Source organism: Pseudomonas fluorescens, assembly GCF_000730425.1.
GTDB lineage: Bacteria > Pseudomonadota > Gammaproteobacteria > Pseudomonadales > Pseudomonadaceae > Aquipseudomonas > Aquipseudomonas fluorescens_X.
Map to the genome: position 1 here is coordinate 4,066,064 of NZ_CP008896.1, position 115,343 is coordinate 4,181,406.

Sequence of the window (115,343 nt, forward strand, 5' to 3'; positions counted from 1 at the left end):
ACCTGCAACCGTTCACGCTGTGGGGCGAGTCGTTCAGCTTCACCAGCCTGGCCACCGGGCAGCGCAGTGAAGACATCTTGTTCAGCCCGCAGCGCATGAGCCTCGGTGGTTCAGCCTCGATACGGGGTTTCAAGGATCAGCAATTGACCGGCGACAGCGGCGGCTACTGGCGCAACGACCTGCGCTGGGCGCGCCCGGTGCTGGTGGACTGGCTGCGCCCGGCCTTTGGCGAATACGGCGTCAGCCTGGGCTACGACCAGGGCGTGATCCGCAACGACCGCTACAACCGCGAAGTACATGGCCGTGTCTCCAGCAACTCCGTGGAATTGTTCGCCCGCGGCAAGCATGTCAGCACCAGCGTGACCTTTGCCCATTCCTTGGAACGCCCGGCAGCCATGAGCGAGCGCGAAGCGCCGATCTACTTCCGGATGGATTTCTACCTGTAATTCAACGCCCAGCCGCATCGAGAATTTGACATGGACGCCCGCCAATTTGCCTTCCTTGCCCGCCAACCGTCTTCGGCCTTGAAGCGCCGCGACACCTTCTGTGGTGTGCCCAAGAGTGGCCTGGCGCTGATCCTGGCCAATGCGCTGTTCTGGCAGCCGCTGTTGGTCCAGGCCGACGGCATTGTGGTCAGCGGCCCCGGCACCACGGTGGGCGCGGCGGGCAATGGCGTACCGGTGGTGAACATCGCCACGCCCAATGGCAGCGGCCTGTCCCACAACCAGTTCAAGGACTACAACGTCGGCGCCAACGGCCTGATCCTCAACAACGCCACGGGCCGTACGCAAGAAACGCAACTGGGCGGGATCATCCTCGGCAACCCCAACCTCAAGGGCGGCGCCGCCAATATCATCCTCAACGAAGTCAACGGCGGCAGCCCCAGCCAGTTGCGCGGCTACACCGAAGTGGCGGGCCAGTCGGCCAAAGTCATCGTCGCCAACCCCTACGGCATCACCTGCAACGGGTGCGGCTTTATCAACACCCCCAACGTGACCCTGAGCACCGGCAAGCCCATCCTCGACAACGGTCGCCTGGACCGCTACCAGGTCGATGGCGGCGCGGTGACCATCGACGGCCAGGGCCTGGACGCCAGCGCTGTCGACCGCTTCGAAATCATCACGCGCTCAGCCAAAATCAACGCGCAGATCAATGCGCGCAACTTGACCGTGATTGCCGGGCGCAACGACGTCAACGCCCAGACCCTGAATGCCACTGCACGTGCAGATGATGGCAGTGTCAAACCGGAGTTGGCGATTGACTCCAGTGCGTTGGGCGGGATGTATGCCGGTGCGATCAAGCTGGTAGGCACCGAAGCCGGTGTCGGGGTGAAGCTGGACGGCACCTTGGCTGCCAGTGGTGGTGATATTCATCTTGATGCCAGTGGCCGTTTGAGCATGGTCAATGCCAAGGCCAGCGAAGCGGTCGTCATCAAGGCCGGCCAGTTGGATGCCACAGGTGCGGTCTATGCCGGTACCCGTATAGATGTACAAACCACCACGGGTTTGAACAACCAGAAAAGCCTCGCTGCACGAGACAGCATCACCCTGACCAGCAGCGGGCAGGTGATCAACAACGGCATCATCGAAGCGGGCGTCAACCCTGATGAAAGCCGCAATACCAATGGTGACGTGAGCCTTACAGCCTCCAATCTCAAGAATGCCAAAAGCGTGGTTGCCAGTCGCACGCTGACGGTGACGACTAGCCAGACCCTGGATAACCAGGCTGGGACATTGAGCGGCTTAAAAACCGTAGTGATCGCTGGTCAACTCGATAACCGTGGTGGCCGTGTCCTCGGTGTCGACTCTCTGAAGGTTAACGCCAATGGTTTCGACAACCGGGCCGATGGATTGCTGCAAAGTGAGAACAGTGCGGACGTCACGGTGGTGGCTGCGCTGAACAACCAGAATGGTCGGGTGATAGGTCTCAAGGACTTGACGCTTAGCACCGATCAACTGATCAACGATAACGGCCAGGTTGCGAGTACCGAGCGAGTAAGTGTCACCGCTGGGCAGTTGAGCAACCAACTGGGCGAAATCTCCGCCAGCCAAACCAACGTTACCGCCACGACGCTGGATAACCGCTCCGGCAAGCTGCTGGGCAGCCACCTCAACGTGATCGCCAGCGGCGCGATCGATAACCGCCTGGGGATTTTCTCGGCCACCCGTTTGCTGACGGTGCAGGCGGCGAGCCTGGATAACAGTGCTAAAGGTGCCCTGCAAAGCCAGGGTGGCTTGACTGCAACCGTCACGGGGCTGCTCAGCAACCAAAGCGAAGGCCGGTTGGTGAGTGAAGGTGCTCAGCAGGTCACTGTGGGGCAGTTGAACAACAGCCAGGCGGGGTTGTTATCCAGTAAAACCACTCTGGTTGTGCACGGCGATAGCTTGGTCAATCAGGGAGGCCAGGTCATCGCAGACGGGGCATTGACCCTGACCGGTGGCAGCTTCGACAACAGTCAAAAGGGCTCTATCAGTAGCAAAGCTGACATCCTTGTTGAACTGACCAGTCTGGACAATAGTCAAGGCGGTCAACTGAACAGCGATGGAGTGTTGACCCTCAATGCCAGCCAAATCGAAAACGCCGCCGGACACCTCGGTGCCAAGAGCGATGTGCTGGCGACGGTCGGGGTGTTTAATCAACAGGGGGGTGAATTAGTCAGCGAAGGTGCGCTGACGCTCAAAGGCACCTCCCTGGATAACCGCAATGCGGGTTTTGTCTCTGGCGTTAAAGGTGTGGACCTGCGCAGCCAGACCGTCTTCAACCAGCAAGGCGAGATATCCAGCCAGGCCAAAGTGCTGCTGGTGGCTGATCAACTGAACAACAGCACCGGCAAGGTGATGGGTGACAGTGGCTTGACCCTGACGGTGCAACGCCTGCTCAACCAGAGCAAAGGGCTGCTGGCGGGGCGCGAGAGCTTGGTGTTGAACGGCGCTCAACTGGATAACCGCTTGGGTGGTCGCGTCACCAGCCAAAAGAACCTGAACATCAACCTGACCGGTGACCTGCTCAACCAGGCCCAGGGCACATTGCTCAGTGAAGGCGTGTTAACGGTCAAGGCTGGCACGTTGGACAACAGCCAGGGCGGCATTCTGTCTGCCGCCAACGCCCTGTCGATCACGACTCAGGGCCAATTGAACAATCAGGCGGGCAAACTGCTGGCCGATGGCACGGCCACGCTGGCGAGTACTGCGCTGAACAACAGCCAGGGCGGCGTGATCAGCGCCAAGCAACAGATTGACGTGCGCAGTGCCGGCCTGGACAACAGCCGGCAAGGCAGCATCAGCAGTGACGCCGGGATCACCCTCAATGCCGGGCAACTGGACAACAGCCAACAAGGTTCGATCTTTGCCAAGTCCACGGTCAAGGCAACCCTGGCCGGGCTGGACCAACATGATCGTGGCGAGTTGGTCAGCGATACCAGCATCGACCTGGACTTGAGCCATGGGCAACTGATCAACCGCGACCGCGGCCTGATTGCGACCCCAGGCCAATTGCTGTTGAACAACCTGGGCAGCGTCGACAACAGCCAGGGCGGCGAAATTTCCAGCACGCAATCGTTCCTGCTGGCGGCCGATGCGTTGAACAACCGGGGCGGCAAAGTCATCAGTGGCGACAGCCTTCAGGTACGCGTCGCCAAGGCGTTGGATAACAGCGTCGAAGGTGTGTTGTCTGCGAAGAACCTCCTGCAGGTGGATGCAGATAGCCTGGACAACCAGGCCGGCGGCGCACTCGCCAGCCGTGGCGCGCTGGGCCTGAAGGTCACTGGCGTTCTGGACAACCATAACCAGGGGCTGATTTCCGCTGCCACCACGCTTACTACAACCTCGGGCTCATTGAACAACAGCGACAAGGGCCGGTTTTCTGCCGGTACGCTTCAGACCCTGAGCACGGGCACGCTGAACAACGGGCAGGGCGGGCAACTGGTCAGCGATGGCAGCCTGACGCTGACCGCTGCTGATGTCGATAACCGCAGTGGCGTGATCGGCAGCCAGCAAGCCTTGAACCTGACCGTCGCCAACCTCGATAACGGTGCGGGCCTGATCAACAGTCAAAGCGATCTCACCTTGGTGGGCCAGCGCGTGGACTCAAGCCTGGACGGGGAAATTTCGTCCAAGGGCGACTTGAAACTCACCGTCCAGAAACTGATTCAGCGCCAGGGCCGTTTGATCGGCGAGCGCGCCGTGACCCTCGACCTGCAAGGTGGAGATCTGGACAACAGTGCGGGTTTGATCAGCGCCAAAGGGCCGTTGACCTTCGCCCGTCTGGCCAACCTGACCAACCGTGAGCAAGGCGAAATCTCCAGCCAGACGGCGTTCACCGTGGCAGCCAAGCGCATCGATAACGGTGATCGCGGGGTCATCCTCAGTGCCGATCAACTGCGTCTCGAAGCGGATGCAGTGGTCAACGCCGACAAGGGTTTGATCTCTGGCTGGAATGGCCTGACGGTCGTTGGGGGCAGCCTGGACAACAGCGCCGAGGGTACGCTGTCGAGCAAGAGCGGCACCTTGCAAGCCACGCTCACTGGCGTGCTGGATAACCACGCAGCGGGTGCCCTGGTCAGTCAGGGCAAGCAGACCATCAGCGCCGCCAGCCTGAATAATGATCAAGGGATCATCTCAGGCCAGGCTGATGTCAGCCTTAACGTTGCCGGTCGCCTGGATAACAGCAACAACGGGTTGATTTCCGCCGCTCAACGCCTGGACTTCAATAACGCCCAGAGTCAAATCCTCAACCGTGCTGGCCGGGTCAACGCTGGCAACATCACCCTTGTTGGCGAGAGTCTGGACAACAGCGCCGGCCAACTGATCAGCCAGGGCACCTTGGAAGGCACCCTCAGCGGTGCGCTGATCAACGCCAACAATGCCCGCCTGGCCAGTGGCGCGGCCTTGCTGCTGAACGCATCGAACCTGGATAACCGTGGCGGCCAACTGGTCAGCCAGGACCGGCTCGACCTGACCCTCGCCAAGGGCGACCTGGATAACCGCGACAAAGGCACGCTCGCCAGCCAGCAAGACCTGGTGATCAAGTTGCTGGCCGGTGACGTCAACAACCAGGAAGACGGCCTGATCTTCAGCCAGAAGGGCAAGCTTGATCTCGTCGCTCGAACCCTCAGTAACCAGAAGGGCACGTTACAAAGCCAGGCCGACAACCAGCTACGCCTCAGTGGCGCCCTGAATAACCAGGGCGGCCGGGTCGACAGCCTCAGCGGCAACCTGGACCTGCAAACGGCCAGTGTGGTCAACACTGCTGGCGGCGTACTGAACAGCAGCAAGGGCTGGATCAAACTGGTCACAGGGTTGTTCAACAATGGCAGCGGTATCACCCAGGCGCAATCGCTGGACATCGAAGCCAAGGGCGGGTTGCTCAACCAACTGGGGCACCTGTCGGCCCTGGGCGGTGAAAACCGCATCGTCACCAGCACCCTGAACAACCAGGGCGGTGGCGTGTATGCCGATACCTTGCTCAAGGTCACGGCCCAGGATTTCGATAACCAGGGCACGGCTATCGGCAACGGTGGCAAGGTCGGGGCACGCGCCATCGACTTTGGCCTGACAGGCACCCTGAGTAACCGCTTTGGCTTGATCGAAAGCGACGAAACCCTGCGTCTCGCCGCACAAACCATCAGCAACGTGGGCGGTACCCTGCGGGCCATGGGCCGCACCGGCTCCACCAACATCAGCACATTGGGGCTGTTCGATAACCGCCTCGGTGCGCTGGAAAGTGCCAACGAAAACCTCAACCTGCAAGCTGCCAGCCTGGACAACAACGGCGGGCGCATCGTCCATAGCGGCAGCGGCAAATTCGACCTGACCTCCGACCAGGTCACCCGTGCCGGCGGCAGTTTCGTCACCAACGGCCAACTGGACATCAAGGCCGCGAGCTGGACCAACAGCAGCGTGATCCAGGCCGGGCGCCTGAACCTCGATATCGGCCAGTTCACCCAGACCGCCAGCGGTCAGTTGCTCGGCTCACAAAGCCTGACCGGCACTGGCGATACCTGGACCAACGAAGGCCTGCTGGCCAGTGACGGCACCCTCAACCTCACGCTTACCGGTGGCTACAGCGGCAACGGTCGGGTCAGCAGCCTGGGCAGCATGACCCTCACCAGCGCCCGCACGGACCTGGGCGACAACGGGCGTATTGCTGGCGGTGCACTTACCCAGATCAACAGCACCACCCTGAACAATCGCGGACGCCTGACCGCCATCGGCGACCTGACCGTCAACGCCACCACTTTGAACAACTACGGCACCCTGGGCGGCGCTGAAAAGGTCCGCCTGAACGCCACTCACCTGCTCAATGACAAGGGCCTGATCTTCAGCGGCAACGACATGACGTTGCGCGTCAACGACTTGAGCAACCGTTATGGCGACGTCTACAGCCTTGGCGGCCTGGACATTGCCCGGGACGATGCCAACGGGCGCAGTGCGCTGATCGAGAACATCTCCGGCACGCTGGAAAGCGCCGGCAATATGCGATTGCTGGCGGACACCCTGAGCAACCGTCGCGACCAGTTCAGCACTGAAAAGAAGCTGGTGTCGGGCAACCTCAGCACGCGCTTCGATGACTTCTGCAAAGGCAAGGGCTGTGAAGTCCACTTCAGCGCTGTCGAGCGTTATGAAGACGTGGTCACCGGCAGTGCGGCGTCGGCGTTCATCAATGCCGGCGGTGACCTGACAGTGGGCAGCCAGACCTTCGACAACCTTTACAGCTCGGTCTCGGCTGCCCAAAACATCCAGATCAACACTGCTGTGCTGAACAACGTCGGCGCAGCCGGTGGTGAAGAGAAACACTACAACTCCGAGTTCTATACCCGGGATCGCGGCCAATACAACACGTTTATCAGCCGCAGAGACCAGCTGAACCTCTACAACGACCCCAACTCCGGCGATTACCGTCCTGGTGAAATGACCATGGACAAGTTGATGAGCGGGATTGGCAACTTTTTTAACTTCTCCAGCTATGTAGTACCGACTACCGGCAGTGTGATTGCCCCCGCGGTTATTCAGGCGGCCGGTTCAGTCACCGTTAACGCCACCCAGCAAATCAACAACAGTGTGATCCGCCCCAACGCCACGGATATCAATACGCCGGCGCAAAACCGCAACACCAACTCTGACGTGTTTGCCTCCACGGTCAAACCGGCGATCACTGCACAACTTCCGTCGGACCTGGCCCAGCGTCAGGTCAACCCGGTGACCTTGCCTGGCTTCAGTTTGCCGACCAGCCAGAACGGTTTATTCCGCCTCAGCGGCCAAGCCGCGAAAGGCGGCGCAGCGGGTCAAGCGGCCACCGGTACCGGTGACTTCACCGTGAGTGGGCGTGTGGTCAGCGCCGCCGAGCGCGAGAAAACCCTCGACTACAGTGCCGTGCAAGAGCGCGGCTTCAGCCTCGCTGGTCAGCCGGTTAGTAGTGCGGTCAACGGCCAGGGCCCGCTGGTCCTGGACAGCCGTGCACCTTCGATCACCCGCGTGCAAGGGCTACCGGAAATCGCTCCGGTGGATAACAGCCACAAATACCTGATCGAGACCAACCCGGCGCTCACCGACCTCAAGCAGTTCATGAGCTCCGACTACCTGCTGGGTAAGCTGGGTTACAACCCCGATGACAGCTGGAAACGCCTAGGTGATGGCCTCTACGAGCAACGCCTGATCCGCGAAGCCGTGGTAGCGCGCACTGGCCAGCGTTACATCGACGGGATCACCAGCGACGACGCGTTGTTCCGCTACCTGATGGACAACGCCATCTCCTACAAGGACTCGCTGAACTTGCAGCTCGGTGTGTCGTTGACTGCCGAACAAGTGGCGGCACTGACCCACGACATCGTCTGGATGGAGGAGGCCGAGGTCAACGGCCAGAAAGTCCTGACCCCCGTGCTTTACCTCGCCCAGGCCAACAACCGCCTGGCGCCCAACGGCGCACTGATCCAGGGCCAGGACGTGAGCCTGATCACCGGCGGCGACCTGCACAACAGTGGCACTCTACGGGCCAAAAATAATCTGGACCTGGTCGGCGGCAACATCGACAACAGCGGCCTGATGCAAGCCGGCAACCGCCTGGACATGCTCGCCACCGACTCGATCCGCAACAGCCGCGGCGGCATTGTCACCGGCCGCGACATCAGCGCCACCGCGCTGACCGGCGACATCATCAACGAGCGCACCGTGACCACCTTCAAGCGTGAGGGGGAGAAATTTCAACTGCGCGATGACGTGGTCAGCGATGCCTCGCGCTTCGAAGCCACGGACACCCTCAAACTCAGCTCTGGGCGTGACGTCCTCAACCTCGGCAGCCACCTCAAGGCTGGAGGCAATGCCAGCGTGACCGCTGGGCGCGATGTAGTGATCGCCAGCCAAACCGAAGAAGACAGCGCCGCCTACCAGCGCCGCCGGGTCAAGAGCACCGAACAAACCCTCCTGCAACACGGCTCCAGCGTAGACGTGGGTGGCAACCTGGCCATCGACGCCCGACGCGACATCGCTGTGGTCGCCAGCACCGTTAGCGCGGCAAAAGACCTCAGCGCCAAGGCCGGCGAAAGCCTGACCCTGGCTGCAGCGGCCAACGAGGAGCATGACTATTCCAAAGGCAAAAAAGGCGGGACCAAAACCACCACCCAACTGGACACCGTCACCCAACAAAGTGCCGAACTAAAGGCCGGCGGCGACCTGATCGCCATCGCCGGCACCGACCTGACCCTGGTCGCCAGCAAAATCAGCGCGGGCAATGAAGCGTATGTACACGCCGAAAACGAGCTGAACATGCTGGCGGCGCAGGACAGCAGTTATTCGCTGTATGACATGAGCAAGAAGGGCAACTGGGGCAGCAAGAAGACCCAACGCGATGAAGTGACCGATGTGAAAAACATCGGCAGCGAGATCAAGACCGGTGGAGACCTGACGCTGGAGAGTGGTGGGGATCAGAAGTACCAGGCGGCGAAGCTCGACAGTGGCGGGGATATTGCGATTGTCAGCGGGGGAGCGGTGACGTTTGAGGCGGTTAAGGATTTGCGGCAGGAGAGTCATGAGAAGAGTAAGAGTGATATGGCATGGAATAGTGCCAAGGGGAAGGGCGCTACAGACGAGACTTTGCGTCAGACACAGATGGTGGCTCAGGGGGAGTTAGCTATTCGTGCTGCTGGCAAGATCAACATTGACATTAAACAAATTGATCAAAAGACAGTCAGCCAAACGATTGATGCGATGGTTCAAGCTGAGCCTCAGTTGGCGTGGATCAAGCAAGCTGAGGCCAGCGGGCAAGTGAATTGGCGCGTGGTAAAGGAGATCCACGACAGTTGGGATTATAAGCAGTCCGGATTAGGTGCTGCGCCCGCGCTGATTATTTCGATTGTCGCCAGCATCTACTTGGGGCCTCTTGCCGGGGCCATGGCCAGCAACTTTGCAGTTGGGACGATCAATGGCGGCGGAGATATTGGTGCGGGCCTGAAAGCTGCAACCAGCAAAAATGCCATAAAGGGCTATGCCACGCAGATGGTGACAAGTGAGATTCTGAGTGGAATAGACAATTCAGTTGCTGGTTGGAATCCCGATGGTCCGTTGATTCTGAATGCCAATGGTGTCAACAATCCAGGCTACTCTTCGAGCATGTTGGATTGGAATACGGTCAGTGAAAATGTGCTTCGAAGTAGTACACATGCTTTGGTCGCGGGCAGCGTTAACACGGCGATCAATGGTGGAAGTCTAAAAGATAATCTTGGCACGGCGGCAGTATCTGAGGGGCTTGATCTGACCGCGGCCTTTGGCAATAAACAGGTCGGTGATTTGGCCGACTATCTGAAGGTGAGCCCGGGGTCAGCCCAGAAAATCTTGATGCATGCTGTATTGGGTGGGGCACTGTCATCGGCAAAGGGTGGTGATTTTAAAACAGGTGCACTTGCGGGGGCTGCTGCGGAGGGTCTGACGTCTGTCGCAACGGAAAACCTGAGTAAATACCTAGACTCTCAAATTACTACGAATCCCCAGTTCAAAGTGGCCACCGCTCAGGTCATAGGAGTTTTGGCGGGGGCTTTGGGCAATGGTGACCCTGAGACCGCCAGTTGGGTAGCGGGGAATGCACAGCGTTATAATGACTTTCTACATCCGGGTGGGAGCTGGGGAGCGGCTGCTTCCAGTCTCGGTGCTGATATGATCGAGCAAGGCAAAACGCCAGACGAGATGTCTGAAGCGTTCAGATCCTTAGCCAGAAGCGATGGCTATAAAGGACCAGGTTATGAGTATGTTGCTGGTTGGGTGTATGTTCCTGGCTCGCTAAGTGTAGCTGCAATGCCGGCAGCAGGTATTGTTGGTGCAGCAGCAGGTGCTGCTATTTCTGGTGGTGCAAACATCAGTTATCAGTTGTCCACAGAAAAGCCGTTTAGTTACGTCGATGCATCGATTGCTGCTGCTGTTGGTGGGGCGACTCAGGGTAGAGGATTCTGGGCTACGCAAGGTATGGGATTGGGCGGGTCTTATCTGGGGAGTTTGATCAAGGGTGAGGATCCGACGTATTCGTTAATGGGTTCAGCTGTGGGGGGGGCGATGGGTTTTAAAGGCGGGCAGTTGGTAACTGGTCAACTGAGGCCCGTCCTAGGAGGGGCAGCTGATACAATAGGTAATACTGCCGGTTCTTTTGTTTCGGAAGTTGTTGGTGGGCAAATTCAATCATTGGGGACTAAAGATGAATAGAGGGAAGTCTAAATTTAAACTGTTTTTTCTATTAATTATTTACTGTATTGTTTTGTTTGTTTTTTTGGCCTTTGTAGGGACCTTCATGGCCATATCTATTCATTACTTTAAGAGTGGCGTTTTGGACTTTACAAAAATTGATGCTCTCCGCTTGGTTTTTGGCGCTTTGGCTTACGCCATTCCTGTAGCAATAGGTGTTTGGGTTTTATATCTGCTCAAAGAGCGTAAAAGCGGCAAAGCCAATGATAGTGAGGCGGAGAGGTAGTCGGGTATAAAGGTCTTGGTCATGATTATGTTGCTGGTTGGGTGTATGTTCCCGGCTCACTAAGTGTAGCTGCAATGCCGGCAGCAGGTATTGTTGGTGCAGCAGCAGTTGCTGCTATTTCTGGTGGTGCAAGCATCAGTTATCAGTTGTCCACAGAAAAGCCGTTTATTTACGTCGATGCATCGATTGCCGCTGCTGTTGGTGGGGCGACTCAGGGTAGAGGGTTTTGGGCTACGCAAGGTATGGGATTGGGCGGATCTTATCTGGGAAGTTTGATCAAGGGTGAGGATTCGACGTATTCCCTTTTAGGTTCAGCTATAGGTACTGGAGTAGGTTATAGGGTGGGTAATATGGTATCTGGCCAATTAAAGCCACTCGTAGGTAATGCAGCTAGCGAAGGGGTAGGATCTACCAAGGGATCTGCCATGTCTGAAGTGGTAGGTGGAGGTATATCTAATTTAGGTGGTGGTGAATGAAGCCTAAGTCTATAGGGATTTATCTGTTTGCGCTTCTTATTGTATACTTTGTACTGGCTTTTTTATACTTTGGCTGATGGGGGAGTTGATTGTTTTAGTGGTCGGTTATTTCAAGTTTGAAACTTGGCGCTTTGATTATTCTAATGTCGAGGCTTCCTTGTTGATTGGTGCTAGTTATGGTGTTCCGGTGGCGATAGGGATTTGGGTGCTATCGAAAATTAAAGATATAAAAAATAAAAAAGGCGGGTGATTTGGTTTTCCAGTTTTTCACTGCGTGAGCAGAAAATTAGATGACTATTCGACTCGGACATAGATGTAATTTTTTCGATGGCAAGAATTGATCTTGCTACCCCTTGTTACGAAAAGAAGCAGAGGACGCAGCCCGGAGTTTCGTGGCTGCAAGGTTTGGTCCTGAGGCCAAAGAGCAAGCTAAAGAGACTGCGCAAGACAAGGAGCTTGCAGCTTATTCGATCGAGTCCGAGCTTCGTAGTATCAAGGAGATAAACAACCCATTTGCGGCGGCGCAAACGGCGCGATTAGCGAAAGAGTTGGCAGAATTTGGATCGGACTTTATTTCTGTCTATGGCGATGCCAAGGCATTCTCAGAAGCTCAAGATCCGTTCGATTATGCGATCGCAAGCGTTGGGTTGATCCCCGGACTTGGAGACTCTGCTCAGAAAGTCCTGGGTAAGGCAAAAAACTATATCTTGAAGGGAAGGTGGCTGAGTCCGTGGATTTGGTGGAAGGGCTAGCGGAAAGCTTGCCATCTGGAACAGGTGCAAAGCAAATGTGGGGTCAATATAGTCATATCTCTGGAGTGAATCTTCCTAAAAGTCAGTCTAAGATGATTGCTGATTTTGAAACAGCAGGGTACCCAACAAAACCAGTAGTTTCTCCGACCAGAGGAAATATGGTCGGAACTCAATACATCTTGCTTGATGGTTCGCGAGTTCGGGTGATGCAGGCGGATGGTCGAAGTCCCCAGCGCGCATCATTCGAGAACGCTAATGGCGGACCTGTTGATCCTACTACTGGAAAGCCCCCGCAGGGTTTATCGAAGGCTGAACGGAAGCAGTGGATTAGAGAGCGTACGCATATTGAGCAAGTGGACTAAATGATGAATACATTCATGCAAGCTGTGGCTCTTTTGTTGCCTATGAAAATTGAAAGAGTATTTTGGGATGGCGATACTTTGATGCTTTTTTCAGCGGGTTGGAGCTTTCGGACTGAGAGCGCGTGGCGCGTGTCTAAGGGGGGGGAACTGCTGTTCGCTTGTTGGGACGACGACGCCCTTGACCATGTTTCTGAGCTTTTAGGTTTATCCATTATTGAGGTAGATTGGCTTATTGATGCTCAGCCAATTGATCCATTTTTTAAATTATCTGACGGCCGCGTCTTGAATGCATTTTGTTCGTCATCAACTGAGCCTTGGCTGATGGAGTTCTCGGATGGGGCCGTTTATTTAGGCAACACGTAATTTCATAAATTTTTCTTGGTGCAAAAGCGACAGGCGATTGGGAAAAATTGAGTGGTCAACTCAGTGAGGCCACGAAAGGGAAAGGTAGTTTTGGCATTGGTTCAGCTACAAGAGAACAAGCTGATGTTATGGGAAAAGCTTGGGTTGGTGATGGGTATAAAGTAGCTAGTGACGGAAAAACGTTAGTTGGCCAGGATGGTTTGAGGCAGTATAGGCCTCTCACTTACAAACCATACCAGCAGGTAACTCAAGCTAATTTTTAGCAAAAATTTCCAGATCAAGAAACAAAAAAGTGGTAGTCAAATGTCCACTTGGATATCACGGATTAAACTATGAGCGCAGAATTAAAGCGGGTTCATAGTCCCGGTATTTATGATCTCGAAAGTTACCATCCTGCATGTGCGGATAGTTTTTGCGTCCTTCTGCAAGCGATGATTGGCCCATCGGGTGAGGATGGTGAGGAGTCATTTGATATCGAGGTTTACACTCCAAAGTGGATTGAAAATAACCTTGGAACAGACGAGGTTCTTATAGGAATGCATTACCTTATTGTTCGTGAGTACAATTATCAAAAAATTGTTCACGCTATTGAGAAGTTCTTGCTGGATTGTTCAGGGACGAACTGGCGCGAAATCTCAAAAAAAGTATCAAGATTAGGCTTGTGGGAGTTTGAAGGATACGAAGAAGGAGGTCCATGAGTAGGGCATGGCCACTCCCTTTACACAGACACCGGCCTAGTGCCGGTGTTTTCTTCTCATTGGAGGGATATGGCTACAGTGACCGGACGTTGCACGCCGTATCGAGCTTGAGCTATTCAAAGACCTCGGCTGGCTCGTCCTTGTGCAATAGCAATTCTTGGATTAGGTTCGGGAAAAGGGGACAGATTTATTTTTAGCAGCATTGTGGATTCACACGCCGCCCAATCACATCCATCAAGTTGCAGCCATCGCACGGGAGTGGTGCGAGGTGGCATGTGTAGGAGCCGGCTTGCCGGCGATGGTCGTCAACGATGACGCTGGGCATCTGACACCCTGCGGCGGTCTCGCGGCTGCTATCGCTGGCAAGCCAGCTCCTACAGAGGGAGGGGGAGAGGCCTGTCGTCGGAAATGGGATCCAATTCACAAAATAACCACGAACTTTTTCGCGTATTTGGCTACTAAACCCTCGCGGCACAACATTGATGGCCAACTAATGGCCGCTTTCAAGTTGCGCCGAAAGCAGTATCAAAACTGATACCGCTTGTCGGAATAAAAATTCCGAATACAAGCATTTAATTGTTGCTGATGTTTTTTATCTTTGCTAATCAGCAGCTTACGGGTGATTTAATTTTCAGCTTCAACTAGCCGGGAATTTTGGCTGTGTGGAAGTTCGATGTTAGTTTGCCGCCCCTTGTTATTCGATGGATCGAACATGCCTTTGTTATTACCACGGATTCGGTATTCCCTGTGTATTGCCCTGCTCGCCTTCTGCGCGTCAAACAGCGCAGTGGCTGCGACCTCGCCTGGCGATCAGGACCTGATCCGCGACCGGCAAAACCGTCTGCTGGAAGAGCAGCGCCGGCGTCTTGAAGACCTCAAGGAGTTGCCCGGCAAGGAAGTCAAACCCGCAACGCCCACCGCTCCAGTGGACAGCCGTTGCTTCCCGATCAAGACCATCGAACTCAAAGGCGCCGACAGCCTGTCTGCCACCGAGCGTGAGCGCTTGATCAAGCCTTACACGGGCCAGTGCCTGGGCGTTTCCCAACTCAATCAACTGCTCAAGGCCGTCACCGATCACTACATCGACAAGGGCATGGTCACCAGCCGCGCCTACTTGCCGCAGCAGGATTTGTCCAAAGGGCATCTGCAAGTGTTGGTGGTGGAAGGCAAGCTCGAAGACTTGAAGGGTGCCGACGACAGCAAACTGTCACCGCGCGAGTTGGCCATGGCCTTCCCCGGTAAAAACGGCGATTTGCTCAACCTGCGGGAAATCGAGCAGGCCATCGATCAGCTCAACCGCTTGCCATCCAACCAGGCGCAAATGGAATTGGCCCCTGGCGATGCGGTGGGCGGCAGTACGGTGCTGGTGAAAAACGCCCCGCAAAAACCCTGGCGCGCCAGCCTGTCGCGCAATAACGACGGGCAGAAAAGCACTGGCGAGCAGCAGTGGGGCGCCGGCCTTGAGTGGGACAGCCCCCTGGGCCTGGCCGACCAGTTGGTGCTGCGCGGCGGCCACGACGCGATCAGCGATCACCAGAAGACGTCGAAGAATGGCATGTTCTATTACAACGTGCCGTGGGGCTGGTGGAACTTCAGCTACACCTACAGCGAGAGCGATTACCGTGCGCTGGGCCAGGCTGACACGTTCAGTTTCAAGCAATCGGGCGACAGCCAGAACCACCAACTGCGCGCCGAGCGCGTGGTGCACCGCGATGATGTGAGCAAGACTTCGGTCAACGTTGGCCTGGCCCACCTGCGCACCAACAACTACGTGTTCAACACTCGTCTGGACAGCAGCACCCGCCTGAGCGAAATGCAGGTAGGTATCAACCATGGCCGGCGGGTCGGCAGTGCCTACGTCAACATGGACCTGGGCATGCAGAATGGCATTGGTTTGCTCGATGCCCAGTCTCAAGAGGACCGCGACAGATTCGGCAATCGCCTACCCGATTCGCGCTACCGCAAATACACCGCCACCGTCAGCTACCTGCAGCCGTTCACGCTGTGGGGCGAGTCGCTCAGCTTTACCAGCCTGGCCACCGGGCAACGCAGTGAAGACATCTTGTTCAGCCCGCAGCGCATGAGCCTGGGGGGTTCGTCCTCGGTGCGCGGGTTCAAGGACCAGCAACTCAACGGCGACAGCGGCGGCTACTGGCGCAACGACCTGCGCTGGGCGCGCCCGGTGCTGGTGGACTGGCTGCGCCCGGCCTTCGGCGAGTACGGCGTGAGCCTGGGCTACGACCAGGGCGTGATCCGCAACGACCGCTACAACGGCACTACCCACGGCCGGGTTTCCAGCAACTCCGTGGAGCTGTTCGCCCGTGGCAAATACGTCAGCACCAGTGTGACCTTTGCCCATTCCTTGGAACGTCCGGCAGTGATGAGCGAGCGCGAAGCGCCGATCTACTTCCGGATGGATTTCTACCTGTAATTCAACGCCTAGCCGCATCGAGAATTTGACATGGATGTCCGCCTGTTTGCCCGCCTGCCTTCTTCAGCCATGAACAGCCGTGACGCGTTCTGCGGCCTGCCCAAGCGCGGCCTGGTGCTGATCCTGGCCAACGCGCTGTTCTGGCAGCCGCTGCTGGCCCAGGCCGACGGCATTGTGGTCAGCGGCCCCGGCACCACGGTGGGCGCGGCGGGCAATGGCGTACCGGTGGTGAACATCGCCACGCCCAATGGCAGCGGCCTGTCCCACAACCAGTTCAAGGACTACAACGTCGGCCCCAATGGCGTGATCCTCAACAACGCCGGCGGCCCGATGCAGTCCACCCAACTGGGCGGGATCATCCTGGGCAACCCCAACCTCAAGGGCGGCTCGGCCAATGTCATCCTCAACGAAGTCAACGGTGGCAACCCCAGCCAGTTGCGCGGCTACACCGAAGTGGCAGGGCCGTCGGCCAAGGTCATCGTCGCCAACCCCTATGGCGTGACCTGTAATGGCTGTGGCTTTATCAACACCCCCAACGTGACCCTGACCACCGGCAAACCCATCCTCGACAACGGTCGCCTGGACCGTTACCAGGTCGATGGCGGCGCGGTGACCATCGACGGCCAGGGCTTGAATGCGAGCAATGTCGACCGCTTCGAAATCATCACCCGCTCGGCCAAGATCAATGCACAGATCAATGCGCGCAACCTGACCGTGATCGCCGGGCGCAATGATGTGGATGCACAGACTTTAAAAACCACCGCGCGGGCCGACGATGGCAGCAGCAAGCCTGAGCTTGCGATTGACTCCTCGGCCTTGGGCGGCATGTATGCCGGCGCGATCAAGCTGGTGGGCACCGAGACCGGCGTCGGGGTGAAGTTGGACGGCACGTTGGCGGCCAGTGCGGGCGATATCCAGCTCGATGCCAATGGGCACCTGAGCATGGCGCAAGCGGCGGCCAGTGGCGCGATTGACGTCAAGGCGGCGAGTCTTGATGCCAAGGGCCCGGCCTACGCCGGCACCGCCCTGACGGTGAAAACCAGTGGCGACCTGAACACCCAGAAAAGCCTCGCCGCCCGCGACACGGTGCGCCTGAGCAGCGGTGGCCAGTTGAGCAACAGCGGCGTGATCGAGGCCGGTGTGAATGCCGATAACACCCGCACCACCACCGGCGATGTCAGCCTCGATGCCCGTGATATCCGCAACAACGGCAGCGTGGTTGCCAGCCGTGCCGCCACGGTCAAGGCCAGCCAGACCCTGGATAACCAGGGCGGCACCCTCAGCGCCCGGAAGTCCCTGGACGTCACCGCCACCACCGTGGATAACCGCAACAAAGGCCGACTGCTGGCCAGCGGCAACACTCAGTTGACCGCCGCTGCGCTGCACAACAGCCAGGGCGAAATCATCAGCGATGGCGCGTTGCAGGCCACGGTCGCGCAGGTCAATAACCAGGGCGGCGTGCTGGTCAGCCACGGCACCCTCAGCGTGACCGGCGACAGCCTGGATAACAGCAATAAAGGCGTGATCTCCAGTGCCGGAGCGCAAACCCTGACCTTGAGCGGCGCGCTCAACAACAGCCAGGGCGGGGCCATCGACAGTGCCGCCGCATTCACCCTGCGTGGCAGCAGCCTGGACAACAGCGCCGGCAGCCTGACCGCCAGCGCGGCGGTGACCCTCGACCTGCTGGCCGACCTGATCAACCGCAACGGCAAACTGGCCAGTGCAGGCCCGCTGTCGATCGAGCGTGTGGCAGCCCTCGATAACCAGGGCGGCAAACTCACCAGCCAAACCCTGCTCACGGTATTGGCGGCCAGCCTGGACAACCGTCACAGCGGCACCCTGGCCGCAAACGGTGGGCTGACCCTGAACGCCAGCGGCCTGGTGCAAAACGACAGCGATGGCCTGATCCATAGCGAAAACGCCGGCCTCAACCTCACGGTCGGTAGCCTGAACAACGGCGGGGGCAAGCTCGCGGCCAAGGCGGGCGATGCGCTGATCAACGCGGGTGTTTTCAACAACGGTAATGGCGGTGTATTCGCCGGCCAGCGCGTGCGCCTCAGTGGCGGCGGCGTCGATAACGCCGGGCAGATCGCCGGGCAACAGGTCGACCTCAGCCTGCTGGGCGCCCTTAACAACCGTGGCCTGATCGAAAGCACCAGCACCCTGGCTATCGCCGCCGCCAGCCTGAGCAACCAGGGCGGGCAATTGCGTGCGCTGGGCAGCGGTGGCCAAAGCCGCCTGGCCATTGGCGGTGTGCTGGACAACAGCGGTGGCAAGCTGGAAGCCGCCAATACCGACCTGAGCCTGGCCGCTGGTACGTTCCAGAACCAGGGCGGCAGCGTGCTGCATGTGGGCACCGGGGTGTTCGATATCGCTGGGATCAACCTCGATAACGTCGGCGGCAGCCTGATCACCCAGGGCGACCTGAGCCTGGACAAAGCCTCCTGGACCAACAGCAGCCTGATCCAGGCCGGCAACCTCACGGTCAATGTCGACACCCTCGAACAAACCACCAGCGGCCAACTGCTCGCGGCCAACGGCATCAAGGGCACGGGCCAGAACTGGTCCACCCAGGGCGTGATCGCCAGTCACGGCAACCTTGACCTGACCCTGGGCGGCACCCTCGACAACACTGGCCGCCTGACCGCCGCCACAGACTTCACGCTGGCCAGCGCCGCGCTGAACAACCTCGGCACCCTGGGCAGTGGTCGCAGCATGACCCTGACCACCGCCAGCCTGCTCAACCAGAACGGCCTGCTGTTCAGCGCCGCCGATATGAGCCTGCGGGTCGAGCGCCTGAAAAACCTGGGTGCCGACATCTACGCCATGGGCAACCTGAGCATCGACCTCGACGGCAAAGGGGCCTTGGCCACCAGCATCATCAACAGCTCATCGAGCATCCAGAGTGACGGCAACCTGAGCCTGGCCGCCGGTACCCTGCAGAATATCCGCACGGTGTTGACCAGCGAGTCGGGGATCTACAGTGCTTCGATCAGCCCGGTGCAGTGCATTGAAAACGTCAACGGCGGTGACTGCGAAGGCGGCAAGGAAAACCGCCCGTTCCTGATTGCCCAGCGTGATCGCCTGATGGTCACCGGTGCCAGCGCGGCCTCCAGCATTACCTCCGGCGCCAACCTGCTGCTGGTCGGCGGCGACGTGCTCAACAGCAGCAGTAGCATCGCTGCGGCCGGCAGCCTGACGGCGCGGGTCAACCAACTGACCAACGTTGGTCTGGAAACCCACGACACCCTGACCGAGCGCGTGTTTTCTTCCGAGCGCACCCGTGATCCATCGGGCTACAACCAGACCGCGGCGCAATTTACCCAGCGTTACTCCATCGGCGGCGCGGCCTATAACCCCAATGACCTGGGTGGCCTGGAAGCGGCCATGGCGTTCTTTATCGGCGCCATGGAGCGCCAATGGGGCCCGACGGTGACCACCCCACTGGCGGCCACGGACCAGCGCTACGCCGCGGTGATCCAGGCCGGCGGCGCGGTGAATATCCAGGCCCAGGCCGGTATCGATAACAGCGTGGTGCGCGGCGGCTACACCTATGTCGGCAGTGGCGCGAAGACCGACACCAACGCCCCCGGCTTCTCCACCCAAGTGAAGCTCAACGGGCAATTGCCACCGGACGTCGCCCAGCAACAAGTCAACCCGCTGGGGTTGCCGGGCTTCAGCTTGCCCGCCGGGCAGAACGGCCTGTTCCACTTCAGCGACGGCAGTGGCGTACAGGGCCTGCCCAACAGCCAGTTTGCCGACAAGCCGCAGAAGTACCTGATCGAGACCAACTCGCAGTTGACCAACATGGCAGCGTTCATGGGTTCGGATTACCTGCTGGCCAAGCTGGGCTACGACCCCGACGCCAGCCAGAAGCGCCTGGGCGATGGTTTCTACGAACAGCGCCTGATCCAGCAGGCGGTGGTCGCCCGTACCGGCCAGCGTTTTATCGACGGCCAGACCAGCGACGCCGGGGTGTTCAAGTACCTGATGGACAATGCCGTCGGCGCCCGCCAGCAATTGAACCTGGCCGTGGGCGTGAGCCTCACCGCCGAACAGGTGGCGGCCCTGACCCACGATATCGTCTGGCTGGAAAACGCCAGCGTCGCCGGCCAGCAAGTACTGGTGCCGGTGTTGTACCTGGCCCAGGCCAGCAATCGCCTGGCCCCCAATGGCGCGCTGATCTCCGGCAGCGACTTGAACCTGCTGACCGGCGCCAACCTCAACAACGTCGGTACGTTGCGTGCCACCAGCCACCTGGCCGCCAATGTGGGCGGCGACCTGAGCAATAGCGGGCTGATGGAGGCGGGCAATCGCCTTGACCTGCTGAGCGGCAATAACCTCAACAACCGCGCCGGCGGCATCATCGCCGGGCAGCAGGTCAACCTGGTGGCCGGTGCCGACCTGCTCAACGAGCGCAGCGTCACCACGCACCAGAGCGCCAGTGACTACCGCATCGAGCGCACGGACTTTATCGACGACGCCGCACGCATTGAGTCGGCCAGCACCCTGGCGATGCAGGCCGGGCGCGATATCAACAGCGTCGGCGGTGCCCTCAAGAGTGGCGGCGACACCACCGCCCAGGCGGTGCGTGACGTGAATATCGTCTCGGCACGCACCCTGGACAGCGGCGCGATCGGCAGCCGTTCGCGCCACGAAATCATCACCCAGCAAGGCTCGGTGGTTGAGGCTGGGCGCGACTTCCATGTGGTCGCCGGGCGTGATGTGAGTGCGGTTGGCAGCCAGATCGAAGCCAAGCGCGACGTCAACGTCGGCGGCGTGCGCAATGTGAACCTGGCGGCGGCGGCCAACGAGCAGCATTCGGCGTACAACTCGAAAAAGGTCAAGCGTATCGAGGACCATGTGAGCCAGGTCTCCACAGTGCTCAAGGCCGGTGGCAACCTGACCTTGAACGCGGGCGAGGATTTGCTGCTGCTGGCCAGTAACGTCAGCGCCGGCAACGAAGCCTACCTGGTGGCTGGCAAGAACCTGGCCCTCAAGGCCGCCGAAGACCAGGACTACAGCTTCTACAGCAAGACCAAGAAAAGCTCGTCCGGGAAAAAATTCCGTCTTGATGAAACCGACACGATCAACAACGTCGGCAGCACCGTCAGCTCTGGCGGCAACAGCACCCTGGTGGCCGGTGAAAACCTGCTGCTGGCGGGCAGCACCGTTGCCGCCGACAAAGGCGCCGCCACCCTGGCAGCAGGCAAGGATGTGCAGATCCTTGCCGTGACCGATGCCGAAAGTGCCCGCCGCGAGCGCAAGGAAAGCAAAAGCAGCTGGGGTGGCCTGAAGTCCAGCAAGGTCCAGGACAAGGTCGACGAACAACGCACGCTGGCCGTGGGCAGCATGGTGTCCGGCGAGACGGTCAACGTCGTGGCGGGGCAGGATGCGAAAGTGACCGGTTCGGCGCTGGTCAGCACGGGCGACCTGGCCGTGCAGGCCGGGCGCGACCTGACCATTGATGCGGCGCAGAACACCTTTTCGCGCACCGATATGCACAAGGAAAAAAACCGCGACCTGACCGGCGTTTTGACCGGCAATAAGCTGGGCCTGGACGACCTCACCGGCAACCAGCATTTGTCTATCAGCAGCAGCAAACACAACGGCACGGCCCAGGAAACCACGCTGACCGGCAGTACCATCGGCTCCAGTGCCGGTAACGTTTCGCTGTCGGCCGGGCGCGAGTTGAAGGTGGTTGCCAGTGACCTGGTCAGCACCCGGCACATGGCACTCAGTGGCGCCGACGTGACCATCACCGCCGGCGCTGAAACGGCGCGGCAAACCACCGAGGACAGCGCCAAAAGCCTGGCCGTAGGCCGGGTGATTGGCGGGGCGGTGGTGGACACCGGGCGCAGTATTTACGATGCCACCGAAGCGGCGAAGAACGCCGATGACCCACGTCTCAAGGCGGTAAAAATCGCCCAGGCGGCGCTGGCAGCCTACAACCTGGGTGGCCAGGCGTCGGAAGCCAACGGCCAGAGCGCGGGCTTCAAGAACAAGCAGGGCGGCACGCCAAGCAACGGTTCGCTGATCAAGATCGGCACCGAACTGGCCAACACCCGCAGCAAGGCCAGCAGTGAATACAACAGCGTGACGGCCCGCCAGAGCACGCTCAATGCCGGGCAGAACCTGTCGATTGTGGCCACCGGCGATGCACCGGGCAGCCAGGGCAATCTCGAGATCACCGGCAGCAGCCTGAAAGCCGCCAACACCTTGTTGCTGGCCAAGAACACGGTGTTGCTGCAAAGCGCCCAGGACACCATGGACCGCAAGAACGACGGGTCGACCAACAAGACCGCGATAGGCGCCAGTTTCAACATTGGCGAACAGAACGGCTTCACCCTCGACCTGGGGGCGCAAGGCGCGAAGAACAGGGGTAACGGCCACTCGGTGACCCAGGTCAACACCACCCTGGACACCGGTTCGCTGCTGCTCAAAAGTGGCGCTGACACCACCCTGGCCGGTGCCCAGGTGCGGGCCGACAGCATCAAGGCCGACATCGGCGGCAACCTCAATATCCTCTCGCGCCAGGACACCGAATCGGCGCGCAGCAAACAGAACAGCGCAGGCTTTGGCGCAAGTATCTGTGTGCCACCGTTCTGCTTCGGCTCCACCGTGACCGGCTCGGCCAGTATTGCCGCGGCCAAGATGAACAGCGACTACAAGGCGGTGACCGACCAGACCGGCCTGTTCGCAGGGACGGGGGGCTACGACATCAATGTCGGCAAGACCACCACCTTGCAGGGCGGGGTGATTGCCAGCGAAGCGGCGGCGGTGAAGAACCGCTTGAGCACCGATCGCCTGATCGTCAGCGATATCAAGAACACCAGCCAGATCCAGAGCCAGTCGGCGGGGCTTTCGGCTTCGTTCAGCAGCAATGGCGGCTTCTCCCCGGGTGGCAGCATTCCGGTGGCGCTCAAGGATGACGAACGCAGCCACACCCGCAGCGCGGTCAGCGACGGCACGATTGAGGTGCGCAACCCCGAGGGCGCCAATGACCTGGTGGGGCTCAACCGCGACACTGCCAACGCCAACCAGCAGCTCGACCGACCTGACCAGAAGGCCATGCAGGAGCGCATCGACCTGATCCAGAGCTCGGCGCAGTTGGCCAGTGGCGTGATCGGCGCGGTCGCCAAGGCCAAGGCGAATGAGGCGAAAAAACTTGCCGATGAAGCCAAGCTCCAGGCGGGCTCCCCAGGTGCGGCCGCTGCCGCTGAGGCGGCGCGTGTGGCCAACGCAGAGGCGCTGCGCTGGCAGGTCGGCGGTGACAAGAAGTTGATGGCTGACATTGCAACCGGGCTGATTGCCGCCGGACTGGGTGGCGCCACGGGTGGCACGGCCGTGGGTATCGTCGCCAACACCTCGTCCAGTGACATCTTCAATAAAATCGGTGACTTCGCCAACGCACAGCGTGATAAGTCGAGCGACGCTACGACCAAGGCGGCCTGGGCCGAAGGCGGCGCCGCGCGGATTCTGCTGCACGCGCTGGCCGGTGCGGCCATGGGCTTGTCGAGCGGTAGCGCACAAAGTGGCGCCCTGGGTGCAGGTACCTCGGCGGCGGTCATGCCGTCCATTGCCAAGGCCCTGGCCGACAGCGATCTGTCGGCTGCGGATCAAAAAGCGATTACGTCCTTGATTGCGACAGGTGTCGGCAGCGTTGTGGGCTCAGGCGATGGCGTGAAAGGCGGGGTGGTGGCCGGCGGTACGGCGTTTGCGGTGGACAAATACAACCGCCAGTTGCACCCGCAAGAGAAAGCACTCGCCCTGGAACTGGCCAAGAAGAGTAATGGCAAATACACCGCCGAACAGATCGAGGCGCAGATGCGCTTGTCTTTCGTCAAAGGCACCGACATCACGCCGGGTACCGACATGGTCGCTTCCGGGACCGGTATCTATGACCCCGACGGTAACTGGATGGCCACGGGCGATGGCAAGACCTATGTGCAGTTGCCTGGGAAGTCAGACTACCAAGTGATCGCCTACATCAAGGAAAACACCCAGGCTTATGCGTGGACGATGGAGGCAGAGAGTGGTTTTTCCCGGGTGCTGACGGGCGGGGAATACGCCTACCCGGACGGTGGCTCGGGTAAACGCGACCGGTTGACCGGCTACCCGTTGGACGAGAAGGGCGGATACAAGGTCCCGGTGACGATCGAGGGCGTGTTGTACACCCCACGCTTCATGTCGTGTGGCAGTGCCGAATGCATCGCGGTCGGTGCCAACATTGACCTGGCTGACCCCAATACGCTGAAGTGGATCAAGGCCGCCGATGCAAAAATGGTCAGCGATGTCGGGTTTGTGCTGGGCGCGGGCGCGGCGGTGACGACGGGTGGCGTGAGTGCCGGGCTGTCGAACACCTCGATGGCGGCCTCTTTCCTGTCCGGCTACTTGAAAGAAGAACTGCCGGAAGCCGCCACCGGTAACGCGCTCAGCATGGGCTTTGAAAAATTTGCGATGGCCAAGGGCGTAACGCCTGAAACCGCGTCGAGACTTTCCAATGCCCTGGGCACTGCGGGTGTGTGGGACAAGTTGGTTGAAGGCCTCAAAGGAGCAGTCAAGGGTGGGTAGCATGATCGCGAACTTGTACAAATATCGGCATGGCATTGGCCTGGTTTTACTCCTGGCCGCGCTACTCAATGGCGTTCTACGGTTTGACGGTAGCTGGACGCGCTTTTTCACCATGGTGCTGGTCCAGCTGTGGTTTGGCCAGGCGGTCTACAACTATGCGCGAGGTGCCCGGGTGGCCATCGCGCCGGGCGGCATGAGCAAGGACGCCGACCCGGAGTGGCGTGCGGCCTTGGCCGGGTTTTCCCTGTTTTTATATGGGGTCGTGTTCTTTTTGAGTTTTTGATCCTTGCAGGGCCAACCCGGCCTCGCTGACGCCACGGAAAACCGTTTATGAAGAAGGTTGCTTTTATCCTCTCGGCTCTGGTCCTTGCGGGGTGCCACTCCACGGCCCGCGATTCCTCGCCCAGCTTGCTCAAAGATGGCGTTCAGTTGCAGCAGGACAAAGTCGTGGCCGATGCCGGGCACGCCAAGGTGATCATGCGCACCACCGGTTTTACCTACCCGGTGCAGTTCTCCGTGCGCCGAGGCGGTGATGCCGACCCGCGTCCGGAAATCCTCGGCACGGTGGTGGATTCAGGGCGGGGCAAGGTGTTCGGCTGGATCGCCAAGATGAGCGAGGTGGCCAACAGTGCGGCGGTCAAGCGCTTCCCGCAGTTGGAAGTGTTGGCCGATCCGCAGCAAACGATCGAGGTGTTGGGCGAGTCGCGGGTGTATGACTCGAACTACTACCGCTACGCCGAAAAAATTGTCTACGCCTGTGGCCCGATGACCTCGGCGTTCAAGCCGCAAAAGCAGAAGGTTTACCTGGTGGAATTCGTGATCGTCGGCGCCGGCTGTGAGCAGCATGTGTATGACATCACCGACCCCGCGCAGCGCATCCCCGTCCCCACCGCCTGAACACAAACCTTGTAGGAGCCGGCTTGCCGGCGATAACCCGAATCCTGACACGCTTACGTCTGACCTTGTGAACGCATCATTTCTCACGAGGTTCAGCCCATGTCCCATCCTCTTCTCCTCCTGCGCCCCGCTGCCCAGGGCTTTGCCGTGACCTTGCTGGTGGCGCTTGCCGGGTGTGGGCTGTCGTCCCGCGACGAGGCCAAGGCGCCCCAAGCGGCCGCTGTCCCCGAACTGCAAAGCGCGCCCATTCAGGCTCAGGGGGCCATGCTCAAAAGAATGGCGATGCCCGCGCCGATGGCCATGCATGACGCTGTGGCCATGCAATACCGCGCCGAGCCGCGTGAGCAGTATCAGAGCCTGCCGGACAACCCGGTGCACAGCGTTGCGCAAACCCCGGTCTCGACCTTCAGCGTCGATGTCGACACGGGCAGCTACGCCAACGTCAGACGTTTCCTCAACCAAGGCCAACTGCCGCCTGAAGGCGCCGTGCGACTTGAGGAAATGGTCAATTACTTCCCCTACGACTACGCGCTGCCGACCGATGGCTCGCCGTTCGGTGTGACCACCGAAGTCGCCCCGACCCCCTGGAACCCCAACACGCGCCTGCTGCGCATTGGCATCAAGGCGTCCGAGCGTGGGGTGGCTGAACTGGCGCCGGCCAACCTGGTGTTCCTGGTGGACGTTTCCGGCTCCATGGACCGTCGCGAAGGCCTGCCGCTGGTCAAAAGCACCCTCAAGTTGCTGGTGGACCAATTGCGCGATCAAGACCGCGTGTCCCTGGTGGTGTATGCCGGCGAATCGCGGGTAGTGCTCAAGCCCACGTCCGGGCGCGACAAGGCAAAAATCCGCAACGCCATCGACCAACTGACCGCCGGCGGCTCCACGGCGGGCGCATCGGGCATCGAACTGGCCTATCAGATGGCCCGCGAAGGGTTTATCGACAAGGGCATCAACCGCATCCTGCTGGCTACCGACGGTGACTTCAACGTCGGCATCAGCGACTTCGACAGCCTCAAGCAGATGGCTGTGGACCAGCGCAAAAGTGGGGTATCCCTGACCACCCTGGGGTTTGGCGTGGACAACTACAACGAACACCTGATGGAGCAACTGGCCGACGCGGGCGATGGCAACTACGCCTACATCGACAACCTGCGCGAAGCGCGCAAGGTGCTGGTGGAACAACTCAGTTCGACCCTGGCCGTGGTGGCGCGGGATGTGAAGCTGCAGGTGGAGTTCAACCCGGCTCACGTCAGCGAATATCGCCTGCTGGGCTACGAAAACCGTGCCTTGAAGCGTGAGGATTTCAGCAACGACAAGGTGGACGCCGGCGAGATCGGTGCCGGACATACGGTGACAGCGCTGTATGAAATCGTACCGAAGGGCGCCAAAGGCTGGCTGGAACCGTTGCGCTATGCTCCGGCACCTGTGGCCGAAGGCAACGCCGCAGAGCTGGCGATGTTGCGGGTACGCTACAAGCCGGCGGCGGGAGGCAGCAGTCGCCTGATCGAACACCCGATCAACCACGCGCAACACGCCGCCAGCGACGACCTGCGCTTCGCCGCGGCCGTGGCCGCCTTCGCCCAACAGCTCAAAGGCGATGGCCGCTACACTGGCAGCATGAGCCTGAAGGACACCGCCACCCTGGCCCGCTCGGCCCGTGGCGATGATCCCTACGGCTTGCGCAATGAATTCGTACAACTGGTGGAACTGGCCCAAAGCCTCAAACACTGATCTTGCCCACAACAGAAATCCCCTGTGGGAGCCGGGCTTGCCCGCGATAGCGGTGGGTCAGCGCCGAAAATAGCGCCTGACCCACCGCTATCGCGGGCAAGCCCGGCTCCCACAGCTAATCTGCATTGATCCATCGAAAGGAGTTCGCCACCCAACATGGCCGTACCAGACGATCCACCCAGCGACGAATCGCTGCTGGCCCGCTACCGCACTGGCGACGCTGGTGCGTTCGAGACCTTGTACGCCCGGCACCGCCAGGGCCTCTACCGGTTTCTCGTGGGCCTTTGCAACAAAGCCGAACTGGCCGAGGAGATCTACCAGGACACCTGGCTCAGCCTGATCCGCAGCACCACCCAGCCACAGGGTCGGGCGAGTTTTCGTACCTGGTTGTTCCAGATTGCCCGCAACCGCCTGATCGATCATTGGCGCAAGCACGGCATCCACAACCCGCTGCACGACAGCTACGACGAACAGGTGCACGCCCAACCCGACGACAGTGCCGGCCCCGAACGGCAACTGAGCCTGAGCCGCGACCAGGGCCGTCTCGATGCCGCTTTGCAAGACCTGCCCGAAGACCAGCGCGAAGTGTTTATGCTGCGCCTGCACGGTGACCTGGAACTGCCGCAAATCGCCGCCCTCACCGGCAGCCCACTGGAAACGGTAAAAAGCCGCTTGCGTTACGCCCAGCAGAAACTGCGTCGGCTGCTGGCCGAGGAGGTACCCGTATGACTGACTCCCGACATACTCAGGATCCGACTGACGAAGAGCTGATCCAGCACTTTCGCCAACACCGCGCCAGCGAGCCGCCTGCGTCCCTCGACGCCTTTATCCTCGCCGCCGCCCGCCGCGAAGCCCCCACGCCGGCGCCAAGCCTGTGGCAACGCTGGCTGCAAGCCTGCCAACGACCACGCTGGCAGATGGCCTTTGCGACTGTCGCCGGGGTTGCGCTATTGATTGGCGTGGTAACGCGCTCGCCAGTGCCCGACACCAACCTGCCCGACGCCACCCAATACGCCGCCGCGCCACCGCCGCAGGCACTGTCTGCCCCGGCCTCCCCCGCGCCTATGGCGCGCCTGGCGATGGCACCACAGGCAGACCATGCGCCGGTCCAGGCCGAGATGGCGAGTGCCATGGCTGATGAGCCGGTGGCAAAACTGAGCAAACAGATGGCCGCCAAGCCGCAGTCCCTGGAACAAGGACTTGAGGAGATTGCGCGCCTGCGCCAGGCAGGGGAAAGCAGGGCGGCGGATGAGAAACTTCTGACGCTGCACCAGCGCTTTCCCGACGAAGACCTGCCCGCTCGGTTGGAAGCGCTGCAAAAACGTTGAACAGGCGCCCACAAAAAAGCCCCAGGTCTTGCGACCTGGGGCTTTCGGCTGTATCTGGTGCACCCGGCGGGATTCGAACCCACGACCCCTGCCTTCGGAGTCCTAAAAGTCGACGTTTAGAATCAATACGTTAGCGGGGATTAGCTGGGGAATCAATGGGTTGTGTTAGCTGGGGTTAGTGGGTTTTCGCCCCGGTTAGCGGGGCGAGTGTGGCAAATTTGTGGCATTCCGATCAGTAGCTAAGCCTCTCCACCCACCTAATCGACTGAGCTCACCCAAAGTAGTCAGTAATGAAGGGCAGTAAGCGGCCAGAAGCGGCCGTTCACGGCGGGTAACTCTCGGCCAGAAGCAGACTTTGGAAATCCACATTAAATAAGGAATGCAGAAACGCAATGTGGAGCACGCGAACGTCAGCGGGTCGCCCTCGATGCACTTCTGCCAATGCAATTCCTTTAAGGTGGTGCATAAATCAGAGCCGTACATGATTTTCTGTTGGCTAACTCGCTTGAATCAAATGTGAGTACTTAAAGATCTACTAAAGCCAAGGCTTGAGTTATACGGTTTACTACGTCGCCAAAGCTTTCACCCTCTTTAAGCACGCCTGCGTAGGCTTCGATGCGCTGATACTTACGGTGCAACTCCCTTCGAGCTAAGCGCTTCTTACTTATTTCACGCAGAGCAACTTTCTCAACACTGTTCAAACCCTCCTTAACGCACAAGGCCAAACAGTTAAGGCCGACAGGTGATTCAATATCTTCTCCTCTATCAACGGTAATTGCCCTAAAAATCTGATTGGGAAGACCGAATATATAAGAAAGCTCAGGGATTATCCTCAAAACAAACTCCCTGGCAAACTCACATTTCCCCACTTTATTAATTTGAGTGCCAGTCGAGGCCTCAATGCTAGCTAGTGTATGACCTGACATCCAGAGTTCCAGCAATGGGAATATTATTTCAGCAGCGTATTTCCCTCTTGAATTGTCATCTTTGAGCTTTTTATAACTGCTGCCGAAAAAGCCTTCTAACGTCTCCGTCCTAATAAGAGTTGGAAGCAAAGCGGATCGACGCTTTAACCATTCGCGAAGCCATTGATACCAAGCATCCGTAGTCGCCCAATGATTGACACTTTTAGAAAGTGGTTCACCAAGCTCTCGGATTATCCCTACCGATATACCTGATGCTGCTGCCAAACGATCCGCCCAAGTGAGCACTTGAGAGATATCTAAATTTGAATTTCTAGACAATATTGCAGATTCTATCCTTGATGCTATCCACTGTTGATCTCCTTTTTTTCTAGCCCTGAAGGCCGCGAAAGACCGATTAATAGTCGCGCGAGCTAATACATCTCGCCCCACTTGCTCTTCGTCATAATCGACCGGTAACCTGCTCAAAAAATAGCTTGCCACACCAGAGAGAGGTAACACCTCACTATGTATTTGGTCGAGAATTGCAGTGAGAGGATCATCAATAATTAAGCATTGATCACTTTGAGAAAATATCGACCTTAAATCCATCCAGTGATTATGAATTTGGTTGGTGCTATTATCAAAATTAACGACTTTACTCGGTACTACCAATACAAAGCCGTAGGAACTGTCGCCCGCTCTGCCTGCCCGTCCCGCTGCATTTAGAAGCTCATGAGCCTCCAAGCGTTGCATCGCATCGGCTTCTTGATCAAATCTACTATCGCCACTAATAATGACCACTTCACTTGGAAGGTTCATTCCCTGGGCAAGAGTTGATGTCGCCACTAAAACATTCAACCCATCTGCTCGCTTAAAAAGCGATTCATGCAAATGTCGCTCCATAGTAAGCAAAAGTCCGTGATGGCAAGCACTAGAGGATATCAGCCTGCCTTCATCTGTCACTTCGATATAGATATGCTCCTTTCCTCCGAATTCATCGACTACTGTCTCGTAAAGGCGTACTTCCTCATCAGTCAAAATACATCCAGACGACTCAAGATCATCTGAAATTCTTTTCGACGCGTTATTTGCGAGCGTTATAGTTTGTGTAAAAACTAAAGTCTTTATTTTTTGCCGGGCTGTTGAGACTGCAATCGTAGCCGATACCTGATTGCCATTAGGCGTTAAATACCAGCCGCCTGCTGGAGCGGTACCTGTTGATAGTTGAACAGCTTCGTTGAGAACGGGCATTAATGCATAATCTTTACGACTTGCTGAATGCCAAGTTTGATTCAAGCAAAAAAAGCCGAATGGCTGTACAAGCAGCTCTCGCTTCAACGAGGTAGGCGCATTTATGTTCGTTACCTCAGACCGCACGGCTCTGAGTCGCTTTTTTAGTTTGGATATTTCATCGCCAGCATAAACCACACACCCTCTTACTTGACGGGTAGGCTTCCATGTTAATGACATGGGCAGACAAGGTCTTTTAGTTAGCTCTGAAACCCAATCTGCAATCTCCTCAGAGTTCTTCATCATTGCCGACAATAAAAGCAAATCAGCGTTAGGAGCGACCGATGTAAAATTAAGAAGGCAAAGCATAGAATCTATCGAACGTCGGCTGTGATCCGTGTCCCTTGGGTGCAACAAATGACACTCGTCGAACACCAACAACCCCACATTTGAGAATATGTCCGGATCAAAGCTCAACATTGCCAAACATCTTTCGGGTGTCATAACAGAAATAGCAGGAAGTACGTCATTTTCCAAATCAAATAACAATTCATCCAGGATTTCTCGCTGAACGTCTGCGTTTGGAAAAGTATTAGCTAGAGCCCTAGTTGTTTGGTCCACCAGTGAAAGTGTCGGCGCCAAAAAAACTACTTTCACATTACGCAGCAGAGCGGTAGCAATTTTCAACTCGGAAAGTGTAGATTTTCCTGCACCGGTTGGAAAGCTTATTACAGATGAAACTCCTATTTCCAAATAACCTGAGGATATAGCCTGGCGATGATTCCTCCATAGATATGGTCTGATTGACGCTATGTCTTGTTTCATCACAAACCATTTAGCTGTTTCGACACCATTTGGTGGTTTTGCATTTATAACCCCAGATGGAATAAGGTGATCCGCAACCATCGCCAAAAGAGATGCTAAATGCAGTGGCCCTGGAAAAATGTTATGTACAGGGTGATTTTCAAAGCCAACTAAATTATCAATTTTTTCGACGCATAGCTCTCTAACTCGATCAAAAATTACTTTCGAGTCATGGTCTATTAAATCAAATTCATCAATAGTTCCGAGCAATGATGCCGCCATCGCACGAACCCCATGCAATAGCATGTAATACAGCGACTCAACGGCCTGCCCCATACTGTCAGCGCTATCAAAGTTTCCTAGTCCGGGCACACGCATAGCAAGTATTTTTAGAAGACTTCCATTTGCCAAATGATAGATTGCTTTAAGCAAAGCTGCTTCAACAGAGAGTTCAGCGCTTACTACAATATTTTTTGCCGTTTCAGCAGCATCAGAACTTGCTTCCGCGATTAGGAACAGCAAAGTTGCAGAAACCTCAGGAGAGACACTAAACGCACTCAATGTGCTAAATTTAATATCTCTTGATAACAACTCCTGAGCAAGCAGTATTACATGATGAGCCGAACCAGCGACGAAGGCTGCGGCAGCTCGGTTTTCCATATCTTCTGAAGCGGAAACTATAGCCTCGTGAGAAAAAGCAAGGCGCGTCATCCGCTTGACTATTTCTATCACCTCATCGGGCAATCCTGCCTGATCCGCTCCCTCACGCAAGCAAACACGAGCAGAAACTATCGATGCGTAAGCTTCAGTCAGCTGTTTTGGTAGCTCAGCAAGGTCGAGGCCGTCAAGTTTTGGAGCACTATTAATTAATTCTACGGTATCGTTATCAAACATGAGCAGCCACCATGAGCTTAACGTGAGCAATTGATTTTTCAGCTAGTGAAGACATCCATGAGCGCAAATGCTCTACATAGAAAACTTCTCCACCTCGCTTGCTCACGTTGCCTTCTATGATTTTATCGTAACCTTTAAAAACTTTTACTCGCCCCGTATTTGTTGAGTGAAATTTTCCAACTGTTATGCTAACTCGATAATGTCTAATATTTTTCCATATTATGTTCTCGATCGCGAGATCAGGATCAACTTCCCTGTTGGTTTCCAATAAAGCAACGACCTCCGCAACTAAGACGTTCTCTCTATCGCCTTGATCGAGCAATTTAAACTCTGGCCAAACTAAATCACGAACCGTTTTTCTCGCATCATCCGTGGCCTTGTCTTCAAATATGGTTGCAGCAACTACCTCCCCGTCATTCAATTCAAGACGGAGGCCATCGAATCCTTTCAAGGCATGAATCATTTGAGGGGGCCGAATAAGTGCGCCCGGATCTGCTTTTTGGGCAGCTATCCACGATATCACCTGAAAGATCCAGCCATCCCTATGCCAAGGATCTTCACCAGGAGGAACTGTAAGTAACCCTATCGCGCCCTGAGCAGCACTAGCCCTCGATGCCGGCGGACCAACATTCGTTCCCGCTATAATTTTTTGGACGTGTCTGGACTGGCCCAAAGCAACCCGCGCGATCTGCTCTGCGAGTAGATTTTCGTCCGTGATCGTCCAAGCTTGACCATGACAGAGGGTTGGATGGTCGTAGTATTCCAGCGAAATCGGCATTTTCGTCCTTGGTTGCTCATCTGGCGAAAGCCAGGCACGTTACTAGATTGGTCAACCTTATCAATATGCCATCAGTGACGGAAAAATTTATGGTCCTCCATGCCCATTCACCATCACCATTATGTGGAATAGCGCTATTCGGTGCGTCCAAGTTACTGTAGGCCCTACTGCTGTAGGGTCGATCTGATGACTGCTTCTGGCCCAGAGTGTGTAAAAACGCTTCGTCAAAATTGAAGTGCGCGCGCCTACGTTAAATCTGAAATTTATCGGCACGTCAGCAGATGTGGATTTCGCGCAGATGCGCGATTTCCAGTCCGGTTTTGAGTACCTGTCGCGCTCGAAAACGTTTTTACACAGCCTCGGCCGATTGCTGCCTGAGGTAGACGGCCTCTGCTCTGGGTGGCGGACAGCTAGATAGCAATAAGAACTAACTCATGCGGATTTGGTGACTGCACTGGCGCGGTGCGGGTGAGATGGTAGAACCGGCGTAGCCGAAAAGGTCCAGTGGGATGTACTTGGCTGGCTTGATGCGAGAGCGTTGTATATCGTGCGCTTACACTTGCTGCGCATGGAGGGACATGCATGGCGCCTGATCGCCGCTACCAGGTGGATAAAAACGTTTCCATTGAATATTGTCCTGTATTCCACAGATCAGAAGGCCTTGGAACCGAATGAGCAGACCCTCAGCAGATATCGATGGACTGATTGAGTCGTTGAGTAACCAAACGGCCCTCCTTATCGCCTCATCCCAGATGGAGGCCTCTGGATCGGCTGATCCGCGTGATACCTTTGTTCGTCAGCAGTTGAAGCGTGCGGCAGATCTGGTGAGTGGAGCAGCGGCGTTAGGCGCTGCTCGAAATGCCGCCTGCTTGGGGATCTTGAGCCGTAGCTTGCTTGAACAACTGATCACGGTTTCCTGGAGCATTAGATCAGTCGAAAATGCGGAATCTCAGATCGGTGCAGGTCCAGTGGAAATGGCGAAAGCCCTCAGGATCAACTTGAAAGCAGGCACCGCGAAGATCCGAGACCACCATACGGGAGAAGACGTTACAGCTGACTACTTGGCCAATGAGCAGGCAAAGCAGAGCCGCAAACGCAGAAGCGTCGAGGAGCAAGCAAGGGAAGCAGGCATCCTAGACTTGTATACGGTGTTTTACCGATTGTTATCGCTTGAAACGCACGGCCACAATGAGACCCCGTCAGAGAAATCCGAAAGTGACAAGCTGTGCGTCATCCACCTTCAAGGCATAGGGGGCATTAGTCGGGCCATTGGCCAAGCGTGCGTTTGGTGGTTAATGCATCGGCACTGGCCGGATAACGAGTCCTTACGAGATGTGTTGGGCCTAAATTCAAAGGCTTAACGCAGATCAGCTCATGCGACGTGGACCGCGATCATGGTTTCATGGGACCCTTGGCTGCCCGTGATTGGAGGCAGATTTTGATTGGTGAGCTTTCTCGGACTTCAATGTTGTCCACGTCGGACTTCAGTCCACAATAGCCCGCATTGTCATGATCAGACAGCGCGGCTATCGGCTAATAGCTGCCTGCCAAGGAAGGCCGATAGAGTACTTAATTCATTGCTCCTACGATTTAGGAGTGACTCACGTACTAACGATTGCACTTAAATTTTTTTTCCTCTCTGCCTGAGCAAATCTGAAATTAGTCGGCCTGTATATTTGCCTCTCATTTTTGCAACAAACAGCGGTTCAACATCTTGTGCGAAGCCCATCAGCCCTTGAAGATGGAGGATTGATTTCTCATCTAACTCATGATGGGTATAACGATGAATCATCGCGCTGATCAATCTTTTTTTGTCGCGCCCTAAAGAAACCTGATTGTCATTGGATATAATTAGCCCAGTAATACGACGCTGCTTTTTCTTTGAGGCATAGACTGTTTTTTCATTATTTAATTGAAGTCGTGGATAAGGGATACTTTCAAGCGTCTCCAAGATAAATCTCTCAATTTCAGATGTTGCCCCCTTATCATTTGTGGAAAACGTAAGGTCATCCGCATAACGCGAGTACACTATATTCCGCTCTAGGCACCAGGAATTCACTGCTAGATCAAAATAATACATAATTGAATTCGACAGAACTGGAGAGCTAGGTGCTCCAATACTGAGAGCAAGTCGAGTTGTAATTCGATCTCTAACACAGCTTACCCTTGCAATATCTTTGATACTTTGCACTGATAATTTTCCGCTGAGCACGTAGGAAAGGTGCTTAACTAGGTCGGACTCGGTTATAGATCCAAAAAAGCTGGAGAAGTCGAACTTGGCAATATAACTATTCTGCTTGTGCCGCTCGGCATTTGCTTTAATGCTTGAGCCCTGCCTATAGGCGGCCGCACATTCATGAACAGGGAGCTGAGAGAACCAGTCTTCAACTAGCAAACCTTGTATTACTTTAGTTTCTTTTGCGGGCTGTGCGATGGGCCTCACTCCACCAGATTTTTTTGGAATGAAGTATCTTTTGTAAGCATAAGGCGCCCTAACAATCAGTCGAGCCACATCATGTTCAGACAAAGACAACATCTCTGACATATGTTTTCGAAAGTCATATAGGCTCATTTTTGGCCTCCCAGCTTCGCACGATCTATTGCCCTATTGCGGTTACGTTCAGCTCCAGTGACCTTGTAGTAATCCACACACTCAACACGCAAACGCAGAGCGTCAACGGCTATACCTGACTTCAAAACAAGGCGAAGGCTGTGAAAAGTATCATCATCACAGGCATAAAATGTTGAATCGCTATATTCTATTTTTCTTACAAGCCTAAATTCTTGGAGAAGAAAAAGCTTTCGTCTCAAGTCATCCCTGTGCACTTCCCGACCTAAAGCTTTGATTGAATCAATCAGCTCTTTCTCTTTCAAAGCGACGAATAACTTGAGCAGCTCGTAAATCAAAACAATAAGATGAATATTGTTATTTACGTTAAAGGATTGGGTTTTTTGAAGTGCCAGTATCTCACTGGCAATATCCTCAAGGACATCGGCTACAATATCTTCAGATATATCACCTGGAAACCTTGGACTCCAAGGATACACTTTCACCCCTGTCCCATGTTTCTCTTTAATATGGCGAAGAATACCTAGATTAATAAATGAACTGGCACCCGCATACTCTTCAGGAACAAAAACAATCAGTTTTTTATTAAAGTCTGGCAGCTGAGAAAATGCACCCAACTCTGCAATCGCACCTTCACTTTCAACGGCAATTACCACCAAGGAGCAAACACTTCCGAGATCCGCCTCGAAGTCCATCAGGTTTCTAAACACGCCGTCTTCATGCCAAGACTTGATTTCTTCTGGACGGAATATATGAGGTGACGCGGCCATCTGAAGTGCTTTGCGCTTCACCGCGTCGCGAAGGGACCTAATTGGTGGGTCTTCGGCGTCCGCATGTTCCTTTTCTGGAACGAATCCTCCGCAAAGCAACACGATAGGATTTTTTGAGAAATGAACCTTGCTTTGCTCAAGATCGACGTCTGCAAGAATTCTTTGTCGCGGGTCCATGCGATTGGGGGCTCTTTACCAAGGATCAGCCGCAGACAAGATCTGTGGACCGGAGTGAGCGAAGCGAGCGTAGGGCCGCAGATCTTGTCTGCGGAATAAAACAACGCAATGTAATTGAGTCTGGCGAACCGCCTGACTAAGCCATCGACGGAAACCGTCTAGCTATGAACGCGTAAAGAGATGCCGAATCTAGATCAGAGTGCCATCACTGTCAACGTTTCAATATCGACGCCGCTGCTCCATGGCATCGAGCAGCTTTAACTGGAGGAAAATTGAAGGCCGTAGATTGGGAGAAAACGCTTACGAAGCGGCGGTTGAAGGATCAAGAACAAGCGGCCCTAACCATTAGCGGCAAGCTGCGGACTCCCTGTGAAAGGTTTTAATAATTGCCGGGCGCTGTTCTATGGCGAATGTCTGCTTCTGGCCGAGGCTGTGTAAAAACGTTTTTGAGCGCGCCAGGTGCTCAAAACCGGACTGGAAATCGCGTTTCTACGCGAAATCCACATCTGCAGACGTGCCGATAAATTTCAGATTTAAAGTAGACGCGCACACTTCAATTTTGGCGAAGCGTTTTTACACACTCTGGGCCGGAAGCAGCCCTTTGTGACAGGCTGTTATCGGCCAGAAACGGGCGCTAAGCTCAAGATAGTCATACGCGGCTCAAAGCTTGGGCTATGACAAGGCTCAGCAAATCAGCATCAAGCAACCGTTCAGTTTCCAAGTCGAAAGGCAGCACCCACAACCGCAAGCCACCTCCGAAATCAAAAGGCGGCAGTGCTCGCTGGAAAGCCTCGCGGCGCGGGTAGATCAGCACTAACTCGCCATGCCCTTGTAGATACTTCTGACCATAGGCAAACAACTGATAAAAGTCGCTTTGGCTCAAGCCATACTTTTTGTCGCGATCAGCGGCATTTAAACGTTTCCACTTAGTGTCTAGCACCCAACATTGACTGCCCTGGCGCACGAGTAAGTCCGGCTCTAGGCGGAACATGCGTCCATGGTTGTGCTCACACAGATACTCACTAGAGGCTTGAGAGGTGAGCTTAGCCTCCGGTGGCAATGAGCGGCGTAACCAGGCTTCGAAGTAGCGTTCAAAAAGCTTCTCCATCGGGAACAGCAAACTAATACCCTGCCACTCTCCCGCTACCGCAATCGGCATCTGCTGGTTAAGAATTAACTCGCACCAAGGCTTAATCGGCTGGTAATGGGCCATCAACCGATCAGTACCCCAAGCACGAAAATCTTCACGCACCAAACTGCTGGCCGGTACCTCATGCAGCAAACTGCGCAACTCATGGGCCAGCCTCCAGTTAGTTGGCTCTTGGGTGGCTTTACAAACGCGCTCTAGGGCCAACTTTAGCAAGCGATTCTCCGCTCGATCGGCTACGAAAATGTCATGACGTACCTGGAAGAATTGCTGCCGTGCCGGTGGCTGACGCATCTGCGCCACCACGTTTAGTTGGCCTCGCAGATAACGCTGTTCTTCCTCTATGCGCTGATAATCAAAACGCATACCACGCTTAATCAGATGATCAAACGCGGCTAGAAACTGCCCAATCACCCATTCGGACAAAGGAGCGTGGTACAACTCAAGGGCCGTAGGACCGACTTTCCGTGACTTTAAGTTAAGCGAACGCTGGATCATACGCCGTAACAACGCCCGGCTTTGTACTTCACAATCACCGCATTCAAAGTGCTTAGGCAGGATCTCCAAGCGCGTGCCGCAGGGTGTTTCCAGCACGCCCACATAGCTATCGAGCCTTAACCAGTGGCGCCCTTCCACTTGCACCAATGCCGCGCCAGCCTTACTAAAAGACTCACTTTGCTTACATAACCAGTCAAACGCACTCGCTGAAATCTGAGCACGATCTAGCGTTGGCTCCACAGCATCAATCGTCAGTCTCGCGTACTCACGTACAGTTATTAGCGTAATCAAGCGTTCACAACCGCTATCGCTTCGATCACCTTACGTCCCAGTGCCCGGGTGTTATGTAAGGATCCCTTGCCATTCGTAAGGGCCAGCCCTAGCTGCCCCGCAACATCACGCAGGGCTGGTTTAGCGATAGGTAGAAACTTGCCATCCTGCCATACCTCTATGGTGCCACTGCTCAATTGCCGAATGGTCAACGCCCCGTGTTCCGCCTGCCGAGCAATATCCGAATTGGAGGCAATTGCCTGATGGTCAATGATGCCGAGATAGGCTTCTAAACGCTCAAAAGCCTCTTCGTTAACACTCCACGGAAAGTTATGCGCGGGGAGGGCAACCTCAGCTCCAAATAGAGAGTCTGCTATCCGAGTAGCTTGGCTCAAAAAGCAGTATTGCGGTGCTTTGCGATGATCATTCAAGACCCAGTGAATGTGCTGCCAATCCTCGAAAAAATACTCCTGCAGAAGCGGCAGCACCTGATTGCGAAAGATCGACTCTAGCAGTTCCAGGCTGCAATCATTGATCAGAGGCATGAAGTAGGCGTGACCTAAACAATGATCACGGTCCAGCAACGCCTCGATACGCTGGTTCATTATCCGTAGCAACTGGCCGATATTGACTCCATCCACGGACACGCTATCTAGCAGCTCAGGTCGTGGTGGCATCTCATGGAAGGTGAAACGCCGACGTAGTGCGATATCCAAGCCGGCCAGCGATCGGTCGGCGGTATTCATGGTGCCTATCAGATACAGATTAGACGGGACACTGAACTGACTTTTTGAGTAAGGCAACACAACAGAAAGCGCTTCTTCTGCCCCTGCTCGCTTGGACGGCTCAATCAAAGTGATCAACTCACCAAAGATCCGCGAGATATTGCCACGGTTGATTTCATCGATGATCAGAACACGCGCATTTGTCGACACAAAACCAGGCACAAGCTCCTCACCCTGCACAGAGTCACTCAATACACGTTCTACCAAAGCCGGCAATATGTTGTTGTAGCCATTGACTAGATAGGGCTCTAGTTTGGATTCCGTGACTAGATCAAAAACGCGCTTTTCACGAATATCCGCTAGGGTTAAGCGTTGCGCTCGGACGTAATCGGCAAGCGTATTTAACACGCTCATGCCCAGCGGCAAGCTTTTTCCATTTGGCTTTCGAAGTTCAACTAAATCAGCTGATGCGCTAACCACTACATAACCTGAACCAAAACGATCACCCACCTTAAACGGTGCTGCGTGCTGACTTAGCTCCGGCACGGGTACGGCAGCTCCCAACAAGCCACTCAGCTTGGCACTATCAATCGAGCCCTCTCGTAATTGATAGATGGTTGCCTGACTAAACGTCTTATTCATTAGCAATTCATACGGCAATGACGGTGAGTATACCCGCAACCAATTGACTTTACGGCACTGCCCATACCCCTCATCCGCATCTGCACGCTTAATCGCTTGATAATCGCTTGTGAATTCGCCGATGGCCCGGAATTTGTGATTACCCTCGGTAACTACCACTAAATCACCGGGTTTAACCTTCAACAGAAAAGCAGCTACCGCCGTTATGTTGTATGCATCTGGAGCAAGCTTGTAGCCGGCCTCAGCAAAGCGTTGATGTATGGCTTGGCGATCCTTACAACCGGTGAAGTCCACCTGTTCCCCGTAGCCCAACAACGCATAGCCACTGCTTATGCACTCATCGTAGATGTAGGCATCGTCGCCCAAGGTATTACCCAAGGACATTTTCCAAATGCGCCGACCGCTAATGTCAATCGACGTCTGCGCCTGCTGTGTAACCTTGGCGACAGCAGCCTCGCAGAGGCTTTTAAATACACCGTCGACCACTTCATAACGCAGCTGACCGTCTTCACCGGTCTCTGCACGTAAGCCCTCAACAAAGTCTTCGTAACTAAAACTTTGGTGAAAGGTGGTAATGCGGATTTGTCCCTTAGCAACAAAATCATCGAAACGCGCTTTGCGCTCAAATCGCTCTGCGCCCAGCGTATCAGGTGCAAGTATTCTCAACGCGGCGTCAATGGTTTCGTAAGTTTTGCCAGTCCCCGGAGGGCCAAAGAGGATTTGGTTTAAAGCTGGGCTGTTGTCATTCATCTGGGCTCCATCCTCTTGAGCGTGAAGCGAGTTAGTAGCGACCAAAGCTCTATCCAAATATTCTGCGAACCGCCGTACGGAAGGTCGAGCTGCGGCTGCGTATTAAATCGGCAGTAAAGCAGTGTTCCAGGCAATGTGAAAGAGCAGTCCGAATCCCCTCAGGATTCTTTGATTTGAACGACCACTTTTGGCCGATCTCTGTCTGTCGCCACCGTCAGCTTTGGACCCAGAGTGTGTAAAAACTCTTCGCCAAAATTGAAGTGCGTGCATCTAAGTTAAATCTGAAATTTATTGGCCTGTTAGTAGATGTGGATTTCGCATAGAAGCGCGATTTCCAGTCCTGTTTTGAGTACCTTTCGCGCCGAAAAAACGTTTTTACACCGCCTCGGCCGATTGCTGCCCTCGGGAAGGGTCGCTTAGGGGCGATCTCTGCCAGTTTGTCCTGCTGGATACAATCAGGCTTGGGATGCATTACCCCTCTTTAAGGGTTTGCTCATACGTTTTGGAAAAGCTTGAGAGATCAGTCTTAAGGACGAGACAAAGATCGCGAAGCTGAACAATATCGAGCCTTCTGACTCCTCGCTCCACATCACTCATGAATGACTGCGGTCTACCCAGGGCAGCAGAGCACTGTGCTTGAGTCATTCCGGACTCGACGCGCATGCGTTTTAGCACTTGAAGAAAAATCTCATGCTCACGTCGATAGATTGCTTTGGTCATTGCCGCGTATCTGGAGGGGCGGCTTACCAAGCTATATCTGCTTTTAAGATATCTGATTTTCAGATATTTTGTGCTGGGCATTGGCGTGAGTAAAAGTGATGAGGCAGATTTGGGAGCTATTTCGAGTGCTATGGATTGTTGGGAGTCTGCCGGTTGGTGCGTTGCTGCTGGTTGTGGTGGTTTTGTGCGGTTTCAACCTACCGTTCTTTTTGGGGTTTTCTGGTGGTGCTGATCCGGCCATTCGATGGTTGTTCTGGGCTCTGGCTTTCTACTTCGTTGGAGGGGGCTGGTTGTTTTGGCGTGTTAACCAACGCTATGCAGAGAAGCTGAAACAACTGGTTGCGGGTTTCCAGAATGCAGGTTTTCAACCGCAGCTCGAAGTATTCGCAAAGATTAACGATGCCTACTTGGGTATCGATGGTTCTGCACGCAGGCTGCTGGCCTATCCAGTCAAAGGCGCAGAGCATTTCTTCAGGTTCGATGAAATTAATTCTTGGCGGATCGTCCCGGTAGGGAAGCACAATCATCGGTTGGAGGTACTGACCAGCAATCTTGATGTTCCCGTGTTCAGCCTCGTTTTGAAGCCGACAGAGGTACTCAATACTGAGGCTCGACTCGATACGTTGCTTGGTACCTAGCGATGGCTTTGGGCTACTATTCTTGAGCGTCAGTCCATCATTCAGTAGGAGCAATCTATGAGCAACCCAGTCAGAAGCAGTTCTGTGCCGACAGATATCGTTCGACTGGAGCAGGCGAATGCGGTGATGCGCTCGGCTAATCTGGCCCTTGCTCGCGATGATATCGCCACCCTTTCTGCTCTCGGATTCTCCCATCAGCACATCGGAGAGCTGAAGCAAAAAGGCGGCTTCCGGTCTTCCTCGATCGCGCAAAACACAAGAATGATTACACGCCTTCGCAAGGTGGGAGACGCATATGCTCAGTGATAGCACGCCGCTATCGATCGCGGTTAACGTGTTGGCGAGCACCACCATTGAATCCGTCCTCCGCTCTCCGTCTTACCACGCTTGCGGTTGGAAAATACTCGATCGCTGGGCGCTCAACTATCCGGGGCGGCTTCGTAGATTGGAAGCGGATGGCGAGATCATTCTGCTGGGAAGGCTATTGGAGCAGCAGGGCATCGAACATCAGGTGATGAGCTCAACTGTTGGGTTGCAGTTGCGTAGCCGTGGTCATGCAGAGCATGAAATCCTATCGTTGTTCGAGATAGACACAGAGCTTTGAACCAGCGACGTATCGACTGTTTTTTTCAACAGTCGATACGCTTAATGGCTTCTGTTATCTCAACCAATACATTTGCATATTCCTTGGAAAGCACACCGTTGCCCTTGGTGAAGAGATGCTTCTGAAGGCCTCCTAGGCGCCGCAGCTCGTTGATTACGTGAGAGTCAATTTTGCTTCTGGTCTGTCGCTTCAATGCCGCGCTCAGCATGAACTGACCAACGCTCATTCCGCAGTCATGCGCCTTCTCGCGTACCCGTGCTTCTTCTTCCTCGAAACAACGAATTGCCGGTAACCATCCTGTGCGCTGGCGCTGTTCGCTACGGCTCATGATCTTTCCTTTTCCAGGTGTCGGGGTCTCGGGGCTTGCCCTGAGCAGGGAAGGTAGGCAAAGCAGATGGAGTGGAACGACTGGTGCGCGCCGGTTGTGAGGCGCCAGGTACTGGCGGTATCACAAACCCTACCTTGTCCATGTAGTTCCCTCGCGAAAATAGGTGATATCTGCAAAATGCGGATACGAAGGGGGTACAAGGATCGTTGACAGTAAGGAGGACAGCACGGATACGGCAAAAAAGCGTATTTAGGACGATCGCGTTGATCATAAGTGCATCTGTTTGGGATGAGTGCAAGACGATGAGTGGACGGTGACGGTGACGAAACAGGATAACGCCAGCGGCGTGAATGATTGACGATGCGGATGCAGTTTTGCCTAGCTCAGAATGATTTTTAAGACGATCGCCGAGAGATGAAAACGAGATGTTCATAGATGAAAACTCATGATTGAAGAGAATGCCTTTCGGGATATTGGTGGTGAGGTCACAGAGGAGCTAAAGTCAGTTATCTGATGAAAGAGTTCGGGAGCTGATTGATGCGTCAAACCCTGAGCTTGTGTGTATAAGTAGTCATGATCGTTGGAGATTTTTTATGTGCTCTTCTAGTCACTCAAAAAGTAGTTTCGCTGAGATCATGCAGCTGAAGCGTTCCAATCGTGAGCAGCTGATCCGTGCTATCGAGAAGGCAGTTCCTGAAGACATCGAGGCGTCTGCTCAACGTATCAAGGAGGTTATGCGTCCCTCACTGGATCCCAGCCAGCGTCGACAGCGCATTGGGCCTCCGGCGTTCAGTGATAGCGATTGACACCGTCCAGTACCTGAAGAGCTCCCTGTTGATGTCCAGGCTCTGCATGGTTATCAACAGGGAGCAAGCACTGCTTTTGAGTGCCGTCTAGATTTGGTTTAGATCTCTTCTTGTATGTATGACAGTGTGTCAGTTGAAAGCAGGTTGGAGCTGCCATACAGTCACTTTAAATGAGGTTATGCCTGCCAAACAGTCACGTGACTGACTGGCTTGTGCATAACCCTACTCATCAGTGCTGTTGCGTTTTTGGATTGAGCTGCGGATCGATAAAAGCGTTTGGTAGATAGCAGGATTGCTATTAGCCAAATTTTCTAAATCAGCTGGGCTGATCTGAAAACCGACGTTGGTTTGGCTTTGAACGATGTGTAGGTGTTCGATGTAAATGTCCTGCCCAACCGTTTGCTTGTGGCGAAGCATACGTTTCAGCTCTTCCACAGTGCTTTGGATCTGCGCGGGTCGATATTTCCAATGTGCGAGGGCTCGTGGTCGACCTTGGCTGTCTTTGATCGCTATCTTTTCCGTGAGCGAATATTCGTTGTATTTACGCGAGCGGGTCTTGCTGATGTAGCCCTCTGCTTCGAGCGTTTTTATCTTGCGCATGACCTGACGCTCGCTGATGCCAGCTTTCTGCGCGATGGTCTGGATCGAGGGAATCGATAGACCTGTCTTTAGGTTGCAGTGGGATTTAATCACGCAGTAAACCGCAAACGCGTCAGGGCCGAGTTTTGCGAGTTCATGATCCACCATGGCCTGGAATATGTGAAACCAGTACGTATTGGATTGCAGATGGTCTTCTGGCGTCTGGGGGCTTGGATCGCCTGATACTTCCAAGCTGCTCATTTTCGCTCCTCCACTTGGGTCTTTTTGCTAGGGCGCCCGATTTTTCGAATATCAGCGTCAAGAGAGGAAAGTGGGGATGAGGTCAGTTTTCTTTCGGCACCTGTGCGCATCCACTGTCGCAAATCACCCAACCGCCAACGCAGGCGTGAAAGTCCTGGCACGGGGTTAAGGCCTGGCAACTTACGCTGACGCACTGTCAGCACGCTGAAGCCTGTAAGCGCCGCGACTTCGGCTACGCCTATCAGTACGTCATCTGAAAGTTTTTGGATTTTTTGAATGGTTTCGTAATCGACGCTCATCGCTACAGTCGCTCGGTTGCTATGGAGTACGTCAAGCTTTCGCCAATCGAGCACCGATCAACTAGGACACCTTTTTGACAGATGCGGCGGTTAGCCAAAGAATGGGTACATGCAGCCATCGTCCTTTGAATCCGATATCAGTCCTGAAGAAGTCTTTCAGCTCGTTTTCCGTGAGATTGAACGTCACCAAGAAACGGGCCGAAAAAACTTTGTTGTCCGCGTTCCGGTGGATCTGGTGGGGTACCTGTTCTCTGGGATTTTGCAGAAGTCGGGTATGTCGAAGGTCACCTTGGAGCGATTTCTGACTGAGCTCGGCATTTACGGTTTCAAGGATGCAGATGGGCGCATTCTGCGGCGGTATCTGAGTGGCCAAACGCGTATGGCTTGGCATACCTATCAGCGGCTGTTGTTCTGGGCCTTGTCTAAGGCGTGGGTCAGCGACTGGGTTTTTCGCGACTTGCTGTTGAGGACTTATCTACGGGAGACGGCTCAGCTCAGTGCGCGCAATATTTTGAACACCCTCAAGCGTCGCGTATCGATCGCGGACTTAACCCGTGACCAAGTTATTGAGTGTTTCAACGAGGTCTATATGCTCAAGCAGCGGGAACGCGAGGAGATGGCGCTAAACCGTGTTCGAACGGATTCAGAGCTTAGGGAACTGGCAAGCTCCCTAAGGCTTGAAATTATCGACTGATTCTCAAGCTAGCTTCGCCGCGAGTTCTTCTGCGGTGATGTTGTAGTAACGCTTCAGCATGTTCACCTCGCGGTGTCCCGTCACGCTAGCGAGCTCGATTAGGTTGGGAAGTTTGGTGGCCAGCCGGCAGGTGGCCTCGTGGCGCAGGTCGTGAAAGCGCAGGTCGAGCAGAAAGTCTTCCTGGGGCGGTACCAGAGCGCGTTCGCAATCTCCTAAGTATTTCGTCCTTGCTCGCTCCAAACCACGTGTGAAGGCCTTCTTGAGGGCGTCTGCGGTGGTGGGGAAGACTCTGCCGCAAAGTGAGCGTGGCAAATCTTTTAGAAGCTGAATAGCTCGCGGGGAGAGTGGGACGGTTCTGGGCAGTCCGTTCTTAGTCGCTGGAAGATGCGCGGTCCTGCGATCTAGGTTCACATGCTTCCAGCGCAGCTCGAAAATTTCGCCACGGCGCATGGCTGTCTCAATCGCCAGTTGGACGATGGGCCGTATCCATGGATTGTGTGAGGCGTCGGCATAGGTGCCGTCAGCACGGCGCTCACGAAGCTCCAGGGCGTTGAGGATGTATTCCTCTTCAATTGGGTCGAGCCGCCGCGAGCGTTCGTCGTTGTAGCTGGGACGGCTGACCATCCTGACTGGGTTCTCGGCAAGATGAATTCCCCATTCGCGGCGAGCGACCTCAATCACGCATTGGAACAGTGCGAGTTCACGTTTCACCGTATTGCCCTTCCGGATCTTCAGGCGCTCGTCACGGTAGCGTGCAAAATCTGAAGAGGTGAGGGTGGCAACGATGCGTGTCGCCAGCGGGTGACGCTTGAGCGCTTCCAGACGTTTGATTTCCGAATACGCGCCTTTGTGTTTCGGTGCGATCTCGGAGATGTAGCGATCAATGAGTTGATGAAAGGCAGTGCGTTCAGCCTCGACCCGAGAGACAAATATACCCCGGTCGATTTCGCTTTCGATCATGCGTGCCCAGGCCTGGGCATCGGATTTGGTTTCGAAGGTTTTGCGCTGGGCTGGATAGCCCTTACGGCGGATTTGCGCTTCCCACTGATACTCGCCGCGATTCCTGATTGTTGCCATTTCGACCATTCCCGCCACTTTTGAGTGTGGCAAATTTGTGGCAAAAACGACTTTCAGGACTAGGACAGGTTTCTGTCAGGAGCGCTATCCCCTTGTAATACAAGGGAAAGAAGATGGTGCACCCGGCGGGATTCGAACCCACGACCCCTGCCTTCGGAGGGCAGTACTCTATCCAGCTGAGCTACGGATGCTTGTGCGGGCGCCATCATACCCATGTCGACCTTGGGCGTCCATGCTGGTTTTTGGCCGTCTGCCGGTGGGATTCTGGAGTAGCGAGGCTCTGTACCGGGCAGTGTGTGCCAGGGGCGCAGAATCCGGCTGCCGTACGCCTGTCAGAATAATCCCGCTAATGTGCCGTTTTCGTTCTTTTTTTCGAACAGACTATTGCCCTGCCCCCCCATTGATCCTAGGATTCGTTTGAGATTTCAAACGCTCTGTCTCCCGTGCGCGATGTTTCAGCTTGCGCCCAGTGACTGATTTCCCTGACGGCAGCCTTCGAGGCGCCTTTCAACAACTCTAATTTGCCCCGCGCGCGCGCGGTGCTGTTAAGGAAAGACGACATGCAGCTTAAAGACACCCAGTTGTTCCGCCAGCAAGCCTTTATTGATGGCGCTTGGGTCGATGCGGACAACGGCCAAACGATCAAGGTCAACAATCCCGCGACTGGCGAGATCCTGGGCACCGTGCCGAAGATGGGCGCCGCCGAAACCCGTCGTGCCATCGAAGCCGCCGACAAGGCCTTGCCGGCCTGGCGCGCACTGACCGCCAAGGACCGTGCGAACAAACTGCGTCGCTGGTTCGAGCTGATCATCGAGAACCAGGATGACCTGGCACGCCTGATGACCCTGGAGCAGGGCAAGCCACTGGCCGAAGCCAAGGGCGAAATCGTCTACGCCGCTTCGTTCATCGAGTGGTTCGCCGAAGAGGCCAAGCGTGTCTACGGTGACGTGATCCCTGGCCACCAGCCGGACAAGCGCCTGATCGTGATCAAGCAGCCGATCGGCGTCACCGCCGCCATCACGCCGTGGAACTTCCCGGCCGCGATGATCACCCGTAAAGCCGGCCCGGCCCTGGCCGCCGGTTGCACCATGGTCCTCAAGCCGGCGTCGCAAACCCCGTTCTCGGCGTTTGCCCTGGCTGAACTGGCCCAGCGTGCCGGTATCCCGAACGGGGTGTTCAGCGTGGTTTCCGGCAGTGCCGGCGATATCGGTAGCGAGCTGACCAGCAACCCGACCGTGCGTAAATTGTCCTTCACCGGCTCGACCGAAATCGGTCGCCAGTTGATGGCCGAATGCGCCAAGGACATCAAGAAAGTTTCCCTGGAGCTGGGCGGCAACGCGCCATTCATCGTGTTCGACGACGCCGACCTGGATAAGGCCGTCGAAGGCGCGATCATCTCCAAGTACCGCAACAACGGCCAGACCTGCGTCTGCGCCAACCGCCTGTACATCCAGGATTCGGTGTACGACGTGTTCGCTGAAAAACTGAAGGCGGCCGTGGCCAGGCTGAAGATCGGCAACGGTCTGGAAGAAGGCACCACCACAGGTCCCCTGATCGATGAAAAGGCCGTAGCCAAGGTCCAGGAACACATTGCCGACGCCCTGGGCAAAGGCGCGACCCTGCTCGCCGGCGGCAAGGTCATGGACGGTAACTTCTTTGAACCGACCATCCTCACCAACGTGCCGAAAAACGCCGCCGTGGCCAAGGAAGAAACCTTCGGCCCGCTGGCGCCATTGTTCCGTTTCAAGGACGAAGCCGAAGTGATCGCGATGTCCAACGACACCGAGTTCGGCCTGGCGTCCTACTTCTATGCTCGCGACCTGGGGCGTGTGTTCCGTGTGGCCGAGGCCCTGGAGTACGGCATGGTCGGCGTCAACACCGGGCTGATTTCCAACGAAGTGGCACCGTTCGGTGGTATCAAGGCGTCGGGCCTGGGGCGTGAAGGCTCCAAGTACGGAATCGAGGATTACCTGGAAATCAAATACCTCTGCCTGGGTGTCTAACCGGCAAGGTATTGCTGCAAACGCGAAGGGCACGAGAGCGCTGTCTCTTTGCGTGTTTCACACCGTTATTCGAAGTGGCCGGGAAAGCTGTGGCAGTCGATCATCGCATGCTGCCGTAGTTGCCTCCCTGCCACGTAATCCTTGGACCACGCCACCCGATGAGTGGCGAATGAGGACTTTATGAGCAACAAGACCAACGCTTCCTTGATGAAACGCCGTGAAGCCGCTGTACCGCGCGGTGTTGGCCAGATTCACCCGATCTTCGCCGAATCCGCGAAGAACGCCACCGTGACCGACGTTGAAGGTCGCGAGTTCATCGACTTCGCCGGCGGTATTGCCGTGCTGAACACCGGTCACCTGCACCCGAAAATCATTGCGGCCGTGACCGAGCAACTGAACAAACTGACCCACACCTGCTTCCAGGTCCTGGCCTATGAGCCTTACGTGGAGCTGTGCGAAAAAGTCAACGCCAAGGTCCCGGGTGACTTCGCCAAGAAAACCCTGTTGGTCACCACCGGTTCCGAAGCCGTTGAAAACGCCGTGAAAATTGCGCGTGCCACAACTGGCCGTGCCGGCGTGATCGCCTTCACTGGCGCGTACCACGGCCGCACCATGATGACCCTGGGCCTGACGGGCAAGGTCGTGCCGTACTCCGCTGGCATGGGCCTGATGCCAGGCGGCATCTTCCGCGCGCTGTACCCGAACGAGCTGCACGGCGTGAGCGTCGACGACTCTATCGCCAGCATCGAACGCATCTTCAAAAACGATGCTGAGCCGCGCGATATCGCGGCCATCATCATCGAGCCGGTGCAGGGCGAAGGCGGTTTCTACGTCGCGCCCAAAGCCTTCATGAAGCGCCTGCGCGAACTGTGCGACAAGCACGGCATCCTGCTGATCGCCGACGAAGTGCAAACCGGCGCGGGTCGTACCGGTACCTTCTTTGCCATGGAGCAGATGGGCGTTGCCGCCGACCTGACCACCTTCGCCAAATCCATCGCAGGCGGCTTCCCGCTGGCCGGTGTATGCGGCAAGGCCGAATACATGGACGCCATCGCCCCGGGCGGCCTGGGCGGCACCTATGCCGGTAGCCCGATCGCGTGCGCCGCGGCCCTGGCCGTGATGGAAGTGTTCGAGGAGGAGCACCTGCTGGACCGTTGCAAGGCGGTGGGCGAGCGTCTGGTCACCGGCCTGAAGGCCATCCAGGCCAAGTACCCGGTCATCGGCGAAGTACGTGCCCTGGGCGCGATGATTGCCCTCGAGCTGTTTGAAGATGGCGACAGCCACAAGCCAAATGCGGCGGCGGTTGCCTCCGTGGTGGCCAAGGCGCGTGACAAGGGCCTGATCCTGCTGTCGTGCGGTACCTACGGCAACGTGTTGCGCGTACTGGTCCCGTTGACCTCGCCGGACGAGCAGTTGGATAAAGGGTTGGCGATCATCGAAGAGTGCTTCTCCGAGTTGTAGGCAGAGGCTGGCCTGATCGACAGAAAAAACCCGCTTCGGCGGGTTTTTTTGTGGGCTATGCCCCTATTCGGGTCTTGTCGATTGTACGCAGGCGCTTCCATTGTCTAAGGTGCAAGGATTGCCGATGGAGCGTTCTGCATGACTGCTGTTGATTTACCTGCTGTACCCCGTGTGTTGATTGCCGAGGCCGACCCATGGTCGCGGGATCTGCTCAAGCAGGTGTTGTTGAATGTGCGCTGTGATGCGCGGCTGGATGTGTGCGCCGATGGGCAGCACGCCGCTGAGTTACTCAGAGACAAACCCTACGATTTGATCATTGCCGATTGGGAACTGCCGGGCGTTGACGGCCTGAGTCTGTTGCGCAGTGTGCGCCAGCAGCGGCGGGTGCCGGCATTGCCGTTTATCCTGCTGAGTACGCGCAATGATGGCACCAGCGTGCGCGAAGCATTGCCATTGGCGCCTACCGCCTACCTGACCAAGCCGCTGAACATGGAAGGCCTCACGCAACGCCTGCAGGACTTGCTGCTCAACGAAGGTGAAACGGTGTATTGCGAAATCCCGGCCCTGGCGGTGGGCATGACCTTGCCGGTGTTCCTGGAGCGGCGCCGCGAGCTGTCGGACGGCGCGCCATTGCGGGTTGACGTCAAAGCCGCCGTACAGCACAGCCTGGCGCCGGAGGGTCTGGACCTTCAGCAGTTGGAAGATCAGGTAAAAACCGATCCACAGATCACCGCCGTGCTGATCGCCGCCGCCAACAGTGCCGGCCATCACGGTACGCCGGTGCAGACCTTGTCCATGGCGCTGCACAAGCTGGCAGCGGGGCAGAGCATGAACCTGATTCTTGGCCTGGCCCTCAAGCACAACGTGATCCTCAGCGATGCCAGCCTGATGGAGCACGCCGAGCGCTATTGGCAGTTGTCCCAGCAAACCGCGCAATACGCCCGCTCCCTGGCGCGCATGCTCGACCTTGATCACGAGCGCTGCTACAGCGCCGGTATTCTCCATCGCCTGGGCGACCTGGCCCTGCTGCGCAGTTTGCAGGAGTGGTGCCAGGGCGGCGGGGAGCTGGACGATGGGTTGATTGGCGAGTCATTGTCCGCCTATGGCGCCAGCTACGGCTCGGCGTTGCGCACGCGCTGGCGCTTGCCCCTGGAACTGCGCCAGCTGATCGCGGCGATCTACTCCCTGGAAGGTGGGGTGTACTCCCGTGAGGCGCTGGTGATGAACATAGCGGCGCAATTGGCGGGGCTGGCCGAGCATGAAGGTGTCGAGGTGTTGGCCAAGGGCAAGACGGCGCGGTTGCTCAAGGTCGGGCTCTCGGAGCTCACGCGCATCCGCAAGCCTGTGTAGGCGTTGGATGTGCCGGCGCCATCGCCGGCAAGCCGGCTCCTACATTTGAATTCCCCACCTGGACGAGATCCCCTGTAGCGGGCTTGCCCGCGATGGCGATAGTCCAGGCGACACACCGTCATTGACAAGGCAGGCAGTCAGCCGGCGATTACCCGGTTCTTGCCCTGCCGCTTGGCTTCATACATGGCCGCATCAGCGCGGGCGAACAGGCTGTCCAGGGTTGTATCTTCAGTGGTGAGGTTGGCCAGGCCCTGGCTGACGGTCACGCTGTAGGGCAGGCCTTCATGGCTGAAACCCAGTTGCCGTACTTCCTGGCCCAGGCGTTCGGCGACCTGCATGGCCCTTTCCGGTGTGCATCCCGGCAGCACCGCCGCAAATTCTTCGCCGCCAATACGCCCGAACAGGTCGCCACGGCGCAATACCCCGCGACCGCTCTCGGCGATCCGCAGCAACACCTGGTCACCCTGCAGGTGGCCGTAGGTGTCGTTGATGGCCTTGAAGTCATCGATGTCCAGCAACAGGAAGGCCAAGGGCAGGCCCTGGGCGCAGGCGCGTTCGAATTCGTGGTGGGCGCATTCAAAGAAGTGCCGACGGTTGCTGCTGCGGGTCAGCACGTCAGTGGTGGCCAGGCGTTGCAGTTCGAGTTCCAGGTGCTTCTTTTCGGTGATGTCTTCAGCGATACCCACCACAATCAGCGGTTTTCCCGGCGCCGCCTGCTGGTTGGTGAAACACTTGTCGCTGAGCCAGCGAATCTGCCCGTCTGCGGTGATGATGCGGTACTGGCGATCCTCGACTGCACCCAGCTCCAACACCTGGGCCAGGCTGTGCTCGGCGTACTGTTGGTCTTCGGGGTGGATGCTGTCTCGCCAGCCACGGTGCTCGGCCAACAGCAGGCTGGCCGAGTGCCCGAAGATGCGCTCATAGGCCGGGCTCACATACAGCACGCGCCGGGTTTCCCACTCGATGGCCCAGAGCACGGCGTTGACACTGACCAGCAGTGAGCTCAACAGCTGTTCGCGCTCGCTCAAGCGCTCCACTTCGCCCTGGGCATGCATGAGTGCCAGCAAGGTGGCGGCAGCCGCCGACCGCGACGTATCCGTCGAGTCAGGTGTGGTGGAGGTTGGGGAGTCCGTTTCGTGGACCATCGGCACAATTCTCTCTGGACATGCCGCAGCATCGAACAGCAGTCAAAACAAGGCCCGCCAAGATGGCGAAGTGTTGTTTGAGAGAGGGGAATTGCAGCTAAGTTCCGTTATCAGGCGCGATTGAGACGGAATGCTCGGCGACTGTGAAATGGCGCCAAAAAACTGTGGGGCCGGCTTGAAACATACCTGGGTCTCGTAGGCGCTGGCTTGCCAGCGATGGCGGCCTTGAATCTGGTGCGCAGTTCAAAGGCCCCCATCGCCGGCAAGATCAGGCAGTGGGGCGCAGGGAGTAGGTCTTCAACTGGTGGGCAAAGTCGCGCAGGGACTGGATCCCGCTGGCTTCGGCCTCGTGGACCCATTCCTTGATGGCCGCGAGCATGTCATGCCCGTTGCTGCTGGTCTTGAGCCAGATCTGTTGCAGCGCCAGGCGCTTTTCGTAGATCACTTTCAAGGCCTGGCTGTGCTCCAGCATGCTCTGGATGCGTAGATGGTGGCGCTCATCCAGCAGGCTGGTCTCGCGCGACAGCAGGCGCTTGGCGCGGTGGAACTGGTGGCGCACCGAATGATCGACCTTCTCCAGTTCCTGCTTGACCAGCGGTGCGATCACCAGCTTGCGGTACTGGGCCATGATCTGGAAGCGGTTGTTGAGGATCGCCATGGCGGTGTCCATGTCCAGGTGGCCCTTGCCTTCAACCCGGTGGGCAATAGGTGCGACGCGTTGAACCTTGGCCAGGCGCAGGAAGCTGAACACCTTGATCCAGGCCCAGCCCAGGTCGAATTCCCACTTTTTCACCGATAGCTTCGCGGAATTGGGGTAGGTGTGATGGTTGTTATGCAGCTCTTCGCCACCAACGATGATGCCCCACGGCACCAGGTTGGTCGCCGCGTCGCGGCATTCGAAGTTGCGGTAGCCGATGGCATGGCCCAGGCCGTTGATCACGCCGGCGGCCCAGACCGGGATCCACATCATCTGGATGGCCCAGATGGTGATGCCGATGGTGCCGAACAGCAGCAGGTCGATGACCCCCATGATGGCCACGCCCAGCAGTGGGTAACGGGTGTAGAGATTGCGTTCGATCCAGTCCTCAGGGCAGTTTTTGCCGTAGATGCGCAGGGTCTCGGGGTTTTCGGCCTCGGCGCGATACAGCTCGGCACCTTTGCGCAGGACCGTGGACAGGCCCTTGATCACCGGGCTATGGGGATCGTCGACGGTTTCGCATTTGGCGTGGTGCTTGCGGTGGATGGCCGTCCACTCGCGGGTGTTCTGCGCCGTGGTCAACCACAGCCAGAAGCGGAAGAAGTGTTTCAGGCCAGCATTGAGCTCCAGGGAGCGGTGGGCTGAATAGCGGTGCAGATAGACCGTGACACCGATGATGGTCACATGGGTCATCAACAGAGTGACTGCCACCAGTTGCCAGGCTGACAAGTCGAGAAAACCGTTGTACCACATAGGCTGTATGGCCCTCAGATAAAGAAAAGAACAGCTGGCGCATTATCACTTAGCCTACAGATAAAACCAGTCACCCTTTTGAATAGGAGTGACGAGATGTTACTTATCCTATAATCCGCAGCCTTTGTAGGGCGATTCTGTTTTTTAGTAAGGATTACTAGTTATATGCTGCTTTCATACCGAGGTGCCCTGCGCGCAGGGCTGGTGTACTTGCTGATTTCCGTCTTGTGGATACAGCTCAGTCAGCAGGTATTTATCAATCTCATCGATGAACCGGCGCAAATAGTCCACTGGCAGATGCTGCGTGGCTACCTGTGGGTCAGCCTCAGCGCGCTGTTTATTTTCCTGCTGTGCGCCCGCTGCGCCCGTACCCATCGCATCCAGCAACCGCTGAGGGAAAACCGCGAACGCCTGCGCCAGGCGGCGGCGGTGTTCGATTGCACCCGCGAAGGGGTGCTGGTCACCGACGCCCGTGGACGGATCGTCCACGTTAACCGCGCCTTTATCGAAATCACCGGTTACCAGGTGGATGACGTGATGGGGCGCCAGCCGAGCCTGTTCAAGTCCGGTCGCCATTCGCCGGCTTTTTATGAGCAGATGTTTCGCACACTCAATCAAGACGGGGAATGGAGTGGCGAGATCTGGAACCGGCGTAAAAGTGGGGAAATCTATCCACAGTGGCAAACCATCCGCGTCATCCATGATGACCTGGGCCAGATCAGCCATTACGTGGCGGTGTTTTCCGACATCAGTGCGATCAAGCATTCCGAGCATGAACTGGCCCACCTGGCTCACCACGACCCATTGACCGACCTGCCCAACCGCCTGCTGTTTACCGACCGCGCCGAACAGGCGCTGGCCTCGGCGCAGATCCACAAGCGTGGCTGCGCGTTGCTGATGCTGGATTTGGACCACTTCAAAATCATCAACGACAGCCTTGGCCATAATGTCGGTGACCAGTTGCTCAAGGCCGTGGGCGAGCGCCTGCAGGGCTTGTTCGGCCCCGGCGTGACCCTGGCGCGCCTGGGCGGAGATGAGTTCGCGGTATTGGCGGAAAGTTGTCCACAGGTGGTCCAGGCGGCGGCCCTGGCCCAGCGGATTATCGACAGCATGAAACAGCCGTTTGTGTTCGACGGCCACCAGTTGTTTATCAGCGTCAGTATCGGCATCAGCCTGTTCCCCAGCGACGCGTTGAGTGCCGAACAACTGCTGCGCAATGCTGACTCTGCGCTGTTCAAGGCCAAGAGTTCCGGGCGCGAAGGCTACGCGCTGTACACCGAGGAACTGACGGCCCATGCCCAGAACCGGATCGAGATCGGCAATGAGCTGCGCCGCGCCCTTGATCAGCAGGAACTGCGGGTGTACTACCAGCCGGTCCACGACCTGCAAACCAGCCAGATGATTGGCGTGGAAGCCCTGGTGCGCTGGCAGCACCCACTGCGCGGCCTGGTGCCGCCGGCGGAATTCATCCCGATTGCCGAGCGCACCGGGCTGATCGCCGAGATCGATGCCTGGGTCATGGACCAGGCCTGTCGCCAGATGTGCCAGTGGTTGGCAGAGGGCAGGGGCCTGTCGTTCCTGGCGGTGAATATCTCCAGCCGCCTGTTTGCCCGCCACGAACTGTACGAGCAGGTGGCCAAGGTGCTGCACGACACCGGCCTGGACCCGGCGAAGCTGGAGCTGGAAGTCACTGAAAGCGCGGTGATGGATGACCCGGAAGTGGCCCTGGAACAACTGCATCGCCTGCGTGAGCTGGGCCTTAGCCTGGCCATCGATGACTTCGGCACCGGCTATTCGTCGCTGCTGCGCCTCAAGCGCTTGCCGGTGCAGAAGCTGAAAATCGACCAGGGCTTCGTCGCGGGCCTGCCATGGGATGAAGACGATGCGGCGATTGTGCGGGTAGTCATCGCCCTGGCGCAGAGCATGGGCATGCAAGTGCATGCCGAAGGCATCGAGCAGATGGAACAGGCGCGGTTCCTGTTGAATCACCAGTGCGACCTGGGCCAGGGCTACTGGTTTGGCCGGCCAATGCTGGCGGCTGACATTGATTGGGCCAGGGCCCCGGCTATCCGCTGACCTCTCTGCGGGGTCGCAATACAGTCAATGTGGGAGCGGGCTTGCTCGCGAATGCGGTGTGTCAGCTAGCAGATTCGGTGACGGGCACACCGCATTCGCGAGCAAGCCCGCTCCCACATTTGGGTCTCCACTCTGTGTAACGTCGTGTCCTGCCTGAAAATTCTTTCTGGTTATATAAACATTCTTAAATAGTATTTTTAAGAATATCTGCGCTTATCTACTATCGCCCTCACGCCGCAAGCAGTGCCGCCACTGCCAGGCACTTCTCATTTCAGGAGCACGACCATGAGCGCATCTCTACGCAGCGTTGACGGCCAGGACGAAGCAGCCATTTTGCGCGAGATCCAGAGCGCATTGCGTGACCTGCGCTTCGGCGCAGTGGAAATCACCGTACACAACGCCCAAGTGGTGCAGATCGAACGCAAAGAGAAATTCCGCCTGCAGAGCCCGGGCAACAAACCGAGCTGACCCAACACGGCGCTTCGATTGCGGGACCTTATTCATAAGAAAAAGCCAACACCCAAGAATTTCAGGAGCTTGTCTATGTCGTCGATTCGCCGTTATGCCCAGGCCGCCCTGGCCAGTGCCGTGTTTGCCGGTTCCGCAGTGGCCAAGGATTACGAACTGCTCAACGTTTCCTACGACCCGACCCGCGAGCTGTATCAGGACTACAACGTCGAATTCACCAGTTTCTGGAAGAAGACGCACCCTGGCGACAACGTGAAGATCCAGCAGTCCCACGGTGGTTCGGGCAAGCAGGGCCGGGCGGTGATCGACGGCCTGCGCGCCGACGTAGTGACCCTGGCCCTGGCCGGCGACATCGACGAAATTGCCAAGCTGGGCAAGACCCTGCCAGAGAACTGGCAAACCCGCCTGCCTGAGGCCAGCACGCCCTACACCTCGACCATTGTGTTCCTGGTGCGCAAGGGCAACCCCAAAGGCATCAAGGACTGGGGCGACCTGATCAAGAACGATGTGTCGGTGATCACGCCAAACCCGAAAACCTCCGGCGGCGCCCGCTGGAACTTTCTCGCCGCCTGGGCCTATGGCCTCAAGGCCGGTGGCAGCGAAGCCAAGGCCCAGGAATACGTGAAAGAGTTGTTCAAGCACGTACCGATCCTCGACACCGGGGCGCGCGGTTCGACCATCACCTTCGTCAACAACGGTCAGGGTGACGTGTTGCTGGCCTGGGAAAACGAAGCCTTCCTGGCACTCAAGGAAGACGGTGGCGCCGACAAGTTCGACATCATCGTGCCGTCCCTGTCGATCCTCGCCGAGCCGCCCGTGGCCGTGGTCGACAAGAACGCCGAGAAAAAGGGCAATACCGAAATCGCCACGGCGTACCTCAACCACCTGTACAGCCCGGCTGGCCAGGAGATCGCGGCGAAGAACTTCTATCGCCCGCGTGACAAGGACGTGGCCGCCAAATACGCACAACAGTTCCCGAAACTGGACCTGGTGACTATCGACAAAGACTTCGGCGGCTGGAAAACTGCCCAACCGAAATTCTTCAATGACGGTGGCGTGTTCGACCAGATCTACACGGCCCAATAACCAACACGGCCTCCCTGTGGAATGCGGCCTGTGTGGGGTCGGGCTTGCTCGCGAAAGCGGTGTGTCAGTCACCAAATACGTTGACTGACACACCGCTTTCGCGAGCAAGCCCGACCCCACAAAAACGCATGCCTGCAGTGGTATCTAACTGTTAACCAAGGACTTTTATGTCGCGTCGTATCTCCCCCGTCATACCCGGCTTCGGGCTGACGCTGGGCTACACCTTGGTGTACCTCAGCCTGATTGTGCTCATACCGCTGGCGGCCATGTTCGTCCACGCCGCCCAACTCACCTGGGATCAGTTCTGGGCCATCATCTCGGCGCCGCGTGTGTGGGCCGCGTTGAAGTTGAGCTTCAGCACGGCCCTGTACGCCGCGTTGATCAACGGCGTGATCGGTACGCTGCTGGCCTGGGTGCTGGTGCGCTATACCTTCCCCGGGCGCAAGATCATCGATGCGATGATCGACCTGCCGTTCGCCCTGCCCACGGCGGTGGCCGGTATCGCACTGACCGCGCTGTACGCGCCGTCCGGCCTGGTCGGCCAGTTCGCCACCGACATGGGGTTCAAGATTGCCTACACCCCATTGGGCATCACCCTGGCCCTGACCTTTGTCACCCTGCCCTTTGTGGTGCGCACCGTGCAGCCGGTTCTGGCCGATATCCCGCGGGAAATCGAAGAGGCCGCCGCTTGCCTTGGCGCCAAGCCCTTGCAGGTGTTCCGCTACATCCTCGTGCCGGCGCTGCTGCCGGCCTGGCTGACCGGGTTTGCCCTGGCGTTTGCCCGAGGTGTGGGTGAGTACGGCTCGGTGATTTTCATCGCCGGCAACATGCCGATGAAAACCGAGATCCTGCCGCTGCTGATCATGGTCAAACTCGACCAATACGACTACACCGGCGCCACCTCCATCGGCGTGCTGATGTTGGTGGTTTCCTTTGTCCTGCTGCTGCTGATCAACTTGTTGCAGCGGCGCATCGAACGTCCATAAGGAGGCGCGGAACATGTCCCAATCGTCTATTTCCGCTGCGTCCTCGGCCAACGCTGCCCGTCGTGGCAGTGCGGCTTCGCGACGTGTCCTGATCGGCCTTGGCTGGCTGATCTTCGCCCTGTTTCTGTTGTTGCCGCTGTTTATCGTGGTGTCCCAGGGCCTCAAGCTCGGCCTGGGGGCGTTCTTCGCCGCGATCTTCGAGCCCGACGCCCTGTCGGCATTGAAGCTGACAGTGATTGCCGTGCTGATTTCGGTGCCGCTCAACCTGGTATTCGGCGTCAGTGCCGCCTGGTGCGTGAGCAAGTACTCGTTCCGTGGCAAAAGCATGCTGGTGACCCTGATCGACCTGCCGTTCTCGGTCTCGCCGGTGATCGCCGGCCTGGTCTATGTATTGATGTTCGGCGCCCAGGGGTTCTTCGGCCCGTGGCTGCAGGATCACGATATCCAGATCGTCTTCGCGTTGCCGGGCATCGTGCTGGCGACGATCTTCGTCACGGTGCCGTTCGTGGCCCGTGAGCTGATCCCGCTGATGCAGGAGCAGGGCACCCAGGAAGAAGAAGCCGCGCGCCTGCTGGGCGCCAATGGCTGGCAGATGTTCTGGCATGTGACCGTACCGAACATCAAGTGGGGGCTGATCTACGGCGTGGTGCTGTGTACCGCGCGGGCGATGGGTGAGTTTGGCGCGGTGTCGGTGGTGTCCGGCCACATTCGCGGCGTGACCAACACCTTGCCGCTGCACGTCGAGATTCTCTACAACGAATACAACCACGTCGCCGCGTTCGCGGTGGCGAGTCTGTTGCTGATCCTGGCGCTCTTCATCCTGCTGCTCAAGCAGTGGAGCGAGAACCGTATTAATCGCCTGCGCGCCAGTGCGGCTGAGGAATAAATCATGTCGATCGAAGTCCGTAACGTCAGCAAGAACTTCAACGCTTTCAAGGCCCTGGACAGCATCAACCTGGATATCCAGAGTGGCGAGCTGGTGGCTTTGCTCGGCCCGTCCGGCTGCGGCAAGACCACTTTGCTGCGCATCATTGCCGGCCTGGAAACCCCGGATGCCGGCAGCATCGTGTTCCACGGTGAAGACGTGTCCGGCCACGATGTGCGTGATCGCAACGTCGGGTTTGTGTTCCAGCACTACGCGCTGTTCCGCCACATGACCGTGTTCGACAACGTCGCGTTCGGCCTGCGCATGAAACCCAAGGGCCAGCGCCCGAACGAAACCCAGATCGCGGCCAAGGTCCACGAACTGCTGAACATGGTGCAACTGGACTGGTTGTCGGATCGCTACCCGGAACAACTCTCCGGCGGTCAGCGCCAGCGTATCGCCCTGGCCCGTGCCCTGGCGGTGGAGCCCAAGGTACTGCTGCTCGACGAACCCTTCGGCGCCCTGGATGCCAAGGTGCGCAAGGAGCTGCGTCGCTGGTTGGCGCGGCTGCACGAGGACATCAACCTGACCTCGGTGTTCGTGACCCACGACCAGGAAGAAGCCATGGAAGTTGCCGATCGGATCGTGGTGATGAACAAGGGCGTGATCGAACAGATCGGCTCACCGGGCGATGTCTACGAAAACCCGGCCAGCGATTTCGTCTACCACTTCCTGGGCGACTCCAACCGCCTGCATCTGGGCGAAGACCAGCACGTGCTGTTCCGCCCGCACGAAGTGTCGTTGTCACGCCATGAACTGGAAGACCACCACGCCGCGCAAGTGCGCGACATCCGCCCGCTGGGCGCCACCACGCGGATCACGCTCAAGGTCGAAGGCCAGAGCGAACTGATCGAAGCCGAAGTGGTGAAGGATCACGACAGCCTCACCGGGCTGGCGCGGGGCGAGACGTTGTTCTTCAAGCCCAAGGTCTGGCAAAAGGCTTAAAAAGATTGCAGAAAACCTGTGGGAGCTGGCTTGCTCGCGAAGGCAGTGGTTCAGTCACTGGATGTACCGACTGAACCGCCGCCTTCGCGAGCAAGCCCGCTCCCACATTTGGATGACCGGTGCTTCTCAGGCCGTGGCGTTCTTGTGACGCACGGCCACCGGCCCCGACCGCTCCTCGATCTGCCGCTTGAGGTCATGGCGCAGCCCCAGCAGAAACGCCAACTCCGCCACCACAAACAACGGCCCCACGATCAGCCCGGACACGTCGTCGACGAACGCAGGTTTGCGCCCTTCGTAGTAATGGCCGACAAACTGAATCACCCAGCCCACCACAAACAGGCCGATGCCGCTGCTGAGCCACACCAGCGTGCTTTGTGCCGCCAGCACATGCCCGGCCCAGACCGACAGCCCCATCAGCACGCTCATCAACACGCCCAGTGCCAGTTCCAGGCGCAGGTAGAACCCCGCAGAAAACAACGCCAGCAGCACCGCCGGTGACAGCCACAGGCCGGCCACCGTCCATTCGGGGCGTGACAGCAGCACGGCGACGGCCACGACTATCATGGGGATGCCGATAAAGTGGCTGGCGATGTTGCGCGGGTCGCGGTGGTAGGCGGCGTATTGGCTCAGATGGTCGACGAGGCTTTTCATTATTGTTCCTCCTGTAGGATGCTTGATCATGCCCTGTAGGACTGCGACAAACTGTCAACTGGGCGACAATCTTTGGAGTTCTCATGGACGCAGAGTCTTGGCACGCGCGGTTGTCCAGCGGCCACTGGTACCGCCACCTGCCCGCTCCCTTGCAGCATAGCCTGCTGGCCCACGCCCGCGTGCGGCAGCTGATGGCGGGGCAGGTGCTGTTCAAACGTGGCGACCCACCGTGCGGCCTGTACGCGGTGCTGGAGGGCAGCCTGCGTATCTGCGCGGTGAACGAGCAGGGCAAGGAGGCGTTGCTGAGCCTGGCGCAGGCGCCTTTCTGGTTCGGTGAAATCGCCGTGTTCGACGGCCTGCCACGTACCCACGATGCGTGCGCGGTCGGGCCTTGTACCCTGTTGCAGGTACCGCAGTCGGCGATGCTGCAACTGCTTGCGCAAAGCCCGGCCTATTGGCGGGACATGGCCTTGCTGATGAGCCAGAAGCTGCGGCTGAGCTTTATCAATATCGAGCAGTTGAGCCTTGCGCCCGCGTCAGTGCGGGTAGCCCATCGGTTGTGGATGATCGCCGAGGGTTATGGCGAGATCGATGGCTCGCGGCGTGTGGTGCAATTGGCGCAGGAGGACTTGGCGGCGATGCTGGGGGTGTCGCGCCAGACGACCAATGCGTTGCTCAAAGCGTTGCAAGAGCAGGGGGTTGTGCGGTTGGGGTATGGGGAGATTGAGATACTTGATGTAGGGCGGCTGCGGGAGATGGCGCAGGGGTAGGCGGTGCCTGGTAGGGCCCCTTTCGCGAGCAAGCCCGCTCCCACATTCGACCGAGTACATTCTTTGGAATACGGCCGAATGTGGGAGCGGGCTTGCTCGCGAAAGGGCTCTACCAGGCCCTACAAAACCTCAGTCCGGCTGAAACGGCGAAGCACTGAGCACCACCCCCGTCTCCTCCACATACTGTTGCCAGTGGCCAATCAAGGTCGCCAGTTTCTCCGGCTGGCTCGATGCAAGGTCATGGATCTCCCCGGGGTCCCTCCCCAGGTCATACAACTGCCAGGTCGCCGGCCCTACGGGGCCTGGGATGTACACCGCCTTCCACTGCCCCTGGCGAATCGCCCGGCGTCCGAACAGTTCCCAGCCGGTGACGGTGTGTTCGTCGTGTACCTGCAAGGTCTCCCCAGACAAAAAGCCCAGCCACGACTTGCCCCGCAGCGGCGCAATCGGTTTGCCGCGCCACTGTTTGCCAGGGTGGCGCACGCCGGCGAGGTCCAGCAGGGTCGGGGTGATATCCATCACCGTGCCGAAGCCATGGCTGATGCGCCCCTTGAGTGCCAGCTGCGGGTAATGCACCAGCGCCGGCACGCGGATCCCGCCTTCGGTGGTAAAGGCCTTGAACAGGCGCGATGGCGCGGTCGCCACCTGGGCCCAGGACGGCCCATACCAGACATAGGAGTTGGCGCGCCCGATATTGTCCAGGCTGTTGTCGTAATGCTGGCTGAGGTAGGTCAAAAGCTCGGGGCCGAACTTGGGGAAGGCTTCCAGCAGCGCACCTTCGGCGCCGTTGTCGGACATGAACAGGATAAAGGTATTGTCCAGTTGCCCCTGCTGGCGCAGGTACTCCACCACCCGGCCAATGTTCCAGTCCATGCGCTCGACCATCGCCGCATACACCTCCATGGCCCGCGCCGAGACCTGGCGCTGTTCATCGCTCAGCGCCGCCCATTGTGTGTTCAGTTCGATCAGCGGATGGGGCTCGACATCGGCATCGATCAGCCCCAGGGCCTTGAGTTTTTCCAGGCGCTCCAGGCGCAGCACCTCGGGACCTTCGTCGTAGCGGCCACGGTATTTGTCGACGATCTCTGCCGGTGCCTGCAGCGGCCAGTGCGGGGCGGAGAACGGCAGGTAGGCGAAGAACGGCCGGGACTGGTCGCGCTCCTTGAGGTACTGCAACAGCTTGTCGCCAAAGGCATCGGAGGAATAGAAATCCTCGGGCAATTGCTCGACGAAGCGGTCGTCCTCGATGTACAGCGCCGGCGTGGACTTGAGCAGCCCAGGGGTGGTGTCGTCATAGGGTGGCTCGAAACCATAGTGGTTGGCCGCCCCCGGCAACAGCGAGAACGAGCGCTCGAAACCCCGGGCGTGGGGAGCCAGTTCTGCCGTCAGCCCCAGGTGCCATTTGCCGCTCATCAAGGTCTGGTAGCCGGCATCGCGCAGCAGCTCGGGCAGGGCCACTACCTTGTCGTTGAGGTAGCCCTCATAGCCCGGTTTGCCGATTAGTTCCGGGGTCAGCGCCTCGGCCATGGTGCCGATCCCGGCGATATGGTGGTCGGTACCGGTGAGCAGCATCGAACGGGTCGGCGAGCAGGTGGGGGCGGTATGAAAATCGGTCAGGCGCAGGCCGTTGAACGCCAGGGCGTCCAGGTGCGGTGTGGAGATCTCCCCACCAAAGGCCCCGAGGTCGGAGAAGCCCATGTCATCGGCCAGGATCACTAGAAAGTTGGGACGTTGCGGCATCAAGACACTCCTCAATCAGCAGGCAATAAAGGCCAGGGGCAGGTCACGGATCTGTTCACGCAGCGGCGGCTGGTAGTGGTCGTCGCTGATCAATTCGTGCAGCAACTCTTCGCGCAATTGGTGGAAGTCGAAGCTGCTGCGCTGGCGCGGATGGGGCAGGGCGATGTCCACCACCTGCTTGATCCGCCCGGGCCGCGGCTCCATCACCACCACGCGGTCGGCGAGGAAAATCGCTTCCTCCACATCGTGGGTCACCAGCACCGTGGTGATCTTCGCGCGGGCGCGGATCGCCAGCAGTTCATCCTGCATCTGCTGGCGGGTCAGGGCGTCGAGGGCGCCGAAGGGCTCGTCCAGCAACAGGATGCGCGGGCTGGCCACCAGGCCACGGGCAATCGCCACCCGTTGCGCCATGCCACCAGACAATTGGTGGGGGTAGGCGCGGGTGAAATCGGTGAGGCCCACCAACTCGATAAAATCGCTGATGCGCTGTTGGCGTCGGGCCTCGCTCAAGGGCTCGTTGACCAGGCCCAGGGCGATGTTTTGCGCCACCGTCAGCCAGGGGAACAGACGGTGCTCCTGGAACACGATGCCGCGCTCGCCGCCGATGCCTTCTACGGCCTTGCCATCGACGCGGATCTCGCCGCGAAACTGCGTATCCAGGCCGATCAGCAGGCGCAGCAAGGTGGATTTGCCGCAGCCGCTGGAGCCGACAATCGCGACGAACTCACCTTCGGCGATCTCCAGGTTGAATTCACGGATGGCCTCCAACTCGAAGCCATCGACGTCGAAGGTCTTGCCCACATGGTTGAAGCTGACAATAGGTGCAGTCATGCGTGTCTCCAGCGCGTGGCGCGGGTTTCGATGCGTTGGCCGATAAGGTTGAGTGCCGCGCCGGTGAGGCCGACCAGGAGCATGCCGCTCATGATCAGGTCCATGCGCAGCAACTGTTGGGCGCCGATCATCAGGCTGCCGATGCCGCCATTGGACGGCATGAAATATTCCGCGCCGATGGTGCCCAGCCAGGCGTAGATCAGGCTCAGGCGCAGCCCGGAGAAAATCCCCGCCGCCGCCCCTGGCAACACCAGGCGCCGCAGGCGCAAGGCCAGGCTCAGGCGCAGCACCTGGGCGGCCTCGTTGAGCTGCGGCGAGAGGTTCAACACGCTGCGTTGGGTGGCGATAAACAGCGGGAAAAACGCGGCAAGGGCGATAAACACCGACTTGGCCAACTCCCCCAGGCCGAACCAGGCGGTGAGCAGCGGCACCCAGGCAAAAATCGCGATCTGGCGCAGGGCCGCCAGGGTCGGCCCCAACACCCGCTCACTGCGGCGCGACAGGCCCAGCAGCAGGCCAAGGACAAAACCCAGCCCGCCGCCCAGGAGCAAGCCGCTCAAGGTGCGCCCCAGGCTTTTGCCCAGGGCGCTGAGCAGGCTGGCATCGAGTACGCCGCTGGCGGTGGTGTGCAGCACCGTCCAAGGGCTGACCAGAATATTGGGATCGACCCAGTCCAGGGCTGTCGCCGATTGCCACAGCGCCAACAGGCCCAAGGGCAGCAGCCACGGTTGCAGGCGTTGCCAGCCTTGATAGCGCGGGCCCCGGCGGATTTGCGCGGTAGCCGGATGGGGCCAGTGCACCCACGTGCGATCCAGCCAGCCAATCCCGCGATCCATTGCCACTCCCAGCACGCCAATGACCACGATGCACACAAAGACGATATCGAGCATGAACAACTGCCGCGCCCAGACCATCAGGTAACCAATGCCTTCGCTGGAGGCCAGCAGCTCCACGGCCAGCAACGAAGTCCAACCGGCCGCCAGGGCCAGGCGTACGCCGGCCATGAACGCGGGCAGTGCGCCAGGCAGGATCAGGCGGCGGACCAGCAGGTGCGTGGGCAAGCGCAGCACCCGCGCGGCCTCGCGCAAACCGGGCTGGGCATCGCGCACGCCAACCAGGGTGTGCAGGGTCACGGGCACCACGATCGCCTTGACCAGCACCACCAGCTTGAGGGTTTCGCCGATCCCGAAAAACACCATGAACAGCGGGATCCAGGCCAGGGTCGGGACTTGCGACAGGGCGCTGAAGGTCGGGAACACCAGGCGCTCGGCGTGGGCACTCAAGCCCAGCAGTGCACCCAGCAACGCCCCGGCACCGACCCCCGCCAACAGCCCCCAGAACAGCCGTTGCAAGCTGATCGCCAAGTGGCTCCATAACTCGCCGCCGGCCAGTTCCACGGCGCTGCTCCAGACCAGCGCGGGCGCCGGCAGGATCTGCTCGCTCATCCAATGCTGACGGCTGGCCAACCACCACAGGGCAAACAGTGTGAGTGGCAGCAGCCACGGCAGCAGGCGTTCACTCAGGTTCGGCCAGTGTGTGCGCCCACCCTTGGCGGGGGCGGCGAGCGGCAGGCTCAACAGTGAGATTCGGGCCATGGAAGACCTCCGTGGTCGGCTGGGGCTTTATGTGATTTTGATCTTATAAATAAACAATCAAGATTATTTAGGGATAAGAAAAACCATTTAAAGCCTCTGCCCGACACGCATCCAATGCATTTGGAGAATATTTTCCATGCTGTTGATGCATAACCCTCTGGAGCCGGTATCTGCGGCTTTATAGTCCAAAAAGTTATTAAATTGTGAATTTATAGTATTTAAAGTTTTGATCGGCTTATGCGTACTTTCTGCTTCCCAGGCCACCGTCGCCCACAGGAGCACGCCTCATGAAACTGCCCTTTAAACGCTTGATCACCCTGGTCGCCGGCACTGCGCTCGCCGGGCTGGTGCATGCCGCCGATCTCAAGGAAATCCGGATTGCCGTGCCCGACCTGAGTGCCGGCACCCAGAACAGTGGAGGTGGCCTGACGGATGTATTGAGGAGCCAGCAGATCTTTGAAAAAGCCTTCGCCGACCAGGGCATCAAGATCCAGTGGAATTACTTCAAGGGCGCCGGCCCCGTGATCAACGAAGCCTTCGCCAACGGCCAGGTAGATCTGGCCTACCTGGGCGACCTGGCGGCGATCATCGGTCGCTCCAATGGCCTCGACACCCGGCTGCTGAGCGCCACCGCTCGCGGGGTAAAACAGTACCTGGGCGTGGTGCCGGGTTCGGGGATCAAAACCTTGCAGGACCTTAAGGGCAAGCGCGTGGCGGTGTTTCGCGGCACGGCCACCCAACTGTCCCTCGACAGCGCCCTGGCCAGCCAGGGCTTGAGTGAAAAGGACCTGAAAATCATCAACCTGGATTTCAACGCTGCTGTCGCAGCCCTGGCCGCCAAACAGATCGATGCGACCTGGGGCGGGTCGAACCTGAGTGCATTGCAGGCCAAGGGCCTGGCTGAAATTCCCCTGACCACCAAGGACCTGGGCGGCGCGGGCAGCGTGCAGGGGGTGCTGGTGGGCAGCGGCACGTTTGTCGATGCCCATCCCGAGGTGGTGGCCAAGCTGCTCAAGGCCCAGCAGCAGGCGGTGCAGTGGTTGACCGATGACAACAACAAGCAGGCGTATATCGAGCTGGTGTCGGGGCTGGCGAGTTATCCGCCGCTGATTTTGGCCAATGACCTGAAGGACCAGAAACTCAGTGAAATTTTCCCTTCAACTCTGGATCCGGTGTTTCTTGGCAAGCTGCAGGATGCGGTGGACTTGGCCTCGAAGGAGCGGCTGATTCGCAAGTCGTTCCAGGTCAGCGATTGGGTGGTGCCGGAGCTGGCGGCGGCGCAACGGTAAGCGCCGGCGATGGGGCCTTTCAGACCGCCACATCCACTTCCTGGCGATCCACCGCCACCAACGTCTCGATCATTGCCTTCGCCGCTGGCGACAAGCGCGAGCCTGTGCGGCTGACTATCCCGCAACGCGCGCTCAGGGTCTCCATGTTCTGCGGCAGGTTACGCCAGTGCAACAGCACCAGCGCGCCGCGGGCGATGTCCTCGGCAAAGGCTTCCGCGGTGCCCACGCCAATGGCGTTGGATTGCAACACGATCTTTACCAGTGCCGCAAAGTGCTCGGTCTGGATACTCGGTGAAAAATCCATGCGCCCACTCAAGTTTGCCAGCAGTTTGCGAATGCCCTGGGAGATCAGCGGCGACGCCAGTGGGTAGTCGAACATGTCGTTGGTCGAGAGGCTGTCCTTGGCCAGCAGCGGATGCCCTGGCCGGCAGAAAAACACCCCGCGCTTGGGTGTCAGCGCCTGGGTCTGGAAGTTCGGGTCGGCTTCGAACTGGCGGATGTCGGCGATAAAGAATTCGATCTCCTCCCGGCTCAGGCTGCGGCTGAGGGTTTCCCAGTTATCCACCTGGAACCGCGTGCGGATTTTCGGGTGCGCGTTGACGAACCGCGCCACCGCATCCGGCACCAGCCTCACCGCGGGCGCCGGGCCGCAACCGAAGCGCAGCTCGCCGGCGTCGAGCTTGGTCATGCGCGTCACTTCACTGCTCAACAGCGCCGCGCCATGTACCAGGCTCAGGGCATGTTGCAGCACCACCTGGCCTTCCGGCGTGGGGCGCAGATCCTTATGGCCACGGTCCACCAGCACGCAGCCGAACTCCTGCTCCAGGCCCTGGATGCTGCGGCTGAACGCCGGTTGCGTGATGCCCATGGCGTCGGCCGCGCGGACAAAGCTACGGTGTTCGTTAAGGGCAATGAAGTAGCGCAGTTGGCGAAGATCCATATGCTTTCCCGGCATTTTAAAAATAGGTCGAAGGCATTTGCGACCAGGGGTGCTGAGGTTTTAAATGCAAGCTCTTATTCCGTCAACGAAGTATTTATTCATTTGCTAGACCTAAATTGCATATGAATAGAGCGTTGGCGCCGCGTCTCCCCACCGTAAGCAGACACATGAGGGTCATCCAATGAGCAATGCCGCACTCGCTGTTCAACCCGTCGCCCTGGCGCTGGATATTCACCCGGTCGCCGGGCGCATCGGCGCCGAGATCCGGGGTATCAAATTGTCCGGCGACCTCGACGCCGCCACGGTCGATGCCATCCAGCAAGCGCTGGTGCAGTACAAGGTGATCTTCTTTCGTGAGCAGGCTCACCTCGATGACCAGAGCCAGGAAGCGTTCGCCCATTTGCTCGGCGAGCCGATTGCCCACCCCACGGTCCCGGTGCGCGACGGCACGCGTTTTTTGATGGAGCTGGATGGCGGGCGTGGCCAGCGCGCCAACTCCTGGCACACCGATGTGACCTTCGTCGCGGCCTACCCCAAGGCCTCGATCCTGCGCTCGGTGCTGGCGCCGGCCTCGGGTGGCGACACGGTCTGGGCCAACACCGCCAGCGCCTACAACGATTTGACGCCTGAAGTGCGTGCCCTGGCCGATACCCTGTGGGCGGTGCACAGCAACGAATACGACTACGCCGCGCGCAAGCCGGATGTGGCGCCGGAAAAGCTTGAGGAATATCGCAAGGTCTTCACCTCGACGGTGTACGAGACCGAGCACCCGGTGGTGCGCGTACACCCGGTCAGTGGCGAGAAAACCCTGCTGCTGGGGCATTTCGTCAAACGCCTGAAGGGCTACTCGCAGGCAGATTCCGCGCACCTGTTCAACCTGCTGCAAAGCCACGTCACCCGCCTGGAAAACACCGTGCGCTGGCGCTGGAGCACCGGCGACGTGGCGATCTGGGACAACCGCGCCACCCAGCATTACGCGGTGGATGACTACGGCACCCAGGAACGCATCGTGCGCCGCGTGACCCTCAAGGGCGATGTGCCGGTGGGGGTGCAGGGGCAGCGCAGCCAGACCACCAAAGGCCTGTAGCCCACCACAGATCAACGATGGGAGATCCACTGTGGGAGCGGGCTTGCTCGCGAAAGCGGTGGATCAGTCAACAGCGTTGTTAACTGACATACCGCTTTCGCGAGCAAGCCCGCTCCCACTCAAGTCCGCGTTCCGTTTACCAGACACCGATCTGCACCACCTTTTCCGCTTCTGGCTCACCGTAACGAAACCGCTGGCCACGCAGGTCAATTTCCGCGTGGCTGATGGTGGTGCGCCGCTTCAAGCCGCGCAGCCACTCGAACAGATAACCCTGGTGCACTTCGCGTACCGGGGCATACGCCGGGTCAGCGCCCAAATCGTGCAATTCCTGGGGATCGTTTTGCAGGTCGAACAGCTGCGCGCGAAAGCCGTCATAGGCCAGGTATTTCCAGCGCTCGCTGCGCACCATGGTCATGCGGCATCGATCGATCGGCTGCGCCAGGCGCTCGCGAGCCGGGGCCTGGAACGCGTAGTCGTATTCGGCGATGGCGTAGCGGCGCCAATCGGTTTGTACGCCATGCAGCAACGGGATCAGCGAACGGCCTTCCAGGCGATGCTCGGCTGTGGGCAGGCCCAGGGCCTCAAGGAAGGTGGGCAGGGCGTCGATGGTTTCCACCAGGCGCTCGTCCACCGTGCCTCGGCTGCTATCGGCGGCGCGACGTGGGTCGCGGACAATCAGCGGAATGCCCACAGCCGGCTCCAGCAAAAACTCTTTTTCGCCCAGGTGGTGGTCGCCGAGGAAGTCGCCGTGGTCGCTGGTGAACACGATCAGGGTGTCATCCCAGCGGCCAGTGCTTTGCAGCCAATCGAACAGTCGGCCGAGCTGGTCATCCACCTGCTTGATCAGGCCCATGTAGGTGGGAACCACCCGCAGCCTTACCTCGTCGCGGGAAAAATTCAGGCTCTCCTGATGTTGCCGGAAGGCCTGGTACACCGGGTGATCGCTGGCCTGCCCGGGTTCGGCGCGAATGGGCGCCTGCACCTGATCGGCCCCATACAACGCGTGATAGGGCGCGGGCGCGATGTAGGGCCAGTGCGGTTTGATGTAGGACAGGTGCAGGCACCAGGGTTGCTCGCCCTGTTCGTGGATAAAGTCGATGGCGCGGTCGGTGGTGTAGACCGTTTCCGAATGCGCCTCGTCCACCCGCGCCGGCAAATGGGCGTTGCGCATGTGCCAGCCGCTCAGGACTTCCCCGGCGCTGCCGGCGGCGGCATTGGCCCATTCATGCCAGGGATTGCTGCCGGCATAACCTTGCGCGCGCAGGTAGTGGGTGTAGGGCGCGGACTCGCGTTTGTCTGCGAACAGCGGGCTGTCGGGGAAGATGCCGTCATGGCGAAAGTACGCTTCAAAGCCGACCTCATTGAGTGCCTGCGCTTGCCCACTGTCGGGGTCGATCTCCAGGCGTTGCAGGGCGTCGAGATTGGGCGTGGCGTGGGTCTTGCCCACCAGCGCGGTGCGGATGCCATGGGGGCGCAGGTAATCGCCTATGGTCAGCTCTTCCAGGGGCAGCGGCACCGCGTTCCACGCCACCTGATGGCTGCTGACATAGCGCCCGGTATAGGCCGACATGCGCGACGGCCCGCAGATCGTGCCTTGGGTGTAGGCGCGGCTGAAACGCACACCGGCGGCGGCCAGGCGGTCGATATTGGGCGTGTGCAGGTGGGCATGGCCGTAGCAGGACAGGTAATCGCGACGTAGTTGGTCGCACATGATGTAGAGCACGTTGCGTACGTGGGGCATAAGGGGTCACCGGATGAGGGGCAGGTGAGGGTTTTCGCCGGTTGGAGGGGGTTGAGGCAAGTGCATTTGGGGAATGAGGTTTATGCAGTAGCTGCATGGGTGGGGCGACTGGCGCTATCGCTGGCTTGCCAGCGATAGCGGTCCCTCAGACCGCAACATTCTCCAGCGAACACACCTCGTCATCCTGCTCATCCACCTCCTTGATCTGCTCGATCATTGCCTCGGCCAACGGTGACAATCGATACCCGGCGCGGCTGACGATGCCATAGCGGGTGTAGCGCTCCTCCAGGTCCTCGGCCAGGCCGTCGATCTTCAAACACACCAAGTCGCCCCGGGCCATATGCAGCACGTCGCTGTTGGCACTGACGATACCAATGGCATCAGAGCGCAGCACCACCCCCAGCAGGCTGTAGCCGTTCTCGCATTCGACATTGGGCGTGTAGTCGGGCCGGCCGCTGAGGTCGACGATGACCTTGCGCAGGTTCGGCGGGCGGAGGGTCACGGCCAGGGGATAACTCATCAGCTCGGCGGCGCCGACGCTTTCGCGCTGGGCCAGCGGGTGCCCGCTGCGGCAGCAGAAGTGCCATTTACGCGGGCGCAGGCGGTGGGTCTGGTAGTCGGGGTTGGCTTCGAAGTGGCGGGTGTCGGCGACGAAAAATTCGAACTCTTCACTGAGCAGGCGCTTGCCCAGGCTTTGCCAGTCGTCCACCTGGAACTGCACCCGGGCCTTGGGGTAGCGCCCGATAAAACGGCCAATGGCCCGCGGGATCAACCCGGATGCCGGGGCCGGGCCGCAGCCAAAGCGCAGCTCGCCGGCTTCCAGGCCATTGAACTGGCTGATCTCGTTGGCCAACTGCTGCGCGCCGCTGACCAGGCGCCGCGCGTGTTCCAGCAACACCAGGCCTTGCTTGGTCGGGGCCAGGTCCTTGCGCCCGCGATCCACCAGTTGGCACCCGGCACTGTGCTCCAGGGCCTGGATGCTGCGGCTGAAGGCCGATTGCGACAGGTTCACCGTGGTGGCGGCCACGACAAAACTGCGCTGCTCGGCGAGGGCGATGAAGTGGCGAAGCTGGCGCAGGTCGATATGCATTTTTCACATTAAAAATATCGGGGAAATGCATTGGCTATGCATTAGGTCGACTCCTTATAAAGGCTATCTCTTATGCAGTAAATGCTTGTAAAAATATAAATAAATAACTTTATGGAATATATGGCCGTCTATATTCCGCGATTCCGGAGCCGCTTATGAGTGTGTCGAAGCCCGTTGTACCGTCCTCTTCCTGGCGGCTCAAACGCCTGCCCCTGGCGCTGTTGCTGGCGGGCAGTGCCAGCTGGACGCCGAGCCAGGCCGCCGAGACACCCGCCCCGGCGCGCCAGGGCGAGAGCGCCAGCGGGCAACTGGAGACGGTCACGGTGACGGCCCGGCGCCGCACCGAAAGCGCCCAGCAAGTGCCCACGCCCATGAGCGTGATCGGCGGCCAGGCGCTGGAGAGCCAGCGGGTCTACCGGATCCAGGATTTGCAGCAACTGGTGCCCAGCGTCAACGTCGCCTACATGCATGCGCGCCAGTCCAGCGTGTCGATTCGCGGGTTGGGCAACAACCCGGCCAGCGACGGCCTGGAAGGCAGCGTCGGGCTGTACATCGACAACGTGTACCTCGGGCGCCCGGGCATGGCAGTGTTCGACCTGATGGACATCGAGCAGCTTGAGGTCTTGCGCGGCCCGCAAGGCACGCTGTTCGGCAAGAACACCACGGCCGGGGTGATCAATATCAGCACCCGCGCACCGAGTTTCACCCCAGAGCGCAGCATCGAGACTTCGGTGGGCGAAGACGGATACTTCCAGACCAAGGGCACGATTTCCGGGCCGCTCAACGATGAACTGGCTGGGCGTTTTTCGGCCTATCGCACCCGCAGCGACGGCGATATCAAGAACGAATACGATGGCCATGACCTCAACGGCGGCTCACGCCAGGGCTTTCGCGGGCAACTGCTGTACAAGCCCAACGAGGCGTTCAACCTGCGCTGGATCGGCGATTACAACGAAGAGGATTCCAGCGCCGGTACCCGCGTGCTGTACAGCACCGGGCCGACCATCAATGGCATCAACCAATATGAATCCAGGGCACAGGCGGCCGGGGCGACCCTGGTCAACGGTGCCCACCGCAAGGTCAACCTGGACAACGACCAGCATGTCACCGTGTTCCAGGGCGGCACTTCGCTGGAGGCCAATTGGACCCTGCCCAGTGATTTCACCCTGACCTCGGTCAGTGCCTATCGCTGGTGGAATTTCACCCCGCGCAACGACGATGGCCTTAACGTGCCGGCCTCGTATAACGCCGGCGTGTCGGTGGAAGATAAGCAGTGGTCCCAGGAGTTTCGCCTGGCGTCGCCGACCGGTGGGTTTTTCGATTATGTGGTGGGCGCCTACTACTTCGGCGCCGCCCTGGACAACAAATCCTTCGCCTATTACGGGCCCCAGGCCGATATCTGGAATGGCACGCCGGCAGGGGCCTTGAGCAATGTCAGCAGCGTTGGCAACGGGCATATCCGCACCGACAGTTTTGCCCTGTTCGCCCAGGGCACCTGGCACCTGACCGAACGCCTGGATTTCACCGCCGGCCTGCGCGGCACCTATGAAGAAAAAAGCGCCTGGGTCAGCCGCAACGCGCCGGACGGTGGCGCGGCGGTGACGGGGGTGGCGGCTACCGTTCGCCGTGGCCGGGCCGGTGCCTATGAGTCCGGTGACCTGAACCAGTACAGCACCAGCCCTTCGGGTTTGCTCAACCTCAGCTATCGCTTCAGCGATGATTGGCTGGGGTATGCGACCTTGTCCCACGGTGAGAAATCCGGCGGGGTCAACCTGGCGGTAGGCTCGGCCCCGACCGCTGGCGCGGATTCGCTATTGATCGGCACCGAGCGCGCCAACAACGCCGAGCTGGGTTTTAAAAGCACGCTGTGGGAGCGTCGCCTGCAACTCAACGCCAACCTGTTCTGGACCCAGGTCAACGGCTACCAGACCAATGCCTACGATTACGGCAACCGCGTGCAGTACCTGACCAACGCCGGTTCCGTGCGCTCCCGTGGGGTGGAGCTGGAAAGCACCCTGGTGCCGATCCGCGGGCTGACGCTGAATATCAATGGCTCGTTCAACGACGTGCGTTACTTGTCGTACAAAGATGCGCCATGCCCCCCGGAAGTCAGCCTGCGCCCCGGCGCGCCGGCCTCGTGCGACCTCAGTGGGCACCAGGTGGTGGGCGCCTCGAAGTGGATAGCCAACGCCAACGGCGAATACAAGTGGAACCTGGATAACGGCTTCGAGCCCTACGTTACCGCCAGCTATGCCTACCGCTCCAAGGCGGTGGGCACGGTCGAGGATTCGGATTACGGGCAGATTCCAGGCTACGCGGTGGTCAACCTGTCCACCGGCCTGCGCGGCGACTTCCAGCAAGGGCAGTGGGACGTGTCGTTATGGTTGAAAAACGCCTTCGACAAAACCTACTACACCACCCTGTGGACCGGCGGCAACGGTGGTTATGAAGGGCTGCTGGGCACCCCGCGCACACTGGGCGTGACCGGGCGCTACGACTTTTAACCGCCTACAGGTGTATTGCTTTGCGCCCGGGCTCTGTGCGGTAGGTGGCCGGGCTGAATACCCGGGTGACCAGCAGCATCGCGATCACCGTCACCGCCAACACCCCCCAGGCGCTGACAAAACTGCCAGTGAGTTCGCGCAGCCAGCCGGTCATCCACGGCGACACGGCATTGATCAAGAAGCCCACGCCTTGCACGAATGCCGCCAACTGCCCCGCTTCCCGTGGGTCGCGGCGATGGTCCAGGGTCAACAGCAGGCTCAGGGCAAAGCACGCACCCAGGCCGAAGCCGATCAGCGCCACCCACAGGTGCAGGTATTGCAGCGGCGCCAGCAGCAGGCCGAGATAGCCCACGGTCTGGGCCAGCAGGCTGATGCTCAGTAAGGGCCGGCGGTCGACACCGCGTTGCGCCAGCGCTGGCATCAACAGCGCGGCAATCACCTGGAAAATCGTCATGAACGCCAGCAGCGAGCCGCTGGGCAGAACGCCCCAACCCAGTTGCTGGTAGTACGCCGGCAGCCACGCCACCATGCTCATGTACCCGCAGTTCACCAGGCCGAAATACAGCGCCAGCAACCAGGCGCGGCGATTGCGCAGGCCCTGGAGCGGCGCCGTCACGTGCAGGTTCTTCGCCGCGCCCAACGGCAGCCATGCCCACAGCAGCAACGCGCCGAGCGCGGGCAGCAGCCAGATGCCAAGGCCGGCCTGCCAATGCTGGAAATGGCTGGCGACCAGGGGGCTGAGCAGCGCCGCCAAACCACCGCCGCCCATCAGCGAGGCCGAATACACCCCCATCGCCAATGGCACCTGTTGGTGAAACTGGCGCTTGATCATCGCCGGCACCAGCGCCTGGATCAGCGCCACACCGGCCCCGCCCAGCAACGCGGTGGCCAGCAGTGCCGGCGCCTGGCCCAACAGCCAGCGCGCCAGGCAGGCCAGCAGGATCATCATCAGGCCCAGGGCGATCCCGCGTCGCTCGCCCAACTGCGCCTCGACGCGGATGCCCACCAACGCCACCAGGCCCATGCACACCACCGGCAGGCTGGTGAGCAAGGCGCTGCTCTGGAAACTCAGGCCGGTGGCCAGGCGGATTTCCCCGAGCAGTGGGCTGATGGAGCTGAGGATCGGCCGCAGGTTCAGGCCCAGCACTATCAGTAGGCCCCAGCCGGCGAGGGATTTATTCAGGGGCATGCAGGGCCTTCCATTGGCGGTAAAGGGCTTGCATGGCCGGCACAGCCAGGTGTTCGACGGGCAATGGCTGGGCGGCCAGCGGCAGGGTCATCTGCTGGTAAATCGCCGCAGTCGACAGACCGAAAGGCGCCGCCATTTCGTTGCTTGCCGCAAACACCACGCGGGACACGCCGCACAGGTACATCGCCCCCAGGCACATCGGGCACGGCTGGCCGCTGGCGTAGATCACACAGCCTTCAAGGCGCGCGCCGAGCTGCTGGCTGGCGTGGCGAATGGCGAGCATCTCGGCGTGGGCAGTGGGGTCCTGGTCGAGGTGGATCTGGTTGACCGCTTCCACCAGCACTTCACCCGCCTTGACCAGGACCGCGCCAAACGGCCGCCCGCCCTGGAGCACGTTGTCCTGCGCCAGGGCAACGGCGCGCTGCAGATGACGCTGATCGTCAGTCATGGAAAATCCCCCTCTGGGTGAGCGCGAAGTATGGCCACCGGTTGAGGTATTCTGAAATTAAATATAACCATGCCAACCAGTGGCAAACACGATGGTGGTGTTGATGTTCGATCCCGTGCTGTTGCGCAGTTTTATCGCCGTTGTCGACTGTGCGAATTTCACCCGCGCCGCTGAGCGCCTGCACCTGACCCAATCCACGGTCAGCCAGCAATTGCGCCGCCTGGAAGACAGTGTCGGTTGCCGCCTGCTCGAGCGCGAACAGCGCCGGGTGGTGGCGACGGTCGAGGGCGAGCGTTTGCTGGCCTATGCCCGGCGTATTTTGGCGTTGAACGAAGAAGCCGCCGATGTGCTGATCAACCAGCAGAGCGACGGGGTGCTGCGCCTGGGCGTGCCCGAGGACTTTGCCGCCGAGCGCTTGATGCCGTTGCTCTCGGCGTTTGTCGTGGCCTATCCACGGGTGCGCCTGGAGGTCACCAGCGGCCTGGGGCCGGCGCTGCTGCGTCAGTATCGCGGCGGCGAATTCGATGTGTTGCTGGTCAAGCAGATGGGCGACAGCGATGACTGCCTGGCCTCATGGCCGGAGCCGTTGTGCTGGGTCGACAGCCGCAGCATGCCGGCCCTGGACCGCGACCCACTGCCATTGGTGGCTTTTCCGGTGGGCGGCCTGTACCGCAATGAAATGCTCCAGCACCTGGAGGTCGGTGGCTGGCGCTGGCGCATTGGCTATTCCAGCGCGAGCCTGGCCAGCGTGTGCTCGGCGGTGGCGGCGGGGTTGGGCATCAGCCTGCTGCCGCAGCGGGTGGTGCAGGCCGGGCATGTGGTGCTGGGCGCCGACAGCGGGTTGCCAGCGGTGCAGGGGGTGCGGCTGGCGCTGTATGGGCGCACTGGGATGGGGGCGGCGGGGCAGAGCCTGCAGCGTCAACTGTGGGATTTATGCGAGGCCAACCCGCGCTGAGCCATGCCTTTGATGAATATTTTGCATGCCCGCAAAGCATCATGATTTTGCCCCTCATTCCCAAGCCCCGTGGGGCGTGGCTTTGGCCGGTCCGTTGATTTTTCATATTCATTTTTGGTCTATGTATAACTTTAAAGATTACTTTAAGAGATAAGTGTCTGCCCCCGATGATTCAGCTCTCGACGGTCGTTCCGCAGGCCCGTCGGTTTTTTCGCTGAAGACAGCAGGGAGTGAATCAATGGGCAATGTCCAGACCGCCGCCAGTGCACATGAGGCGCTGTGGCGCCAGGCACCTGGCGGTGAGTTGGTCGACCTTGGCCGGCCGCACCGCGCGCCCTTGGGGCAGTTGCGTTTGCAGAAAACCCCCAAGGGGATCTTGAGCCGCCGTGAAGGCATTTTATTGGGCCTGTTGGCGCTGGCGCTGCATGGTGCCGTGATCTATTGGGTCAGCCAGAAACCGGTGCCGGTGCTGCCGATTGTGCCGCCGGAAATTCCACCGATGACCATCGAGTTTTCTCAGCCGGCGCCGCCGGTGGTGGAACCGCCGCCGCCTGTACCGCCACCGTCTGCGGTCGTAGAACCGCCGCCACCGGTGGTGGATGAGCTGGCGGCCAAGCCGGCGCCACCCAAGCCGATCCCCAAGCCCAAGCCCAAACCGGTGCCCAAGCCCGAACCCAAGCCGGTGGAACAGCCGCCTGCGCCACCGGTACCGGCACCGCCCGCACCCAAGCCAGCCCCGCCTGCGCCGGCACCGGTGACCCCTGCTTCGGCCAACGCCGCGTACCTGAAGAACCCGGCGCCCGAGTACCCATCACTGGCCCAGCGCCGTGGCTGGGAAGGCTCGGTGTTGCTGCGGGTGCATGTCTTGGCCAGCGGCAAGCCCGGTGAAATCCAGGTGCAAAAGAGCAGCGGTCGCCAGCAACTTGACGACGCCGCACTCAGCGCCGTGAAGCGCTGGAGCTTCGTGCCTGCCAAGCAGGGCGACGTGGCACAGGATGGCTGGGTCAGCGTGCCCATCGATTTCAAGATTCATTGAGCCTTGGCTCGACACTCTATCGCTTACACCGAGGTACACATCATGACGTTACTGGCATCTCCACTTGAATCCATCGAAAGCGCGGTGATCTGGCTGCTGGTGGTTTTTTCCGTCGCCACCTGGGGCCTGGCGCTGCTCAAGGGCGTGCAGTTCGCCCGCCTCAAGGCCCAGGATCGCAAGTTCCACAAACAGTTCTGGGCGGCGTCGAGCCTCGATTCGGCCGCCGAACTGAGCCAAACCCACCCCGGCGCCGCCGCCCGTGTGGCCCAGGCCGGTTATGCCGCGATCCAGGTGGGCGATGCGCCTCACGCCGCAGATTTGAGCCAGGCAATCAATCACCAGGACCGCCTGGAGCGTGCCCTGCGCCAGCAGATCGTGCGTGAACGGCGCTCCCTGGAAACCGGCCTGGCCGTGGTCGCGAGTATCGGCAGTACGTCGCCGTTTATCGGCTTGTTCGGCACGGTGTGGGGGATCATGGAAGCGTTGAAAGGCATCAGCGCCGCCGGTTCGGCCAGCCTTGAAACGGTGGCCGGCCCTATCGGTGCGGCGCTGGTCGCCACGGGTGTGGGGATTGCCGTCGCCGTACCGGCGGTGCTGGTCTACAACTACTTCCTGCGGCGCCTGAAGCTGACCGCTGCCGACCTGGATGACTTCGCCCATGACTTCTACAGCCTGGCGCAGAAAAATGCGTTCCGCGTGCTGGTCCATCCGGCGCTGCACAAAAACGCCGCCCAGGGCAGTGCGCAAAAAGTGAAGGAGGCGTCCTGATATGGCCTTCTCCACCCAAGACAGCGACGAGGTGCTGAGTGAGATCAACGTCACGCCTCTGGTAGACGTGATGCTGGTCCTGCTGGTGGTGTTTATCGTCACCGCGCCGCTGCTGACCAATGCGATCCCGATCAACCTGCCCAAGACCGAAGCCGTGGCCCCGGTGGAGCAGAAAGACCCGCTGGTGGTGAGCATCGACGGCGCTGGCAAGGTGTTTATCAACAAGGATGAAATCCAGCCGGACCTGCTGGAATTCAACCTGCAGGCCGCCAAGGCGAAGGATCCGCAGGTGCGGGTGCAACTGCAGGCGGATGATGGCGTGAACTATGGCGAAGTGGCCCGGGCCATGGCGTCGATTGAGCGAGCGGGGATTAGCAAACTGTCGGTAATTACTGCGCGTTAGTGTCAACAGCCTCGACAATTTTTTGGCCGTCTCCTTGGCAGGGTGCGGCCTTTTTTTTGCCTGGGATTTAAGCCGTCTCCAAACCCCTGTAGGCGCTGGCTTGCCAGCGATAGCGGTGAGTCAGTCGATGAATGTTTCGGCTGAAACGGCGCAATCGCTGGCAAGCCAGCTCCTACATTTTGAGCGAAAGGGGTTTGTGTTTTTGGTTATTAATAAATAGCTTCTTATTCCTTAACGAATATATGCCCCGTCCCTATACTGGTCAGCAACGTTAAACGCTGCAGGAGGGCACACCCATGCACAGCGAGTTGATCCGTTACCTGATCGTGCCGGGCTGGCAAGGATCGCCAGAAGATCATTGGCAAACCCATTGGCAGAACAGCCTGCCCAACAGCGCCCGCGTGGAGCAGGCCGACTGGCTGACCCCGCGCCGCGAAGACTGGGTGGCGGCCTTGGCCGAAGCCGTTGCGGCCGACAGCACCCCGGTGATCCTCATTGCCCACAGCCTGGGTTGCATCACCGTTGCGCACTGGGCGGCCAGCGCGCCGTTGCCGTTTCTGCGCCAGGTGCGCGGGGCCCTGCTGGTGGCCCCGGCGGATGTCGAGCGCCCGGCGTGTGCGCCGGCCTTGCGCAACTTTGCGCCGATTCCTCGCGACCTGTTGCCGTTTCCCAGCCAGGTTGTCAGCTCCGACAACGACAGTGCGATCAGCGCCCCTCGGGCCCTGGAGCTGGCGCGTGACTGGGGGGCTGAAGCCGGGATTCTCGCAGGTGCCGGGCATATCAACGTGAAGTCCGGCCATCAGCGCTGGGAGCAGGGTTTCGCCTACCTCTATCGCCTGCAAAACCGTCTGGAGCATCACTCCCGGCGCCGCGCCTAATACCTTTTCAACGCCCCGTCCCTTGAATGGAAACGGGGCGGGAGCCTGCCATGAGCCTGCATGAAACCTTTGGCCAGCCACTGCTGACCTTTCCCGATGCCGAAAAAAGCCCCTTGAGCATCCGCGCCAAGGCACTGGTGTTTGTCGACCCCCGTTCCCGGCAACTGCGCGAAGACCTCGAAAGCCTGGCCCCGCGTGCCTTGCCCGTATTGATCCGCGGTGAAACCGGCAGCGGCAAGGAATTGCTGGCGCGCCATATCCATCGCGGCAGTGACCGCAGCGGCCTGTTTGTGTCGGTCAACTGCGGCGCGATCAGCCCCACCTACGCCGACGCGGAATTGTTCGGCTACGCCGCCGGCAGCCACAGCGGCGCGGCCAGCAGCCGGGCGGGCTGGTTCGGCTCGGCCAACGGTGGCACGTTGTACCTTGATGAGATCGGTGACTTGCCGTTGCCGATCCAGATCAAGCTGCTCGCCGCCCTGGAAAACCATGAAGTCACCCGTGTCGGCGCCCATCAGCCGAGCCCGGTGGACGTGCGGCTGGTCGCCGCCACCAGCATCGACCTGGCCCAGGCCGTGGCCGTGGGTAAATTCCATGAGCGCCTGCTCCATTACCTCAACGAAGGCCAACTGGAACTGCCGGCCCTGCGCGAGCGCGTGGGGGACATCCTGGCTTTGGCCGAGTACTTCCTGGGGATCTACAGCCAGCGCCTGGACTTGCCGGTACCGTTGATCAGCGAGGATGCGCAGCGGGTGCTGGAGCAGCACAGCTGGCCGGGCAACACCCGCGAGCTGGAGAACGTGATCCACTTTGCGCTGCTGGTCAGCAGTGGCGATGAGATCTTGCCGGAGCACTTGAACCTGCCGGTGGCGGGCTCGGCGGTGGAGCAGGTGCAGCGGATTGTGGCCGGTGCCAACGCCGCTGAACGGCAGGCCTTGAAGCACTACCTCAGCCAACACCCGGACTTGTAGGAGCCCGGCTTGCCGGCGGTGGGGCCTTGTGGTTTGTCGCAAGGTTCTGGGGGCGCTATCGCCGGCAAGCCGGCTCCTGCATGAGCAAAATGGAATATCAAAGTGAATAAAAGGTATTGTTCGGGAATAAAAAATATCGGTATTGTCACGTTCACGCCGCGATAGCAAATCGATGGCAATCCCATAAGAAGTGGCCGTCACTGACGCCCGGATTTTCGATTAAGGACACTGCATGAAAAAGGTTCTGTTGTTCACCGCATTGGCGGCTGCCCTGACTGCCGGTATCGCTCAAGCCAACGAAAAACTGGTGGTTGCGGCCACTCCGGTGCCCCACGCCGAGATCCTTGAGCTGATCAAGCCGACCCTGGCCAAAGAGGGTGTGGACCTGGAAATCAAGGTGTTCACCGACTACGTGCAGCCGAACGTGCAAGTGGCCGAGAAGCGTCTGGATGCCAACTACTTCCAGACCCTGCCGTACCTGGAAAACTTCAACAAGGGTAAAGGCACCAACCTGGTCACCGTGGTTGGCGTGCACGTTGAACCGTTTGGCGGCTACTCGAAAAAGATCAAGAAAATCGAAGACCTCAAAGATGGCGCCACCGTTGCCATCCCCAACGAAGGCTCCAACAGCGGCCGCGCCCTGTTGCTGTTGCAGAAGGCCGGTGTGATCACTCTCAAAGACCCGACCAATGCCCTGGCCACGCCAAAAGACATCGCCAGCAACCCGAAGAACCTGAAGTTCAAGGAACTGGAATCGGCCCTGCTGCCACGGGTCCTGGACCAGGTTGACCTGGATCTGATCAACACCAACTACGCCCTGGAAGCCGGCCTGAACCCGGCCAAGGATGCGCTGATCATTGAGTCGTCCGACTCGCCCTATGTGAACTTCCTGGTGGCCCGTCCAGACAACAAGGACAGCGACGCCATCCAGAAACTGTCCAAGGCCCTGACCAGCCCTGAAGTCAAAGCCTTCATCGAGAAGAAGTACAACGGCGCGGTCGTGCCGGCGTTCTGATTGCCCAAACCCCCTTCAAGGTTTGAACGCCGAACATCATGTGGGAGCGGGCTTGCTCGCGAATGCGGTGGTGCAGTCACTGTCTGTGTTGACTGAACCACCGCATTCGCGAGCAAGCCCGCTCCCACATTGGGTGGGTGTCATGCCTGTTCATCCCGGCTGTTGATCGCCCGGCGCAACGCCACCAGCCATTTCACCAACTCCTGCGGATCAATCGGTTTGGTTTCGCTCATCTGCCATTCCCTCGCTGGTTAAATGGCCCTCAGTCTGGCCACGCGCTGTCCATTCCTATCGTTCAGCGCTGAAAAAAAGACCCTTCCTACGCGCCCAAGAACAATAGCTGTCACCCGCCAACCCGGCGAATCCACCGGTTAGCTTTTTGGGTGATATCAATATGCTATTTCGGTATTTAAATTTTGGTTTTTATACCTTTAAAGTCAGCGCTTCCCGGCGTTACCCACGTCGGGCCGGACTGTGTTTACGCCGCATTACCCCTGCGGCGCCCAGGACTTGAAATGACCTTCGACTACGCGTTTATCCTCAGCACCCTGCCTGCGTTTCTCAAGGCCGTGGGGGTGACCCTGCAAGTGGGCTTGATCGCCATCGCCACCTCGCTGCTGGTGGCGCTGATCAACTCAGCCTTGCTGGTGTTCCGCACGCCCTACCTGTCGCGCCTGGTGGCGTTGTATGTGGAGTTGGCGCGTAACACACCGCTGCTGATCCAGTTGTTCTTCGTGTACTTCGCCTTGCCGGCCCTGGGTTTCAATATCTCCGGGTTCTGGGCGGCGATTATCACCATGACCTTCCTTGGCGGCGCCTACCTCACCGAAGTGCTGCGCGCGGGTGTGGAAGCGGTGCCACTGGCGCAGATCGAGTCGGGCAAGTCTATCGGCCTGTCCGACTGGCAACTGCTGCGCCACGTGATCCTGCCCCAGGCCGGGATTCTCAGCCTGCCGGCGCTGTTCGCCAATTTCATTTTCCTGCTCAAGGAAACCACGGTGGTCTCGGCGGTGGCGGTGCCAGAGATTCTCTACACCACCAAAAGCTACATCGCCCTGTACTACAAGACTTACGAGATGCTCGCCGTACTCACGCTGATCTGCGTGCTGTTGTTCTTGCCGCTGTCGCTGCTGCTCAGCCGCCTGGAAAGGAGGCTCCAGCATGGCCAGTTCGGGTCTTGAGTTGCTGTGGGTGTCGTTGCCGCAACTGGGCAAGGGCGCTGCGCAAACCTTGTCGATTTCGTTTTTGAGCATCGCCTTCAGCACCCTTGGCGGGGTGGCGTATGGGGTGCTACGCACGTTGAATGTGCGTGCGATCAACCTGCTGCTGCGCATTTACCTGGAGTTGTTCCGCGCGATCCCGGTGCTGGTGTGGCTGTATCTGCTGTTCTTTGGCTTGCCGATTTTCACCGGCCTGAGCATCCCCAGTTTCTGGTGTGCGGTGCTGGTGCTGTCGCTGTGGGGCGCCAGTGAAGTGGGCGAAGTGGTGCGCGGCGCGTTGCATTCGCTGCCACGTGGGCAGCGGGAGGCGGGGCTGTCGATCGGTTTGTCGGCGCCGCAACTCTACGGCTATGTGCTGTTGCCCCAGGCGCTCAAACGCATGACGCCGCCGACCATCAACGTCTACACGCGGATCATCAAGACCAGCTCCCTGGCGGTGCTGATCGGCGTGGTGGATGTGATCAAGGTCGGCCAGCAAATCATCGAGCGCACCTATGAGTCGGTATTGATCTACGGCGCGCTGTTCCTGTTTTTCTTCTTTATCTGCTACCCGTTGTCGGCCGCCTCCAAGGTGCTGGAACGGCGCTGGGCCCAAGCATGAGCGCACTGATCGAGTTCCAGGGTTTCAATAAATTCTTCGGCGAACAGCAGGTGCTCAAGGGCATCGACCTGAGTGTGCAAAGCGGCGAAGTGGTGGTGATCCTCGGTCCCAGCGGCTGTGGCAAAAGCACCTTGTTGCGTTGCCTGAACGGCCTGGAAGTGGCCCACGGCGGTAGCTTGCGGTTTGCCGGCAAAGAGCTTTTGGGTAAACACACCGACTGGCGCCAGGTACGCCAGGACGTGGGCATGGTGTTCCAGAGTTATCACCTGTTCCCCCATATGAGCGTGCTCGACAACCTCCTGCTGGGCCCGCTGAAAGTGCAAAAACGCGAGCCCCGCGAAGCCCGCGAGCAGGCGGAAAAACTGCTGGAACGGGTGGGGCTCGCCGACAAGCGCGATGCGTTCCCGCGCCAGCTCTCGGGCGGCCAGCAGCAACGCATCGCCATCGTCCGCTCGCTGTGCATGAACCCTCAGGTCATGTTGTTTGATGAGGTCACCGCCGCTCTGGACCCGGAAATGGTCAAGGAAGTGCTGGAGGTGATCCAGGACCTGGCCCGCGATGGCATGACCCTGCTGATCGTTACCCACGAAATGGCCTTCGCCCGCGCCGTCGCCGACCGCGTGGTGTTTATGGAGGCCGGCCGCATCCTCGAACACAACACCCCCGAGGCCTTCTTTACGAACCCGCAGACCGCACGCGCGCAGCAGTTCCTCGAGAAATTCTCGTTTGTTTCAACACTGTCCAAGAAAACCAAGGAACTGGAGCTGTCATGAAAACTGCCAAGTTGTTACTGCCGCTGCTCGGCCTCGCCTTACTGGCCGGCTGCAACAAAACCGAAGAAGCGGCCAAACCCGCCGCTGCCGCGCCGGCGGCGGTGAGTTATATCGACAAGATCAAGGCCCGCGACAAGCTGATCGTCGGCGTGTTTACCGACAAGCCGCCGTTTGGCTTTGTCGATGAAGCCGGGCGCTACGTGGGCTTCGATACCGATATCGGCCGCCAGTTTGCCAAGGACCTGCTGGGCGATGAAAACAAGGTCGAGTTCGTGGCCGTGGAACCGGCCAGCCGCATCCCGTTCCTGCAAAGCGACAAGGTCGACCTGATCCTCGCCAACATGACCGTGACCCCCGAGCGCAAGGAAGCGGTGGAATTCACCAACCCCAACCTGAAAGTCGCGGTCCAGGCCCTGGTGCCGAACGACAGCACGGTGAAAAGCCTCGACGACCTGGCGACCCGCACCACCATCGTCACCACCGGCACCACGGCCGATATCTGGCTGACCAAGAACCACCCGGACTGGAAACTGCTCAAGTTCGAGAAAAACTCCGAGTCGCTGCAAGCCCTGTCGGCTGGGCGTGGCGATGCCTATGCCCAGGACAACCTGGTGCTGTTCAGCTGGGCCAAACAGAACCCGGGCTACCGCGTGCTGGAAGAGACGCTGGGCGATGAAGCGCCGATTGCACCGGCGGTGAAGAAGGGCAATATCGAACTGCGCGACTGGGTGAATGCCGAGTTGGCGAAGTTGGGTGAAGAGAAGTTCTTGCTCAAGCTGTATGACCAGTACGTGCGTAAAGAGCTGAGCGATGACACCAAGCCTGAGAGTGTGATTGTTGAAGGGGGTAAGTGGCAGGGTTGAAGTCGCTATTGCAGGCAAGTTGAAGGCTTCACTCGGCACCTTGTGCAATGAGGGCCGGGTGAGGCACCGTCAGAGTTACCAATAGTTAATCAGAAAGTATGGCTTCTAGGTGACAGTGGCTTGGATACAGACTGTGGGCGATACCGGCAACGCCTATCAGCAGTGGCGCCCCTAGAAAAAAATCGCAAACCAGAGAGGCCAACTATCGATAATGGTCATGGTTATGTAGTCTTGGTGATTGTTTTGTCCGTGTATTTTCCTCCCGGATCATCGATGAGTTATATTCATCCATATCCCGGTCCCTATTAAGGCATGCTGTGCATACATAACAACTCAATGGAGGTCACATCCGAATTACCTGTATTTCAATAAAAAGGCTACAGCTATCAACCAGACGAGTGGAATGCTCATCATCGTTAAGTTGACGATCAAATACCATTTCAAGTGAGGAGGGAAATTTTTGAGATCGAGTGGGTCTAGTTCTCCAGTCCTGATAGAGGGTTTGGGCCAAACGATCATTCCGGTGATTTTTGATATTTCCAGGATCGACCAAATAAAACCGCGCCTCCCCAAGCTCGGCCCCCAAATATAAATGTAGTGGCTGTTTTTCAATGCCTCCTTTATAGCGTCCAGATGACGGCGGCTTAGGTACAGGCTGTGGGCGATAGCGGCAACTCCGATCAGGCCCGGCGCACCACTTAGCATCCAAAAAGCCAGCCAGGACGTCCAGAAACCCTCTGTTATCATGGCAACGTTCTCTCATACATAATTTCTCGGCCTATTTCGCCACCCATAGCACCGAGAGCCGTACCTGCCCATGTGCCAACTCCCACTATCGCGGCGACACACACAACACCCCCGATACCTCCTGTAGATACGCCAATCGCCATGCAGATCGGACCGTTCACCGAACGAGCTGACACACCACCCACAGCACCAACCATCGTAGACCCTGCAAATTTCCCCCCCTCAACAAACTTAACCCTCTCACAAGCTTCCACAGTCCCCCCATTACACACCTCCTGAATAGCCAGAACTTACTAAATATGCAGCGTATATACGGCAGTTAAATTTTGGAGTTGGCCCGAATTATTAATATTTCACTAGCGCGACTGAAACTATTCCCCAGATTAAAGAAATGCTCATAATCGTCAGGTTGGCGATCAAATGTCGTTTCAAGTGAGGTGGGAAGTTTTTAAGATCGACTGGATCTAGTTCACCAATCATGATGGCGGATCTGGGCCACACAATCATTCCGCTGATTTTTGATATTTCAAAAAGCGACCAAATCAAACCCCGATTCCCCAGGCTCGGCCCCCAAATGTAAATATATCGACTGTTCTTCAAGGCCTCCTTTATTGCGCCCAGATGACGATGGCTCAGGTACAGGCTGTATGCCGCCCCTACATATGCAAGCAGGATTGGGGCCGCTAGAGCAAAAATCGCAACCCAGGGAGACCAGGTATCGATATTGGTCATGGTTATGTAGTCTTGGTAATTGTTTTGCTCATGTATTTCCCTCTCGGCTCATCGATAACTATATTCATCCATATGTCAGTCCCTATTAAGGCATGCTGTGCATACATAACAACTCAATTGAGGCTACATTCGAATTACCTGAATTTTAATAAAAAGGCTATAGCTATCATCCAGGCGAGTGGAATGTTTATCATCGTTAAGTTGGCGATCAAACACCATTTCAAGTGAGGAGGGAAATTTTTGAGATCGAGTGGGTCTAGTTCCCCAATCCTGATAAAGGGCTTGGGCCAAACGATCATTCCGGTGATTTTTGATATTTCCAGGATCGACCAAATAAAACCACGCCTCCCCAAGCTCGGACCCCAAATATAAATGTAGTGGCTGTTCTTCAGGGCCTCTTTTATTGCGTTCAGGTGACGGTGGCTTAGATACAGACTGTGGGCGATGCCGGCAACGCCTATCAGCAGTGGCGCCCCTAGAAAAAAAATCGCAAACCAGAGAGGCCAACTATCGATAATGGTCATGGTTGAGTCGCCTGGTAAATTTGCTCTCCCAGTGCTTCACCTGCCATACCACCGACAGTAGTGGCCGCCCATGTGCCAACTCCCACTATCGCGGCGACACACACAACACCCCCGATACCTCCTGTAGATACGCCAATCGCTATGCAGATTGGACCGCTCACCGAACTAGCTGACACACCACCCAAAGCACCAACCATCGTAGACCCTGCAAATTTCCCCCCCTCAACAAACTTAACCCTCTCACAAGCTTCCACAGTCCCCCCATTACACACCTCCTGAATAGCCAGCAACGAAGACACGCCGCCAATACCAATGGCGATGTACCCACCGGTCTTCATGTAGTTGGCTGCACGGCTGGTTGCTTCCACATGGGTGGCATACCCCGGAATGTGTCCGGGTGCTCCGGCCTTGCCCCAGTGATGCACCAGGCTGCGACTGGAGATGCCGAGGGCAGTTTTCAGTTTGGGGTGATCGCCCAGGGTTGTCTGGCCACGCAGGCGAGTGGACTTCAACAGATGGGCATCCAACTGAGCCAGCAGGCGCTTGCGACCAGCGAGAAATTGCGGGGACTTGAGGTGTCCTTCCCGACGATAGCTCTCCTGATGGAGGCGCTCGATCGATTGAAGGGTATCGCGCAAGTTGCTCAGGTGCTGTTCCATCACCACTGCGCTGACGCCTAGCCAGGTTGAGCTGTGGCCGATAAACCCGGCGATTTCTGCGCTGTGCCGGTACAGAAAGTCGGCCTCCTCGGGTGTCAGGGGCTCCAGCGCTGCGTCCACTTGCTGGGCGGCCTGCATCAACAGGGCTTCCTGGTAAGTGCAGGCGGTGTTGTTCGGGTCGCTCAACACGATGATCGAGCCGGCTTTAACTGCGCCTCTATTGGGGTTGAGCCCCTGGAATTTGCCCATGACGGTGGGGTTGCGCTCGGGAAAAAGGACCGCCTCCAACGCTTCGCGGGTCATGCTTTTGGGGACTACGTAGAACCCCGGTTCCTGGGGCTCAACGCTGTTGAATACGGCTGGGGCGCGATTGCCTGGAGGCGCAAAGCTCGATGAGGTCGGCTCTACCGGTCGGTGGGTAACGGGCGGCGCAGTAGGTTCGGCGGTGCGCCGGGCCGCTCGCGGTACTGTGCCTGGATTGGTGTAGCTCGCCCTGTACACAGAGGGAATCAACTGCGCTCGGCAGGGGCAACTGCTGAAACTGTCCAGTGTGCCAGCCACCTGTTTTCCATGACTTGAGATGTGCGATACGCCGCCGATGATCTGATAGGTTTTCCCGTCTTTCCCACACGTGACTTCGCCCCCTTCGCGGGCGTGCAGCAGGCCGTAAATATTTACTCTTGCATCACCATCCAGAACTGTCCCGCCGCAGGTGGTTTTATCACCTTGCCCAATAAAATAACCTTTATTCATTGTTGTTCTCCATTGTGTGCGGCCGGGTAAGTGGTATTGCGATCGACAATTGGTTTTTGTATGGGTGGTTAGTTGATGCCTACTAACTAGCGAGCATAAATTCGCGTGTGGCCAGGTCTGGGTACGCTTTCGTGTAATGTAAGTAATGCTCGGTTGTGTGGTGTATTTATTGTTTCGTTAGTATGATGGGGTGCGCGATACATCAACGCAATTCATCTAACATAAGGAGGTGCAAGTTTTAAGTAAAGTAAGATGTTTCCGAAGTTTAACTTGTAAGGTTCTGAAGGAATAATTCCATCTGGTTAAATGGCGAGACTAATACTGCGTATAGACGGCAGTTACGTTGGTACTGCACCGGGCGAAGGTCTTCCAGCGCACCACTTAACTTGGCCAATGCCAACCCCGTCGGAGCCGGCTTGCCGGCGAGCAGCCGACGCCGCGTAAATCCCTTATGCGAAGGCGGAACCCTGAACTAAGCTCACAGTCGCATACACACTGGCACGTCGGTATCACGCAAAAGGAGTCTGCATGGGCGGTCCCACCTCAACAGTTATATGTGGCGTTGCCCTGCTGGCATTGCTGAGCGGCTGCGGCCAGGAAAAACCTGAGCCCAAGGCCCGCTCCAGGGTGTTTGTGCAAACCGTGCAGCCGACCGACTTCGCAGCGGCCGTGACCCTCACGGGGGATATCCAGGCGCGGGTGCAGACCGATTTGTCGTTTCGCGTGGGCGGCAAGATTATCCAGCGCATGGTCGATGTCGGTGACCGTGTGACGGCCCGGCAAGTGCTGGCCAGGCTCGATCCCAAGGATTTGCAGACCAATGTCGATTCCGCCCAGGCCCAGGTGGTGGCGGAGCAGGCGCGGGTCAAACAGACGGCGGCGGCCTTTGTGCGTCAGGAAAAACTCCTGCCCAAGGGCTACACCAGCCGCAGCGAATATGACGCCGCCCAGGCCGCGTTGCGCAGTAGCCAAAGTGCCCTGGCTGCCGCGCAGGCGCAGTTGGCCAATGCCCGGGAGCAGTTGGGCTATACCGCGTTGATCGCCGACGCGCCGGGGGTGATTACCGCGCGCCAGGCCGAAGTCGGCCAGGTGGTGCAGGCCACCGTGCCGATTTTCAGCCTGGCCCGTGATGGCGAGCGCGACGCTGTGTTCAACGTCTACGAATCGCTGCTGGCGGAGCCGCCGCCGGATGCGCCGATTACCGTCAGCCTGCTGGATAACCCGAGCATCAAGGCCGTGGGCCGGGTGCGGGAAGTCACCCCGGCCGTCGCTGCCAACAGCGGCACGGTGCAGGTGAAGATCGCCCTGGATGCCTTGCCCAAGGGCATGCAACTGGGCTCGGTGGTCAGCGCCACGGCCAACGGACAAGCCAAGGCCAGTATCGAATTGCCCTGGGCCGCACTGACCAAGGATCTCAACGAGCCCGCCGTGTGGCGGGTGGATAGCGACGGCAAGGCGCAATTGCACAAGGTCACTGTCGCGCGCTATCTGACCGGCAAAGTGATCATCAGTGAAGGCCTCAAGGGCGGCGAAAAAGTCGTGGTGGCCGGTGGGCAGTTGCTGCACCCAGGCATGCTGGTGGAGATCGCCCAGGCGCCGGCCCCGGCCAAGGGTGTGCAGCCATGAAGCGCCTGACGCTGATCCTCGCCAGCAGCCTGTTGCTGATCGCCTGTTCCAAGGAAGCCCCTGCGCCGGAGCCTGTAAGGCCGGTGCTCTGGGTCGAGGTGAAAGCCGAAGGCCAGGAACACCTCGGCCGCTTTGCCGGCAGCATCCAGGCGCGCTATGAAAGCAACCTGGGCTTCCGGGTGCCAGGGCGCATTGCACGGCGTGCGGTAGACGTGGGTACGGAAGTCGGCAAGGGCGCCTTGCTGGCGGTACTCGACCCCACCGACCAGCAGAACCAGTTGCGCGCCGCCCAGGGCGACCTGGCACGGATCCAGGCGCAATTTATCAATGCCCAGGCCAATGCCCGCCGCCAGTTGGAACTGTTCAACCGTGGCGTCGGCGCCCAGGCGCAACTGGACATTGCCCAGACTGACCTGAAAACCACCCAGGCCTCCCTCGACCAGGCCAAGGCGTCGGTGGACCAGGCCAGGGATCAGCTCAACTACGCCGAGTTGCGCACCGACCACGGCGGCATCGTCACCGCCTGGAATGCCGAAGCCGGGCAAGTGGTGAGTGCCGGCCAGCAGGTGGTGACGCTGGCCCGCCCGGATATCAAGGAAGCGGTGATCGACCTGCCTGCGGGCCTCGCCGAGCGCCTGCCCAGCGATGTGGTGTTCCTGGTGGCCAGCCAGTTGGACCCCAGCATCAACACCACCGCCACCGTGCGCGAAATCGAGCCCCAGGCCCAAAGCGCAACCCGTACCCGTCGCGCGCGCCTGACCCTGGCCCAGACGCCCCCGGCGTTCCTCCTGGGCACGGCGATCAGCGTGACCCTGAGTTCGGCCATCGCCCCGCGTATCGAACTGCCCGCCAGCGCGGTGCAGGACGTCGAGGGTCAGACCCGCATCTGGGTCATCGACAGGCAGCAGCAGACCGTACAACCCCGCGAGGTGACCCTGGTCAGCCGTGATGCCAGCCATGTTGTGCTCAACGGTGGGGTGCAGCCTGGCGAGCGTGTGGTCAGCGCCGGCGTCAACAGCCTCAAACCCGGACAAAAAGTCAAAACCGACGAGGACAGCCCGCGATGAAAGGGAGCTTCAACTTATCCGACTGGGCGCTCAAGCATCAGTCCTTCGTCTGGTACCTGATGTTCGTCGCGTTGCTGATGGGCGTATTTTCCTACATGAATCTGGGGCGCGAGGAAGATCCGTCCTTCACCATCAAGACCATGGTGATCCAGACCCGATGGCCGGGCGCGACCCAGGAAGAAACCCTCAAGCAGGTCACTGACCGCATCGAGAAAAAGCTTGAGGAACTGGACTCCCTCGACTACGTGAAAAGCTACACCCGGCCTGGTGAATCCACAGTCTTCGTGTTCCTCAAGGACACCACCAGCGCCAAGGCGATCCCCGAGATCTGGTACCAGGTGCGCAAGAAGATCGACGACATCCGGGGCACCTTCCCCCAAGGGTTGCAGGGGCCGTCGTTCAATGACGAGTTCGGTGACGTGTTTGGCTCGGTGTATGCCTTTACCGCCGATGGCATGTCGATGCGCCAACTGCGTGATTACGTCGAGCAGGTGCGCGCAGAAATCCGCGCCGTGCCGGGGTTGGGCAAGGTCGAGATGATCGGCCAGCAGGATGAAGTGATTTACCTGAATTTTTCCACGCGCAAACTCGCCGCCCTGGGGATTGACCAGCGCCAGGTGGTGCAGAGCCTGCAATCGCAGAACGCGGTGACCCCGGCCGGCGTGATCGAGGCCGGGCCGGAGCGCATTTCGGTGCGCACCTCCGGGCAATTCGCCTCGGAAAAGGACCTGGCCGACGTCAATCTGCGCCTCAATGACCGCTTCTACCGCCTGGCGGATATCGCTGATATCAGCCGTGGCTATGTGGATCCGGCGCGCCCGATGTTTCGCTTCAACGGCCAGCCGGCCATCGGCCTGGCCATCGCCATGCAAAAGGGCGGCAATATCCAGGCCTTCGGCAAGGCGCTGCACCAGCGCATGGACGAGCTGACGGCTGACCTGCCGGTGGGCATCGGCGTGCACAAGGTGTCGGACCAGGCTGAAGTGGTGGAAGAGGCTGTCGGTGGCTTCACCAGTGCGCTGTTCGAGGCGGTGATCATCGTGCTGGTGGTGAGCTTTATCAGCCTGGGCCTGCGTGCCGGGCTGGTGGTGGCGTGCTCGATTCCGCTGGTGCTGGCGCTGGTATTTGTATTTATGGAGTACAGCGGTATCACCATGCAGCGGGTGTCACTGGGCGCGTTGATCATCGCCCTCGGCCTGCTGGTGGATGACGCGATGATCACTGTGGAAATGATGATCACCCGCCTGGAAAAAGGCGAGACCCTGGAGCAGGCCGCGACCTTTGCCTACACCTCCACCGCGTTCCCGATGCTCACCGGTACCCTGGTGACCGTGGCCGGGTTTGTGCCGATTGGCCTCAACGCCAGCTCGGCCGGCGAATACACCTTCACCCTGTTTGCAGTGATTGCGGTGGCGATGCTGGTGTCGTGGGTGGTGGCCGTGCTGTTTGCGCCGGTGATTGGCGTGCATATCCTCAGCAGCAAGGTCAAACCCCACAGTGACGAGCCAGGGCGGGTCGGGCGGGTGTTCAACGCCGGCATGCTCTGGGCCATGCGCAATCGCTGGTGGGCCATTGGCCTGACGATACTGTTGTTCGTGGCCTCGGTGTTTTCCATGCAGTTTGTGCAGAACCAGTTTTTCCCATCGTCGGATCGCCCGGAGATCCTCGTCGACCTCAACCTGCCGCAAAACGCCTCGATCAATGAAACCCGCAAGGCCGTGGACCGGCTGGAGGCAATCATCAAGGACGACCCGGATATCGCCCGCTGGAGCACCTACATCGGCCAGGGGGCGATCCGTTTCTACCTGCCCCTGGACCAGCAACTGGAGAACCCGTACTACGCGCAGTTGGTGATCGTCAGCAAGGGCCTGGAGGAGCGCAGCGCACTGATCGAGCGCCTGCAAAAACAGTTGCGTGATGATTTCGTGGGCATCGGCAGCTTTGTCCAGCCCCTGGAAATGGGCCCGCCGGTAGGGCGACCGATCCAGTACCGGGTGTCGGGCAACGATATCGACCAGGTGCGCAAACACGCCATCGAACTGGCGACGTTGCTGGATAAAAACACGCACCTGGGTGAAATCATCTACGACTGGAACGAGCCGGGCAAAGTGCTGCGGGTCGATATCGCCCAGGACAAGGCGCGCCAACTCGGGCTGTCGTCCGAAGACGTGGCCCAGTTGATGAACAGCGTGGTCAGCGGCTCGGCGGTGACCCAGGTGCATGACGATATCTACCTGATCAACGTGGTCGGCCGCGCCGAAGACGCCGAGCGCGGTACCCCGGAAACCTTGCAGAACCTGCAGATCGTCACCCCCAGCGGCACCTCGATCCCGCTGCTGGCCTTTGCCACCGTGCGCTACGAGTTGGAGCAGCCGCTGGTGTGGCGCCGCGATCGCAAGCCGACCATCACCATCAAGGCCGCGGTGCGCGACGAGATGCAGCCGACCGACCTGGTCAAGCAGCTCAAGCCGCAAATCGACACGTTCAGCGCCGGCTTACCGGTAGGCTACAAGGTGGCGACCGGCGGCACCGTGGAAGAAAGCGGCAAGGCCCAGGGCCCGATTGCCAGCGTGGTGCCGTTGATGCTGTTTTTGATGGCGACCTTCCTGATGATCCAACTGCACAGCGTGCAGAAGATGTTCCTGGTGGCCAGCGTGGCGCCGCTGGGGTTGATCGGCGTGGTGCTGGCGCTGATTCCCACGGGCACGCCCATGGGCTTTGTGGCGATCCTGGGGATTCTGGCGCTGATCGGCATCATCATCCGTAACTCGGTGATCCTGGTGACCCAGATCGATGCCTATGAGCAAGAGGGCTATACGCCGTGGGATGCGGTGGTGCAGGCCACCGAGCACCGGCGCCGGCCGATCCTGCTGACAGCGGCGGCGGCCAGCCTGGGCATGATCCCCATCGCCCGGGAAGTGTTCTGGGGGCCGATGGCCTACGCGATGATCGGCGGCATCATCATCGCCACCTTGCTGACGCTGCTGTTTTTACCGGCGCTGTATGTGGCCTGGTACAAAATCCGCGAGCCATTGTAGGAGCGTCAGCTCAGGCACCACGGGCTTTAAGCCTTGCGCCACACACTGGCCAACCAGGGCTGCTGCTCACGCGGCAGCCCTGCCGGGCGATAGTAGTGCTCCAGTTCCACAAACCCAGCAGCAGTCAGCAGTTCTTGCCAGGCCTCAAGATCGTGGTACGAGGCATACCGCGGCCCGTTCCAGCCCTCCTGGTTTTCCCCCCTGGGGTTGGAGCTGAACAACACCCCACCCGGCTTCAACGCTCCATGCAATTGCCTGAGAATGCGCGGCAGTTCCTGCTTGGGAATATGAAACAGCACCGCATTGGCAAAGATCCCATCGAACCGCCCGGCCGGCAGCTCCAGCTTGAGGAAGTCCTGGCACAGCACCTCGCAGCCGCTGTCCTGGCGTGCCATCTGTGCAAAACGCTCGGCGCCATCGAGCCCCACCGCGATATGCCCAAGCCGGGTAAACGTCTGCAAATCGCGCCCTGGCCCACAGCCAAAATCCAGCACGGTAAACGGCGCCTGCGCCTGGATATGCCGCAGCAGCGCGTCGATGTTCTGGCTTACATCATGGTCGCGGGTGCCTTCGCGAAAATCCTCGGCCACTTGGTTGTAGTGGCCCAGGGTCGTGGAGGTGATCTGGTCGAGGTCGTCGGGGGCGAGTTTCATGGCAGTCGGCACCTGAAAAGAGAGATGCCGACTATACCTCAGCGTTTGTTCAGCCCGCGCGCCAGGCGATCACCGCCCAGTTGGATCACGGCCACCAGCAGTACCAGCAACACAATCACCGTCAGCATGATCTGGCTGTCGAAACGCTGGTAACCGTAGCGGTAGGCAATATCCCCCAGGCCACCGGCGCCAATTGCCCCGGCCATGGCCGACGAGTTGATCATGGTCACCAGGGTGATGGTGAACCCGCCGACAATCCCCGGCAGCGCTTCGGGCAACAGCACATGCCAGACGATATGCCAGCGTCGGCAGCCCATGGCCTGGGCGGCTTCGATCAAGCCATGGTCGACTTCACGCAGGCTGACTTCGGCGATCCGCGCAAAGAACGGTGTGGCGGCGATGGTCAGCGGTACCACGGCGGCCCATACGCCGTAGGTGGTGCCAACGATAAGGCGGGTGAAGGGGATCAGTGCCACCATCAGAATCAGGAACGGGATGGAGCGGAACAGATTGACGAACGCCCCCAGCACCCGGTTCAACACCGGTGCCTGATAGATCCCGCCTTTGTCGCTGGTGACCAGGAACACCGCCAGTGGGATACCCGCCAGCAGCGCGATCAGCGACGACACACCCACCATCAACAAGGTGTCGATGGCGCCCTGCAATAAACGATCAAACCACATAGCCCAGCACCTCCACGTGTTGTGCCCAGCGCGCGGCACGGGTGCGCAGGGCGTCGGCATCCAGGGGCGAGCCAGTCACCGCCAGTAGCAGTTGGCCCAGGGCGTGGCCCTGAATGCGCTCGACCCCACCTTGCAGCAGTTGCACACGCCCACCCAAGGCGCTGAACAGCGCGGCGAGGTCCGGCTCATCCGCGCTGGCGCCGGTAAACCGCAGGCGCAGTACCACCGCCGCTTGCGCCAGCGGCGGCGTGGCCTGCAAGCGTTTTTGCAGCTCATCGGGCAGGCCATGTTGCAGGGGCGCCAGCAGGGTCTTGCTGACCTCATGCCGAGGGTTGCCAAACACTTCCCACACCGGGCCTTGCTCGACGATCCGTCCGTGTTCCAGCACCACCACGCGGTCGCAGATTTCGCGGATCACCGCCATCTCATGGGTAATCAGCACGATGGTCAGGCCCAGGCGCTGGTTGATCTGGCGCAACAGGCCGAGGATCGATTGGGTAGTCTCCGGGTCCAGGGCCGAGGTGGCTTCGTCGCACAGCAGGATCTGTGGGTCGTGCACCAGCGAGCGGGCGATGCCCACCCGTTGCTTCTGCCCACCGGACAATTGCGCCGGGTACGCCTTGTGCTTGTCCTGCAAACCCACCAGCTCCAGCAGCTCACGGACCTTTTGCTCGCGTTGTGGCTTGGGCACACCGGCGACTTTCAGCGGCAGTTCGACGTTCTGCCACACGGTCTTGGCCGACATCAGGTTGAAGTGCTGGAAGATCATGCCAATGCGCCGCCGCAGGGCCACCAGACGGTCTTCGTCGAAGTCGCCGATATCCACCTGGTCGATCAGCACCCTGCCGCTGCTGGGTTGCTCCAGGCGGTTGATGGTGCGGATCAGCGACGACTTGCCGGCACCGCTGCGACCGATGATGCCGAACACTTCGCCGCGCTGGATCGCCAGGTCGATGCCTTGCAGCGCGTGTACCGTGCCGTCATAGGTTTTGCCCAGGTTGATAAAACGCACATGGGCATGGTTCAAGTCAGGATGCAGCGCTGTCTGTCGGGCGTCCCGGGGCCGTGTGCCCAGGTCGCGCAGCTGGCTGTTGGCGACGCTCATGTTCAGCCTTCCCAGCCGACTTGATAGAGCGTGCCCAGGGACTTATCCAGGGCCGCGCGCACCACCGGCGAATGTTGGTAGATCTCGACGAACTTGATCACCCGTGGATCAGTGGTGCCTTTGGGTTGGGTCACGAACTGGATCACGTATTCGGGGTGGTCGAGCCCGTCGAACAGCAGCGCCGACTCGGCATTGAAGGTCTTGGACAGGCGAATATAGGCCGGGTAGCCCTGCACCAGGTCAGCGTCGTCATAGGCGCGCACCAACTGCACCGCTTCGACTTGCAGGATCTTGAGCTTTTTCGGGTTGGTGACGATGTCTTCTTCGGTGGCCTTGTAGCCCACGCCCGGCTTGAGGGTGATCAGGCCTGCCTTGGCCAGCAGTTGCAGGCCGCGCCCGCTATTGATCGGATCGTTGGCGATGGCCACGCTGGCGCCCTGTGGCAGCTCATTGAAGCTTTTGTATTTTTTCGAATAGAGGCCGACGTTATTGATGATCCCGGGCTTGAACGGCACCAGGTCAAAACCGGCGGCGGCCTTGGCGTTTTCCAGGAAGGGAATGTGCTGGAAGTAGTTCACGTCGATATCGCCGGCGGCGAGGCTGACATTGGGTGCGATCCAGTCGGTGAACTCCACCAGCTCGACGTTCAGGCCCTGTTTTCCAGCCTCTTGCACGGCGGCTTCCAGGGGAATGGCGAAGGCCGCCGTGGTGCCGACTTTCAGTGGCGCATCGGCGGCAAACACCGCCGAGCTGAGCAGGCCGAGGGCCAGGGCCAGTGCTTTGACTGGGTGGGAGAGCTGTGTTTTTTTCATGGTCGATTTCCAGTCGTAACGTGTAGGTATGGGCAATAAAAATCTAAATGCGGGAGCGGGCTTGCTCGCTCCCACATTTTTGGGTTAGTGGCGGTAGGTGGAACCGGTGTGTTGTTCGGGTAAGCGGGCGCCGGCGTGGAACACTTTTTCCCGCAGTGTCCCGGTCTCATAGGCGGTCTTGTACAACCCTCGCCGTTGCAACTCGGGAATCACCAGCTCGATAAAATCCACATAGCTTTGCGGCGTAACAAGGCGCGTCAGGTTGAAGCCATCCAGGCCGGTCTCACTGATCCAGGACTCCAACTCATCCGCCACCTGCACAGGCGAACCCACCAGGGTGATATAGCGCCCGCCCAAGGCGTGCTGCTCCAACAACGTGCGACGGGTCCAATCGTTGTTCTGCAGGGCCTTGGTGGCTGACTGTATCGCGTTGCTCTTCACGTACTGGATCGGTTCATCCAGTTCGTACTGCGAGAAGTCGATGGCGGTGGATGCGCTGAAGTGCGCCACCCCGGCTTCGGCGCTGGCGTAGCTCAGGTACTCGGCATGCTTGGTCCAGGCCAACTCTTCGGTGGCGTCGACAATCACGTTGAGGCCCATGAACACCTTGATATCGTCCGGGGTGCGCCCGGCCTCGACCGCACTGGCGCGGACCTTGTCCACTTGTCCCTTGGTCGCGGCCTTGTTCTGCCCGCTGATAAACACGCACTCGGCATGGCGCCCGGCGAACAGCAGGCCGCGCTCCGAACTGCCGGCCTGGAACAGCACTGGCGTGCGCTGCGGCGACGGCTCGCACAGGTGATAGCCCTCCACCTGATAGAACTCGCCATGGTGCTCGACCTTGTGCACCTTGCCCGGCTGGGCATAGATCCGCTGCTGCGGGTCGTTGAGCACCGCGTCGTCTTCCCAACTGCCTTCCCAGAGTTTGTAGAGCACCTGCAGGTACTCGTCGGCCTGGTCGTAGCGCCGGTCATGTTCGACCTGCTCGGTGAGGCCCATGGCCTTGGCGGCGCTGTCCAGATAGCCGGTGACGATGTTCCAGCCCACCCGACCACGGCTCAGGTGATCGAGGGTGGACATACGCCGGGCGAACAGATAGGGCGGCTCGTAGGTCAGGTTGGCCGTCAGGCCGAAGCCCAGGTTGCGGGTGACGGCGGCCATGGCCGAGACCAGCAGCAACGGGTCGTTGACCGGCAGTTGGATCGACTCCTTGAGTGGCACGTCGACCGAGCCTTGATAGACGTCATACACGCCAACGATATCGGCGATGAACAACCCGTCGAACAGGCCGCGCTCCAGCAGTTGTGCCAGTTCAGTCCAGTATTCGATGCGCTTGTATTGGGTCGAAGTATCCTGTGGATGGGTCCACAGGCCATGGTTGATATGCCCGATGCAGTTCATGTTGAAGGCATTGAGCAGGATCTTTTTCTTTGGCATCAGAGGGTACCCCGCAGGGGCGGGTTTTCATCGTTGAGGTAGTAATTGCCCACCGCAAAGTACTTCCAGCGCACCGGGTCGTGCAGGGTATGCACCCGGGCGTTGCGCCAGTGGCGGTCCAGGCCGTGTTCGGCAAGGGTGGCCTGGCTGCCGGCCAGTTCGAACAGGGTGCTGCCGGCGGCCAGGGAAATTTCGGTGCTCAAGGCGCGTGCTTCTGCCACGGCAATCGACGCCGCCGCGACGGTTTGCGCGTTGCTGTCGGCCTGGGCGCGGTCGAGGAATTCGCCGGCACGCTCCAGCAAGGCTTCGGCGGCGTGCAGGCGGATGCTCAGGTGGCCGAAGCTTTTCAGGGTCAGCGGGTCTTCGCTGGCCTTGTCATTACCTGAGTCGATCCATGGGCGGGTCTTGGTGCGCACAAAATGCAAGGCGTCTTCAAAGGCGGCGCGGGCGATACCGGTGTCGATGGCCGCGTGGAGGATCTGGGCCAGGGGCCCCACGGTGGTCGGGCGCTCGAAGGCGCTCTGGAACGGGATCACGTCCTCGGCGGCGACCCACACATGGTCGAGCACCACCGAACCGCTGCCGGTGGTGCGCTGGCCAAAGCCACTCCAGTCGTCGATCACCGTCAGGCCCTGGCTGTCGCGCGGGATAAAGGCCAGTTGCTGCACGCCGTGCTCATCCACCGCGGAAGTGGGGATGCGCTGGGCATAGATCGCGCCGGTGGCGTAGAACTTGCGGCCGCTGATGCGAAATCCGCCGGCGTCGCGGGAGATTTTCGTCACGCGGTCATGGGCGGTCTTGGTGCCCAGTTCCGCCAGGGCATTGCCAAAGCGCTGGCCGGCCAGAACCTCGGCGTACAGGCGCTGTTGCTGCGCCGCGCTGCCATTTACGCGCAGTACTTCCAGGGCATAGAAATGGTTCTGCGGGATCTGCCCCAGTGACGCATCGGCCTGGGCGATCAGGGCGATGACCTTGGCCAGGGTGACGTTGGATACACCGGCGCCGCCGTAGGCCTTGGGTACGCTGATGCCCCACAGGCCGGAACGGGAAAAGGCTTCCAGTTCCGCGAGTGGCAGGCGGCGTTCGCGGTCGCGCAGGGCGCTGTCGCGGCGTAAGTCTTCGGCCAGGTCGCTGGCGACAATCAGGGCTTGTTCATCGCTGGTGATGACCGCGACAGGTTGGGAAAGCGTCATGTTTTTCTCCAGATGTCTGGTCGTCAGATCCAGGAATGCCGGGCCGGCAATGTTCCATTGAGGTGCCAGGCGCCCACCGCGTGATACTTCCAGCGCACCGGGTCGTGAAGGGTGTGCACCCGTGCGTTGCGCCAGTGGCGGTCGAGGTTGAATTCGGCGAGGGTGGCGCGGCTGCCGGCCAGCTCAAAGAGCTTCTCGCTGACTTGCAGCGAGACTTCGGTGGTCAGCACCTTGGCCTGTGCCACGGCAATCGAGGCCCGTGCGGCGGAGTGCTCGGTGATGGGCGCGGCGCTGACCTGGTCCAGCACTTGGCCGGCCTTGCGCAGCAGCGCTTCGGCGGCGTGCAGTTCGATTTTCAGTTTGCCGATATCGGCGATCACGTAGAGGTCGTCGCTGGCACGCTCGACCTTGGCGTCGATCCATGGCCGTGCACGTTCACGGACAAAGCGGATGGTGTCGTCGAGGGCGCCGCGGGCGATGCCGGCGTCGATAGCGGCCTGAATCAATTGCGAGACCGCGCCCTGGATGCCCGGAGCCTGCCCCAGGCGCCAGGTCGGAACCACCAGGTCAGCGTCCACCGGCACGTTGTTCAGCAGTACGGTGCCGCTGGCGGTGGTGCGTTGGCCAAAGCCCGACCAGTCGTCGACGATGCGCAGTCCCGGTGTACCGCGTCGCACAAAAGCCATGACCTGGCGGCCCTCGTCGTCCAGAGCCTTGACCGCGACCCAATGGGCAAACAGTGCACCTGTGGAGTAGAACTTCTGGCCGTTGATGACAAAACCGTCACCCTCGGCGCTGATCCGTGCCTTCACGTCCAACGTGTTTTTTGTTTCACGATGACTCCAGTACCGCAATTCGCTGGACTACGCCAAGGCTCGATACAGCAGGTTTATCAATCACTTAGGCGAGTTCAACATATGCCGGTGCTTTCCGAAACCTGACCCGGCTTCCCCTCGCGTGGCTCCCATGCGGCTCTTGGAAACCGGGCTTTCTGAGGAGTCATCATGGCAAAGATCAAGCTCACCAAGTCCGCAGTCGATGCGGCGCAACCCCAGGCCAAGGCCGTCGAACTGCGGGATACCGTGGTACCCGGTTTCCTGTGCAAGATCACCCCGGCGGGCCGCAAGGTGTTCATGCTCCAGTACCGCACCAATGCCGGCGAGCGCCGTAAGCCCGCCTTGGGTCAGTACGGGGAACTGACCGTCGATCAGGCGCGCACGATGGCGCAGGAGTGGCTGGCCGAGGTGCGCAAGGGCGGTGACCCCAGCGCGGCCAAGAACGCTGCCCGAAAGGCGCCGATCATGAAGGAGTTCTGCCACACTTTCATGGAGGACTACTCCAAGCAACGCAACAAGCCCAGCACGCAGCGCGGCTATCAGGGCGTCATCGACCGCTGCATCATCCCGATCATGGGGCGGATGAAGGTGCAGGACGTGAAGCGCCCAGACGTGGCAGCACTGATGAAGAAGCTGGCCTACAAGCAGGCCGAGGCGAATCGCACCTTCGGCGTGCTGCGCAAGATGTTCAACTTGGCCGAAGTATGGGGCCTACGCCCAGACGGCACGAATCCGTGCCGCCACGTCCCGATGTACCCACCGGGGAAGGAAACCCGGCTCATCGTGGACGAGGAACTGGTGCGGATCTTTCGCCATCTGGAGCATCTGGAGGCCGAAGGGTTGGAGAGCTACGTCATCCCGCTGGCGATCCGCCTGCAATTCGAGTTCGCGGCCCGCCGCTCCGAAATCTGCCCGTTGGAATGGGACTGGATTGATCTGGAAAAGCGCCGTGTGGTCTGGCCCGACAGTAAGACCGGCGGGATTTCCAAGCCCATGAGCGAGGAAGCCTATCGGCTACTGTCCTCGGCGCCACGCCAGGATGGTTGCCCCTACGTCCTGCCGTCGCCGAACGACCCGACCCGCCACATGACCCACGGTGAGCATTATGGTGGCTGGACGCGGGTGCTCAAGGCCGCTGGCGTGCCGCACGTTGGCACGCATGGTATCCGCCACCGGGCGACCACCGATATTGCCAACTCGGGCGTGCCGACCAAGGTGGGCATGAAGCTCACAGGTCATAAGACCGTGGCGATGTTTATGCACTATGTTCATACCGAGGACAAGCCGGTGCGGGATGCGGCCGAACTGGTGGCGAATCGGCGGCTGGCGATCACCGGGGCGTCCCGTTCTATGGAGGTGACAGCATGACAAGGAAGACGCCCGTGGCAACGCGGAAACCTGCAGCCTTACCTGCCGGTTATGCCGGCATCCACGGCGGCATCGTGGAGTTGCTGGATGCGGCGCGCCAGGCAGCGGCGCGCAGTGTCAACGCACTGATGACAGCCAGCTATTGGGAGATTGGCCGCAGGATCGTCGAGGCCGAGCAGAAAGGCAGGCGACGGGCCGGTTACGGCGAGCAGTTGATGGAGCGCTTGTCCGCCGACTTGACGGCCCGATTCGGGCGCGGGTTCGGTGTCAACAACCTGGAGAGCATGCGGCGTTTCTTCCTCGCATACCCCCAGCCCGAGATTTCCCAGACAGTGTCTGGGAAATTGGGAAATGAGTCGCCTGCCGAGAAATCCCAGGCAGTGTCTCGGAAATTCGACCTCTCCGCACTGGCCCAGGTCTTCACCTTGCCGTGGTCGGCCTATGTCCGGCTACTGTCGGTGAAAGATGACCATGCCCGCCGGTTCTACGAGGTCGAAGCGCTGCGCGGTGGCTGGAGTGTGCGCCAGCTCGACCGGCAGATCGGCAGCCAGTTCTACGAGCGCACAGCCTTGTCGAAGGACAAAGCGGCGATGCTGGTCAAGGGTTCGGTGGCCAGGCCCGAGGATGCCGTCACGCCCAACGACGCCATCAAAGACCCGTATGTGCTGGAGTTCCTCGACCTCAGGGACGAGTATTCGGAGTCCGATCTGGAAGCGGCCTTGATCCGGCGGCTCGAAGACTTTCTGTTGGAACTGGGGGAAGGCTTCACCTTCGTTGGGCGGCAGCGCCGGTTGCGCATCGACCAGACCTGGTATCGGGTCGATCTGCTGTTCTTCCATCGCAAGCTGCGCTGCCTGGTCATCATCGACCTGAAGCTGGGTGGCTTGACCCATGCCGATGTGGGGCAAATGCATATGTACTGCAACTATGCCAAGGAGCATTGGGCCTACCCGAACGAGAATCCGCCGGTGGGTCTGATCCTGTGTGCCGACAAGGGCCATGCTTTGGCGCGGTATGCGCTGGATGGCTTGCCAACCAAGGTGATGGCGGCGAACTACCGCACCGTGCTGCCGGATGCGGAGCTGCTACAAAAGGAGCTGGAGAACACGCGGCGTCTGCTCGAATCACGTAGACCGGCATTCCACAATACGCCCAGCGAAAACTAGGGCAGTTGCAGCGTGATGCTGCCAGGCTTAGCTAACGACGCTTGCTGCGCCCTGGCCACGGCAGCTCACCAGTTAATTCTGGTAGGCCGCTATCGTCTTCCACTCGCACGCCGAAGCGGTTTACTTCGATCTCCGGCAGGTCTTCGCCGTCAAACCATAGCAACGAAATAGTGGTGTCAGTGCGTGCGTAGTGCCTTGAAAGTTCCCAGAGATCCAGGCCCTTTTCCCAGTTGTCGAACCATACGTCCTGGGAGACTTCCCCCGTATCAGTTGTATTGTTCCCAGAGGATCTGACTCGATGAGCCACTGAGCCAGTCGGGATTACCGACCTGGGTGATATCCAGGCCCCAGCTTGTCTCAAAGACGTGGAGCGTGCTGCATACCGTACTGCGCCACGCTCCATGGTGACGAAGGCACACGGCACATCGCTGAGACTGGCGAATCTCGACGCAGCCGCGGGAAATGAAGTGCCAAACAAATCGGCCATGCGCTGGATAAGGTCCAAGGAAGGCTCTTCCTTGGGAACGACAGAAAGCCATCGCTGATAAGGCATCAGTAGTTCAGCGGCAAATGTGTCGCAGGCGATCTCGTTGGGATGCCGTTTGGCATAAGACCAGGACGGGACTTCCTCGTGACTCGATTCTAGGTCGAGCACGATATGCGCTATCTCGTGGCAAATAGTGAAACGCTGGCGTTCCTCAGTCTCTAGGGAGTTTACAGTGATTATGTGCTTCCCGTTCGGCTTGGTAATGGTATAGCCAGACTCTCCTTCGCCAAGCTCATCTTTCTTGACCTTGGCATTAGCAGCGGTCACATAGGGAGACAGGTCTTCTCGGATGTTAGAAACATCGACTTTCGCAATGAACGCGCGTGCTTTCTGTCTGACATCCGATTCGTCCATGTTCAATCGTCCTCGTCGTCGTCCTCAAGGGCCTTTTTGATCCGGGTAATCAATGTGGCGGGATCAGGCCTTGCGTTACCCCGATGCCTGACGCCGGCCGCCATCGTAAATACGTCGATACCAATAGACGAATCTTGTAGCACAAATTCGACGAGGTTCGGGTCGGCGTCCGCATGGTCAACCAGCCAAGTTACGAGTGCAGCATCTCTCTCCGTCGGCTTAAGAACCTTCAATAGCTTTTCAATCAGGTCTTGGGAGGGGTTTGTTTTTTCGCCAGTTTCGAGGCGGTAGACGTATGCATGGTCCACTGACGATAGCTGCCCAATTTCACGCAGGGAAAGGGTTCTGCGTTCGCGTAGCGTCTTGATAGCGACGCCCAAGCCTGTTTGTGGCATGAGTTCTGATCCTTGCGTTGCGGGGGAAGGCCGTAGCCCTCTGTTGCATCAACCCCACATTCAGTCGAGTCTAAAGGCGCATGTTGCGCAGGTGTTGCGCCAGCGCACATGCTCTGATACATTGTTGTCTAGCCAGACAACGGAGGCGGATTTTACGCCTGCTACGGGTTGGATTGGCTTGGTCTTCCTGTTGTCTGCATAAGCAACGTATTGTGCTACAGCGGGCGACCATTGACAACCCAGCCGGCTGGCTGGGACTTCCATAGTTCCATTGTAGGAGTGCCATCATGGCCGGAAAAAATCAGCATGTTGTTCCTCATCAAGACGGTTGGGCCGTTAAAGGCGCTGGCAACGAGCGGGCGACCTCTGTGCATGACACGCAGCAGCAAGCAATAGATGCAGCGCGGGATATTGCACGCAACCAGAAGTCCGAACTCGTCATCCATCGTCCAGATGGCCGTATCCGTAACAAGGATAGCCACGGCAACGACTCCTTTCCCCCGAAAGGTTGAGACGTCATGACTGACATCCCTACCTACCATGTGCTCGCCCTGTCAGGGGGAGGCTATCGCGGCCTTTATACGGCCACGGTTCTTGCCGAGCTTGAAGCCGTGCTGGGCCGGCCTATCGCTTCCCACTTTGATCTGATTTGTGGCACATCGGCAGGAGGGATGTTGGCTTTGGGACTGGCAGCGGAAATCCCTGCCAGCGAACTCAAAGCACTGTTCGAAGACGAAGGCAGCCGCATTTTTGGTTGCCGCAGTCTTTCAAGACGGCTTCTGGGATTCTGGCTGACTGCAAAACATGATTCGGCAGGGTTGCGGGAAGTGCTGACCGAACGTTTCCAGGGAACCACCGTAGGCGACCTGAAGCATCGTGTTCTTGTACCAGCAGTCAACTACTCGACAGGTCGCGGACAGTTTTTCAAGACACCTCATCACCCTTTCTTTGAATTTGATCACCGCATGAAGATCGTCGATGTTGCGTTGGCGACCGCTGCCGCGCCCGTCTACTTTCCGCTGGCGCGCAACGACCGCGGTGTCTTCGCGGATGGCGGACTGGTAGGTAATGCCCCCGGCCTGTTCGGATTGCATGAAGTCAACACGTTCCTGGCACCGAAACAGGATGTGCGGATTCGGGTTCTTTCCATCGGCACGATGACGATTGGTGCGACCGTCCGTGGCGGCGCTAGCCTTGACCGAGGATTCGGTAAGTGGCGCGGAGGACTCTTCGATCTGGTGATCTCCGCCCAGGAATCGTCCGTGGACTACATGCTGAGGCAGCTGTTGGGGAACAACTACTTCCAGATCGACGACAAGGCAACGCCGGATCAGAGCAAGGACGTGAAGGCGCTGGATCGGGTTTCCATTGGCGCCACGAATACGCTCAAGGATCGTGGCAACCACGCGGCCCAGCGCGCGCTTGGCGATCCTCTTTTTCAACCATTTCGGGCGCACCAGGCCGGCGCCCCCATTTTCTATCACGGCCCCAACAAGAATGTACCGGAGGCCGCATGCTGAACCTGAGCCCGCTTTTCTTTACCACTGTTGACGACGAATCCTGCATCCATGATGAGCTGGATTTGACGCCTGAACAGCGTACCAAGATCGCCAGTGCACGGACGGATGTCAGAAGCTGCCTACGCACGGGCATTCCTCGTGTGATGAGAGCTGGCGGATACACGGAAGACGTACCGCAGCCGCGCTTCTTTACGCAGGGATCGTGGGCATACAAGACGCTGAACTCGCCGGCACAACGTCCGCAGCAGGCGGATGTCGATGATGGTTGCTATCTACCAATGAGTTTCGTCTCGCAGACGCAGCGCCCCAGCACAGCGGCAACAGTTTTCTTTACTGCTGCGGAAGAGGCGTTAAGGCCGCTGGTCGAAGAAAAGGGGTGGAAGCTTGTCACTGACAAGCCGACTTGCATTCGCATTGTCATTGCTGCCTATGCCCACATTGACATCCCACTATATGCCATCCCCGATCAGGAGTTCGTGAATCTGGCCGAGGCCTCAATGAGGCGATATGGCTATGACTCGGTGATGGATGCCATTATCAAAGCGGAGCGAGATGCGTGGACGGCATTACCGCGCGACAAGGTTTTACTTGCCCATCGTGAATGCAATTGGATGCCCTCTGATCCTAGGCCTGTAAAGGAGTGGTTCCTGGGCGAAGTGGAAGCTAAGGGGGAGCAGTTCCGCCGCGTGGTTCGTTACTTGAAGGCATTCCGCGATTGGAGGTGGTCCAGCGGCGGGCCCTCTTCGATCCTGCTGATGGCCGCCGCGGCTCCGCTATTTGAAAAGCGTGATCGGCGCGACGACCTCGCGTTGCTAGATGTCGTCGCGGCACTACCGGCCCGATTGCGTGCGGGGGTGAACAACCCCGTGGATGAATCCGAATCGCTTACGGTACGGCTGGGCAAAGCCGGTGTCGAAGAAGCTGCAAAGGCGTTCGAAGAATTTGAGAAGGTGCTTCGCGGCGCAACCGACGCCAGCAGCCCTTCACAAGCTTGCATCTGGATGCAGGGCGAATTCGGCCCGCGTTTTCCGAATGAGCCGGATCGGATCAAGGTGGTATCCATCGTCGCCACCATCGCCGCCGCTCCCGCCGCCGCTGGTCCGAGCGAACTCGTCGGACGAACGAAGGCCGGATGAGCGGCGCCATAGCGGTCGCAAACGTGATCGAGGCCTTTGAGCAGCAAGGCTTCGCGTTTGTTGGCAAGACGGATGACGGCTGGTTCAAGCTGCACGGGTGTTTGAACCCACCCGGTGCGGGCAAGGGTTGTCCGTGCGAAGTCCAACTCGACCCCACATTCTTTGACTTGCCTCGCATCCGGCTGCTGGAAATCCCCTCCGAACTGCCGGCTGCGGTTCCTCATCTTGGCGCAGATGGCGGTCTTTGCTATCTCGCCAAGGGCACGGTCGTCCTGGACATCTACGATCCTGTCGGACAGTCGCTGGCATGCCTGCAACACGCGGCCGTCTTGTTCGGGCAGATCCTGAAGGGAGAGATGATCGAAGATCTCGCGGAAGAGTTCTTCGCCTACTGGCACGGTGGGCTTTGCTTCGTGGACATGCAAGGCGAGGATTTGGGGCGGCAGAACTGCATCGTCGCGCAGGCCAATGGGAATCCCTTGTGGTTCATCACCGACAACGAAGATCGAACAACAGAAAAACTGAAGTCGCTCGGCTACCAAGTCACCGATAGAACGGTGCTGACTTACCGGGTGAAGACGGGTGCTCAACCCCGTCCTCTGACCAGCCATTGGCCTCCTGAAACAGTGAGGGATATCTTGGCATGGCAAAGCGCCCTTGACCCTCGGTGCCGGCGCAAGATTCACGAACGCATCAAGGAAGGAGAAAGGAAAAAGGCCAATGGCGTTCTGATCGTCGTCGAATCCCCATTGATGACGTATGGCTTCGTGGTTCTCTATGACCGCCAACGTCCTGTGCAAAAGAGCAAGCTCGCAGATCGCAGGGATTCCAGCTATGGATTGAAGGTGATACCCATCTCAATGGTCAGAATAGATGATCGCTACCTTGCCCAGCGGAACATGCCTAAGGCAAAGACGCTTGCAGGTAAGAACCTAGCCGTCGTGGGATGCGGCACGATCGGCGGATATCTGTCGGACATGCTGGTCAAGGCCGGGGCGGGGACAGGCGGCGGAAAACTCACGTTAGTGGACTTCGACTGCCTTCTCCCGCAGAACATCGGGCGCCATCGCTTGGGATTTCCAGATCTGCTGTCTAACAAAGCCGAGGCTATGGCGAAGGAACTGAACCGCTTGGCGCCAGGGGCCGAGATTCGTTCTCTTCCCGTTGATGTCAGGCAGGCCCAGTTGGGAGAACTGAACCTTCTCATAGATGCCACCGGGGAGGAATCCCTCGGGCATTGGCTGTGCGGCCACTATCCACCACCTACGCCCATGCTTTCGGTCTGGATAGAGGGGCCGGGTACGGCTGTCCGCGCACTATTGAGAACGCACGCATCTGGTGCTTGCTACCGATGTCTTTGGCATAGCAATAGAAGAGGCGAACTCCGCTCTACAGTTGATCCTCTTCCTGCCATCTTGGCGGGGCACGGATGTGAGGGCTTATACGTGCCGTTTCCTGCCTCGGTGTCGGTGCATGCTGCCAGCCTGGGCGCAGAGATGGCGCTTGATTGGGTTAACGGCGTCCATTCCCCCGCACTTCGAACGAGGGTCATCGACCGTACCCAGCAATCTGCCACGCCCGACTGTGATCCGCTGCGGAACCCGGAATGTCCTGTATGCAATTCATGAGTTCTTGGGCCACTGGCGACAGGAGGACGCTGCTGCATTTTACGGATTCCACACTGGAGACTTTTTGCCAGCATATTCAGGTTATTGATACCGCCTGTGAAGCTGGTGGAATTCTGCTTGGTTCAGTTCATGGGGCTCACATGATTATCGATGAAGCAACGGCCCCTACGGAATATGACAAACGATTCAGATGTCTATTCGAGCGTATGCCCTTTGGTCACGAATCTATTGCCCTGGCGCGATGGACGGGGAGTAACGGGACCATCCGCTACTTGGGGGAATGGCACACTCATTCAGAGGATCATCCTCACCCTTCTGGTCTGGATAGATCGGAATGGAACCGCTTATCAGCGAAGCGTCGGGACAAGCGGCCAATGATTGCTGTCATCGTCGGACGAAAATCTCTATACGCCGAATTGGTGCCGAAATCAGGCCGAGGTTTGGTACTCGCTCCCGTGGAGTAGCGCACAATCAATCCAGTGCGTCCCGGCGTGCAGCCGTCGGGTTCACGGGCTGCGCCCCGCGCTTCGTGCCGAATCGCGGCCATTCGGCTTTGACCCCTGACGCCTTCGGCCCTGACGGGCCTGCGCGCTCCGCTTGCACAAGGGCCAGTGTGTGCAATGGGAGGGTGTAGGCGGTCTTGCTGTTCCCTTCACCGTATCACGGCGTTCTCGCCGTCAATGACTGCGCGTGCTCGCACGCTTGCGGCCTGATGGCCGTCTCCGATCCCTGACTGCTTGCGCTGCGCCGTGCTCTCCACGGTTCCGGGCAATTCCGCCCGAGCAACCGGAGCACGATCATGTCGCAACTGTCCTTTTCCTCGTTCGATTCCTCGCTGATGGTGCGTGACGCGCAGGGGCGCTACCTGCTCGCGACTGCCGAGCAGATTCTGGAGGCCGCGCGCCAGGCCATCGAGCGCAAGATGCAGCGTGGTACTTCGTTCACGTCGCCGGCGGCGGTCAAGGAGTACCTGCGCGCCAAGCTGGCCGGCTTCGAGCATGAGGTGTTCGCGGTGCTGTTCATGGACACGCAGCATCGGCTGATCGAGTACGCCGAGATGTTCCGAGGCACCATCGACGGCGCATCGGTGTATCCGCGCGAGCTGGTCAAGGAGGCGCTGCGGCTCAACGCGGCGGCGGTCATCGTGTCGCACAACCACCCGAGCGGCAATCCCGAGCCGAGCGGTGCCGACAGGACGCTGACCCAGCGGCTCAAGGAGGCGCTGGGGCTGGTGGACGTGCGCGTGCTGGATCACATCATCGTTGCAGGCACCGACACCACATCGTTTGCCGAACGTGGCCTGATCTGACGAAGGGGGCTTCGGCCCCTTTTTGCTGCGCCGTGCTACTCGGTTCCGTTGCGCTCACGCTGACGGAGGCGCTTCACGTAAGCTTCGTCCACCAGTTCGTCGGGGCCGAGATCCAGTGCGCAGTTCGCCAATGAGGCCAATGTCCGATCGGTCAGCTTGAACGCCCTTGGCAGTTGGCCGTAGTTCTCCGTGCTGTTTTCCTCGATCGAAGCGAACAGTGCCTTGAAGAAGTCGGCCTTGGAGGGACGGGTCGCCGCAGTGGCGGCGGCCGTCAGTGGGTCTGTGGCCGCCATCTCCGCCTTCTCAGCATCCGATGCCAGTTCGCGCATGAAGTCGCCCAATGAGGGCCAATACTTCAGATCGAACTGGCCCCGGAGGGCATCCAGCTTCTCTTGTACGTATGACTGGAACAGGCAGTTGTTCTGGGATGCAGCCTCGATCACGTCGCCAACGTGATAGTGGGTTTCGCTGCTGAAACCCGAGGTGTTGTGCAGATCGGTGCGTTGATCCAGCAGTTCTGCCAACTCATTCGCCTTCCTCGCGATTTGCTGATTGACGTTGGTGAGGTCGTTGCGGGCGGTGCGCGCCTTCAGCATCTTCTGTGGATTCCAGAAAGCGGCAGTGCTCAACACAAGGCCGAGAAAGACCTGGAGCGCCGGAGGCCGGGCGTGGAGCTTTCCATGCAATTCATCGTAGGCGTCTTTCAATTCGACGCCACGCGCCAGCAGGCGATCCGCGACCGCGTTCTCGCTGGGCAGGATGTGGTGCTCGATGTTGTACTGCTTTCCCTCCAGGAGGAGGTCTTCGCAGGCTTGCTGCGGATTCACGGTTTGAGACGAACTCACGGTCTGTCCTTGATGTTTTAGATGCTTCACAGCGTATTGAACCCTGCCTGATTTGTCGGTACCCGAGCGACTGTTGATGAACCGGCTCTGAGGTACCCACGCCAATGCAATCCGGGCGTCCCCGGGGAGATGGCCGGTCGCGCTGTCGTGCGCGTGGCGCATCGAGCCGCCTGCGGCGTCTCGCCCCTGACGGGCTTCCATCGTTCCCTCGCTCCGCTCGGCTGACGCCTTCGGCCCGGAATCCTCGATCCGGGCCTGCGCGCTTGCGCTTGCGTGCAGTTCAGCACACGGGGACGGCCGTTGCCATGTCCAGCCGTCTCCCCTGACTTCATCACCTTGTCCGCGACTGTAGCCCGTGTCCGCGTGCCGTCAAGGCGCGCCAGGCCGTGTCCTCGGCTGCGCCTGCGGGCCGCACCTACCTGACGCTTTTCTCCTTGACGGCCCACGTCCGTGGGCTCCTGACCGTCGCGGGCGATGAACTCAGGAAAGACGGTGGCAACAGGGCCAACCGGGTTCCTCGTGCCAACCGCACCGAACAGCCGAAAGGCTGGGCTCCGAATCTTGGAATCCGGTGTGCGGTGTGAACAGCAAACCCTTTTCGTCAGGAGAAAGATCATGCAACTCGCATCCCGTTTCGCTTCCCGTTCCCCCTCGCTGCGCAGTGACTACCCGCTGACCGATGACCAGATTCACCGCGTAGCGCCGTCCATCTTCGCGGACGCGCCGCATGAAAGCCGTTCGCAGCGGTACGCCTATATCCCCACCGCCGCAGTGCTGGCCGAGCTTCGCAAAGAAGGTTTCCAGCCCTTCATGGTGACGCAAACCCGCGTGCGCGACGAAGGCAAGCGCGAGCACACCAAACACATGCTGCGCCTACGCCATGCCAGCCAGATCAACGGCGCGGAAGCCAATGAAATCGTGTTGCTCAATTCCCATGACGGGACGAGCAGCTATCAGATGCTGGCCGGCATGTTCCGGTTCGTGTGCAGCAATGGCCTTGTGTGCGGCGACACCGTGGCCGATGTGCGCGTGCCCCACAAGGGCGACGTTTCCGGGCATGTCATCGAAGGCGCTTACGAAGTCTTGCGCGGCTTCGACCGGGTGAAGGATTCCCGCGATGCCATGCGCGCCATCACGCTCCATGACTCCGAAGCCGAAGTGTTCGCCCGTTCCGCGCTGGCCTTGAAGTACGACCCCACCGACAACAAGCCCGCGCCCATCACCGAATCGCAAATCCTGATGCCGCGCCGGTTCGACGACCGCCGCCCGGACTTGTGGAGCGTGTTCAACCGCACCCAAGAAAACCTGACCAAAGGCGGCTTGCATGGCCGCAGCGCCAACGGACGCCGCCAGCAAACCCGCCCGGTGCAGGGCATTGATTCCGATGTGCGCCTCAATCGCGCCCTCTGGATGCTGGCCGATGGCCTGCGCCAGTTGAAAGCCTGATTCCCCACGCGGCAGGGGCAGGCAGCAGCCCTTGCCGCTTTCTTCGCTGCTGCATCCCTGAACCCATAGGAGTTATCACCATGAACGCCGTTACCCAGACCGAAGCCCGCGCCCTCAACACCGCCGCCGCTATCCCGCTGGAAACCGCCGACCCGACCAAGAATCTGATTCTGGTTCCGCTGTCGCGGCTGGTGTCGCGCCCGACCGGGCGCAACGTGCGCAAGACCCCGCGCATGTCCATTCCCGAACTCGCCGCGAGCATTCAGCGTGTCGGCTTGCTGCAAAACCTCATCGTCATCGCCGCCGCCGATGGCGAGCATTACGAAGTGGTGGCCGGTGGCCGTCGCCTCGCAGCCCTCAAGTTACTGGCGAAAAAGCGCCGCATCAGCAAGGAATGGGAAGTGCCTTGCCTGCTGGTGGCCGATGGCACCGCCCGCACGGCCAGCCTGACCGAGAATGTGCAGCGCGAAGCCATGCACCCCGCCGACCAGTTCGAGGCATTCGCCGCGCTGGTGGCCGAAGGCCGACCCATCGAGGACATAGCCGCCGATTTCAGCGTGTCCCCGCTGGTGGTGCAGCGCCGCTTGAAGCTGGCGAACGTCTCGCCGCGCCTGCTGGCCGACTACCGCGCCGAAGCCGTGACGCTCGATCAGTTGATGGCCCTTGCCATCACCGACGACCACGCCGCGCAGGAAACCGCGTTCTACGACGCGCCGACGTGGCAGCGCAACCCTTCGCAATTGCGCGACCGCCTCACCGAGCGCGAGATTGACGCATACCGGCATCCGCTGGTGCATTTCGTGGGGCTGGATACCTACGGAGCCGCAGGCGGTGGTGTGCGCCGCGACCTGTTCGCGGAAGGTGACGCGGGCGTGTATCTGACCGATGCCGCGCTGCTGGAACGGCTGGCGCAAGACAAGCTGGCAGGCATCGCCGCCGAGATGAAGTCCGAAGGCTGGGCGTGGGTGGATGTCACCCCCGCCGTGACCCACGCCGACCTGCATGCCTTCCAGCGTGCCCCGAGGGAACGGCGCGAGCCGAGCAAGCGCGAAGCGCAGCGCATCGAGAAGCTGCAAACCAAGCTGCACGAACTGGCCGCAGCCGTGGATGACGCACTGGATGCCGAGGACGAGGAAAAGGCCGACGCCTTGCAGGAAGAAGGCGAAGCCGTGGGCGAGCAGTTGCAGGCGCTGGAAGATGGCTTGCAGAACTACAGCCCGACCGTGGAGGCCGCAGCCGGTGCCATCGTCACCATCGACCGCAACGGGCAGGCCGTCATTCATCGCGGGCTGCTGCGCGAAGCCGAAGCCAAGGCGCTGCGCACGCTGGAACGCTTGCGGCAGGGTTTCAGCGGCGAGGATGCCGGGAACGACGACGAAGGCGAGGACGGAGACAGCGAGGGGCAGCCCATGACCGCCGCCATGTCCGACAAGCTGGCGCAGTGGTTGAGCGCCCACCGTACCGCCGCGCTGCAAATCGAAGTCGCCCGGCATCCGCAAGTGGCGCTGGCCGCGCTGGTGCATGGCATGGTGCAGACCGTCTTGCAGGAAAGCCGCTACGGCCACGACTTGCCGCTGGGCGTGAGCCTGAAGGTGCAAGACCGACTGGAAGGCATGGCACCGGACTGGCCGGAATCGACCGCCGCCGTGGCGCTGCGCGAACTGCAACAAGTAGCTGCTGAAGGCTTGCCGCAGGACAGCGCCGAACTGTTCGCCGTGCTGCTGGCGAAACCGCAGGATGAACTGGTGCGCCTGCTGGCGGTATGCGTGGCCGTCACGGTGGACGTG

Annotated in this window: 92 protein-coding genes, 1 tRNA gene and 1 pseudogene (2 of these 94 running past the window's edge); 57 read left to right on the top strand and 37 right to left on the bottom strand. The window is 59.0% G+C overall.

Annotation, left to right across the window (positions count from 1 at the left end; genetic code table 11):
* The 15 genes from HZ99_RS18215 to HZ99_RS18270 form a co-directional block, all read left to right on the top strand.
* Nucleotides 1-446 carry the 3' portion of a ShlB/FhaC/HecB family hemolysin secretion/activation protein gene (locus HZ99_RS18215; protein ID WP_038444977.1) on the top strand. The gene continues 1,276 nt to the left of window position 1, outside the view, so the window shows 446 of its 1,722 coding nt (coding positions 1,277-1,722); the start codon falls outside the window, past its left edge; it ends in the stop codon at nt 444-446.
* 30 nt (nt 447-476) lie between these two features.
* Nucleotides 477-10,682, top strand: a complete 10,206-nt coding sequence (locus HZ99_RS18220; RefSeq protein WP_038444980.1) for a DUF637 domain-containing protein — start codon at nt 477-479, stop codon at nt 10,680-10,682.
* Nucleotides 10,675-10,947, top strand: a complete 273-nt coding sequence (locus HZ99_RS18225; RefSeq protein WP_038444983.1) for a hypothetical protein — start codon at nt 10,675-10,677, stop codon at nt 10,945-10,947. Before HZ99_RS18220 ends, HZ99_RS18225 begins: the two co-directional genes overlap by 8 nt.
* Nucleotides 10,948-11,021: 74 nt before the next feature.
* Entirely contained in the window at nt 11,022-11,423 is a 402-nt protein-coding gene (locus HZ99_RS28695; RefSeq protein ID WP_144243183.1) for a hypothetical protein, read from the top strand.
* A gap of 392 nt (nt 11,424-11,815) precedes the next feature.
* Nucleotides 11,816-12,175, top strand: coding sequence for a hypothetical protein (locus tag HZ99_RS18230; protein WP_144243184.1), 360 nt, complete (start codon nt 11,816-11,818; stop codon nt 12,173-12,175).
* Entirely contained in the window at nt 12,154-12,537 is a 384-nt protein-coding gene (locus tag HZ99_RS28700; protein WP_144243185.1) for a hypothetical protein, read from the top strand. The genes HZ99_RS18230 and HZ99_RS28700 overlap by 22 nt, the downstream gene beginning before the upstream one ends.
* Nucleotides 12,538-12,900 carry a hypothetical protein gene (locus tag HZ99_RS18235; protein WP_038444988.1) on the top strand — a complete coding sequence of 121 codons (363 nt, stop codon included), beginning with the start codon at nt 12,538-12,540 and terminating at the stop codon, nt 12,898-12,900.
* A gap of 332 nt (nt 12,901-13,232) precedes the next feature.
* Nucleotides 13,233-13,598 carry an immunity 8 family protein gene (locus tag HZ99_RS27965; RefSeq protein ID WP_080727724.1) on the top strand — a complete coding sequence of 122 codons (366 nt, stop codon included), beginning with the start codon at nt 13,233-13,235 and terminating at the stop codon, nt 13,596-13,598.
* A gap of 712 nt (nt 13,599-14,310) precedes the next feature.
* On the top strand, nt 14,311-16,029 hold the full coding sequence (locus tag HZ99_RS18240) for a ShlB/FhaC/HecB family hemolysin secretion/activation protein (RefSeq protein WP_038444989.1): 1,719 nt from the start codon (nt 14,311-14,313) through the stop codon (nt 16,027-16,029).
* A 30-nt stretch (nt 16,030-16,059) separates the two neighbouring features.
* Nucleotides 16,060-24,603 (top strand): hemagglutinin repeat-containing protein, encoded by an 8,544-nt coding sequence (locus HZ99_RS18245; RefSeq protein ID WP_051903180.1) that lies wholly within the window; start codon nt 16,060-16,062, stop codon nt 24,601-24,603.
* A gap of 1 nt (nt 24,604) precedes the next feature.
* Nucleotides 24,605-24,886 carry a hypothetical protein gene (locus HZ99_RS18250; RefSeq protein WP_051903182.1) on the top strand — a complete coding sequence of 94 codons (282 nt, stop codon included), beginning with the start codon at nt 24,605-24,607 and terminating at the stop codon, nt 24,884-24,886.
* A gap of 47 nt (nt 24,887-24,933) precedes the next feature.
* Nucleotides 24,934-25,500: a hypothetical protein gene (locus HZ99_RS18255; protein WP_038444992.1), complete on the top strand. Its 567-nt coding sequence runs from the start codon at nt 24,934-24,936 to the stop codon at nt 25,498-25,500.
* 99 nt (nt 25,501-25,599) lie between these two features.
* On the top strand, nt 25,600-27,231 hold the full coding sequence (locus HZ99_RS18260) for a vWA domain-containing protein (RefSeq protein ID WP_038444994.1): 1,632 nt from the start codon (nt 25,600-25,602) through the stop codon (nt 27,229-27,231).
* A 156-nt stretch (nt 27,232-27,387) separates the two neighbouring features.
* The gene (locus tag HZ99_RS18265; RefSeq protein WP_038444997.1) at nt 27,388-27,960 is read left to right on the top strand and encodes an RNA polymerase sigma factor; all 573 of its coding nucleotides are present in this window, start codon (nt 27,388-27,390) and stop codon (nt 27,958-27,960) included.
* Nucleotides 27,957-28,559 carry a hypothetical protein gene (locus HZ99_RS18270; RefSeq protein ID WP_038444999.1) on the top strand — a complete coding sequence of 201 codons (603 nt, stop codon included), beginning with the start codon at nt 27,957-27,959 and terminating at the stop codon, nt 28,557-28,559. Before HZ99_RS18265 ends, HZ99_RS18270 begins: the two co-directional genes overlap by 4 nt.
* Before the next feature lie 524 nt (nt 28,560-29,083).
* On the opposite strand, the gene HZ99_RS18275 is transcribed toward HZ99_RS18270, so the two are convergent.
* Both HZ99_RS18275 and HZ99_RS18280 read right to left on the bottom strand, forming a co-directional pair.
* Nucleotides 29,084-32,392: a DEAD/DEAH box helicase gene (locus HZ99_RS18275; RefSeq protein ID WP_038445002.1), complete on the bottom strand. Its 3,309-nt coding sequence runs from the start codon at nt 32,390-32,392 to the stop codon at nt 29,084-29,086.
* Nucleotides 32,385-33,170, bottom strand: a complete 786-nt coding sequence (locus HZ99_RS18280; RefSeq protein WP_038445003.1) for a hypothetical protein — start codon at nt 33,168-33,170, stop codon at nt 32,385-32,387. Before HZ99_RS18280 ends, HZ99_RS18275 begins: the two co-directional genes overlap by 8 nt.
* A gap of 671 nt (nt 33,171-33,841) precedes the next feature.
* Here HZ99_RS18280 and HZ99_RS18285 point away from each other — a divergent pair.
* Nucleotides 33,842-34,531, top strand: coding sequence for a DUF5677 domain-containing protein (locus tag HZ99_RS18285; protein WP_080727725.1), 690 nt, complete (start codon nt 33,842-33,844; stop codon nt 34,529-34,531).
* A gap of 260 nt (nt 34,532-34,791) precedes the next feature.
* Here HZ99_RS18285 and HZ99_RS27970 read toward each other — a convergent pair whose 3' ends face one another.
* The 5 genes from HZ99_RS27970 to HZ99_RS18310 form a co-directional block, all read right to left on the bottom strand.
* Nucleotides 34,792-35,742, bottom strand: a complete 951-nt coding sequence (locus HZ99_RS27970; RefSeq protein ID WP_038445006.1) for a retron St85 family RNA-directed DNA polymerase — start codon at nt 35,740-35,742, stop codon at nt 34,792-34,794.
* Nucleotides 35,739-36,686: a retron St85 family effector protein gene (locus HZ99_RS18295; RefSeq protein ID WP_038445008.1), complete on the bottom strand. Its 948-nt coding sequence runs from the start codon at nt 36,684-36,686 to the stop codon at nt 35,739-35,741. Before HZ99_RS18295 ends, HZ99_RS27970 begins: the two co-directional genes overlap by 4 nt.
* 649 nt (nt 36,687-37,335) lie before the next feature.
* A complete protein-coding gene (locus HZ99_RS18300) occupies nt 37,336-38,622 on the bottom strand; it encodes an McrC family protein (protein WP_038445010.1) in 1,287 nt (428 codons plus the stop codon).
* Complete coding sequence (locus HZ99_RS18305) at nt 38,619-40,718, bottom strand: AAA family ATPase (protein ID WP_080727726.1); 2,100 nt, start codon at nt 40,716-40,718, stop codon at nt 38,619-38,621. Before HZ99_RS18305 ends, HZ99_RS18300 begins: the two co-directional genes overlap by 4 nt.
* A gap of 471 nt (nt 40,719-41,189) precedes the next feature.
* A complete protein-coding gene (locus HZ99_RS18310) occupies nt 41,190-41,438 on the bottom strand; it encodes a helix-turn-helix domain-containing protein (RefSeq protein ID WP_038445013.1) in 249 nt (82 codons plus the stop codon).
* Nucleotides 41,439-41,563: 125 nt separating this feature from the next.
* On the opposite strand from HZ99_RS18310, the gene HZ99_RS18315 reads away from it, so the two are divergent.
* Genes HZ99_RS18315 through HZ99_RS18325 form a run of 3 tightly spaced genes read left to right on the top strand, consistent with a single transcriptional unit; the run spans nt 41,564 to nt 42,680 of the window.
* The gene (locus tag HZ99_RS18315) at nt 41,564-42,076 is read left to right on the top strand and encodes a hypothetical protein (protein ID WP_235205531.1); all 513 of its coding nucleotides are present in this window, start codon (nt 41,564-41,566) and stop codon (nt 42,074-42,076) included.
* A 57-nt stretch (nt 42,077-42,133) separates the two neighbouring features.
* Nucleotides 42,134-42,382: a hypothetical protein gene (locus HZ99_RS18320; protein WP_080727727.1), complete on the top strand. Its 249-nt coding sequence runs from the start codon at nt 42,134-42,136 to the stop codon at nt 42,380-42,382.
* On the top strand, nt 42,372-42,680 hold the full coding sequence (locus HZ99_RS18325) for a hypothetical protein (protein WP_038445018.1): 309 nt from the start codon (nt 42,372-42,374) through the stop codon (nt 42,678-42,680). The genes HZ99_RS18320 and HZ99_RS18325 overlap by 11 nt, the downstream gene beginning before the upstream one ends.
* Nucleotides 42,681-42,705: 25 nt before the next feature.
* Here HZ99_RS18325 and mobA read toward each other — a convergent pair whose 3' ends face one another.
* The 3 genes from mobA to HZ99_RS27975 form a co-directional block, all read right to left on the bottom strand.
* Entirely contained in the window at nt 42,706-43,008 is a 303-nt protein-coding gene (mobA, locus tag HZ99_RS18330) for a plasmid mobilization protein MobA (RefSeq protein ID WP_038445023.1), read from the bottom strand.
* Nucleotides 43,009-44,036: 1,028 nt separating this feature from the next.
* Nucleotides 44,037-44,654 (bottom strand): helix-turn-helix domain-containing protein, encoded by a 618-nt coding sequence (locus HZ99_RS18340; protein WP_038445029.1) that lies wholly within the window; start codon nt 44,652-44,654, stop codon nt 44,037-44,039.
* Nucleotides 44,651-44,953, bottom strand: coding sequence for a helix-turn-helix transcriptional regulator (locus HZ99_RS27975; protein WP_080727728.1), 303 nt, complete (start codon nt 44,951-44,953; stop codon nt 44,651-44,653). The genes HZ99_RS18340 and HZ99_RS27975 overlap by 4 nt, the downstream gene beginning before the upstream one ends.
* A gap of 109 nt (nt 44,954-45,062) precedes the next feature.
* Here HZ99_RS27975 and HZ99_RS18345 point away from each other — a divergent pair, with 109 nt between their 5' ends.
* A complete protein-coding gene (locus HZ99_RS18345) occupies nt 45,063-45,647 on the top strand; it encodes a hypothetical protein (RefSeq protein ID WP_038445032.1) in 585 nt (194 codons plus the stop codon).
* 3 nt (nt 45,648-45,650) lie between these two features.
* Here HZ99_RS18345 and HZ99_RS18350 read toward each other — a convergent pair whose 3' ends face one another.
* Nucleotides 45,651-46,733: a site-specific integrase gene (locus HZ99_RS18350; RefSeq protein ID WP_233093220.1), complete on the bottom strand. Its 1,083-nt coding sequence runs from the start codon at nt 46,731-46,733 to the stop codon at nt 45,651-45,653.
* Between the two features lie 105 nt (nt 46,734-46,838).
* Nucleotides 46,839-46,915 (bottom strand) — tRNA-Arg (locus tag HZ99_RS18355).
* A gap of 369 nt (nt 46,916-47,284) precedes the next feature.
* Between HZ99_RS18355 and gabD the strand changes: the two genes are divergently transcribed.
* From gabD to HZ99_RS18370, 3 genes are all read left to right on the top strand, one after another.
* Entirely contained in the window at nt 47,285-48,727 is a 1,443-nt protein-coding gene (gene gabD / locus HZ99_RS18360; RefSeq protein ID WP_038445035.1) for an NADP-dependent succinate-semialdehyde dehydrogenase, read from the top strand.
* Between the two features lie 180 nt (nt 48,728-48,907).
* Nucleotides 48,908-50,188 (top strand): 4-aminobutyrate--2-oxoglutarate transaminase, encoded by a 1,281-nt coding sequence (gabT, locus tag HZ99_RS18365; RefSeq protein ID WP_038445038.1) that lies wholly within the window; start codon nt 48,908-48,910, stop codon nt 50,186-50,188.
* A 138-nt stretch (nt 50,189-50,326) separates the two neighbouring features.
* Nucleotides 50,327-51,538, top strand: a complete 1,212-nt coding sequence (locus HZ99_RS18370) for an HDOD domain-containing protein (RefSeq protein WP_038445041.1) — start codon at nt 50,327-50,329, stop codon at nt 51,536-51,538.
* Nucleotides 51,539-51,675: 137 nt separating this feature from the next.
* Here the strand turns inward: HZ99_RS18370 and HZ99_RS18375 are convergent, their stop codons facing one another.
* Nucleotides 51,676-52,683, bottom strand: a complete 1,008-nt coding sequence (locus HZ99_RS18375) for a sensor domain-containing diguanylate cyclase (protein ID WP_038445043.1) — start codon at nt 52,681-52,683, stop codon at nt 51,676-51,678.
* A 268-nt stretch (nt 52,684-52,951) separates the two neighbouring features.
* Nucleotides 52,952-54,133: a delta-9 fatty acid desaturase DesA gene (desA, locus tag HZ99_RS18380; protein ID WP_038445046.1), complete on the bottom strand. Its 1,182-nt coding sequence runs from the start codon at nt 54,131-54,133 to the stop codon at nt 52,952-52,954.
* 165 nt (nt 54,134-54,298) lie between these two features.
* On the opposite strand from desA, the gene dibA reads away from it, so the two are divergent.
* The 6 genes from dibA (at nt 54,299) to HZ99_RS18410 (ending at nt 60,619) form a co-directional block, all read left to right on the top strand.
* Nucleotides 54,299-56,209 (top strand): phosphodiesterase DibA, encoded by a 1,911-nt coding sequence (dibA, locus tag HZ99_RS18385; protein WP_038445049.1) that lies wholly within the window; start codon nt 54,299-54,301, stop codon nt 56,207-56,209.
* 285 nt (nt 56,210-56,494) lie between these two features.
* A complete protein-coding gene (oscA, locus tag HZ99_RS18390) occupies nt 56,495-56,677 on the top strand; it encodes a sulfur starvation response protein OscA (RefSeq protein WP_029299482.1) in 183 nt (60 codons plus the stop codon).
* A gap of 75 nt (nt 56,678-56,752) precedes the next feature.
* Nucleotides 56,753-57,763 carry a sulfate ABC transporter substrate-binding protein gene (locus tag HZ99_RS18395; protein ID WP_038445051.1) on the top strand — a complete coding sequence of 337 codons (1,011 nt, stop codon included), beginning with the start codon at nt 56,753-56,755 and terminating at the stop codon, nt 57,761-57,763.
* Between the two features lie 167 nt (nt 57,764-57,930).
* Nucleotides 57,931-58,749, top strand: a complete 819-nt coding sequence (gene cysT, locus HZ99_RS18400; RefSeq protein ID WP_032856532.1) for a sulfate ABC transporter permease subunit CysT — start codon at nt 57,931-57,933, stop codon at nt 58,747-58,749.
* Nucleotides 58,750-58,762: 13 nt separating this feature from the next.
* A complete protein-coding gene (gene cysW, locus HZ99_RS18405; RefSeq protein ID WP_038445054.1) occupies nt 58,763-59,635 on the top strand; it encodes a sulfate ABC transporter permease subunit CysW in 873 nt (290 codons plus the stop codon).
* A gap of 3 nt (nt 59,636-59,638) precedes the next feature.
* Nucleotides 59,639-60,619, top strand: a complete 981-nt coding sequence (locus HZ99_RS18410; RefSeq protein ID WP_038445056.1) for a sulfate/molybdate ABC transporter ATP-binding protein — start codon at nt 59,639-59,641, stop codon at nt 60,617-60,619.
* A 126-nt stretch (nt 60,620-60,745) separates the two neighbouring features.
* On the opposite strand, the gene HZ99_RS18415 is transcribed toward HZ99_RS18410, so the two are convergent.
* Nucleotides 60,746-61,270 (bottom strand): DUF962 domain-containing protein, encoded by a 525-nt coding sequence (locus HZ99_RS18415; protein ID WP_038445059.1) that lies wholly within the window; start codon nt 61,268-61,270, stop codon nt 60,746-60,748.
* Between the two features lie 83 nt (nt 61,271-61,353).
* Between HZ99_RS18415 and HZ99_RS18420 the strand changes: the two genes are divergently transcribed.
* Nucleotides 61,354-62,040 carry a Crp/Fnr family transcriptional regulator gene (locus HZ99_RS18420; RefSeq protein ID WP_038445069.1) on the top strand — a complete coding sequence of 229 codons (687 nt, stop codon included), beginning with the start codon at nt 61,354-61,356 and terminating at the stop codon, nt 62,038-62,040.
* Nucleotides 62,041-62,169: 129 nt separating this feature from the next.
* On the opposite strand, the gene HZ99_RS18425 is transcribed toward HZ99_RS18420, so the two are convergent.
* From HZ99_RS18425 to HZ99_RS18435, 3 genes are read right to left on the bottom strand one after another with little or no spacing between them, the layout of a single operon-like run.
* Entirely contained in the window at nt 62,170-63,780 is a 1,611-nt protein-coding gene (locus tag HZ99_RS18425) for an arylsulfatase (protein ID WP_038445072.1), read from the bottom strand.
* Nucleotides 63,781-63,795: 15 nt separating this feature from the next.
* Nucleotides 63,796-64,611 (bottom strand): ABC transporter ATP-binding protein, encoded by an 816-nt coding sequence (locus tag HZ99_RS18430; protein ID WP_038445074.1) that lies wholly within the window; start codon nt 64,609-64,611, stop codon nt 63,796-63,798.
* Nucleotides 64,608-66,206 carry an ABC transporter permease gene (locus HZ99_RS18435; RefSeq protein ID WP_038445076.1) on the bottom strand — a complete coding sequence of 533 codons (1,599 nt, stop codon included), beginning with the start codon at nt 66,204-66,206 and terminating at the stop codon, nt 64,608-64,610. Before HZ99_RS18435 ends, HZ99_RS18430 begins: the two co-directional genes overlap by 4 nt.
* 287 nt (nt 66,207-66,493) lie before the next feature.
* On the opposite strand from HZ99_RS18435, the gene HZ99_RS18440 reads away from it, so the two are divergent.
* Nucleotides 66,494-67,495 (top strand): ABC transporter substrate-binding protein, encoded by a 1,002-nt coding sequence (locus tag HZ99_RS18440; RefSeq protein ID WP_038445078.1) that lies wholly within the window; start codon nt 66,494-66,496, stop codon nt 67,493-67,495.
* A 19-nt stretch (nt 67,496-67,514) separates the two neighbouring features.
* On the opposite strand, the gene HZ99_RS18445 is transcribed toward HZ99_RS18440, so the two are convergent.
* Entirely contained in the window at nt 67,515-68,435 is a 921-nt protein-coding gene (locus tag HZ99_RS18445; protein WP_038445080.1) for a LysR family transcriptional regulator, read from the bottom strand.
* Between the two features lie 181 nt (nt 68,436-68,616).
* Between HZ99_RS18445 and HZ99_RS18450 the strand changes: the two genes are divergently transcribed.
* Nucleotides 68,617-69,522, top strand: coding sequence for a TauD/TfdA dioxygenase family protein (locus HZ99_RS18450; RefSeq protein WP_038445082.1), 906 nt, complete (start codon nt 68,617-68,619; stop codon nt 69,520-69,522).
* A gap of 136 nt (nt 69,523-69,658) precedes the next feature.
* Here HZ99_RS18450 and HZ99_RS18455 read toward each other — a convergent pair whose 3' ends face one another.
* Nucleotides 69,659-71,263: an alkaline phosphatase family protein gene (locus HZ99_RS18455; protein WP_038445084.1), complete on the bottom strand. Its 1,605-nt coding sequence runs from the start codon at nt 71,261-71,263 to the stop codon at nt 69,659-69,661.
* Nucleotides 71,264-71,408: 145 nt separating this feature from the next.
* Nucleotides 71,409-72,353 carry a LysR family transcriptional regulator gene (locus HZ99_RS18460; RefSeq protein ID WP_038445086.1) on the bottom strand — a complete coding sequence of 315 codons (945 nt, stop codon included), beginning with the start codon at nt 72,351-72,353 and terminating at the stop codon, nt 71,409-71,411.
* Between the two features lie 155 nt (nt 72,354-72,508).
* On the opposite strand from HZ99_RS18460, the gene HZ99_RS18465 reads away from it, so the two are divergent.
* On the top strand, nt 72,509-74,857 hold the full coding sequence (locus HZ99_RS18465) for a TonB-dependent receptor (protein WP_038445088.1): 2,349 nt from the start codon (nt 72,509-72,511) through the stop codon (nt 74,855-74,857).
* Nucleotides 74,858-74,861: 4 nt separating this feature from the next.
* Here HZ99_RS18465 and HZ99_RS18470 read toward each other — a convergent pair whose 3' ends face one another.
* Both HZ99_RS18470 and HZ99_RS18475 read right to left on the bottom strand, forming a co-directional pair.
* Complete coding sequence (locus HZ99_RS18470; protein ID WP_038445090.1) at nt 74,862-76,046, bottom strand: CynX/NimT family MFS transporter; 1,185 nt, start codon at nt 76,044-76,046, stop codon at nt 74,862-74,864.
* Entirely contained in the window at nt 76,033-76,494 is a 462-nt protein-coding gene (locus HZ99_RS18475; protein WP_038445092.1) for a nucleoside deaminase, read from the bottom strand. Before HZ99_RS18475 ends, HZ99_RS18470 begins: the two co-directional genes overlap by 14 nt.
* A 103-nt stretch (nt 76,495-76,597) precedes the next feature.
* Here HZ99_RS18475 and HZ99_RS18480 point away from each other — a divergent pair, with 103 nt between their 5' ends.
* The 11 genes from HZ99_RS18480 (at nt 76,598) to HZ99_RS18530 (ending at nt 85,977) form a co-directional block, all read left to right on the top strand.
* On the top strand, nt 76,598-77,449 hold the full coding sequence (locus tag HZ99_RS18480; protein WP_038448116.1) for a LysR family transcriptional regulator: 852 nt from the start codon (nt 76,598-76,600) through the stop codon (nt 77,447-77,449).
* Nucleotides 77,450-77,687: 238 nt separating this feature from the next.
* Nucleotides 77,688-78,485 (top strand): energy transducer TonB, encoded by a 798-nt coding sequence (locus tag HZ99_RS18485; protein ID WP_038445094.1) that lies wholly within the window; start codon nt 77,688-77,690, stop codon nt 78,483-78,485.
* A gap of 42 nt (nt 78,486-78,527) precedes the next feature.
* Nucleotides 78,528-79,253, top strand: a complete 726-nt coding sequence (locus tag HZ99_RS18490) for a MotA/TolQ/ExbB proton channel family protein (RefSeq protein ID WP_038445095.1) — start codon at nt 78,528-78,530, stop codon at nt 79,251-79,253.
* A 1-nt stretch (nt 79,254) separates the two neighbouring features.
* A complete protein-coding gene (locus tag HZ99_RS18495; RefSeq protein ID WP_038445097.1) occupies nt 79,255-79,656 on the top strand; it encodes an ExbD/TolR family protein in 402 nt (133 codons plus the stop codon).
* Between the two features lie 296 nt (nt 79,657-79,952).
* On the top strand, nt 79,953-80,534 hold the full coding sequence (locus HZ99_RS18500) for an alpha/beta hydrolase (protein ID WP_038445098.1): 582 nt from the start codon (nt 79,953-79,955) through the stop codon (nt 80,532-80,534).
* Between the two features lie 50 nt (nt 80,535-80,584).
* Nucleotides 80,585-81,505: a sigma 54-interacting transcriptional regulator gene (locus HZ99_RS18505; protein WP_038445100.1), complete on the top strand. Its 921-nt coding sequence runs from the start codon at nt 80,585-80,587 to the stop codon at nt 81,503-81,505.
* A gap of 232 nt (nt 81,506-81,737) precedes the next feature.
* Complete coding sequence (locus HZ99_RS18510) at nt 81,738-82,520, top strand: MetQ/NlpA family ABC transporter substrate-binding protein (protein ID WP_038445101.1); 783 nt, start codon at nt 81,738-81,740, stop codon at nt 82,518-82,520.
* 515 nt (nt 82,521-83,035) lie between these two features.
* The gene (locus tag HZ99_RS18515) at nt 83,036-83,701 is read left to right on the top strand and encodes an amino acid ABC transporter permease (protein WP_032856556.1); all 666 of its coding nucleotides are present in this window, start codon (nt 83,036-83,038) and stop codon (nt 83,699-83,701) included.
* Nucleotides 83,682-84,341: an amino acid ABC transporter permease gene (locus tag HZ99_RS18520; RefSeq protein WP_029299529.1), complete on the top strand. Its 660-nt coding sequence runs from the start codon at nt 83,682-83,684 to the stop codon at nt 84,339-84,341. The genes HZ99_RS18515 and HZ99_RS18520 overlap by 20 nt, the downstream gene beginning before the upstream one ends.
* Nucleotides 84,338-85,114: an amino acid ABC transporter ATP-binding protein gene (locus tag HZ99_RS18525; protein WP_038445105.1), complete on the top strand. Its 777-nt coding sequence runs from the start codon at nt 84,338-84,340 to the stop codon at nt 85,112-85,114. Before HZ99_RS18520 ends, HZ99_RS18525 begins: the two co-directional genes overlap by 4 nt.
* On the top strand, nt 85,111-85,977 hold the full coding sequence (locus tag HZ99_RS18530; RefSeq protein ID WP_038445107.1) for a transporter substrate-binding domain-containing protein: 867 nt from the start codon (nt 85,111-85,113) through the stop codon (nt 85,975-85,977). Before HZ99_RS18525 ends, HZ99_RS18530 begins: the two co-directional genes overlap by 4 nt.
* 354 nt (nt 85,978-86,331) lie before the next feature.
* Here the strand turns inward: HZ99_RS18530 and HZ99_RS18535 are convergent, their stop codons facing one another.
* The 4 genes from HZ99_RS18535 to HZ99_RS18550 all read right to left on the bottom strand — a co-directional run bounded on the left by HZ99_RS18535 (nt 86,332) and on the right by HZ99_RS18550 (nt 89,392).
* Nucleotides 86,332-86,724: a hypothetical protein gene (locus HZ99_RS18535; RefSeq protein WP_038445109.1), complete on the bottom strand. Its 393-nt coding sequence runs from the start codon at nt 86,722-86,724 to the stop codon at nt 86,332-86,334.
* Between the two features lie 345 nt (nt 86,725-87,069).
* On the bottom strand, nt 87,070-87,456 hold the full coding sequence (locus HZ99_RS18540) for a hypothetical protein (RefSeq protein WP_038445111.1): 387 nt from the start codon (nt 87,454-87,456) through the stop codon (nt 87,070-87,072).
* A 134-nt stretch (nt 87,457-87,590) separates the two neighbouring features.
* The gene (locus HZ99_RS18545) at nt 87,591-87,980 is read right to left on the bottom strand and encodes a hypothetical protein (RefSeq protein WP_038445113.1); all 390 of its coding nucleotides are present in this window, start codon (nt 87,978-87,980) and stop codon (nt 87,591-87,593) included.
* Entirely contained in the window at nt 87,977-89,392 is a 1,416-nt protein-coding gene (locus tag HZ99_RS18550) for a PAAR domain-containing protein (RefSeq protein WP_038445114.1), read from the bottom strand. The genes HZ99_RS18545 and HZ99_RS18550 overlap by 4 nt, the downstream gene beginning before the upstream one ends.
* Before the next feature lie 528 nt (nt 89,393-89,920).
* Between HZ99_RS18550 and HZ99_RS18555 the strand changes: the two genes are divergently transcribed.
* The 3 genes from HZ99_RS18555 to HZ99_RS18565 are packed head-to-tail and all read left to right on the top strand — an operon-like array spanning nt 89,921 to nt 95,123.
* Nucleotides 89,921-91,018 (top strand): efflux RND transporter periplasmic adaptor subunit, encoded by a 1,098-nt coding sequence (locus tag HZ99_RS18555; RefSeq protein WP_038445116.1) that lies wholly within the window; start codon nt 89,921-89,923, stop codon nt 91,016-91,018.
* Complete coding sequence (locus HZ99_RS18560) at nt 91,015-92,085, top strand: efflux RND transporter periplasmic adaptor subunit (RefSeq protein WP_038445117.1); 1,071 nt, start codon at nt 91,015-91,017, stop codon at nt 92,083-92,085. The genes HZ99_RS18555 and HZ99_RS18560 overlap by 4 nt, the downstream gene beginning before the upstream one ends.
* Nucleotides 92,082-95,123 carry an efflux RND transporter permease subunit gene (locus HZ99_RS18565; RefSeq protein ID WP_038445119.1) on the top strand — a complete coding sequence of 1,014 codons (3,042 nt, stop codon included), beginning with the start codon at nt 92,082-92,084 and terminating at the stop codon, nt 95,121-95,123. Before HZ99_RS18560 ends, HZ99_RS18565 begins: the two co-directional genes overlap by 4 nt.
* 26 nt (nt 95,124-95,149) lie before the next feature.
* On the opposite strand, the gene HZ99_RS18570 is transcribed toward HZ99_RS18565, so the two are convergent.
* The 7 genes and pseudogenes from HZ99_RS18570 to HZ99_RS18600 form a co-directional block, all read right to left on the bottom strand.
* The gene (locus HZ99_RS18570) at nt 95,150-95,776 is read right to left on the bottom strand and encodes a class I SAM-dependent methyltransferase (protein WP_038445121.1); all 627 of its coding nucleotides are present in this window, start codon (nt 95,774-95,776) and stop codon (nt 95,150-95,152) included.
* A 38-nt stretch (nt 95,777-95,814) separates the two neighbouring features.
* Nucleotides 95,815-96,459, bottom strand: a complete 645-nt coding sequence (locus tag HZ99_RS18575; RefSeq protein WP_038445123.1) for a methionine ABC transporter permease — start codon at nt 96,457-96,459, stop codon at nt 95,815-95,817.
* On the bottom strand, nt 96,449-97,564 hold the full coding sequence (locus HZ99_RS18580) for a methionine ABC transporter ATP-binding protein (protein ID WP_038445125.1): 1,116 nt from the start codon (nt 97,562-97,564) through the stop codon (nt 96,449-96,451). Before HZ99_RS18580 ends, HZ99_RS18575 begins: the two co-directional genes overlap by 11 nt.
* 2 nt (nt 97,565-97,566) lie before the next feature.
* Nucleotides 97,567-98,376, bottom strand: a complete 810-nt coding sequence (locus tag HZ99_RS18585; RefSeq protein WP_038445127.1) for a MetQ/NlpA family ABC transporter substrate-binding protein — start codon at nt 98,374-98,376, stop codon at nt 97,567-97,569.
* Nucleotides 98,377-98,460: 84 nt separating this feature from the next.
* Entirely contained in the window at nt 98,461-99,813 is a 1,353-nt protein-coding gene (locus HZ99_RS18590) for an LLM class flavin-dependent oxidoreductase (RefSeq protein ID WP_038445129.1), read from the bottom strand.
* Entirely contained in the window at nt 99,813-101,006 is a 1,194-nt protein-coding gene (locus tag HZ99_RS18595) for an SfnB family sulfur acquisition oxidoreductase (RefSeq protein WP_038445131.1), read from the bottom strand. The genes HZ99_RS18590 and HZ99_RS18595 overlap by 1 nt, the downstream gene beginning before the upstream one ends.
* Before the next feature lie 23 nt (nt 101,007-101,029).
* Nucleotides 101,030-101,842, bottom strand: a pseudogene (locus HZ99_RS18600) (SfnB family sulfur acquisition oxidoreductase); the annotation flags it as partial.
* Between the two features lie 168 nt (nt 101,843-102,010).
* On the opposite strand from HZ99_RS18600, the gene HZ99_RS18605 reads away from it, so the two are divergent.
* Nucleotides 102,011-103,210, top strand: a complete 1,200-nt coding sequence (locus tag HZ99_RS18605; protein ID WP_038445133.1) for a tyrosine-type recombinase/integrase — start codon at nt 102,011-102,013, stop codon at nt 103,208-103,210.
* The gene (locus tag HZ99_RS18610; protein ID WP_038445135.1) at nt 103,207-104,376 is read left to right on the top strand and encodes a PDDEXK nuclease domain-containing protein; all 1,170 of its coding nucleotides are present in this window, start codon (nt 103,207-103,209) and stop codon (nt 104,374-104,376) included. Before HZ99_RS18605 ends, HZ99_RS18610 begins: the two co-directional genes overlap by 4 nt.
* Before the next feature lie 31 nt (nt 104,377-104,407).
* Here HZ99_RS18610 and HZ99_RS18615 read toward each other — a convergent pair whose 3' ends face one another.
* Together HZ99_RS18615 and HZ99_RS18620 are read right to left on the bottom strand one after the other, a co-directional pair.
* The gene (locus tag HZ99_RS18615; RefSeq protein ID WP_038445136.1) at nt 104,408-105,277 is read right to left on the bottom strand and encodes an ImmA/IrrE family metallo-endopeptidase; all 870 of its coding nucleotides are present in this window, start codon (nt 105,275-105,277) and stop codon (nt 104,408-104,410) included.
* A gap of 2 nt (nt 105,278-105,279) precedes the next feature.
* Complete coding sequence (locus tag HZ99_RS18620; RefSeq protein ID WP_007182527.1) at nt 105,280-105,672, bottom strand: helix-turn-helix domain-containing protein; 393 nt, start codon at nt 105,670-105,672, stop codon at nt 105,280-105,282.
* A 287-nt stretch (nt 105,673-105,959) separates the two neighbouring features.
* Here HZ99_RS18620 and HZ99_RS27980 point away from each other — a divergent pair, with 287 nt between their 5' ends.
* The 6 genes from HZ99_RS27980 (at nt 105,960) to HZ99_RS18645 (ending at nt 111,265) form a co-directional block, all read left to right on the top strand.
* Nucleotides 105,960-106,184, top strand: coding sequence for a DUF2188 domain-containing protein (locus HZ99_RS27980; protein ID WP_080727729.1), 225 nt, complete (start codon nt 105,960-105,962; stop codon nt 106,182-106,184).
* A 6-nt stretch (nt 106,185-106,190) separates the two neighbouring features.
* Nucleotides 106,191-107,192 carry a CBASS cGAMP-activated phospholipase gene (locus HZ99_RS18630; protein ID WP_038445138.1) on the top strand — a complete coding sequence of 334 codons (1,002 nt, stop codon included), beginning with the start codon at nt 106,191-106,193 and terminating at the stop codon, nt 107,190-107,192.
* Nucleotides 107,186-108,328, top strand: coding sequence for a CBASS cGAMP synthase (locus HZ99_RS18635; protein ID WP_038445140.1), 1,143 nt, complete (start codon nt 107,186-107,188; stop codon nt 108,326-108,328). The genes HZ99_RS18630 and HZ99_RS18635 overlap by 7 nt, the downstream gene beginning before the upstream one ends.
* Nucleotides 108,325-109,956 (top strand): ThiF family adenylyltransferase, encoded by a 1,632-nt coding sequence (locus HZ99_RS18640; protein WP_038445141.1) that lies wholly within the window; start codon nt 108,325-108,327, stop codon nt 109,954-109,956. The genes HZ99_RS18635 and HZ99_RS18640 overlap by 4 nt, the downstream gene beginning before the upstream one ends.
* Entirely contained in the window at nt 109,944-110,420 is a 477-nt protein-coding gene (locus HZ99_RS27985; protein WP_080727730.1) for a Mov34/MPN/PAD-1 family protein, read from the top strand. Before HZ99_RS18640 ends, HZ99_RS27985 begins: the two co-directional genes overlap by 13 nt.
* A gap of 335 nt (nt 110,421-110,755) precedes the next feature.
* Nucleotides 110,756-111,265 carry a JAB domain-containing protein gene (locus HZ99_RS18645; protein WP_038445142.1) on the top strand — a complete coding sequence of 170 codons (510 nt, stop codon included), beginning with the start codon at nt 110,756-110,758 and terminating at the stop codon, nt 111,263-111,265.
* Nucleotides 111,266-111,300: 35 nt separating this feature from the next.
* Here HZ99_RS18645 and HZ99_RS18650 read toward each other — a convergent pair whose 3' ends face one another.
* The gene (locus HZ99_RS18650) at nt 111,301-112,311 is read right to left on the bottom strand and encodes a hypothetical protein (protein ID WP_232925459.1); all 1,011 of its coding nucleotides are present in this window, start codon (nt 112,309-112,311) and stop codon (nt 111,301-111,303) included.
* Between the two features lie 414 nt (nt 112,312-112,725).
* Between HZ99_RS18650 and HZ99_RS18655 the strand changes: the two genes are divergently transcribed.
* Together HZ99_RS18655 and HZ99_RS18660 are read left to right on the top strand one after the other, a co-directional pair.
* Entirely contained in the window at nt 112,726-113,556 is an 831-nt protein-coding gene (locus tag HZ99_RS18655; RefSeq protein ID WP_038445144.1) for a DUF932 domain-containing protein, read from the top strand.
* 80 nt (nt 113,557-113,636) lie between these two features.
* Nucleotides 113,637-115,343: the 5' portion of a ParB/RepB/Spo0J family partition protein gene (locus HZ99_RS18660; protein ID WP_008786716.1), read on the top strand. 315 nt of this gene lie beyond the right edge of the window; 1,707 of the gene's 2,022 nt are visible here — the first part of the coding sequence; the start codon lies at nt 113,637-113,639; its stop codon lies off the right edge, out of view.

What these genes read in the sequence shown, in the direction of transcription:
- HZ99_RS18220 (WP_038444980.1), top strand. Translation starts at nt 477, where the DNA reads ATGGACGCCCGCCAATTTGCCTTCCTTGCCCGCCAACCGTCTTCGGCC.
- HZ99_RS18225 (WP_038444983.1), top strand. Translation starts at nt 10,675, where the DNA reads ATGAATAGAGGGAAGTCTAAATTTAAACTGTTTTTTCTATTAATTATT.
- HZ99_RS28695 (WP_144243183.1), top strand. Translation starts at nt 11,022, where the DNA reads ATGCCGGCAGCAGGTATTGTTGGTGCAGCAGCAGTTGCTGCTATTTCT.
- HZ99_RS18235 (WP_038444988.1), top strand. Translation starts at nt 12,538, where the DNA reads ATGATGAATACATTCATGCAAGCTGTGGCTCTTTTGTTGCCTATGAAA.
- HZ99_RS27965 (WP_080727724.1), top strand. Translation starts at nt 13,233, where the DNA reads ATGAGCGCAGAATTAAAGCGGGTTCATAGTCCCGGTATTTATGATCTC.
- HZ99_RS18240 (WP_038444989.1), top strand. Translation starts at nt 14,311, where the DNA reads ATGCCTTTGTTATTACCACGGATTCGGTATTCCCTGTGTATTGCCCTG.
- HZ99_RS18245 (WP_051903180.1), top strand. Translation starts at nt 16,060, where the DNA reads ATGGATGTCCGCCTGTTTGCCCGCCTGCCTTCTTCAGCCATGAACAGC.
- HZ99_RS18250 (WP_051903182.1), top strand. Translation starts at nt 24,605, where the DNA reads ATGATCGCGAACTTGTACAAATATCGGCATGGCATTGGCCTGGTTTTA.
- HZ99_RS18255 (WP_038444992.1), top strand. Translation starts at nt 24,934, where the DNA reads ATGAAGAAGGTTGCTTTTATCCTCTCGGCTCTGGTCCTTGCGGGGTGC.
- HZ99_RS18260 (WP_038444994.1), top strand. Translation starts at nt 25,600, where the DNA reads ATGTCCCATCCTCTTCTCCTCCTGCGCCCCGCTGCCCAGGGCTTTGCC.
- HZ99_RS18265 (WP_038444997.1), top strand. Translation starts at nt 27,388, where the DNA reads ATGGCCGTACCAGACGATCCACCCAGCGACGAATCGCTGCTGGCCCGC.
- HZ99_RS18270 (WP_038444999.1), top strand. Translation starts at nt 27,957, where the DNA reads ATGACTGACTCCCGACATACTCAGGATCCGACTGACGAAGAGCTGATC.
- HZ99_RS18275 (WP_038445002.1), bottom strand. Translation starts at nt 32,392, where the DNA reads ATGTTTGATAACGATACCGTAGAATTAATTAATAGTGCTCCAAAACTT.
- HZ99_RS18280 (WP_038445003.1), bottom strand. Translation starts at nt 33,170, where the DNA reads ATGCCGATTTCGCTGGAATACTACGACCATCCAACCCTCTGTCATGGT.
- HZ99_RS18285 (WP_080727725.1), top strand. Translation starts at nt 33,842, where the DNA reads ATGAGCAGACCCTCAGCAGATATCGATGGACTGATTGAGTCGTTGAGT.
- HZ99_RS27970 (WP_038445006.1), bottom strand. Translation starts at nt 35,742, where the DNA reads ATGAGCCTATATGACTTTCGAAAACATATGTCAGAGATGTTGTCTTTG.
- HZ99_RS18295 (WP_038445008.1), bottom strand. Translation starts at nt 36,686, where the DNA reads ATGGACCCGCGACAAAGAATTCTTGCAGACGTCGATCTTGAGCAAAGC.
- HZ99_RS18305 (WP_080727726.1), bottom strand. Translation starts at nt 40,718, where the DNA reads ATGAATGACAACAGCCCAGCTTTAAACCAAATCCTCTTTGGCCCTCCG.
- HZ99_RS18310 (WP_038445013.1), bottom strand. Translation starts at nt 41,438, where the DNA reads ATGACCAAAGCAATCTATCGACGTGAGCATGAGATTTTTCTTCAAGTG.
- HZ99_RS18320 (WP_080727727.1), top strand. Translation starts at nt 42,134, where the DNA reads ATGAGCAACCCAGTCAGAAGCAGTTCTGTGCCGACAGATATCGTTCGA.
- HZ99_RS18325 (WP_038445018.1), top strand. Translation starts at nt 42,372, where the DNA reads ATGCTCAGTGATAGCACGCCGCTATCGATCGCGGTTAACGTGTTGGCG.
- mobA (WP_038445023.1), bottom strand. Translation starts at nt 43,008, where the DNA reads ATGAGCCGTAGCGAACAGCGCCAGCGCACAGGATGGTTACCGGCAATT.
- HZ99_RS18340 (WP_038445029.1), bottom strand. Translation starts at nt 44,654, where the DNA reads ATGAGCAGCTTGGAAGTATCAGGCGATCCAAGCCCCCAGACGCCAGAA.
- HZ99_RS27975 (WP_080727728.1), bottom strand. Translation starts at nt 44,953, where the DNA reads ATGAGCGTCGATTACGAAACCATTCAAAAAATCCAAAAACTTTCAGAT.
- HZ99_RS18345 (WP_038445032.1), top strand. Translation starts at nt 45,063, where the DNA reads ATGCAGCCATCGTCCTTTGAATCCGATATCAGTCCTGAAGAAGTCTTT.
- HZ99_RS18350 (WP_233093220.1), bottom strand. Translation starts at nt 46,733, where the DNA reads ATGGTCGAAATGGCAACAATCAGGAATCGCGGCGAGTATCAGTGGGAA.
- gabD (WP_038445035.1), top strand. Translation starts at nt 47,285, where the DNA reads ATGCAGCTTAAAGACACCCAGTTGTTCCGCCAGCAAGCCTTTATTGAT.
- gabT (WP_038445038.1), top strand. Translation starts at nt 48,908, where the DNA reads ATGAGCAACAAGACCAACGCTTCCTTGATGAAACGCCGTGAAGCCGCT.
- HZ99_RS18370 (WP_038445041.1), top strand. Translation starts at nt 50,327, where the DNA reads ATGACTGCTGTTGATTTACCTGCTGTACCCCGTGTGTTGATTGCCGAG.
- HZ99_RS18375 (WP_038445043.1), bottom strand. Translation starts at nt 52,683, where the DNA reads ATGGTCCACGAAACGGACTCCCCAACCTCCACCACACCTGACTCGACG.
- desA (WP_038445046.1), bottom strand. Translation starts at nt 54,133, where the DNA reads ATGTGGTACAACGGTTTTCTCGACTTGTCAGCCTGGCAACTGGTGGCA.
- dibA (WP_038445049.1), top strand. Translation starts at nt 54,299, where the DNA reads ATGCTGCTTTCATACCGAGGTGCCCTGCGCGCAGGGCTGGTGTACTTG.
- oscA (WP_029299482.1), top strand. Translation starts at nt 56,495, where the DNA reads ATGAGCGCATCTCTACGCAGCGTTGACGGCCAGGACGAAGCAGCCATT.
- HZ99_RS18395 (WP_038445051.1), top strand. Translation starts at nt 56,753, where the DNA reads ATGTCGTCGATTCGCCGTTATGCCCAGGCCGCCCTGGCCAGTGCCGTG.
- cysT (WP_032856532.1), top strand. Translation starts at nt 57,931, where the DNA reads ATGTCGCGTCGTATCTCCCCCGTCATACCCGGCTTCGGGCTGACGCTG.
- cysW (WP_038445054.1), top strand. Translation starts at nt 58,763, where the DNA reads ATGTCCCAATCGTCTATTTCCGCTGCGTCCTCGGCCAACGCTGCCCGT.
- HZ99_RS18410 (WP_038445056.1), top strand. Translation starts at nt 59,639, where the DNA reads ATGTCGATCGAAGTCCGTAACGTCAGCAAGAACTTCAACGCTTTCAAG.
- HZ99_RS18415 (WP_038445059.1), bottom strand. Translation starts at nt 61,270, where the DNA reads ATGAAAAGCCTCGTCGACCATCTGAGCCAATACGCCGCCTACCACCGC.
- HZ99_RS18420 (WP_038445069.1), top strand. Translation starts at nt 61,354, where the DNA reads ATGGACGCAGAGTCTTGGCACGCGCGGTTGTCCAGCGGCCACTGGTAC.
- HZ99_RS18425 (WP_038445072.1), bottom strand. Translation starts at nt 63,780, where the DNA reads ATGCCGCAACGTCCCAACTTTCTAGTGATCCTGGCCGATGACATGGGC.
- HZ99_RS18430 (WP_038445074.1), bottom strand. Translation starts at nt 64,611, where the DNA reads ATGACTGCACCTATTGTCAGCTTCAACCATGTGGGCAAGACCTTCGAC.
- HZ99_RS18435 (WP_038445076.1), bottom strand. Translation starts at nt 66,206, where the DNA reads ATGGCCCGAATCTCACTGTTGAGCCTGCCGCTCGCCGCCCCCGCCAAG.
- HZ99_RS18440 (WP_038445078.1), top strand. Translation starts at nt 66,494, where the DNA reads ATGAAACTGCCCTTTAAACGCTTGATCACCCTGGTCGCCGGCACTGCG.
- HZ99_RS18445 (WP_038445080.1), bottom strand. Translation starts at nt 68,435, where the DNA reads ATGGATCTTCGCCAACTGCGCTACTTCATTGCCCTTAACGAACACCGT.
- HZ99_RS18450 (WP_038445082.1), top strand. Translation starts at nt 68,617, where the DNA reads ATGAGCAATGCCGCACTCGCTGTTCAACCCGTCGCCCTGGCGCTGGAT.
- HZ99_RS18455 (WP_038445084.1), bottom strand. Translation starts at nt 71,263, where the DNA reads ATGCCCCACGTACGCAACGTGCTCTACATCATGTGCGACCAACTACGT.
- HZ99_RS18460 (WP_038445086.1), bottom strand. Translation starts at nt 72,353, where the DNA reads ATGCATATCGACCTGCGCCAGCTTCGCCACTTCATCGCCCTCGCCGAG.
- HZ99_RS18465 (WP_038445088.1), top strand. Translation starts at nt 72,509, where the DNA reads ATGAGTGTGTCGAAGCCCGTTGTACCGTCCTCTTCCTGGCGGCTCAAA.
- HZ99_RS18470 (WP_038445090.1), bottom strand. Translation starts at nt 76,046, where the DNA reads ATGCCCCTGAATAAATCCCTCGCCGGCTGGGGCCTACTGATAGTGCTG.
- HZ99_RS18475 (WP_038445092.1), bottom strand. Translation starts at nt 76,494, where the DNA reads ATGACTGACGATCAGCGTCATCTGCAGCGCGCCGTTGCCCTGGCGCAG.
- HZ99_RS18480 (WP_038448116.1), top strand. Translation starts at nt 76,598, where the DNA reads ATGTTCGATCCCGTGCTGTTGCGCAGTTTTATCGCCGTTGTCGACTGT.
- HZ99_RS18485 (WP_038445094.1), top strand. Translation starts at nt 77,688, where the DNA reads ATGGGCAATGTCCAGACCGCCGCCAGTGCACATGAGGCGCTGTGGCGC.
- HZ99_RS18490 (WP_038445095.1), top strand. Translation starts at nt 78,528, where the DNA reads ATGACGTTACTGGCATCTCCACTTGAATCCATCGAAAGCGCGGTGATC.
- HZ99_RS18495 (WP_038445097.1), top strand. Translation starts at nt 79,255, where the DNA reads ATGGCCTTCTCCACCCAAGACAGCGACGAGGTGCTGAGTGAGATCAAC.
- HZ99_RS18500 (WP_038445098.1), top strand. Translation starts at nt 79,953, where the DNA reads ATGCACAGCGAGTTGATCCGTTACCTGATCGTGCCGGGCTGGCAAGGA.
- HZ99_RS18505 (WP_038445100.1), top strand. Translation starts at nt 80,585, where the DNA reads ATGAGCCTGCATGAAACCTTTGGCCAGCCACTGCTGACCTTTCCCGAT.
- HZ99_RS18510 (WP_038445101.1), top strand. Translation starts at nt 81,738, where the DNA reads ATGAAAAAGGTTCTGTTGTTCACCGCATTGGCGGCTGCCCTGACTGCC.
- HZ99_RS18515 (WP_032856556.1), top strand. Translation starts at nt 83,036, where the DNA reads ATGACCTTCGACTACGCGTTTATCCTCAGCACCCTGCCTGCGTTTCTC.
- HZ99_RS18520 (WP_029299529.1), top strand. Translation starts at nt 83,682, where the DNA reads ATGGCCAGTTCGGGTCTTGAGTTGCTGTGGGTGTCGTTGCCGCAACTG.
- HZ99_RS18525 (WP_038445105.1), top strand. Translation starts at nt 84,338, where the DNA reads ATGAGCGCACTGATCGAGTTCCAGGGTTTCAATAAATTCTTCGGCGAA.
- HZ99_RS18530 (WP_038445107.1), top strand. Translation starts at nt 85,111, where the DNA reads ATGAAAACTGCCAAGTTGTTACTGCCGCTGCTCGGCCTCGCCTTACTG.
- HZ99_RS18535 (WP_038445109.1), bottom strand. Translation starts at nt 86,724, where the DNA reads ATGATAACAGAGGGTTTCTGGACGTCCTGGCTGGCTTTTTGGATGCTA.
- HZ99_RS18540 (WP_038445111.1), bottom strand. Translation starts at nt 87,456, where the DNA reads ATGACCAATATCGATACCTGGTCTCCCTGGGTTGCGATTTTTGCTCTA.
- HZ99_RS18545 (WP_038445113.1), bottom strand. Translation starts at nt 87,980, where the DNA reads ATGACCATTATCGATAGTTGGCCTCTCTGGTTTGCGATTTTTTTTCTA.
- HZ99_RS18550 (WP_038445114.1), bottom strand. Translation starts at nt 89,392, where the DNA reads ATGAATAAAGGTTATTTTATTGGGCAAGGTGATAAAACCACCTGCGGC.
- HZ99_RS18555 (WP_038445116.1), top strand. Translation starts at nt 89,921, where the DNA reads ATGGGCGGTCCCACCTCAACAGTTATATGTGGCGTTGCCCTGCTGGCA.
- HZ99_RS18560 (WP_038445117.1), top strand. Translation starts at nt 91,015, where the DNA reads ATGAAGCGCCTGACGCTGATCCTCGCCAGCAGCCTGTTGCTGATCGCC.
- HZ99_RS18565 (WP_038445119.1), top strand. Translation starts at nt 92,082, where the DNA reads ATGAAAGGGAGCTTCAACTTATCCGACTGGGCGCTCAAGCATCAGTCC.
- HZ99_RS18570 (WP_038445121.1), bottom strand. Translation starts at nt 95,776, where the DNA reads ATGAAACTCGCCCCCGACGACCTCGACCAGATCACCTCCACGACCCTG.
- HZ99_RS18575 (WP_038445123.1), bottom strand. Translation starts at nt 96,459, where the DNA reads ATGTGGTTTGATCGTTTATTGCAGGGCGCCATCGACACCTTGTTGATG.
- HZ99_RS18580 (WP_038445125.1), bottom strand. Translation starts at nt 97,564, where the DNA reads ATGAGCGTCGCCAACAGCCAGCTGCGCGACCTGGGCACACGGCCCCGG.
- HZ99_RS18585 (WP_038445127.1), bottom strand. Translation starts at nt 98,376, where the DNA reads ATGAAAAAAACACAGCTCTCCCACCCAGTCAAAGCACTGGCCCTGGCC.
- HZ99_RS18590 (WP_038445129.1), bottom strand. Translation starts at nt 99,813, where the DNA reads ATGCCAAAGAAAAAGATCCTGCTCAATGCCTTCAACATGAACTGCATC.
- HZ99_RS18595 (WP_038445131.1), bottom strand. Translation starts at nt 101,006, where the DNA reads ATGACGCTTTCCCAACCTGTCGCGGTCATCACCAGCGATGAACAAGCC.
- HZ99_RS18605 (WP_038445133.1), top strand. Translation starts at nt 102,011, where the DNA reads ATGGCAAAGATCAAGCTCACCAAGTCCGCAGTCGATGCGGCGCAACCC.
- HZ99_RS18610 (WP_038445135.1), top strand. Translation starts at nt 103,207, where the DNA reads ATGACAAGGAAGACGCCCGTGGCAACGCGGAAACCTGCAGCCTTACCT.
- HZ99_RS18615 (WP_038445136.1), bottom strand. Translation starts at nt 105,277, where the DNA reads ATGGACGAATCGGATGTCAGACAGAAAGCACGCGCGTTCATTGCGAAA.
- HZ99_RS18620 (WP_007182527.1), bottom strand. Translation starts at nt 105,672, where the DNA reads ATGCCACAAACAGGCTTGGGCGTCGCTATCAAGACGCTACGCGAACGC.
- HZ99_RS27980 (WP_080727729.1), top strand. Translation starts at nt 105,960, where the DNA reads ATGGCCGGAAAAAATCAGCATGTTGTTCCTCATCAAGACGGTTGGGCC.
- HZ99_RS18630 (WP_038445138.1), top strand. Translation starts at nt 106,191, where the DNA reads ATGACTGACATCCCTACCTACCATGTGCTCGCCCTGTCAGGGGGAGGC.
- HZ99_RS18635 (WP_038445140.1), top strand. Translation starts at nt 107,186, where the DNA reads ATGCTGAACCTGAGCCCGCTTTTCTTTACCACTGTTGACGACGAATCC.
- HZ99_RS18640 (WP_038445141.1), top strand. Translation starts at nt 108,325, where the DNA reads ATGAGCGGCGCCATAGCGGTCGCAAACGTGATCGAGGCCTTTGAGCAG.
- HZ99_RS27985 (WP_080727730.1), top strand. Translation starts at nt 109,944, where the DNA reads ATGCAATTCATGAGTTCTTGGGCCACTGGCGACAGGAGGACGCTGCTG.
- HZ99_RS18645 (WP_038445142.1), top strand. Translation starts at nt 110,756, where the DNA reads ATGTCGCAACTGTCCTTTTCCTCGTTCGATTCCTCGCTGATGGTGCGT.
- HZ99_RS18650 (WP_232925459.1), bottom strand. Translation starts at nt 112,311, where the DNA reads ATGGAAGCCCGTCAGGGGCGAGACGCCGCAGGCGGCTCGATGCGCCAC.
- HZ99_RS18655 (WP_038445144.1), top strand. Translation starts at nt 112,726, where the DNA reads ATGCAACTCGCATCCCGTTTCGCTTCCCGTTCCCCCTCGCTGCGCAGT.